Origin of the sequence: Methylovulum psychrotolerans, from assembly GCF_002209385.1 — a bacterium.
Classification (GTDB): domain Bacteria; phylum Pseudomonadota; class Gammaproteobacteria; order Methylococcales; family Methylomonadaceae; genus Methylovulum; species Methylovulum psychrotolerans.
Map to the genome: position 1 here is coordinate 748,030 of NZ_CP022129.1, position 115,109 is coordinate 863,138.

Genomic DNA, 115,109 nt, shown 5'->3' on the forward strand with positions numbered 1-115,109 from the left:
TTAAAATTAGGGACGATGGTTGCGGCATTGTTAAAGACGATTTGCCGCTGGCTTTGTCTCGTCATGCCACCAGCAAAATTGCCTCTTTACAGGATTTGGAGCAGGTCGCCAGCATGGGTTTTCGCGGTGAGGCTTTGCCCAGTATCAGCTCGGTGTCGAGGTTGACGCTAATTTCCCGCACGGCGGCCAGCGATTGCGCTTGGCGGGTCGCTGCCGACGGTTCCGAACAGGATTTTGCCCCGCAACCCGACCCGCACCCACCGGGAACAACGATTGAAGTAAGGGATTTGTTTTATAATACCCCCGCTCGGCGCAAGTTTTTAAAGACGGAAAAAACCGAATTTAACCATATCGAAACTTTACTGCAACGCATGGCCTTAAGCCGTTTTGATATTGGCCTGACCTTGGTGCATAACCAAAAGGAAATCTTTAAATTAAAGCCCGCACTTAGCGAAGCCCAGCAAATCCAGCGCGTCGCCAGCTTGTGCGGCCAAGCCTTTGTCGATAACACCGTCAGCATTGATTTTGCCGCAGCCGGTTTGCAATTGACCGGCTGGGTCGGCTTGCCGACGTTTTCGCGTAGCCAGCAGGACATGCAGTTTTTTTATGTCAACTGCCGGCTGATTAAGGATAAGCTGGTCGCCCATGCGGTCAAGCAAGCTTATCAGGATGTCCTGTTTCATGGCCGCCATCCGGTATTTGTGTTATACCTGACCTTAGATCCGACCTTAGTTGATGTCAATGCCCATCCCGCCAAATTGGAAGTCCGGTTTAGGGAAGGGCGGTTGGTGCATGATTTTTTGTTCAGCGCCTTACACCGTAGCTTGGCGGATTTACGTCCCGGCCATCCCGATTTGACTATCCATACGTTACCTGAGGTGTCACATCCGCCTTTACCGCCGACAGTGGCGGCGACAGGGGGCGGTACGGCGGCGGTTTACCAACCGTCGCTTGCCAGACAAAGCCAATTGCCTTTGCAGGTTGAAGAGCAGCTTCGGCATTACGCGCAATTGGCCGCCGAACCTTTGCCGATAGCCGCACCAGCGGCGGCGGGCGATGTACCGCCGTTAGGCTATGCCATTGCCCATTTACATAATATTTTTATCCTCTCGGAGACGCGCACGGGCATTATTTTGGTGGATGCCCATGCCGCCCATGAGCGGGTCACTTATGAACGCCTGAAACAGCAATATCAGCAAGGTACAGTCGCCAGCCAGCCCTTGCTGTTGCCGATAAAACTCAGCACCAGCCTTGCCGAAGCCGACTTGGCCGAACAGGCCCAAGCCATTTTTTTGGCCTTGGGGTTTGACATTAACCGTTTTGGCCCCGAAACCATAGTGCTACGCGCCGTGCCGGCTTTGTTACGCCATACCGATGTCGAAACCTTGTTCCGCGATGTGTTGGCGGATTTGTCCGAGCATGGCATGAGCCAACGGGTGCAAGAGCATATCCAAGAACTGTTGGCGACAATGGCTTGCCACGGAGCCATCCGCGCCCAACGCCGCCTGACGGTTGAGGAGATGAACGGCTTGCTGCGCGATATGGAAAAAACCGAACGGAGCGGGCAATGCAACCATGGCCGCCCTACTTGGATTGCCCTCTCAACGGGCGAATTGGATAAATTCTTTTTGCGCGGACAATAAGGCCTTGTGCCGTTTGCCGCCCCCTTGCCTGAACCCGTATTTATGGATTTAACCCTTCCCCCCGCCATTTTTCTCATGGGGCCGACCGCTTCCGGCAAAACGGCTTTAGCGGTGCAATTGGCACAGCAGCTTAATGGCGAAATCATCAGTGTCGATTCGGCTTTGGTGTTTCGCGGCATGGACATCGGCACGGCCAAACCGACCGCGCAGGAGCGCGGCGGCATTCCCCATCATCTGATCGATATCCTTGACCCTTCTGAGGCCTATTCCACCGGACAATTCCGCAGCCAAGCCTTGGCTTTGATGGCGGACTTGACCGCACGCGGCAAATTGCCGATTTTGGTGGGCGGCACCATGCTGTATTTTAATGCCTTGAGCAGTGGCTTGGCCGTGCTGCCAACGGCCAACCCGGAGCTGAGGCGGCGTTTAGACCAAGAGTTGGCCACTTTAGGTAAAGAGGCCTTGCATCAGCGCTTGGCGGCGATAGACCCTAAAGCCGCCGCCAGAATCCATCCTAACGACCCGCAACGGGTGCAACGGGCCTTGGAAGTCTATGAATTAAGCGGCCAACCCTTGTCGGACTTTTTTGCCGATACCGGCCCCGCGATCCCTTACCGTATCCTTAAGCTGGTGGTCGCCCCGTCTGATAGGGCTATCCTGCACGGCATTATTGCCGAACGCTTCCATCAGATGCTGGCGCAAGGTTTGGTCGAGGAGGTCAGGGCGCTGTACCAGCGCGGCGATTTAAACGCCGCTTTGCCCGCACTGAGGGCGGTGGGTTATCGGCAAGTATGGGCCTATCTGCATGGCGATACGGATTGGCAGACTATGATCGAGCAGGCCATCGCCGCCACCCGCCAACTGGCCAAGCGGCAATTCACTTGGCTGCGTAAAGAAACCGAAGCCGAGCAGTTGGTGACGGGCGACAGCGCGTTAGTCAGCCAAGCCCTTGCCTGCATTGGCCGCCATCTGCTGGTTTAACGCCGATAAGCCGACCATAAGACGGATGCATCGGCAAAAATTGCGTATTCTTCGTGTCCTGCGCGGTAAATAGCTTTAAAATAAGGCAAGTTACCGCAAGGTGTCGGCTATCTTGGCATTCTTAATGGGCCACTGACTAAAGCCCCGCCCGATTTACTTAAAATAATCCGAGAGATGTTATGAAATTTACCCCCTGTGCTGACCTCTGCACAAAAGACGGCACACATTGCCAAGGTTGCGGACGTTCGCACCAAGAAATCGCCGACACCAAAAAATTAATCGCGTCGATAGTCGAGTTTATCAAAGTCCAAGGCTATGACAACAGCGATGAGTTTATTAATATGGTCAGCAAAAAAGTGCGTAAGAAATTAGTAAAAACGTCCTAAGGCTCAAGGCCGCTAACCGTAAACTCGCGCTTGTGCCTTACGGCTTATGAAATATAATGGTCAGCTTTTAGCTGAACTGGAGTTTGCTTTGAAACCGATAAAAGTAGGTGTGTTGGGATTGGGTACTGTCGGTGGCGGTACGGTCAATATCTTAAAGCGCAACGCGGCAGAAATTGCCCGCCGCGCCGGACGGGAAATTATCATTACCCGCGCCTCGGCAAGAGATTTACAAAAACCGCGTATCTGCGACACGCAAGATATACAATTGACCACCGACCCCTTAGACATCATCAACGACCCTGATATCGACATTATTGTGGAAACCATCGGTGGGGCAGGGACGGTTAAAGATATGATTCTGACCGCCATTGCCAACGGCAAACATATTGTCACCGCCAATAAATCGCTGATTGCCACCCACGGTAACGAGATATTCGCCAAAGCCAGTGAGCAAGGCGTAATCGTCGCTTTTGAAGCGGCGGTGGCGGGCGGCATACCCATTATTAAGGCGATCCGTGAAGGCTTAAGCGGCAACCAAATCCAATGGGTGGCCGGTATTATCAATGGTACGGGCAACTTTATCCTGACCGAAATGCGTGATAAAGGCCGCGATTTTGCCGATGTGTTGGCCGAAGCCCAAGCGCTAGGTTATGCCGAGGCCGACCCTACTTTTGATGTCGAAGGTATTGATGCCGGGCATAAACTGACTATATTGGCATCGATTGCTTTTGGCATCCCTTTGCAGTTTGAGAAGGTTTATACCGAAGGCATTACCGAAATTGCCCGGATTGACGTTGAATATGCCGAGCAATTGGGCTACCGTATCAAGCATTTGGGGATTGCCCGCAAAACTGCCGAGGGCATTGAATTGCGGGTGCATCCGACCTTGATTCCTGAGCGGCGGCTGATCGCCAATGTCAACGGCGTGATGAATGCGGTGTTGGTCAAAGGCGACGCTGTCGGCGCGACCTTATATTACGGTGCGGGTGCAGGGGCTGAGCCGACTGGCTCGTCCGTGGTCGCCGATGTTATTGATGTGGTACGCGCCTTGACTTCCGACCCGGAAAACCGGGTGCCGCATTTGGCGTTCCGTGCCGATGCCTTGGCGGATATTCCGGTCCTTTCGGCGGAACGCATTAAAACGTCGTATTATTTGCGCCTGAACGCCGAAGATAAGCCAGGGGTATTGGCGGACGTCACAAAAATTCTCGCCGACCATGACATCAGTATAGAAGCCATTATCCAAAAAGAGCCGCCTAAAGAGAGCACAGCCTTGCCGATTATCATGTTGACGCAAATCACCTTGGAACAAGAAATGAACGCCGCTATCCGGGCGATTGAAGCCTTGCCCACGGTCAGCGGCAAAGTCAACCGTATCCGCATGGAAACGCTGGGCTAGTCTTATTGGTTAGCTCTGCTCTATACAATAAAGCTTACCTAATAAGCATTAATAAACCTAATTATCACTATTCAAATCCATAGGAACTCTCATGTCCCGTTACACCGGTTTAATTGAACGCTACCGTGACCGCCTGCCCGTCAGTGCCGACACCCGCCTGATTAGCCTTGGCGAAGGCAACACACCGCTGATCCAATTGCAAAATATCCCCCGCCTGATCGGCAAAGAGGTCGATATTTACGTCAAATTTGAAGGCCTGAACCCCACCGGTTCGTTTAAAGACCGTGGGATGACCATGGCCGTGACCAAAGCCGTGGAAGCGGGTAGCCAAGCCATTATTTGCGCCTCGACCGGCAATACCTCAGCTTCGGCGGCGGCTTATGCGGTGCGGGCGGGCATTAAGGCCTTCGTACTGATCCCCGAAGGTAAAATCGCCTTGGGCAAGCTGGCACAAACCTTGATGTATGATGCCAAAATCATCCAAATTAACGGTAACTTTGATAAAGGCATGGCTTTAGTTAAGGAAGTCGCCGAATTGGCACCCGTGACTATTGTCAACTCCATCAATCCGTTCCGTATCGAAGGCCAAAAAACCGCTGCCTTTGAAATTGTTGATGAGCTGGGTTTTGCGCCCGATTATCACTGCTTACCTGTCGGTAATGCGGGTAATATCACTGCGTACTGGAAAGGTTATACCGAATATGCCCGTTATTCGGCCAGCCATGCGGCGGTGACCCGTAATTTGCCGATTATGTGCGGTTATCAGGCGGCGGGGGCGGCCCCGTTTGTGGCGGGCCATCCGATAGAAAACCCTGAAACCTTAGCGACGGCAATCCGTATCGGTAATCCGCAATCGTGGGATTTGGCTTGGAACGTCCAGAAAGAGTCCGGCGGTTGGTTTGATAAGTTTAGCGACGAGCAGATTTTGGCGGCACAAAAAATGTTGTCGCAATTTGAAGGGGTATTTTGTGAACCCGCTTCCGCAACATCGTTGGCGGGGGCGCTGCATGACATCAGTATCGGCAAAATTCCCGAAGGCAGCCGGATTGTCTGCACCTTGACGGGCAACGGCATTAAAGACCCGGAAATTGCCATGCAGCAATGTGCCGACGCTAAACCCGTTACCATTGACGCGAGCTTGGATGCGGTAAAACGGGCTATTTTAGATAGCCTGTAAACCCTTTGCCGCCCTTTTTAAAGGGCGGCTCAGTCGGGGCGGGTGGCCTTAAGCGGGCAGGGCGGCTTGCTTATGGGCCGCCGTTGGCAGGTTGGGGGCAAGCGTATGGTTAAAACGGGCAATCGCATTGAGGATAGGGCTGGCCGCGCCGTTAATATCCCTCATGCCGTTGCTGTAAATGTGCGAATAGTAAGCGACTTTACGGATGCTGAGCGTACCTTGCAGGCAATTGATATGAAGCGGCCCTTTGCCCGTGTTGTTCTGGGCAAAAGTCAGGATGATTTCACAGGTATCGGCGGTAACGGTTTGCTGTTCGGTGCATACGCCGTTGCTGATGCTCAGCACTGTTTCGCCGGGTAGCGGCAAACATTCAATATAAACAAACGGCATGGGGGGTAAGTTAGCTTGTTTCAGCTCGCTGCCCGCTGTCAACAGGACAGTGTCGCCTTCCATAATCAGCTGAGTGCCTTCCCAGCCGGCCAGGCCCAATTCAAAAGCCCCGTTAAAAATTTTGTCGTCACGCCAATCACGGTAGCCCCAGACACCATAGCCGATCAGATTTTTTTTGAACAGGGGAACCAGTTGTTCTAAAAGCCGGGGGACATGCTCGTCCGCCAGACGGGCAAAATCAGGGTGCTTGGGATTATTGATCTTAAAGTTGAACTGGTCTAAAAAAACCGGTTTTTTGTGGATATTAAAAGGTCGGAAGCCATTTAAGACCCGCTGCATGTGTTTGGCGGCCTCGTCGGCGCTGAGGGGCTTAGCGCCACTTACCCCTATTTTAGGATGATAATAGATGACATCACAACTGCTGCCGGTTTTATAGGAGCCGTATTCTACGGAGTCTTGCCAGCCATCCCCGTAAAATACATCAGGATCGATACGGTGTTCATACCAAATGTCATGGACTAACGCATTTTTACTGGCGAGTATCCACGGCTCTATGTATTCGCGGTCAAAAAATAGGGCGAATTCGGCAAATAATTTTTCCCTGGAGGTGGGGGCGGGCAAGGTATCATAAGAGTCGGCAGTGACATCGTAAAGTGCCTGTAGCTGCTTAAAAGCAAAACGTTTTTTGATATAGGCGGTCAGCCCGATGTCTTGGGCGTATTTGATGCGGGCTTCTGGACGCAGGTTTTCAGGGTGGCGCAACACCGGCCAATAAGCATCTTCCCAGCTAAGGAAAAAATTGCAGTCTTGGGCATCCTCACCGACCACGCTTTCCACTTTAGCGAGATAATCCTGCCAAGCCAATTGCAGCTGCGGATCGGTCAATAGCCGTTGGTAGCGGCGGTAGGTTGTCATATCGGCCGGGGCATTTTCCCACAAATAACCTAGCCTTAGCATAATGCGCAAACCGACGGCACGCGCTTGGGCGAGCAAGTAAGATAACCTGCCTAAAATGGTTTGGTCATATTCAATCGGCTGAGTGTGCGGCTGTAGGTGCGCCCACGGAACAATGAGGATAATGGCGTTAAAGCCGTCAGCACGGATTTGTTTAAAATCGTCAGGCACCCGCCCACATTCGAACGTATTCCAAAAGTTACCCATAGAACAGCGTCCGAAATAATGGGTGGCAGTGATAAAATGAGGTTTTTTGGGTGACAATGGCGTATTCCTATTGGATTTGACAGTAAGGATAATGTTGAGATTTTGCAAAAAAACGCAACGGTCAAACGGGTCGCTTATAAAGCCCGCCTTAGACAATTGTTGTTAGGCTGCTGCGGGCTCTCTGTACGCCAAACAACATCTCGGTCAATAAGGCGAATAAGGATAGCCGAAGGTTTCAAAATCGACCCGGTATTTTGTGATAATTTTGTCGATCACTGCCTGATTTTTAATGTCAGTCAGTGCTGAAGGCTGACTGCTGTTGAGTTTTGGTAAAGTGCTTGGGCGTTTACTTTCCGGTATGCCAATAGAATGAAGGATGGTGGCAAAATCTTCGTTAATACGTTCGACTTGACCGACAAAATCGACCAGTAGGCTATTGGTGTTAATGTTTGCGCGTAGCCAATAAATTTGTGGGCGGAACAATTCGTCAGGGCCATTGGTTTCTTGCCAAATATCCGATAACACATAATCATCGAAGCTATTAAAACCTCTGATTTTTCTGGATATTTCACTGTTTGGTGCATCCCATTTGCGCAAAAAATGGTAGGTTGATAGACAGCGGGAAAAAGGATTGCGGACAAAAGAAAAGCTGAATGTTTGTGCCCAAGCCACAGTACCTAACACATTGCGTATTTCTTTGGCGGTGGAATGTTTGGCCAAGCCGAAACGTTTTCTGTAGGGGCTTTGTATCTGTTCGCCAAAAGCCGTGCCGCCAATTTCCAAATCGCAGTAATGGGTATATTTTTCCAGTGCGGAGGTTAGGGAGGTTCCGGCAGTTTTTGGGATATGGACAAAGATAAATTTATGGGAATGGTTAATGATAGCCATAGTTGCCTGATTATATAAGATGTCTGAAAGTAAAAATCTGCTTATTTAGCCCTAATAGTGCGTAGCACTTCCCTGTATAAAGCAAAAGGTGCCGTCTCGCAAATTTGTTGCACGCCTTCGACCGACAATTCCCGTTTACGGCGTTTTATTTCCAATTGCAGGTTTTGTGCCAGCAATGTCTGGTGGGCTAAATGGGCGGCTTGGGTGGGTTCTAGGCCAAGAAATTGGTACAATGGCTCTATAGAGCTGTTGGCTGCGAAAAACTCTTCGTAAATGACCGGAAACACACGGTCATCATGGTGATATTTTTTCAGCATGAGTAAGGAGTTTCTCCACTCCTTAATGGCCGCCTGAGTTTTGCGGGTTTCAGGCCAAGATTTGTCTTGGATGCTGTTGGCCCGACTTTCGAAAGAGGTGGCGACATCAATGATATTCCGCAGCATAAAAATGACTTTCGCTGTCGGGATATTTGCGAATAGCGTATCTAAAAAATTAAATAATTTGGGGATTTTATCACCGACATACTCGGCATGGGCTAACAATGCCCCAACTTTTTCATAATAAGGGTCAAATTCGCATAAATTAGGGTAGAACGTGTCGCCGGCCCGAAGCTCAAGAAAGCGCTCTGGGGTAAACAGGTCAGTGGTCAGCGCATGATGGGAGCTATGCTTGGAATATCTTTCCAAGCCAATGACCAAACGCTCGTCCGCTGTCACTAAACGCCACATGGCCGTTGTTCCGGAACGGGCTGTGCCACAAATGAATAAATAGTTCATAATCAAAATTTTCCTGTCTTAAAAAACGGTTTTCTCAGTGGATTATTGTAAAAAGCGAGGGCATGGGAAATGGGGTGGCAGTAAAAGTAAGCATGGGGGATGATGAACCGACACGCTGCAAATGGCTTAAACAGTCAGTTGCTAGTTTATTGGTGGCAAAGGGCTACAATGATAATAAGAAATAGTGACTATTTCATTACGGGTGATGTTTTATAGAAAATATTGCCAGACAACGACACGGTTATTCATAAAAATATGCACAAACTCGAATTTAAATTAAAACACGGCAATCCTTATCCGCCAGGTTGCACTGTCACTGAGGGCGGGGTTAATTTTTCCATTTTCAGCCGTCATGCCACAGCGGTAGAGTTATTGCTGTTTACCGCTTCAGACAGTACCGAGCCTTCCCATATCATTACGCTGAGCAAAGAGAAAAACCGCACTTTTTTTTCTTGGCATGTTTTTGTTAAAGATTTGCCGGTCGGTACTTGGTACTGCTGGCGGCTGGATGGCCCTTACGATCCCGTCCATTCCGGCTTGCGCTTTGATAAAGACAAGCATTTGCTTGACCCTTGGGCGCGGGCAGTCAGCCATAAACGTTGGCAGCGTGCCATCGCCTGTAGGCCAGGCGATAATAGCCAAACCGCCATGCGGGGAGCTGTGGTAGACCTACGTTATGACTGGGAAGGCGATACGCCGCTACGCATCAGCAGTGAAAAAGCCATTGTTTATGAGCTGCATGTGGGTGGGTATACCCGCGACACCACAGCCAAAGTCAAACATCCCGGCACGTTTGCGGGTTTGATTGAAAAAATCCCCTATTTGCAAGCATTGGGTATCAGCCATGTCGAGCTGTTGCCGGTGATGGCCTTTGATGAGCAAGACGTGCCGCAGCATACTGCCGAATTGGGGTTGAAAAATTATTGGGGTTACAGTACGCACAGCTTTTTTAGCCCGCATCCGGGCTTTTGCGTCACACCGGAGCAAGGCACCCATATCCAAGAATTCCGCGACTTGGTTAAGGCCTTACATAAGGCGGGCATGGGTGTCATCCTTGACGTGGTGTTCAACCATACCTCCGAAGCGGGTACGCGCGGGCCGATGATTAATTTCAAGGGCATTTCAGGGGATATTTTCTATCATCTCGACCCTTTTGATAAGAGTATTTTCCATGATTATACGGGTTGCGGCAATACCGTCAACGCCAACCATCCTTTAGTATCGCGTTTTATCATCAGTTGTCTGGAATATTGGGTGCGGGAAATGCATGTTGACGGTTTCCGCTTTGACCTTGCCAGTGCTTTGGCGCGGGGTGAGGGCGGTGAAGTCCTGCATAACCCGCCTGTGCTCTGGGGGATAGAGCTGTCCGAACAATTGGCAAGAACTAAATTGATTGCCGAAGCTTGGGATGCCGCCGGATTATATCAGGTCGGCAGTTTTCCCGGCTATCGCTGGGGGGAATGGAATGGGCGTTACCGTGACAGTGTGCGCCGCTTTCTGCGCGGCGATAAAGGGATTGTCAATGAAGTGGCGACCCGTCTGTGCGGCAGTAGCGACCTCTATGAGCCGCATGGCCGTATGCCGATCAGCAGCATTAACTTTATCACTTGCCATGATGGCTTTACCTTATATGATCTGTTCAGTTACAACCAAAAACATAACGAAGCGAACGGCGAGAACAATCAGGACGGCTGCAATAATAGCCTGAGCTACAATTGTGGTGTCGAAGGCGACACGGATAATCCGGCGATTATGGCATTACGGCGGCAACAGGCCAAAAATGCGTTGGCGATCTTATTGCTGAGCCAAGGTGTGCCGATGTTATTGGCCGGAGATGAATTTCTCAACACCCAGAACGGCAATAATAACGGCTACTGCCAAGATAATGGCTTGTCTTGGTTAAACTGGGATTTGGCCAAAAAAAATGCCGATATTGTGCGCTTTGTCCAACAGATGATCGCTTTGCGCAAGCGTCATCCCAGCATTATGCGCCGCCATTTTTTGACCGGCAAGCCCAGCGGCGAACGCTTGTTGCCGGATATTATCTGGCATTGGCAAAATGGCGATGATGTGCCGTGTTGGGATGACCCACACGCGCAGCTATTGCGTTATACGCTCATAGGGCGTGAAATCCATGAGGCTCATGAAGCGGATTTGCATATTGTCATGAATATGGCGGACACCGCCGTCACCATTAATTTACCCGTTTTTGAAGGCAGGATCTGGTATTTGGCGGTCAATACCTCGCTGGCATCGCCGGGCGATATTGTCCTGCCTAACAAACAGAAACGCGCCGGTAAATCCGGCTACCAAGTGGCGGGACGCAGTGTGGTGGTATTTGAAGGCCGTTAAGGTTTAAGCTGCTCGCGGCGCAATAACTCGGCCTTGCGGGCAACACCCCAACGGTAGCCGGAGTTGTTGCCGTTTTTATGGATGATGCGGTGGCAGGGTATGGCGACCGCCAATTTATTGGCGGCGCAAGCCCCCGCTACCGCCCGCACGGCTTTAGGGGCGCCGATAGCTTCGGCCAGTTGGGAATAGCTCAGCGTTGTGCCGGGCGCAATGGCGCGTAAGGCTTGCCAAACCTGTTGCTGAAACGCCGTGCCCTGAATGTCTAAAGGTAAGCTACACGGCAACTGGGGGGCTTCGATAAGTGCCAGCACTTGCGCTGCCCTCTCTATTGAATGATGGTTAGGAATGAGTAAAGCCTTGGGGAACAGGTTTTGCAGATAGGCGCTTAAGGCCTGTTCGTCATCATCCAAGGCAATGGCGCATATCCCATTAGCCGTTTCGGCTACTAAAACATAGCCTAAAGAACAAGGGCTAATAACAAAGCGGATGCTGTTTTTCATAAGCGTTATCAGCCAGGGATATGCGAGAGCATCTTTTTAAATGCCAAGGCCGCTTCGTGGAAGGCTTCCGAGCGGGTCGGGTGGGCATGTATAGTCCGCGCCAAATCCTCGCTGCTGGCCGAAAACTCCATGGCCAGCACCGCTTCGGCAATGAGCTCTGAGGCTTTCGGGCCAATGATGTGAACCCCTAATAAAGCATCGCTTTCGGCATGGGCGATGATTTTCACCAGCCCCTCGGTACGGCCTGACGCTTGGGCGCGGGAGGTGGCGCTAAAAGGGAAAATGCCGATTTTAATCGGTTCCCCTAAAGCGCGTAACACTTGTTCGGTCTGTCCTACCCAGGCAATTTCAGGATCGGTATAAATGACGCTGGGCAAGGTGTCGTAATGGATGGCAGTGTGTTTGCCGGCGATTTGTTCGGCGACAAACACACCTTCTTCTATACCTTTATGCGCCAGCATCGGCCCTAACACGGTTAAGTCGCCAATCGCAAAAACCCCAGGCAAATTGGTGCGGCAATTTTCATCGACATGCACATAGCCATTTTCATCCAGTAACAGACTGGCTTCGGGGGCGGCTAGGTTTTCGGTGTTCGGTTTGCGGCCAGACGCGACAATCAGCCTGTCCACTTTGAGGCTGTGGTTGCCTTCTTGATCCTGATACTCGACTTGGACTTTTTTGCCGACTTTTTTCGCCGCCGTCACCCGTGCCCCTAAACGCAAATCCAAACCTTGCTGTGTGTAAATGCGGTAGGCTTCGCGGGAAATCTGTTGGTCGGGTAAGGATAAGAAACTTTCTTGGGCTTCCAATAAGACCGTATGGGCCCCTAAACGGCCCCATATCGCCGCCAGTTCCAAACCTATCACACCTGCGCCGATGATCGCCAATTTTTTCGGCAAAGTGGTCATATTTAAGGCCGCAAAAGAGTCGATAATAAATTCATTATCGACTTTGGCATAAGGTAAGGGGATAGGCGATGAGCCGGTCGCCAAAATAATATGCTTACCTTCCAGGCGGTAAGGCTCGGAGCCGTCTATCGGTGTGAGATGCAGTTGCCTAGGCTTGATTAATTTGGCGGTGGCATGGAAGCTGTCAATTTTATGCAGCTTAAACAAGTCGGTGATTTTATGGCCCAGCGCATCAATAATGCTGTCTTTGCGTTGGATCATGGCGGCAATATCAAGGCTGATATTATCGGCATGGATTCCGTGTTTTTTTAGGTCATGGTTGAGCGCATGGTAGAGCCGCGCCGACTCCAGTAAGGTGATCGACGCGACGCAGCCGGAGTTCAGATGGGCGCCGCCCAAAATACGCTGCCCCTGTTTATTACGCCAATTATCAACACAAGCAGTCCGCAAACCGAGTTGGGCGCAACGGATGGCACTGGAGTAGCCCGCAGGGCCAGCACCGACGACGATGACATCATAAATAGGGGGTATGGTTGACATAGGCTTAAATGTTTAGGAGTAGGTGGGCAGGAGCTTCCAAGCATTCTTTAATCGTGACTAAAAACTGTACCGCTTCGCGGCCATCTACCAAGCGATGGTCGTAAGACAAAGCTAAATACATAATTGGCCTGATAACGATTTGGCCGTTTTCAACCACCGCACGCTCTTTAATGGCGTGCATACCTAAAATCGCGCATTGCGGCGGATTGAGGATAGGCGTGGAGAGCATGGAACCAAATACGCCGCCATTGGTGATGGTGAACGTGCCGCCTTTCAGGTCGTCATAGGTTAAGGTGCCGGCACGGGCTTTTTCGCCGTAATCGACGATACATTTTTCAATGCCGGCAAAATCCAGTTGGTCGGCATCATGCAGCACAGGCACAATCAGGCCGCGCGGGGTGCTGACGGCAATGCCTAAGTCATAGTAGCCGTGGTATATGATGTCGTTACCGTCGATGGAGGCATTAATGGCCGGAAATTTTTTCAACGCTTCAATAGAGGCTTTGACGAAAAAGGACATAAAGCCCAATTTGACTTTATGTTTATCTTCGAAACGGCCTTTATATTGGTTACGCAAATCAATGACGTTTTGCATATTGACTTCATTGAAGGTAGTCAACATGGCGGCGTTTTGTTGCGCTTGCAATAACCTTTCGGCGACTTTCGCGCGTAACCGGGTCATAGCGACGCGCTGCTCAGGCCGCAGATTAGACGGCGGTGGTGTCGTTACGGTGGCGGCGACAGGCGGCGCACTGACCGGTGCGGCAGGTGCAGGCGCAATGCTGGGTGCAACTGGGGCGGGTGGTGGGGTGGCCGCCGCTGGCGTTTGTTTTTGCAAATGTTCCAAAACATCGGTTTTGGTCAAGCGGCCGCTTTTTCCTGTGCCGGTGATTTGTGCAGGGTCTAAGGTGTTTTCGCTAATCAGACGGCGTACCGAAGGGCTTAACGGAATCGCTCCGGCTTTGGCTTCGTCGGTTTGCGCAGAGGCGGGGGCGGTATCGGCAGGGGCAACTGCGCCGATGCTAATCCGCGCCAGCAATTCGCCGCTGGTTACAATAGCTCCGTCATGTTGCAAGATTTCGCTGAGGATGCCGGCTTCGGGGGCGGTGACCTCCAAGGTGATTTTGTCCGTTTCCAGATCAACCAGATTGTCATTTTTATTGACGGCATCGCCAGCTTTTTTATGCCACGAGATTAAAGTGGCATCGGCTACGGATTCGGGTAAATTGGGGACTAGGACTTCAATGCTCATGTTATTTTCCTGAAGAAGCGCCATAAAGTGCTGACTGCACAACGGCTTTTTGTTGTTCGATATGTACATGAAAGCTACCGACAGCAGGCGATGCGGAAGGTTCGCGGCCAGCGTAGGTGACTTTAATAGAGGCGGGTAGGTTGTCGATAAAATGGTGGCTGGAATTATACCAAGCCCCTTGGTTTTTCGGCTCTTCCTGGCACCAGACCAGTTCTTTTAAGTGCGGGTATTTAGCAATTTCCGCTTTAAACAACGTTAATGGGAACGGATACAACTGCTCAATCCTGGCAATGGCGACATGCTTGAGGTCGGCTTCGCGCCGGGCTTCCAATAAGTCGTAATACACTTTGCCGCCGCACAACACCAAGCGGGTGACTTTTTTCGGGGCGAGCGCGTCCTGTTCGCCAATAATGGCTTGGAATTCGCCGGAAGTCAGATCCTCCAGGGTCGATATTGCCAATTTATGGCGCAACAAGCTTTTAGGGCTCATGACGATCAGCGGCTTCCGGTAAGGCCGCAATACTTGCCGCCGTAACAGATGGAAGATTTGTGCGGGTGTGGTCGGAGTGCAAACCTGCATATTATGTTCGGCACACAACTGCAAATAGCGCTCCAGACGTGCCGAGGAATGTTCCGGGCCTTGGCCTTCAAAACCATGCGGCAGCAACATCACCAAGCCACACAGCCGCCCCCATTTGGTTTCGCCGGAACTGATGAACTGGTCGATCAGCACTTGGGCACCATTGGCGAAGTCGCCAAATTGCGCTTCCCAAATCACCAATGTGTTCGGTGTGGTGGTGCTATAGCCGTATTCAAAACCCAAGACCCCCGCTTCCGATAACAGCGAGTCAAAGATTTGTGCGCGGCCTTGGGCTTCATCCAAATGTTTTAGGGGTGTGTGGGTTTTATTATTGATTTGGTTATGCAGTACGGCATGGCGATGGACAAACGTACCACGCCCGACATCTTGTCCGGTCAGGCGGATATTGTGCTTTTCCATTAACAGCGTCGCATAGGCCAGATTTTCGGCAAACCCCCAATCCAAAGGCATAGCCCCCGCCGCCATTTTACGGCGGTTTTCCATAACCTTGGCGACCCTCGGATGCAATTCAAAACCGGCGGGCAGGCGTTGCATCCGGTCGTTACAAAAGCGCAGGCGATCTAAGGATATGGCAGTTTGGCAAGGAATGTCCCATTGCTTGTTGATAAACTGGTTCCATTGTGTCGAATACGAATAACTGCGGCTGTCCAAAACCGGACGCGACACGATTTTCCCCGCTTCCAGCAAGTTTTGATAGGCTTGCGCCATGTCTTTAACACGGTCGGGCGTGACAATGCCTTCGGCAATAAGCCGCTCGGCATACAGCTTACGGGTAGTCTTGTGCTTACGGATTTTTTTGTACATCAACGGTTGGGTTGCCGCCGGTTCGTCGGCTTCGTTATGGCCCAAACGGCGGTAACAAATCAGATCAATCACCACATCCTTATTAAAGGTCATGCGGAAATCCACCGCCAACTGGGTCACAAACAGCACCGCTTCGGGGTCGTCGCCATTAACATGAAACACCGGAGCTTGGATCATCCGCGCAACATCGGTACAGTAGGGCGTAGAACGGGCATCCAAAGGGTTGCTGGTGGTAAAGCCAATTTGGTTGTTGATGACGATATGGATAGTGCCGCCCGTCGAAAAGGCGCGGGTTTGCGACATATTGAGCGTTTCCATGACAATACCTTGACCGGCAAACGCCGCGTCGCCATGTATCAGCACCGGAATCACCGTACTCTGTCCCTCTTTACCCGCACGGTCTTGGCGGGCTTTTACCGAGCCTTCCACCACCGGATTGATAATTTCCAGGTGTGAAGGGTTAAATGCCAAAGCCAAATGCACCGGCCCGCCCGGGGTTTCAATGTTCGACGAAAAGCCCATGTGGTATTTGACATCCCCTGAGCGCATCCCTGGCACTAGGGTGAAATGTCCGGCAAATTCTTCAAACAGGCTGGCCGGGCTTTTGCCCAAAATATTCACCAAGACGTTCAGACGCCCACGGTGGGCCATGCCGATAACGATTTCTTTCACGCCTTTTTCGCCGGAACGTTGGATGAGTTCATCCAGTACCGGAATCAAGGATTCGCCGCCTTCTAATGAAAAGCGTTTTTGGCCGACAAATTTGTTTTGTAAATGGCTTTCGATACCTTCCGCTGCTGTCAATAATTTCAGTATCCAGCATTTCTTGTCCTGATCCAGCGTGCCGTAAGATTTGGCGCTTTCCAGGCGGTTAATGAACCAGCGGCGGATATTGGTATCGTCTATGTGCATGTACTCGGAGCCGATACTGCCACAATAAATGCTGCGCAGGTGTGCCAAAATATCGCGTAAAGGCAGTTTATTGATCCCGTACAAAGCCCCCGTATCGAATAAGGTGTCCATATCCGGTTCCGACAGGCCGTAATAGGACGGCTCCATATCCAAAGGCGGCGGAGCCGTTTTGCCTAAAGGGTTATTGCTGGCAATCTGATGGCCACGGACACGGTAATGGTTAATCAGCCGTGCCACCGCCGATTGTTTTTTGACGCTTTCTTCGGTAAAGCCTTGGATTTGCGCCAAACGGTTTGGTGATTTGATCGCCAGCTTGGCAAAACGCTCGACAATCGGGCTATGGGCGGTCTCAAAATCGGTATTAGGGTGTAGGGTCTTAAAATGTTGTTGCCAGCTAGGGTCAATAGATTCTGGGTTTTCCAGAAAACGTTCGTACAAATCCTCAATAAAGGTGGCATTGCTGCCATACAAGGAAGATGAATCTTGAAAAAGTTTAAGTAATGTACTCATTAGGGGGAATCCGGTGTATTCAGGACGGGGTTTGCGCGATAGAAAGGCGTAATCAAAGCAGTGGACACTGGCGTTGTTAAAAATATCCGTTATTTTAACAGGAAAGGCGAATATGCCGAATTTATTAGCAGGTACTGACTGAAGATAATCGGCCACCAGATGATAATAGCGGCCTGATTTTTGAAAATAACGGTGACAATAGGTGCTAGAGTCCTATTTGCTTGGCTTTTATCGCGTCAAGGCAAATATTGCAGGACGGGCTACCGTCCCGCAACTGGGTTTTTATGTCTAGCTTTGGCGTTAAGGGACAGTTCTAGGAGAGGAAGTTGGGTGCTGTAACGATAATCTGTAATTTTGAGCAATGCTTGAAATGCTTTCATTAACTTAATGGCAGTGAGGCAGCAAACGCCAGTGAGAGGCTGCACAGACTGCGCTTGGATACGGGCTGCTATCTGCGCCAGGCCTTCAAGCCATTCTTGATGGGCTTTAAGCATTGGATTGGGCTTGATCGCAGCGAGGGTCTGCGCGGGGTTGCCAATTGGGGTTTCTTGAGCCAGTATGCGTACCCGCCCGCCCGGCAGATTTTCAAACAGCCAAGCATGATGGACATCCAGACAGTTTGCCGCCGTACCGTCGTCTACCCAACCGTGCCAAGCGACCCGCGCCGCTTCGTCGTTAACGGGTGGTTGGTATTCGGTAACGTACGCCTCTACCGAAAAGTTAAAGGTGGTAAACGGAAATGGGCGCTCAGGTGTAGCTGTGGCTCTGAGCTGTTATGGAAATATACTTCAAACGGCCAAGTTTTCGGTTTTTTTGGTAGGGTACGCTGTGCGTACCTTTAAAAAATCCTCATAAAAATCAGTGCAAAAGGTACGCACAGCGTACCCTACGGTGAATTGTAAAAGCCGAAAACTTGGCCGTTCACAGTATAAATGTCGGACACGTTGCTGTACGACGTGTCGTTAAATGCCGCCTACACCGCAACGGCGCTCAAGTCGCTGACGATGAGTTCATTAGAGACGTAGTTGTCAGTCATGCCGGGCAGGTAGGCCTCAGGCCAGATGATGTCGTCCATAATTTTGTTTGCACAACGCGCCGCGCTATCGTTCAGTACAGAATCTGATTGCCTCAATCCGATAAAACGCATAAGTATCCATAACGCCATTAACCGTTTTGGCGGTTTCGTGGGAAAATTCTGCGCCAATTTTTTCCATGGCTTTTCGTGAACGGATGTTGTTGACACCAACGTGAAACCACACAGTGTTTGCCCAACGGAAGGCATGTTCCAGCATAAGCCGTTTCAATTCCCGATTGGTCTGCCCACCCCAATGGCTTCTGGCCAGGAAGGTGAATCCGATCGCCACTTCCTGACGCTCAGCATCCCATTCATAAAACCGGGATGAGCCAATGATGTCTCCTGATAGCTTGTCAAGCACCACCAAAGCCCCTGGGGAAGCGATGGCACCGGCAAAAAAACCGCTCCCAAACACCTCCCGTTGATAACGCAGGGGTTGCGGGTGCTGTTCCCAAATGAGCGGGTCAGCCGCTACTGCGTATAACTGCCCGAAATCCTCAGGATACAGCGGCCTGAGCACAATGGAGCCGCCTACAATGGAAGGCTTGAAATCAAAATTACTTGGTTTTTTCATTGTCTTGCTTTTGCAAAAAACGCTTGTTGTTAAGGTGCCATCAGACCCGCATACTGATGGCGATACGGTTCAGGGCATTCATATTGGCAATGGCGATAGTCAGGTCGGAAATTTGCGCATCCGTAAAAAACGCTTTTAACTGGGCAAACGCCGCATCACTGCCGCCGTCTACCGTGATGGCGGTCAACGATTCGGCCCAGGCGAGGGCGGCGCGTTCCGGTTCGGAATAACAGGCACTCACTTTCCAACCCGCGAGCATGTCAATACGGGCATTCGTTTCGCCAGCTTCGCGCAAGGCTTTGGCGTGCAGGTTGAGGCAATACCCGCACCCGTTTATTTGGGATACCCGCAGGTAAACCAATTCCAGCAAGGCTTTTTCCAGCCCCGATTTTTCAACCGCGTTTAGGCATTCGCGTAACGCCGTTATCGCGGGTAATGATAGGTCGAAGTATTTAAGGCGGATGTTTTTCATCAGTTGAACCCGTTAATTTTGGTAGTTGTAATTTTCTAACGCCTACAATGGATGCTGTGCGTCGGCAGGGCAGGTACGCCCAAAGGGCATAAATACCCAAGGGCATAAAGACAGGACGACCCTAAGACAAAACCGAATTTGTTTTTTAAACCGCAGAATATGGCTGGGTAACCGCAGATATTAAGAACACAGCCCGCGCTACTGGTGTTGGGGCAGAAGGCATAGCTATGGTGGGATATGACCTAATTGCCGTATCAGAAAGAGAAAAACACATATAAATAACCGACACTAACGCCGATGCCGATAGCCGCCATTTTTATTTTGTTCAGCAAGCTGAGGCTTTGCCAGTACAAGCTAAAGCGGTTTTTTTGCCCTAAATAATAAGCCACCAGTTTATTGTAAAGCCATCGCAACCAACGGGGGATTAATAAGGCCAAGCGATACAGCGCGAAACAGACAACTGCCATGATGATATAGAAAACAATAATCTGGGTATCGTGCAACTCGGTTTCAAACAGCAGCTCGATAACGGTATCCAGGCTAATTTCTACCCATTCAAAGACAATATGACCCAGTTCGACGATTAATTCTAATACGACATGGCCTGCTTCGGTGACTAATTCGAATACTAAATGCGGCAACAAAAAAATAATAAGAATGCCGATCGTAGCCAGTCCCCTGAAAATTTTTCGATAATCCAGCGAGTTCATTGTTTGTCCGATAGTAAAAAGGGCATTCATTTTATGTCAGGCTATGAGTATAAAGGATATGCCCTAGCCTGTACATGTTACGGTCTTGGGTTTATTTTACCCAATCGCGGGCATTTCTGAACAAGCGCATCCACGCGCCGTATTCTTGCCAGCCGTCAGGATACCAAGAGTTTTGCAAGGTTCTAAAGCAGCGCTCAGGATGCGGCATCATAATGGTAAAACGCCCGTCGGTGGTGGTCAACCCGGTAATGCCTAAGGGTGAGCCGTTGGGGTTGGCAGGGAAGGCGGTGGTTTTAGTGCCGTAATTGTCGACATAGCATAAGGCGACCGTTTGTGCGTCCAAGGCGGCTTGCGGGCCGTCGGCAAACACGGCGCGGCCTTCGCCATGGGCGACGACGACAGGCATCCGGGAACCGGCCATATCGGCAAACAACACCGAAGGCGAGGCCTGCACTTCCACCATCGCCACCCGTGCCTCAAATTGCTCGGAGTTATTGCGGACAAAGCGCGGCCATAGCTCGGTACCAGGAATAATGGTTTTTAAGCCGGAGAGCATTTGGCAACCATTGCACACCCCTAAGCCGAAGGTATCAGGACGGTTAAAGAACGCGCTAAACTCCTCACGCGCGCGGGCGTTGAATAAGATGGATTTTGCCCAGCCGCCACCAGCGCCCAGCACGTCGCCGTAAGAAAAGCCGCCGCACGCGGCAAGGCCGATAAAGTCGCTTAAGCTGACGCGGCCATGGATAATGTCGCTGATATGCACGTCAATGCTGGTAAAACCTGCCCGGTCAAAAGCCGCCGCCATTTCTACATGGCCGTTGACACCTTGCTCGCGCAGGATGGCAATTTTTGGCTTGCTTAAGGCCAGATACGGGGCGCTGATGTCGGTGTTGACGGCAAAACTTAACGCGGCCTGTAAGCCGGGGTCGTTATCATCGGCAATGCGCTCAAATTGCGCTAAAGCGCAGTCGGGGTTATCGCGCAAGGCCTGCATCCGGTAGCTGACTTGCGACCATTGGCTTTGCAGTTCGGCACGGCTGGCACTGTATAGCAATTCGCCAGCTTTATAGATGCTCAGGCTTTGGCCGCTGACGGTTTGCCCGATGGTATGGAGGCAATCGGCCAAACCGGCATCGGTCAGGATTTTTAGCACTTGGGCGCAATTTTCCTTGCGCACTTGCAATACCGCGCCTAGCTCTTCGTTAAACAAAGCGGCGAGCAGGTCATTGCCCAAACTGTTCATATTTAGCGCCACGCCTTGCCGCCCCGCAAACAGCATTTCTGCGACCGTAGCCAGTAAGCCGCCGTCGGAGCGGTCATGGTAAGCCAACAGCAAGCCATTATGGTTGAGGTTTTGGATGGCTTCAAAGAAGCCTTTTAACAGTGCTGTTTGGTCGACATCGGGACAATCGTTGCCTAATTGCGCGTAAACTTGCGCCAATACCGAGCCGCCCAGACGGTTTCTGCCCGCGCCTAAATCCACCAGCAGCAAGACGCTATCGGCAATCGGGCGCAGTTGTGGGGTCAGTGTTTTGCTGATGTCCAAAACGGGCGCGAAGGCGGTGATAATTAAGGACAAGGGGGCAGTCATGGTTTTCCCCCCCGCCGCATCCTGCCAGACGGTTTTCATGGACAAAGAGTCTTTGCCGACCGGAATGGCAATACCTAAAGCAGGGCACAGTTCCATGCCCACGGCTTGCACGGTGTCGAACAGGGCGGCATCTTCGCCAGGGAAGCCTGCCGCCGCCATCCAGTTAGCCGACAATTTAATGCTTTTTAAGGAGTCGACCCGTGCCGCCGCCAAGTTGGTGATGGCTTCGCCGATAGCCATGCGTCCAGATGCGGGGGCGTTAATGATTGCTAGCGGCGTACGTTCGCCCATTGCCATTGCTTCGCCCGTCAGGGCATAAAAGCCGGACGCGGTGACGGCGACATCGGCGACAGGCACTTGCCAAGGCCCGACCATTTGGTCACGCGCCACCAACCCTGTCACCGAGCGGTCGCCGATGTGGATCAAAAAGCTTTTGTCGGCCACCGCCGGAAACGCCAAAACCCGTTGCACCGCTTCTGCCAGCACAATGCCGCTGGTATCGAGTGCGGGTAAGTTGGCAGTGCGGTGTTCGGCGTGGCGGTGCATTTTCGGCGGCTTGCCGAATAACACCGACATGGGGATGTCCACAGGCTTAGTGCCCAGCAACTGGTCATTCAGGGTCAGATGCTCAGTTTCGGTAGCTTCGCCGATGACCGCAAACAAGCAATGCTCACGCTCACAAAATGCCGTGAATAAGTCCAACGCGTCCGGTTTGATGGCGACCACATAGCGTTCCTGGGCTTCGTTGCACCAGATTTGCATGGGCGACATGCCTAAATCGGCATTATGGACGTTGCGCAGTTCAAAGCGTCCGCCCCGGTTACAATCATGGATGATTTCCGGCACGGCATTGGACAAGCCGCCCGCGCCAATATCATGGATGGAGATAATAGGGGTCGCCTCGCCGAGGGCATTGCAATGGTTGATGACTTCTTGGCAACGGCGTTCCATCTCAGGGTTTTCGCGTTGCACGGAAGCAAAATCCAAGGCTTCGGAACTGCTGCCGGAGGCTTGTGATGAAGCCGCGCCGCCGCCTAAGCCAATCAACATGGCGGGGCCTCCGAGGATAATAATTAACGATCCGGCAGGGATAGGCTGTTTTTCGATCAGCATCGGGCGGATATTGCCCATGCCGCCCGCAATCATAATCGGTTTGTGGTAGCCCCTAAATGCGTTGCCGCTATCGGCAACGGGCTGCTCAAAGCTACGGAAATACCCGGCAATATTAGGCCGTCCGAATTCGTTATTAAAGGCCGCACCGCCCAAAGGGCCTTCCAACATAATGTCCAAGGCGGAGGCGATACGCTCCGGTTTGCCATTGTCATGTTCCCAAGGTTGCAAAAAGCCGGGGATTTTTAAATGCGATACGGAAAAACCTGTCAGCCCGGCTTTGGTTGCTGAACCACGTCCGGTCGCGCCCTCATCACGGATTTCGCCGCCTGATCCGGTCGCCGCACCGGGGAACGGGGAAATGGCGGTGGGGTGGTTGTGGGTTTCCACCTTCATCAACAGGTGCGCGTCTTCTTCGGTGTAGCTGTATTCGCCCGTGTGCGGGTTACGGATAAAGACCCGTGCCTTAGAGCCGGTCACAACGGCGGCATTGTCGCTGTAGGCCGATAAAATATTCTCAGGATGCTGTTCGGCGGTATTGCGGATCATGCTGAATAAAGACCGCGCCTGCCCGACCCCGTCAATCGTCCAATCGGCATTAAAAATTTTATGGCGGCAATGTTCGGAGTTGGCTTGGGCAAACATCATCAGCTCGACATCGGTAGGATTTCTGCCCAGCTCTTGGAAGCTGGTGGCCAAATAGCCGATTTCGTCGGCGGATAAAGCCAAACCTAAGTCCGTATTCGCCTTGTCTAGGGCATCTCGGCCTTGTTCCAGCAGGTTGACGGTTTGCAAGGGCAGGGGTTGGTGCTGTTGGAACAGCCCGGTATCCGTGTCGGCCAACACCACACTTTGGGTCATACGGTCATGAAGCAGGGCGGCGACACTAGGCGGCACCGCGACCGGGCAGGAAAGGGTGTATTCAATGCCCCGTTCGATACGGCGGATAGAGGCTAGCCCGCAGCGCTGGGCGATTTCGGTGGCTTTGCTCGACCAAGGCGATTGGGTGCCTGAACGTGGGATAACTAAGAGCCGTTCGCCTTCCGCATCAGCATTCGCCCAATCCGGCCCATAAGCCAGTAAGCTTGCCAGAATGTCTTGGTCAGATGTGGCCAAATCGCCATCGTTATCGACAAAATGGATAAAACGGGCGTTTACGTCGGTAATGGCAGGCTCTAAAGCTTGCAGCTTTGATAATAGTTGCTTAATACGAAAGCTTGAAAGGGCGGTGGTTCCAGGGATTTTTAACATGGGGCAAGATACTGGGTAAAATAGAGAGGGTAGGGGTGGCCTCACTGCGATTAAGTTAAGGGTTTATTCTTTATATTTCAATAACGTAGAAATTATGATCGTAGTAAGTTAATCCGTTCGTGGTGAGCTTGTCGAATCATGGACGGATTAACCGCCCACCCTTCGACGACCAACGGAAGTCCCTGTGGGACAAGTTCCCCCACAAGGGGGGTCTGGGGACAGGCGAACGGCTAATCCTACTTGGCTTTATACGACCATATAACATTCTGATTAATAATACTTAATCCTTAACTTAATGGCAGTGAGGGGTGGCCTGCGTCCAACAGGCCACTAAGCCGGAACAGGCCTGTTCCGGCCAGGTTTTTCGGGGCAATTTGTCCGGCAGGGCGTTATAGCCCGTCTGCCACGTTGCCAATTATTTATTAAAACCTGATTGGATAGTGTCTTGTAAGAGTTTAAGCAATTTTAACGCACTGGCATCGGCGGTGGGCTTTTGGTCTTTATCCAAAATAACCGCATCAGTTTGTCCGTTATGGTCGTTCAGCTTGACGATAAACTCTTGCTCGTTACCGTTCAGGCCATGAAAGATAAAAAAGGCTTCTTGCCAAAATGAGCGGTCTTCCAAGGCTTTTTCATCAGGGTCGTAATGCAGGGTAAATTGCTTTTCGGCTTTATTGCGGTTGGTCACTTCAACCGATTTACGGCTTAACGCCTTATCTACTGCCCGCCAAGCATTTTCAAAGGGCGCCGACAAGCGTAAGGTGTCGATACCGTCTGCTGTTTTCAGTAACGTGACCGGAATCTGTTCGTGCTGGCTAGATTTATTGTCTGTGCTGGTGCTGACCGTAATAGGCTCTTCTGAAGCGGCTGGCAGTGGCTCAAGAGCATTAGGGGCAGGGGCGACAAGTTCCGGCGCTGCGTTAGCGGAGTTACTGCCGGGGGTGACGGCATTGGCACTGGTTTCGGCCGTGCCGGGAGTCATCGGCACGGCTGGTGCAGGGCGTTTTAGGCCATCGTTTTTTGCCAAGTCGGCAGGCAATACTAAAGGCGGAATTTCCACCGTGTACTGGTAGTCTTTCTCTTTATCGGGAAACAGGCTTTTGATATAGCCGCATCCGGTCAAACCGGTTAAGGCCAAAGCACTGAGCAGCGGCAACACAAGGGTTAATTTCATAATCAAATGACTTCGGCAAGGTGCATGGCGGCACGGACGGCATCAAAACAATCTTCCGTCAACCACGTTAAGGGCAGGCGGATGCCTTTGCCAATCAAGCCCATTTCGGCAACCGCCCATTTTACAGGGATGGGGTTTGATTGGATGAAGAGCTGCTTATGTAAGGCGGCGAGTTTGCTGTCTAATGCCAAGGCGGCATCTTTATTCCCCGCGAGGGCGGCCATCAGCATATCATGAACGAGTTTCGGGGCGACGTTACCCGTGACCGTAATGGAACCGTTACCGCCTAATAGGCAAAATTCGCGGCTGCTGGCATCATCGCCCGTATAGATGGCAAAGTCTGGGCCGGTCAAGTCACGGATTTGCTGAATGCGACTTAGGTCTCCGGTCGCTTCTTTCACGCCGACAATGTTGTTTAGTTGGGCGATCCGCCCCACCGTTTCCGGCAGCATGTCGCAACCGGTACGGCCAGGCACATTGTATAAGATTTGCGGAATATCCACCGCATCGTTAATGGCCTTGTGATGTAAGTATAAACCGGCTTGGGTAGGCTTATTATAGTAGGGCGTAACGATCAGACAGGCATCTGCCCCCGCTTCTTTGGCGCGGCGGGTCAGGTTAATGGCTTCGCTGGTGGCATTTGCCCCTGTACCTGCAATGACCGGGATTTTACCGTCCGCATACTCAACCACGGCTTTGATGACAGCGCAATGTTCGTGTTCGTCCAGCGTTGCCGATTCGCCTGTGGTGCCGACGGCGACCAGTGCGTCAGTGCCTTGCGCAATATGAAAATGCACTAATGCTTGGAGTTTCTGAAAATCCACAGCCCCACTGTCGTCCATGGGGGTGACTAATGCTACGATACTACCTTGAATCATGAAATCTCTCGAACAGATATGGATACAGTTATAAATCTGTCCATTATAACAAGCAAACCCTTAAAACTCAGCTTGATAGATAAGGTTACTAGGGCGAGTGCCTATAAATAAAACAAATAATCAATAATTTACAGAATATAAGCGCTGCAATTGTCCGGTAAAGGGCTTTAGCCTTTGCCGATGACTGGGTAGTGTCTGCCAATAGGGCCTTTGCTTTCAATCGCCCAACCATTGTTGGCGATAATCTTGATAAGTATAATGTTTTAGTGCTTGGCACTCCCCGTTGGCATGGTGCATGTAGACGCTTGGCAAATTATAGCCATTAAAGCGGTTGGCTTTGACTAAGCTATAGGCTCCTGCATTGTTAAAGATGATTTTATCGCCCAATTGCAAGGGTTTGCCGAACCGATACTCGCCAAACAAATCTCCGGCCAAACAGGTCGAACCCGCTATGATTGCCGAATGTTCGCCATGCTGATCCGTGCCGCTAATTTCCGGCTGCCTTTGATATTCAAACACTTCAGGATGGTGATTGACGGAGGTGTCAAGGATGGCGATGGTCTTGCCGTCGCTGCTAAACAAGTCGATCACCGTGGCGACCAGTTGCACGGCATCTTCCAAAACCGATTTGCCCGGTTCAATATACACCGTTAACCCATAAGTGTCTTGCAGGGCTTGGACTTGCGTGACAAAGGCCGTCTGGTCGCGGATTTGGCAATACATATAACCGCCACCGAGGTTCAACCAATGCAATTTACGCAAATTACCCGGCCAATGCTGCGTCAGCTTGGCGACCGTTTTCAGCAGCGGCGTGTAATCTGTGCCAGAAAAATTGGTATGGATATGCAAGCCTTCAATAGCCTCCAACGCTGGGCTTTGCGATAACGATTCCAAGTCAACACCCAATTTTGAATGGGGTCGGCAAGGATTGTAACGCGCATCCTCGACAAACGGCAGTTTTGGGTTAATGCGCAAGCCTACCGAGGTGCGCTCTTGCATCAGCGGGGCAAACCGTTGTTGTTGCGATAGCGAATTCAAACTGACATGGCTGCATAGCCCGGCCAATTCAAGCGCTTCATCAGGGCGGATGCCGGGCGTGGTCAAATGCAGGCTGCCCGTACCCGCCAAGACTTCAGCCGCCAATTTGGCCTCAAATAAGGAACTGACCGAAAATCCGTCAATATAGGGTTTTGCCAACGCCAAAATCGGCACAAATGGCAGGGATTTGATAGAATATAGCGCTTTACAGCCACTTTGCTGGCGCAAGGTGTCCAGAGCTTTTAAGTTAGCCAGAAGCCGCCCTTCATCCACTACTAAAGCGGGGGTTGCAAGGTCGGCATAAATGCGGGCGGAAATTTCCATCGCCTGAATGATCCTATAAAAAAGTGGGGACTGAAAAGCTATTTTAACGGATATTCGCCTTAATAGGATATTGCCCTGCCCAAACGTATTCGCGGTGTTATTTCTGGTGCTTGATGGCTTAAATCATGACAGAATATGCGCCATTTACCCGTCCCCTCCACTTGAGAAGTTATGAAAATTGCTATTTTATCGCGTAACCCTAAACTGTATTCAACGTCCCGGCTCGTTGCGGCTGCGGAAGCACGCGGACATCAAGTCAGGGTTTTGGATGTTTTACGCTGCTATATGAACATCACTTCGCATAATCCGTCCATCCACTACCGTGGTGAAGATTTGACCGACTTTGATGCGGTCATACCGCGTATTGGCGCGTCTGTGACCTTTTACGGTACGGCGGTGTTAAGGCAATTTGAAATGATGAATGTTTTGCCGCTGAACGAATCGGTCGCCATTTCCCGGTCGCGCGACAAATTACGTTCCACCCAATTGCTGGCAAGAAAAGGCATAGGCCTGCCCGTAACCGGCTTTGCCAATAACCCTGACGACATCACCGATTTGATTGACCAAGTAGGCGGTACGCCGCTGGTCATTAAGCTATTGGAAGGCACCCAAGGCATTGGTGTGGTGCTGGCGGAAACCCATAATGCCGCCGAAAGCGTTATCCAAGCGTTTATGGGCTTGAAAGCCAATATTATGGTGCAGGAATTTATTAAGGAAGCGGGCGGCAGTGACCTGCGCTGTTTTGTGGTCGGCGATAAGGTCGTTGCCGCGATGAAGCGCCAAGGCGCGGACGGTGAATTCCGTTCTAACTTGCACCGGGGTGGTTCGGCCGTCTTAGTGCGCCTGACTCCTGAAGAGCGTTCGACGGCCATCCGCGCCGCCAAAATCATGGGGCTTAACGTGTGCGGCGTGGATATGCTGCGCTCTAACCACGGCCCGGTGATTATGGAGGTCAATTCCTCGCCTGGGCTGAAAGGTATTGAAGCCGCCAGCGGCAAAGACATTGCCGACTTGATTATCCAGTTTATGGAAAAACGCTTTGAATCGCTGGAAACCTCCAAAGACAAATCCATCCAAGCCCGGACACGCACACGCGGCAAGGGCTAGATAGCATCCGTTGAAGTCGGCGGCTATTTTTAGGCATTTCTTTAAAGTTTAAAGAGCAAAGGTGTTTGACTTTATGAAACGTTAACCTATTATTGTTGTGTTGGCCGATAATGCCCGCAATCAAGGATAGGAGACAATAATAATATGAACATCATTGATTTAAGAACCAGCCTTAGAGAATCTTCTAATACCCGGTGTGGGGGCGACCGCCGCCAAAATCCGCATCCGTTCGGTTCGCCCGAATGGCTGGAGTATATCCGCACCCAAGGTCTGGAGCAGCCGATTCACGACCGCCGCAAAATGCTCAGGCGTGCCAATGACCGCCGCAGTCAGGTGGACGGAGAACAGAAAGAACAGGCTTATAAACGGATTTTACTGACAACTGCCGAGAAGAAATTATTGGCGGATATGTACTTGGCGGATATCGACAGCACCGAGTCGTAGAGAAGGCCGGGCAATAACCCGCGCATAGGTGATGGGTTAACGTCCATCGCCTATGGTTGCTTTAACCAAGTGATTCTGTACGCCAATATGTTGCCGGGTAGCCATATCGCTGTGCCATGCAAGATAATGAGGGTCTGCCCGACAATAGGCCTGTCTTGGCTAAAATGCCTGCGGCTATTTTTTTACAAAATAGTAAAGCTCGCCGAATTTGCCTTTCAGCGTCATGGTATCCGCTGTGCGCTCCACTAAGGTAAAGGTATCAAATCCTGAGCGGCCTACAAACGGCACTTTTAATTTGCCGTTGTCGATTTCATAATTCAGCGGTGTTTGGTCATAATGTCCGCCTTCGCGGGCAATATTTTTGATAGTGACTTTTCCGCCCTGAAATACCCACGAATCTTCCCGTGATACCGTTTCTTTCGCGGTGAGGGAGTTTTTCGTATATTGCAGTTTCCACGTTCCGTGCATATCATCTTTCGATTCTAAGGCAATGTCCGCAAACGCAATGCTTGCCCATACACTTAAAACCCCTATCGCCGCCGTCAAAGCTATTTTTTTCATAACCGTTTTCCTTTTTAAAATTAATTGATTACGCGAAAGGATTCTACGCGCACTAGGGGCATAACCCTATTTTTAATTGGCGTTGCCGAGAAAATAAATTGGCGTAACCTCAGGGGCTGATAGGCAGTATGGAATAAACGGTTCAGTAAGGCTAACCAGCATCTTGTATAAATATATTTTTTCATGTTGTTTCAATTGGTTGAAAAAAAATGATTTCTTAAGCTGTCGGGCTTACCGTACGGCCAGCAAAGCCGCCTTCAGCTAATGTCAGAAGACTTGTGGAATGGTGCGCGGCGGAGCCGGACTTGCCGCTTGCCTACAGCCATCCAGCATTAAAGACCGGGGGTGAAAGAAACAGTTGCGAAAATAGTGGCGGCCATTGCCACCCATGTAATTAGTTAGAGCCGAGCAGATCTACGCCTAGCGCTAAGCGGTAAAGGTGCGACAACGTTTCTACGGCTGTTTCGTTTTTCTCTGTATCTTTCTTGTTCTCTTTTTGTTCTCTTTTTTCTTGCTTTTGCCGTTGTCTCTGGTAAGCTAACCCCGTATTCAACACGTTAAGGAAGGACGCATGATGGAGATTTTAACTAGGCGGCAGCGGGAGATTTTTAACTTCTTACGCGCCAATCAAGCGCGTTTTCCTTATCCCCCCAGTCTGGACGAGCTTTGTGAAGCGTTAGACATGGCTTCGCGCGGGTCTTTGCATAAGCATATTTCGGCGCTGGTTAATGCGGGGCTGGTCGAGCCGTTTAACGGCAATAAGCAGACAGGGGTGCGCCTGACGGCCCAAGCGCGGGTAGAGGCTAGGGAAGGGCAGGGGTTGCCTTTTGTCGGGGCTATCGCTGCCGGTAAACCGATTGAGGCGTTGGAGACGGTCGGCTATATGGTGGTGCCTGAGGCCTTAAAAACCAATAAGCCGTGTTATGTGTTGCAAGTTAAAGGCGAGTCGATGGTTGAGGCGGGGATTTTTGATGGCGATTGGGTGGTGATTGAGCAACGCGCTTATGCCCAGAACGGCGAGATTGTCGTCGCCCTAATTGATAACGCCGAAGCCACGTTGAAATACATTCAGCAATCCGCCGGACAAGTGTTGTTGCTGCCCGCCAATGCGGCCATGAGCGCGTTGGCTTACCGCCCTGAACAGGTGCAAATCCAAGGTGTGTTGGTCGGGCAAATGCGCAGTTACCGATCCCATGCCAACCCAGTCATTTAATGTGAGGAGCAAGGCCATGCCAAGAAAAATCCACATGCACGATCAGGTGTACAATAAAATCGACGGCATTATGAACCACTATAAAAAACGCCCGATGCAGGGGTTTATGCGCCGCTTGATTAAGTTAATCCGGCGGCCATTAATGGCCGCCTGATCTGGAGCCGGACGCTTAGCTTTATGATGACTATCGCTAAAGGCTCAGACGCTTTACAATATCCCTATTTGCATGAGTTTTTAGGACAGGATATGGCAGTCAATAAAACATCCGCCAATAGCGACAAACAAACCCAGTTAGTGATGGCCGCCCGCCGTGAACAGGAATTGCGCGAGCAATCGTATCGCGGGCAGGCTTTAAAGATGTATCCGTGGGTGTGCGGGCGTTGTGCGCGTGAGTTTACCCACAAAAACCTTGCGGAGCTGACCGTGCATCACCGCAACCATAACCATGACGATAATCCGGCGGATGGCAGCAATTGGGAATTGTTATGCCTGTATTGCCATGATAATGAGCATTCGCGTTATGAGGAGACCCGCTTCTCCGGTATCCAGACCCGCAAAGCCAGTGCGCCTGTGGCCACCCATAATCCGTTTGCGGATTTGAAGAGCTTGTTGGGCAGTAAGAAATAAGGCTTTGTTTATCTACGCCTAACCGTTGTAAGCATAGATAACTTTTCGGGCATCGGGAATGACAATGATGATGCCAATGCGCCCATAGGCAAAATAGCTTTTTGGTTTGGCAATTGCCTTATTAAGCTCGCTCTCAATCAGCGGGTCTATGGGAATGCCAAAGCCATATACGTTTAGGTAGTTGGCAATTTTGGGGCTAGCTGCCGCTGTTATGGCTTCGCGTTTTTGCTTATTGTCTAGCCACTGGGGATCTGACAGAATTGGGGTTTCTTGCCATTTTCCGTAATGCCAATAAAAGCCGGATGCTGATCCTTTGGGCGATAATTTTTCCAGATAAGCAAGACCGCCTTGCAGTATAGCTTGTGCGGCAATATCGGGTAATTTATAGGCGATAAAGCCCGTTTCATTGCCGCCAGGCCCCCATCCCCAAGATTCTTCGTTGGCGTAAAGGATATCGTCAATGGGTAGGTCTTTGGGGAGGTGCTTTAGCCTATGCTGTGTTATAAAGTGTTGGTAATAGATGCCGCATCCGGCAATTAATAGGGTGCAGAGGATGAGCGCGGCTTTTGGAAACCGGAACGCCCAGCGGACAGCAATAATCAGCAAATACCCTGCAAGGGCAAGAATAAGTAATGCCGCTAGAATGAAAAGCGCCTGAATCATGATTTTCCTCTTCGCGTGGCGTTATTAGGCCTATTTTATCCCCTCCCTAAGCTATCAATCCCCTTATTTGCCAAAGCATCCGCGCGTTCGTTGCCGGGGTCGCCGGAATGGCCTTTGACCCATTGCCATTCGATGGTGTGCAGGTTACTGGCGGCATCAAGCCTGCGCCAGAGGTCGTCGTTTTTCACGGGCTGTTTGGCGGCGGTGCGCCAATTGCGTTTTTTCCAATCGGGCAACCATTCGGTAATGCCTTTCAGTACATAGCTGGAATCGCTGTGCAATTTGACTTTGCAGGGTTTTTTCAGCGCTTCTAAGGCTTGTATCGCCGCCATCAGTTCCATGCGGTTGTTGGTGGTGGTGGCTTCGCCGCCAAACAGTTCTTTGCTGTAGCTTTTATAGGTCAGCATCGCACCCCAGCCGCCAGGGCCCGGGTTGCCGCGGCAAGCGCCGTCGGTATAGATAATTACGCAGTCAGTCATGGTTAATTTGGGGGGCAGAGGTAGAAGCTAAAGAGGTGGTCATTAAACGGGGTTGGTCGGTTTGCGTCACTGGGGATAAGGGGATCAGGTTGTAGCGGCGCTTAATGGCCTTAATGGCGTAGGCGGTTGCGGTAAACGAGCCGGCCGTGCGCACCGCTTTGCCGTGTTTGGTCTTGATTTCATCCAGATAAAAGCTTGACGAGACGGTAACTTCAAAATTGAGCAGTTTTAGCCAGTCCATCATTCGGGCATGGCTGATAAAGTGCCCGCGCCAAGAATCGGTCAGTTTGAGTTCCCATAAAAACTGGTACCGAATCCAGATGCTCCAAGGGTTAAAGTTCATCATCAGGATGACCCCTTCAGGCTTTAAGACCCGCTCTATTTCGCGCATGGTTTGGAAGCGCGACGTGTCAAATTCTAACAGATGTGGAACAATGACCATATCGACGCTGGCACATTTTAACGGCAAACGGAAGGCTTTGGCTTGAATTTTTCTGGCCAGCGGTGAGCCTAGATTTTTTGCGTCAAGAATGGTATAGAATTTGTATAAAGTACAGTCAATAAAGTCATTTTCCCAGCCCAATCCACCAATCTGCAAAACGGTTTGCTGGCAACTTACCGTAATGGCGCGTTGCAGATACTCGGTTTCGAGTTCTTTTAGCAATTTGCCCCTAGGCGTTTGGTACCAAGAAAATAAGAAGTTACGTTTCATTGCGGTGCTTACAGGTTGTGAGCCTGCCCCAATTTAAGGCAAGGCGGGTGGTTGCCGCTGTGGCATGGACACTGTTTATTTACGCCAAGCTTGCCGCTTAATGCGGAAAGAAAACGGCTGGCGGCGGGCAATTAATCGCAGGCGGGTCAGGCATTAGGCGTGGATTAACTTTTTCTTTCAGATAATGTAATATTCCTTTGAATAATTTCAAGAAAAACACGCTATACTATAACCCTTATATTATATAACTACACTCTTAGGCTATAAGACGATGCATGTTAATTTTAAGAGGCCAGTTAATTTCCTATTGATTTTGTTGTCTTTTTTGGCAGCAGGCTGTACGGAAAACGCCACCGACCAGATCAGTGCCACCGACCAAGTGTCCGGCAACACCGATCCTAATGCGCCAGAGAATGTCTCTGGACAGGCCGGTTCTCGCCTTAAATTCAACAAACACAAGCCCCAAAGCGAAACCGCCCAATACGATAGCGTATGGGACCGTTTATTAGCGCTCTATTCCCTGCCGGAAATGGATAATGAGCGTATCGACCGTGCGGTTGATTGGTACTTGCAACATCCGGCTTCCCTCGCAATTATCCAGCAACGCGCAGAGCCTTACCTGCACCATATTTTGGACGAGGTGGAAGCTAAGCACATTCCTGGTGAATTGGCCTTATTGCCCGTGGTGGAAAGCGCGTTCGTGGTGAACGCCTATTCTACCGCCGATGCCTCAGGGCTTTGGCAATTCATCCCTTCTACAGGTCAAGAATACGGTTTGGAGCAAAATGATTGGTACGATGGCCGCCGCGATGTTTATGCCTCCACTAAAGCCGCGACCACTTATCTGAAAGAGTTAAGCGAGTTGTTCGACGGCGATTGGCTGTTGGCTTTGGCTTCGTATAATTGCGGCAAAAACCGCGTCCGCAAGTCGATAGATAAAAATGAAGGCCGCAGTCTGCCGACGGATTACTGGTCTTTAAGCCTGCCCCAAGAAACCCAAGATTATGTGCCGCGCTTATTGGCGATCGCCAAAATATTCGCTAATGCCGAGCGATACAATCTGCATTTGCATCATATCCCTAATAAGCCGTATTTTGAAGCGGTCGATATTAAAGCGCCGTTGGATTTGCGCAAAGCCGCACAATTGGCCAATACCCCTTTTGACCAATTCTTAAAGCTTAATCCGGGCTTTAACCGATCGTGTACCGCCCCGCAAGGTCCGCACCGCCTGTTAGTGCCGGTGGCGCAAGCGCAAAACTTTAAAAGAAACCTCGCCCAATTGCCGTTTAACGAACGCGTCGATTACAGCCAATTTTATGAAGAGGCTGCACCAGCCCCGGCTCCGGCCAGAATCCGCTCTGAAGAACGGCTTGCCGCCGCCCCTATCATGAAAAGAAGCGAGCCGAAAGAAGAGCGTCATGAAGAGATTCAGACCAGCACTATTTCAGGGCGTTATACCGTCAAGCCGGGCGAAACCTTATCGGCGATTGCCGAGCGTAGCCATACCAGCATAGCGGCGTTACGCCAAGCCAACCATTTGCCCGACGGTAATGTGCGTTGGGGTATGCGCTTGCAGATTCCGTCCGCCAGCGACGACCTTAACGACGCGCGGGCTGAGCGCCAGCCGATAGCGGTAAAAGCGGCAAAAATCCAGACTGGCGGCAGCGGCCAGATGTATGCGGTGAAAAAAGGCGATACCTTTTGGAACATCTCGCAACGCTTTGCGGTAGATCCTAAAGATTTGGCCGAGTGGAATAAAATAACCCTAAAAACCGCCCTATTGCCGGGCCGTAAACTGGTGATTAAAGGGGGCACCGCCAACCAGCAGGTCGCCTCAGCCGCACCGATACGCTTGGTGCATTATAAAGTCGGCAATGGCGATACCCTGACGCAAATCGCCAAACGCTTTAACATCTCCGTAAGCGAATTGCGCAAAACTAACGCCGACGCATTAAGCAGAGGCCTGCGTCCTGGGCAGCAATTAAAAGTGATTGTTGACGGGCAGCCCTCTACTTAAAACGTTCTGACACCGACACCGATAAAAAGGGCGGCTTGACCGCCCTTTTTTGTGCCTGTCAATAGCCCTTATAGCGGGTCAACACATCACTGGCAGTCAAGGCTTTATTCCATATCCTTACTTCGTCAATGCTGCCGATAAACTGGTATGGGCATCCATTTGCCCCGTTGTCAAAACTGCCGATATAGATATCTTTTTGGCTGAAACTGCCGTAGCCGATGGCTGATTTTGTTGGTGTTCCGGTACCGACTTGTACGCCGTCTACATATAACCTGACGGCGTTCAGGTCATAAGTGCCGACCAAATGATGCCATTTGCCATCCATTAAGCTATAGCCCGGATCGGGCGATTCGGTATAAGACGAGCCGTCACTGTTGGCGACATAAAAATAAGGCACGCCATTGCTGTGCGTCGCATTTTCGTGCAGATATAAGCCGTATGCGGCATAACTACAGGCATGGTTGCTTTTGGCAAGCACATACAGCGGTACGGTTGCGTCAGTCGTCCCTGCTTTTATCCACGCTTCCACAGAGATTTTTTGCGGCTCTAAAATAGCCGCATGAGGTATTTTTACATACTGTCCACCCGTGAAATTTAACGCCGCATCGTCAAAACGGCGGCTAATCCAGAGTGGGTCGGCGACATCTGCCGCCGTGCTGCCGCCCAGTTGCCCATGTTTGCCGTAAACCGATGAATCAAGGATTTTTTGGCCTGCACCCTCGTCGATATGCCAGTTGGCGACCATGTTATTCAATGGGGCGGCTTGGGCGTTATAAGTGCCGATGGCGGCAACGAGGGATAATAGGCATTTTGTCGTGGTTTTCATGGCTTTCCAGTCCTTTTTTATGATGATAATCGCTGTGTCGGAGGTAATGTAGCAAAGAATCTCGGCTAAGGCAGGTAAATATTTACCTTAAACGTAGGGCATTTGTCTGTTTGCGGCAGACTTACATGCCCTTGCCCCCTACATGTTGTAAAATGACCGCTGTTTTGTTAAGAAAAAGAGGTTATTGTGGCGTGGTTATTAGTGTTTTTGGCGGGTGTGATAGAGATTGTTTTTGCGGTCAGCCTTAAGTATAACGAAGGCTTCACCCAGCTTTGGCCAAGCTTGCTGACTGCCGCTTCTGGTGCGCTGAGCTTTTATCTGCTGACGTTGGCGATTAAAACCTTACCTATCGGTACGGCTTATGCCGTGTGGACGGGCATCGGTGCAGTCGGCATAGCCATTCTGGGGATTGTCCTTTTTAAAGAATCGGCGGACTGGCCGCGTTTGCTCTCGCTGTTACTGGTGATTATCGGCATTATTGGCTTAAAAATAACGGATACGGTGTAATGTTACAGCTCATTTTTCAAACGCCGCCGGATGCGGCGGTACTGGCGCGGATCGGCGCAGGGGATGATGTGGTTTTTTTGGATGGCGCGGTGCTGGGATTGTTAAAAAATAGCCGTTGGGTGCAGGAGATAAGCCGCTTAACAGGGGCCTGCCAGGTGTTTGCCTTAGCGGATGATTTACAGATACGCGGCCTTGCCCAAGCTGACTTGGTCGCAGGGTTGGCTTTGGTCGATTATGCCGGGCTGGTGGCGTTGACCATTAAAAATACAGTGACACAATCATGGTCTTAATGGTTGAAGGTATCGCCTTACCGACTACCGAGCAAGGTTTTTTGGTGAATGCGGCGGATTGGAACCCTACGGTCGCCGAGGCATTAGCCGCTGCTAACCAGATTCAGTTGACGGAGGCGCATTGGGAGCTGATTGAATTTATGCGGGGGTATTATCGGCAGTATAAGCATCTGCCCAATGCACGGGTATTCGCCAAAGCCATAGCGAAGACGCTAGGGGAAGAGAAGGGCAATAGCCGTTATTTGCAGCGCTTATTCCCCGATGGGCCGTTGAAGTATACTTGCAAGCTGGCGGGGTTGCCCAAGCCGCCAACTTGTTTGTGAGGGGTAGATAATGGCATTTGGGTTTTTAAGCTGCTGTAAATGCTGGCCGACGGTTAACAGTGACGGATGCGCCAGCCATTAATAATTGCCGGACAGAAAGGCATCTGCATCGGGCACGGCCATCTGCTTAGACGCATACTGGATGCCTTGGTCGCCATCATAGGGGCTACGGTGCTGGTTGTCGCCCGACCATAAGTAAGCAGGTATCGACAAAGGGAATGCCTTACAGCGCTGTCCGCCCAGATAATGGGCGCAAAAACGGCAATTGTCTTGGTATCTATGGATCATAAGTCAGCCTCGTGTAATTTTTGGTACAGCGTGACTATTTCAGCATAAAAATGCTTGCCTACAAACGTTTCTGAAACAAATCCAGTCGGGTGCTAAGATTGATTTTCTAAGCCGCCTGTGCGGCGGTTAACTTTATTATTGGCGAAAGGCTTGATGCCAAAAATTTCTAAGCCGCCTGTGCGGCGGTTAACGTATGGCAAACCAAAATCAACAATGCCCCGCATTTTCTAAGCCGCCTGTGCGGCGGTTAACTTTTTCGTGGGCCGCAGGTTTTGGCTTCAGTTTTTCTAAGCCGCCTGTGCGGCGGTTAACGGATGTTGTTATTTTTGAATTGTCTGAGGTTATTTCTAAGCCGCCTGTGCGGCGGTTAACGATGCCATTGGCTTGGCCGGACAGTACAAATGTTTCTAAGCCGCCTGTGCGGCGGTTAACTTTCATCGACCACGCGGCAAAGTCTTGGCGGTTTTCTAAGCCGCCTGTGCGGCGGTTAACGAGTGGGCGGATCAGTGGAGCCAAGAAGTTGATTTCTAAGCCGCCTGTGCGGCGGTTAACTGGAGTTAGATGCTTCAGAGGCTAGAGTATATAGGCTTTACGAGGATTTTGGCAAGAAAAACCAATGTTTTTTGATGCTACTATAAGTTATTGATTATTATTAAGTAAATTTGGGCTTTAAATTTATTCCTAAATTTTGGGGGTGCAGGCTTAGGGGGTAAAAATAGGGGCTGGTCTGTTATGGTTATGGGTAAGCTACAGGGGGTAAGCGGAATGTTAATGCGTTGGCTTTAGGTTATCGTCCAAAGGCTAAAGACCTTTGCGCTCCGTTTGATGCCGCTCATATTGATCGCGAGGGGAGCTTTTCTGTACCGGAAACGCGGTAAGGTGATGGGCGTTATTGCCCATCTTTAAACCGATGGATCAAGCGGCGTTCTTTTTTATTGGGCTTGTGGTCTATGCCGTTGATGGCTAAAAATTCCCGTTGTTCGCGCTGTTGGATGATTTGCAGTTGGCGTTGGGCGTGGCTTTCCGGGGATTCTTCGTAGAGCAGCGCCGCGTCTTTGGCGGCGCGGCGTTGGCCGCTGAGGGCGGTGACGGTGATCTCCCAGCGGTAGCGGTCTTTGCTGATGCTCAGTTGTGCACCGACTTTAATGTCTTTACCTGGCTTAGCGCGTTGTTTGTTGACGTGGACTTTGCCGCCGTTGATGGCTTCGGCGGCATCGGCACGGGTCTTAAAAAAACGCGCCGCCCACAGCCATTTATCTAGGCGGAGGGACTCCAGTTCAGGCGACACTGGCTTTTCTTAGGCCTTTGGGCAGGGAGAAGACGACTTTTTCTTCAATGCCTTGGATTTCAATAGTCGATTGGCCGCCCCATTGTTTCAGTTGGTTAATCACTTCTTGTACTAAGACTTCGGGGGCGGAGGCGCCGGCGGTTACGCCGACGACATCAATGTTGGTAAACCACTCTTGCTGCATGTCCTTGGCGGTATCGATCAGGTAGGCGGGTTTGCCGAGCTGTTCGGCGATTTCGCGCAGGCGGTTGGAGTTGGAACTGTTCGGCGAGCCGACCACTAAGATGGTGCCGGCGGTTTTTGCCAGCTCATACACCGCGTCTTGACGGTTTTGGGTGGCGTAGCAAATATCGTCTTTTTTCTGGTCTTGGATGGAGCTAAACCGGGCGCGGAGGGCATCGACCATGATTTGGGTATCGGTCATGGACAGGGTGGTCTGGGTGACGTAGGCCAGGTTGTCGGGGTTGTTGACGTGCAGTTTGGCGACGTCTTCGGGGGTTTCGACCAGATAAATGCCGCCGTTTTCGGTGCATTTTTCGTATTGGCCCATGGTGCCTTCCACTTCGGGGTGGCCGGCGTGGCCGATCAGGATCACTTCGCGGTCGGATTTGGCGTGTTTGGCGACTTGCAGATGCACTTTGGTGACCAGGGGGCAGGTGGCATCAAAAATGGTCAGGTTACGCTCTTTGGCTTCTTGCTGTACTTGTTTGGAAACGCCGTGGGCACTGAAGATAAGGTAAGAGCCGACGGGTACGTCGGTCAGATCTTCGATAAAAATCGCGCCTTTTTCTTTCAGGCCGTCAACGACGGTACGGTTATGCACGACTTCATGACGGACATAGATGGGGGCGCCGAACGCTTCTATGGCTTGGTCGACGATTTCGATGGCGCGGTCTACACCGGCACAGAATCCACGGGGGTTTGCGAGTACGATTTGCATAATCTTGACTTCTTTAGTGGGTTGAATGGGAATATTTTAACTCAATAGGGGAGGCGATACTATTGGCGATGTGCGCAAAAGTGAATTGCGGCGGCGGGTAAGTTTTTTACCCGCTGTGCGGTTAGTTAAGTAATTGCCAAACGGGTTGGATTTGCGGCGGCAGGGCCATAAGGCGACCGAGTTCCACCCATTGGTCGGGCCCGTGAAAGTCGGAACCCATCGAGCCGCTCAGGCCAAAGTTTTTGGCGTATTGGCAGACCCGGCTGATTTCGTCGGGGTTGGTGCGTCCGGTAACGACCTCTATGCCTTGTCCGCCCGCGTCTTTAAACGCGGTCAGTAAGAGGCGCATTTGGTTGGCGCTGAGTTTGTAACGCAGGGGGTGCGCCAGCACCGCCACGCCGCCGGATTGAGTAATCCAGCCGACCGCTTCCACCAATTCTGCCCACGCGGTCGAGACGTAGGCGGGTTTGCCTTTGGCCAGATAGCGGTCAAAGGCTTCCTGTTGGCTGTTAACATGGTGTCCGGCGACCAGAAAGTCGGCAAAATGGCTACGCGTGATCATACCGTCACCCGCTGCCGCCATGACTGCGGCTAAGGCGCCGGGGATGCGTTTTTTTTCCAGTTTGTCGGCAATCCGTTCCGCCCTGTCCATGCGGGTGTTTTGTAACCGTTGCGTGGCATCGGCTAGGGGCGGGTAGGCAGAGTTAATGCCTAGGCCGACAATATGGAAGCATTGGTGCCGCCATTGTGCGGACAGCTCTATGCCGGGGATCAGGGTTATGCCGGCGGTGGCGGCGCAACGTTCCGCCTCGGCCAGTCCGGCAGTGGTGTCGTGGTCGGTCAGAGCCAGATCGGTTACGCCACGTTCGTAGGCACGCTGCACCACGGCGGTGGGCGACAAAGCCCCGTCTGAGGCGGTGGAATGGCAGTGCAGGTCGTAAATTTGCGGTTTGCTTGGGTCAGGTTCGGGCATGGTTATTGGTACTCGCCGTATAGCTTGGCATAAAGGCCATTTTGTTGGATTAAGGTTTCGTGCCGCCCTTGCTCGCAAATGCTGCCTTGCTCGAACACATAAACGTGGTCGGCTTGTTTGACGGCACTGAGCCGATGGGCGATGATGAGCGTGGTGCGGCCTGTTAAAAATGTCGCCAGAGCCTGGTGCAGATTATGCTCCGTTTCGCTGTCCAAGGCCGAGGTCGCTTCATCAAGGATGACGACTTTGGGGTCGGCGACCACCATGCGGGCAATGGCCATGCGCTGGCGCTGGCCACCGGACAGGCGCATACCGTGGCGGCCAACGACGGTATCCAAACCTTTGTCCAAGTCTTTTATCACTTCGCCCAATTGGGCTATTTCTAAGGCGTGCCATAGCACGTCATCAGGAGCCGGTTTACCGAGGGTCAGGTTGGCGCGGATGGTGTCGTTAAATAATACAGGATGTTGCAAAACGGTGACGACATTTTCTCTGACGATATCCAAACCGATCTGTTCAATGGGTATATCATTAAAATAAATGCGCTGCGGGGCGCAGGGATACAGGCCAATCAGGATTTGGATCAGGGTCGATTTGCCGCCGCCGCTGGCTCCGACTAAGGCGACTTTTTCGCCCGCTTTGATGTGCAGGTTTATGCCGTTGAGGATACTGTCTTCGCCGTAGCTGAAATGCAGGTTATCGACGCGCACCGCGACGGTTTTTTGGCCTTGGAAAGGGTTATGCAGATGCGGGTATTGCGGCTCTTGTTGCAGGGCATTCAGGCGATTGATGCGGAGCAGGGCGGCTTTGGCGGCAAAGTAGCCGTATTGGATGTTTAAAACTTCTTGTACCGGCGCCATCATGAACCATAAATAGCCGAACACCGCGAGCATTTGTCCCATGGTCAAGTCGGAATAGAACACCATGAGCATGGCACCGGCGCGGAATACATCGAAGCCGAACAAAAATATCAGAAAACTGAGGCGGTTGGCGGCATCGCTTTTCCACGCGTAAGCGATGGCGTTGTCTTTGACTGAACGGGCGGCGGTAATCAGTTCTTGGCAATAGTATTGTTCGCGGTTGCTGGCGCGGATCTGGTGGATGGCCTCCAAGGTTTCTGTCAGGGCTTGTTGGAAAATTTCGTATGCAGAGTTTTCTTTAGCTTTTAGGTGTTTGACGTTTGCCCCGACTACGCGGGTGAAATAAATCACCACCGGGTTCAGCAATAAGATAAACAAGCCCAGTTGCCAGTGCATCCAGAGCAAAATCACCGCTGTGCCGATGATGGTCAGTACCGCAATCAACAGTTTGCTGATGGTGTTGCCGATAAAATTATCCAGCGTGTCCAAGTCGGTGACCAGATGCGTGACTACCGTACCTGTGCCTAGGCTTTCATATTCCGCCATTGAAATCGTCCGCAAGCGGTCAAGCAAGCCTTTGCGCAGCCGGAACACGATGTCTTTCGATACCATCGAAAATTGCCGCAACTGGATGATGTTGAACAGGATGGAGAATAAGCGTAGCAGAACGCTGATAAACAGCACCACGCCGATATACAAAATCGGTTGCCGCCATTCCGGCAGGGCGACCAAGTCAATGGTGGCCATGACAATGCCCGGTTTATGCAGCAAGACTTCATCGACCAGCAAGGGCATCAGCAACGGTACGGGAACGCTGGCGACGGTGGCTAAGACCGCGATCAGGTGCGAGTAAACCAGGGCTTTTTTATGCTCAAGGGCGATTTGTTTAATGGGCTTCCAAAGGTCAACGGGCTTGTCCGGTTTAGTTTGCACAGGGTGAGGAGGGCGATGAAAAAACGGTTATTGTAGCATCTTGTCGGCAAAAGGCTGGACAGTCAATTACAGAATGCTATCTGTGGAGGCAGACGCGTCATGTTTTGTGCTTATTGCCAAAATGGGGGGAACTCAACTCCCTGTACGCACTCCTATCCAAAAGGCAAGCGTTTGGTTCACCAATAAGCACATGCACATTGGGCAGACAACTTTTACAATAAGCCATTTTATAATTTTTATATTTCAACTATTATTGTATAATTGAAATATGGATAAACAACTTGCCACCACACTTTTTGAATCACTAGCATCCGGCATTCGGCTGGATATTTTTCGGCTGCTGGTAAAACAGGCGCCCACCGGGCTGGTGGCGGGTGAAATTGCCACGTTATTGGCGTTACCGCCCACGAATCTGTCCTTTCATCTCAAGGCGATGACGTATGCCGGTTTACTTAACGTCACCCAAGAGGGACGCTACCAACGTTATCGGGCGAACCTTGCCGTTATGCAGGCATTGATCGGCTATTTGACTGCCGAGTGTTGTGCGGGTAGCCCGGAACACTGTTTTGATGCCGATAAGGCATCCCCTTGCTGTGATAGCGATTAATTTTTTATTTTTCATTAATACATCTTATTGATTATGAATGTTTTATTTTTATGTACTGGCAATTCTTGCCGTTCTCTGATGGGTGAAGCCATTTTCAATCATCTTGCCCCGGAAGGGTGGCGGGCCATCAGTGCGGGCAGCAAGCCGTTGGGTCGGTTAAACAGCGGCGCGGTGGCTTTGCTTGAGCAGGAAGGCATTTCTACCGAGGGCTATTACAGCAAATCTTGGAATGAACTGCCGTTGACACCGGATATTGTGCTGAGCGTGTGCGGCAATGCGGCTAACGAAACCTGTCCGGTGTATTTGGGCGGCGCTTTACGCAGTCATTGGGGGGTTGAAGACCCCGCCCATGCCGAAGGTACTGAAGAGGAAATCAAAGCGGCGTTTATGACGGCTTACCGTATTTTGCGGCATCGCATTGAACAATTTCTGGCTTTACCGCTGGATGAATTAAAGGACGACCGCGAACGCTTAAAAGCGGAACTGGATCGTCTTGGCAATCTGTTACCCTAACGTTTAAGGAATTTAATCATGGCAAGCATTCAAATTTTTGACCCCGCCTTGTGTTGCAGTACGGGTGTGTGCGGTGTGGAAGTCGATCAACAGTTAGTAGATTTTTCTGCCGATGTGGATTGGGCAAAGCAAAATGGCGCAAACCTTGAGCGCTTCAACCTGGCTCAGCAACCGATGGCTTTTGCTGACAATGCTGTCGTAAAGGCCTTTCTGGAGCGTTCCGGCGCTGATGCATTGCCGTTGATTTTGGTGGATGGCGAAGTGGCCTTAGCGGGCCGCTATCCTAATCGCGCCGAATTGGCGCGTTGGGTGGCCATTACTGAAGCAACCGAAAAACCGGTATCCGCTTGTTGTAGTGGCAGTAGCTGTTGCTGAGCCGACACTTTATTACACCCGCAAGGTTCTGCCTATGTTTGGGTAGGGCAAGCATCTGCTAGAGGTTTCTCATGTCCGCATTAAGGTTTCTTGACCAAGCGCCGCGTTTTTTGTTTTTTACCGGCAAGGGCGGTGTGGGTAAAACCTCGGTGGCGTGTGCCACGGCCATACAATTAGCCGATGCCGGGCGACAGGTTTTGCTGGTCAGCACTGACCCTGCATCCAATGTCGGCCAAGTCTTCGGCATCACTATCGGTAATCAGATTACCGCCATCCCTGCCGTGCCCCGCTTGGCGGCATTAGAAATTGATCCGCAAGCCGCTGCCCAAGCTTACCGTGACCGTATTGTCGGGCCAGTGCGCGGCCTATTGCCGGAAGCGGTGGTTAAAGGCATTGAGGAACAACTGTCGGGTGCTTGCACGACTGAAATTGCCGCCTTTGACGAGTTCACGGCCTTGTTGACTGATCCGGCTTTAACCAGCAGTTACAATCACATTGTGTTCGATACGGCGCCGACCGGACACACCATCCGCTTGTTGCAATTGCCGGGTGCTTGGACTGGCTTTCTTGAAGAAGGTAAGGGCGACGCTTCTTGTCTTGGCCCTTTGGCGGGCTTGGAAAAGCAACGCGACCAGTATAAGGCGGCGGTTGCCTGTCTTGCTGATGCGGCCCGCACCCGGCTGATTTTAGTGGCCCGCGCCCAGCACTCGGCCTTGCGCGAGGTGGCGCGTACGCATGAAGAATTGGCGGCGATTGGCTTTCAGAACCAATATCTGCTGATTAACGCGCTCTTGCCTGCCAGCGCAATCGGCAATGATTCCTTGGCGTTGGCTATCCATACGCGTGAGCAGGCGGCGCTACAGGGCATCCCGGAGGTGTTGCGGGCTTTGCCGCGTGACGAGGTATTGCTTAAACCCTTCAATTTGGTGGGACTGGAGGCTTTGCGGCAGCTGTTAGTTGACGCGCCTGCGTCAGTGCCGATGGCGGTTGCGCCAGTTATGGCGTTTACGCAGCCTAGCCTTTCTGATCTGGTTGCTGAAATCGCCTTGGGCGGTCACGGCCTTATCATGTTGATGGGCAAAGGCGGGGTAGGTAAGACGACAATAGCGGCGGCAGTGGCAGTTAATTTGGCGCAACGCGGCTTGCCTGTGCATCTGACCACCTCTGACCCTGCTGCGCATTTGGGTGAAACGCTGGATGGGGCGTTAGCCCATCTGACCGTCAGCCGTATCGACCCTCACGCCGAAACGGAACGTTATCGCCAACAGATTTTGGCGACCAAAGGCGCTAAGCTGGATGCGCAAGGCCGCGCTATGCTGGAAGAGGATTTGCGTTCGCCTTGTACCGAAGAAATCGCCGTGTTTCAGGCGTTTTCGCGGATTATCCGCGCGGCAGGTAAGCAGTTTGTCGTGATGGATACCGCCCCAACTGGGCATACTTTGTTGCTGCTTGACGCAACAGGCGCTTATCATCGGGAAGTCGCCCGGCAGATGGACGGCAGTGTGCCGTTTTCAACGCCGATGATGCAACTACAAGACCCTCAGCAAACCAAGGTGCTGATCGTCACATTGGCCGAAACGACCCCTGTGCTGGAAGCGGCTAATCTGCAAAACGACTTGCGCCGTGCCGGTATTGAGCCTTGGGCGTGGGTGATCAATAACAGTATCGCTGCCACGACCGTGGCATCGCCGTTATTGCGTCAACGTGCTATGAATGAAGTGCGCGAAATCGACGCGGTTGCGCATCAACATGCCCATCGCTATGCCGTGGTACCGTTATTATCTGAAGAGCCTGTGGGAGTTGATCGGCTGTTGGCGTTGGCGGGTAGGCATTAAGGAACGTGCATAAAATTAAGTGGGCGCTCCATTGCGCCTCAGTGTGTTAAACCCCGCCGCTCAGTTCCTGAGCGAAGCCGAAAGCCCTCTTCACAGGGGCGTGAGCTTATGCCTTTCCTGTCGTACAGGCGAAAATTCACTGTGAAGCGTTGGCAGGCCATTAGGTATCAAGCTTTGGGGCTTTTTTGCGCGGCACGATAAAATCGTCGAATACCGTCTTTTTTTCCACAGCCAGCAAATGGTATTTGTCGGTCAGGTAGTCTTTTAGCCAAGTCTCCACATCGCCTTGGTTCCTTGGGTTTTCATCCAGTTTCAGCAGGCGCTGTCTTAGCAAGTGTTGCGGCATCAGCAGCAGTTCAATATCACACATCGCCACATATTTGTCCGGGTTGATGTTGTTACCATTAATGATCTTTTCTAGCTGATGTCTTTTTAAGCCGAGGGTGTGGTTAATTTCCGCGCGGATTTCCAGCATGGCGGGCAATAAATCGCTGCCCGTGTAAGTATCGTCAAACAGGCAACTGAACCGGTTGAGCAGATAGTTAATGGCGAAACGGTAAATATCAGATTCCCTGACAAACAGGCGTGCGGCGATCGCCTGCACGGCGGCCCTATCACTATCGACCAGGCGTAGCGAAATGATTTGTTTTAATTCGTTCAAAAGGCAACTCCCTGGGAGCTGTGGGTGATCAGGGGGATGAGGGTGGTTCATCAATTGCGCATAAGATAAAAGATTAATGTTACAGAAATACTACGAAAGCCAAGATAAGCCACAAACGTCATACAAACGTCATACGTTACATGGAATTTTCATGAAGCTGTAACCATCTTCACGCAGTAAGTATGAAAAAATACCACAAGTTGAGGTAAGGCCATCAGCATTGACCAATCTAGCGGATATGAATAATGGCCAAGCTGGCGGTGTGTCATTGCTTAAACATGGAAGGCTAGTTTGCCGTTTATTAAGGGTTTGATGAATAGCCCTTAGCAGAAGGAATTGAGCCTGATGTGTTGAAGATGCCCACTGTACCCATAGACTGTAAGTGCGGTTTTTTTATATTTATAAATAACGAGGATAACATGAAAAAAATCTTATTAGGAGCGGCAATCTCTGCGGCTTTGTTTGGCGGCGCTGCCCAAGCGGCCATTACCTTCAATGCCAACAACTTGCCTGATGCGGCAACTTTGGCTGATACCACTACCGTTTATCTGTCAGGTTCTTCTGCTCAATCAGATTTGATTGAAAGAGGCTTGACTGTCGGCACTAACGAGGGCGTTTGTAGAGCGGGTACTGTCCATAAATTCCAAGAGTCAACTGGCAACCAATTGGCTTATATCTGCGAATTGAACACTGCCGCTAACGGCAGCTTGACACCTGACACCAGCATCCCTGCTTCTATCACTACGTCAAACCTGTTGGTTTACAAACGTAACGCGGGCGGTTCAGGCAAAGGCGTTGTGCCAATCGTCGCACCTGCACAAATTGAATTCTTGAATCTGACGACTAACCCAAGCGTTTGTACTTCTGCATCTTCTTCTGTATTCGCCAGCGTCAAAACTTGCGCATACAATGTCAGCACTAACGCTGAATTCCACGTCCCTACTTTCGGTATCTCTGACGTTAACCCACAAATTTTCACCGTTGTCAGTGAAAATGCACCTGTAGGTACGCTTCCAGCTACGCCGCCAAACCCAACACCAACCACTTACCAAATCGTCCCAGGCCCTGCGGTGACTTTCGGTGTTGTTGCTACGACTAAACTGCGTAATGCCTTACAAGAAGCCCAATTCCCTGCAAGCAGCGTTTGTAACCCAACTAACGCCGGTTATACCGATTTGTCAGGCACTCAAGTTGATACTGCCGATTCAGAAGCCTGTATGCCTAACCTGAATAAAGGCACTATCTCTGCTTTGTTTGCCGCCTACCCAACACCAGTCGCGCCATTAGCCGCCAACATCAGCGCCCCTGCTTTAGGTGCCGGCAAAATCAACCAATGGACCCAGTTTAAAGTCGGCGCTTCTGATTTGTACACCCAAGTCAGTGCTGCCAACAAACCAGGTTCAGCTAAAGTCCATATCTGTAGCCGTACTGTCGGTTCAGGCACCAAAGCCCAATTCGGCGTCAAATTCTTAGACAACGTCTGTGGCACCAACGGCAGCAAAGTTGTCCAACATGCTGACCATTCTGCCATTGGCGAATCTGGCCAAACAGGCTATAAAGCCGGCCCTATCGCCAACGTAGAAAAACTGTTGCGTCCTATGGTTCATGCCATGGCCAGCGGCGGCGATTTGGCTGAATGTTTGAATGAATTGGATGCAGGCTCAGCCAACACGGCGGGTAACTTTGCCCCAGGCACAGCTTATGGTGCCGCTGGCGCGACCGCAGTACGTTGGGCAGTTGGTTTCCAATCATTGGACAAAAACGCCAACTTGGCTAACGCTTACCGTTTCGTGAAAATCGACGGTGTAGCGCCGACTTTGGCTAACGTCGCTAACGGCTCATACCCTGATTGGGTTGAAGGTACTTTCCAATACAACACGACTGTATTGACTGATGCCGCGCTGAAAGCAATGGTTTTGGAATTGGTTAGTTCATTCACTACCCCTTCTGTAATCAGCTATGTCAACACCAACACAGGCACTCATACTTTCGGTGCTTCCGGCATTATGGCAATTCCTAACAGCACGCATCCTGCTGCTGCAACCGGCAAAGTTAACTTGGCAGCCCCTGTTAACCCATTAAGCCATGCCATTTTCCCAGGCACCAGCGGCAGTGCCACTAACGATTGCCGTACGCCAATCATCTACTCTAACAACCCTGCAAACAACACCCAGGGCTTGCAAATTGTTCAATAATTGTTAATGCGCAAGGCATTAATGGCTTGAACAGCGGCATCTTGCCGTAAAAACAAAGCCAACCGTTTTCGGACGGTTGGCTTTTTTGCATTTTTGGGGGACTGTATTTTCTTGGTTGCTTAAAAATAATCTTCCTAACCGCGCTTACCCCTTTGCCCAAGAAAGTCATTTTAGATGCTCACTAAGGCCATAGAGGCGGCGCGTTGTCATTAAAAATTAATATAAACATCCTAGAATAGGCGCAAAAACTTGTCGCTATCTATTTAAGCCTTTCTCTAGTGAATAAACTATTGATTATCATAACCGACATTAGCCTGTCGCAAACTAGATCCATTCAGACCAAATAAATACACATGCCTTTATATGATCTTAAGCGGGGGCTGCTGGTTAACTCAGTGGCGTTCAGCATTTTTTTTGGGGGTTGTTTGTCTGTTGCAACGGTAACCGTAAGCGCCGAAGAACAAACAAAAGAACAGGAAAACCGTTTCGATTTATTCGAACTGCGCGTGAAAGGCAATACCTTGCTGGAACGCACCCAACTTGAACGCACGGTATATCCTTTCTTAGGCCCGCAAAAAACCATAGCAACGGTCGAAAAAGCCCGGGAAGCGTTAGAAAAAATTTATCACGACCAAGGCTATCAGACGGTGGGCGTGGATATTCCTGAGCAGGATGTCCAAAATGGCGTGGTGTATCTGCAAGTGGTCGAAGGTAAGGTGTCGCGTCTGCGGGTGAAAGATTCGCGCTATTTCTCTTTAGGCAGCATTAAAGCGGCGGTGCCGGAGCTGGCCGAAGGCCATATACCGAACATGCCTAAAATGCAGGAGCAGCTTGCCGCTTTGGATAAGCTGAGCAATGACCGGAAAATCACGCCTATTTTGCGTCCGGGCGATACGCCGGGAACTTTGGATGTGGATTTAAAGGTGAAGGACGATTTGCCTTTGCATGGCAGTGTCGCGCTGAATGGCCGTAATACCTCATCAACCAGCCTATTGCGCTTGGTCTCTACCGTGCATTACGACAATTTATGGCAGAAATATCATAGCGCGTCATTGACCTATCAGGTGTCGCCGGAAGAAAGCGATGAAGTGGATGTGGTGGTCGGGACGTATTCGTTACCATTGTTTGATAATGCCGCTAAATTGGCGTTGTACGGGGTCAGTTCGTCATCTAATGCACAGATAGCCAGCGGCGGGGCTTTGGCGGTGATCGGTAACGGGCAGATTTTTGGGGCGCGGTTAATCAAGCCCTTGCCGACCATAAAAAACTATTCCCAATCCATGCTCGTCGGAGTCGATTATAAAAGCTTTAAGGAAGACCTTCAGTTAATCGGTGCCGATACCATCAGAACCCCCATCAGTTATTTACCGTTCACCTTACAATATAACGGCTCCGTAAAAAATGAAAAATCCTTGGTGTCCTTTAACTTAGGGGCTAACTTTTCGGTGCGGGGCTTGGGCAACAGCCAGGCGGAATTTGAAAACAAGCGCTTATATGCCCAAGCCAATTATCTGGATTTGATCGGAGGCTTAAGCTTTACCCAGCAATTGCCGTTAGGGATGGAATTTTTTAGCCGCCTCTCCGGGCAGCTTGCCGATTCGCCGTTGATCAGTAACGAACAGTTCTCTATGGGCGGTATGCAGTCGATACGCGGTTATTATGAGACCCAAGCCTTAATGGACAGTGGGATTGTCGGCTCAATGGAATGGCGGTCGCCACGCTTGGTTTCGGCTAAATTGGATTACATCAACAAATTACAAGCTTTGGTGTTTCTGGATGGGGGTAAGGGCTGGTCGCAACGGGTACTGGCGGGCAATGCTTCGACCAATGAATTGGCCAGTACCGGGATCGGTACGCGCATCCAAATGTTCAAGCATTTTATCGGTGTCCTCGACATAGGTTTCCCTTTAATAGACCTTAAGCCGGTCTATATGGGTGACCCTAAAGTACATTTTAATATCGCAACAGAATTTTAAAAGTTGGCTATGTTTGGCGTTAGATTTATTCCGTCAGGCTCTTAGGCAACTTACAGCCTATCGATAACGGTAGGCCTACTATTATGGCAAGCAGGCGTTAACCATGGCTAAAAAACTCAAAGTGGCTCCAGAAAACTCAATACCTTCCTTTAAATTAAGGCCGTTGCCTGCCTGTATCCGCATGGCGGTGGCGAGCGGGATGTTGATGGGGGCGGTAACGCCTGCCCAGGCGGAGTTGCCGATACCTGCCGAAGTTTTGAATTCAATGGGAGCTTCAAGCCTTCATTATAATGACAACGGCAACACGATGGTGATTGACCAGTCATCGCAAAACGCCATCTATAACTGGAAAGAGTATAACGTCGGCGAGCATAATAAGGTCGAATACGACCAACCTAACAGCAGTTCGGTCGCCCTGAACCGGATTTTCCAAGGCACTCCCAGCCAAATCCTTGGTGAGATAAGCTCTAACGGCCAAGTGTATCTGTATAACCAAAACGGTTTCGTGTTTGGTAAAGATTCGGTCGTTAACGTCAATACACTGGTTGCGTCGTCACTGGCAATCTCGGATGAGGTGTTGACGGCGGGGTTAACCAAGCAAAATACCAGCAGCTTAGACAAGCCTGCCTTAGGCGGTTCAGACACGCTGGCCGGTTCGGCGATTGTTGTTGAGAAAGGCGCGAAGATCACCGCTACAGGCGATACCAATAATGATGGCTTAGTGGTTATGGCGGCCCCTACCGTCACTAATAAGGGTTCCATCGCCACCAATGAATTCGGCCAAGTGATTATGGTGGCCAGCCAGGATAGGGTGTATTTACAGCCTTCGCAAAGTAGCCAGTTTAAAGGCCTGTTAGTTGAAGTCCAAACGGGCGGTAAGGTGTCAAATGTTGGCGATATCGTAGCCCACCAAGGCAACATCACCTTAGAGGGCTTTGCGGTCAATCAGGGCGGTACGCTGACGGCCACCACATCGGTGAACGTCAATGGCTCTATCCGCTTGTTGGCGCAAGAAAATGCCGCGATAGGTTCGACTAAGATTTACGCCACTTCAACGACCCGTGCAGCAGATAATGGCGACGGTTTGGGTACGCAGTCTTCGGTTACGTTTGATTCGGGTAGTGTCACGCAAATTGTTGCCGATACCGCATCGACGGATACGGCGATTGACGGTAAGGTTCAGGCGCAATCCTATATGGAAGTGGTGGGCAATCAGATCCACATGAAGGCCAATTCGGAGATTGTCGCGCCTTATGCGCAAATCAATATGCTGGCCACCAATAATGTGGCGAATGATGTTGACAGCACTAAGGCGGATTTTACTATTGTCCACAATGTCGCCCCTACGGATAATCCGAATAAGTCCCGTATTTTGGTGGACACCAATGCCACCATTGATGTATCGGGTATCCAGCATGTGCAAGTAGCGATGGAGCGGAATGTCGGGCAGGTATCGGTACAGACCTTCGATTTGCGTGATTCACCTTTTCAAAAAGGCGGGGTGTTGCAAGGTCAGACGGTTTTGGTGGATGTCCGTGATAAGACCCCGATTGTTGATACCAGCGGCGCCGTCAACGGTATTGGGCGGACAGTCCAAGAGCGTATGACCCAGGGCGGTACGGTGAATTTAACCTCTAATGGCGATGTGGTCTTAAATACCGGGTCGGTGGTCAATATTGCCGGGGGCTCGGTCGATTATCAGAGCGGTTACATCAATACGACTAAATTAGTCACCGATTATGGTGCGATTGTTGATATTAGCAATGCCGACCCTAACCAACATTATATATCGATTTTTGGCGTGGTCACCGAAGCCCATAGCAAATGGGGTGTGACCACTAACTGGACGAATTCGCCGATATTTGGCCAAGGTCAGTACGAAGCAGGCTATACCGAAGGTAAATCGGCAGGGTCGTTGAATATTGAAACGCCGCTCTTGTCTTGGAATGCCGATTTGGTGGCCGGTTCTACAGCAGGCCGTTATCAGCGGGATTTGACCGACACGCCGTTTGGTGGCGCATTTATCATTAATACCGATGATACCGCAGCAGGGCGGGTTTCTGCCCAAGACGTGGTCTTTCAAAAAGACGCGTCCAGCGCGGCTTTAAGTATGGCGGATGCGTTCCCTACCGATGCTGACGGCAAGGCAACCGCACTGACCTTGTCGGACGCTTTATTGAACGCTTCCGGTGTAGAAAAAGTGTTGGTAAAAACGTCGGGCAATATAAAAATTGCCGCTAATGCTGAGATTGGCAGGCAAGGGGCGGACATTTCTTTAAAAGGCGGCAGTATTGATGTCTATGGCAGCATCCATGCCGCAGGCGGTAGTATTGTCATGGCCACCGATGCGGTGAATAACACATCGGGTAAGACAGCTGAGCTGACTGTGGCTGGTTCGGCGAAATTGAATGTGTCGGGGTTATGGATTGATGATTACCGCACTTGGTTTGATAATTCTTCGGCATTGTCAGATGGGCCGTTCCAGCCGCTTTACATTGATGCGGGCAAGGTGAGCTTAACGGCCAGCGGCGGCGATTTGACGGTGGCGGCAGGTTCGGAGATCAGGGCTGACGGTGGGGCGTTGTTGTCGGTAGACAACGTGGTGACCGGCGGTAAGGGCGGGGCAATTAGCCTTGCGGCGTTGCCGGACATTAACGGCAAGGCTTCCGCCGTGCATCTGTACGGCCACTTATCGGCTTGGGGTTTGGAAGAAGGCGGTAGCTTGAACTTAAGCTCCGGCAAAATTGTTATCGGTACGGTCGATACCAATGATATAAACAATGGGGGTAATGCCCCGCTCATCTTAACAACAGACTATGTTAATGGCTTGTTGCAACATTCCGGCTTTAGTGACCTTACGTTAACCAGCAATAGCGACAGTTTGACGCTGAGCGGCGGCAGTTCATTAAAATTTCAGGGTGCAGATTATGCCCAAGTCCTTTTGGTGGCGAAAAACCGGGTGGTCAATGATCTGACCTTCCATCCGGCGAGCAGGGATTTTATCACCGCGCTGACGCATTTGGAAACGCTGCCGGAGCAGCTACGCAATCCGGTTAATTTGAGCCTAAAAGCATTGTCGGGTATTGCTATTGAAAAAGGTAGCGAAATCATTGGCGATACGGGGGCCGCGATCAGTTTGGCCACCACCACTAAGGGCATTTATGTGGACGGCACGATTGCCGCCCCGGCGGGTTCTATCAATTTGACCTTGGCGGCCGATACGCAGTTGACCGTCTATGATGCCAGCCAAGCCATTTGGTTGGGTAGCGAGGCGCAGTTGTTGGCAAAAGGCGCCACTAGGCTGAATCCTGTGAATGGTTTGAATGTCCATTCAGGTGAGGTGTTGGATGGCGGAACAGTCACGCTGACGGCCAATGAAGGCTATGTCATCCAAGAAAAAGGCGCTTTGATTGATGTGTCCGGCACTCAGGCGGTATTGGATGTGCCGAAAATTGATCAGGTGACATCGGCGACAATTTATGAGCCGACCACTATCGCTTCCAATGCCGGGGCGATTAAGATTTCTGCTGGTGAAGGCATTGATTTGGAAGGGGTTATCCAAGGGAATGCGGGGTCTTCCAGCACTAAAGCCGGACGCTTAGATGTGACCATAGACTCTTCTTTGCGGTCAATTGACACGTCCGGTTCCGGGGTGTCGCTGGTATTCCCCCAAAACGAGAAAATTATCCAGATCACCCAACATACCGGATCGGTACTGGGTGATTTGAAATATGGCGACAAGCTGGACAGTTATGACCCTAACAGCCCCGCTTTAGATAAAAGCAGCTTGAACGGTAAGGCGCGGATCAGTAGCGATTTGATTGAAAATGGCGGCTTTTCTGATGTGCGCCTCAAAAGCAATGCCTCAGTAGTCGTGGATGGGGCGGCGGCGATCCGCAGCGATATCCGTTTTGTCGGCGCGGTGAACCTGACGGCTAAAGACCGTCTGGAATTGACTAGCCAAAAAGTAAGTTGGGAAGCGGCATACACGACCCAAGGCATTAGCGAAGGCTCGGAAGGCAATGCCGTCAATTTGAACAGCGCGTATTTTAAGGCGGGCTGGGATACTTGGCTATCCAAACCTGATACCAGCGCATTGACGGTAGGGGACGGGAAATTATCCGTCCATTCGCAGTGGACGGATCTGGTAGGTTATCTGAGCATGGACGGCTTGGCGCAAGTGAACCTGAACAGCCGGCACGAGTTGCGGACGACGGGTAATTTTGATTCAGACCCTGCTAGCGCGACCAAATACGAATATATCGGCTTTCTACGGACGGCCGCAAATTTAAATTTGACCGCCAGCCAAATTTATCCGAGCACCTTAACCAAGTATACCTTTTCGGTAGACTCTACCCTTAATCCTGAGGGTGCCATCAGAATTTCAGGGAATGCCTATAAGGATGCCACACCGTTATCTGCGAACGGCGAATTAAGTTTTGAAGCTGCTAATATCCATCAGAACGGTATCTTAAGGGCGCCGTTTGGCAGCATCAACTTAACCGCCGGCACCACATTGGGTTTAGGGCCTAAGAGTATCACATCCGTATCGGCGGACGGCAAAACCATTCCGTTTGGCAATACCTTGGGTGGCCTATACTGGACATATATACTGAACAATAACCAGAACGTCGTGTATGACGATGCTTCGCAAGGTTATTTGTCTATCCAAAGCAAAAAAATCAATTTAAGTTCGCCTGATGTGGCTCTTGCCAAAGGCAGTACCGTTGATATTGCGGGCGGCGGTGATTTGTACGCTTATGAATTTATCAAAGGCGCGGGCGGCAGCGCCGATTATCTGTTGCCGGGCAGTGATGCTTATCAGGGTGGCTTTGCGATTGTGCCTTCCCAAGGAAAAGCCTCTTTAAGTCCCGTTGACCCACACGAACAAACCTTACTGGGAGTTTTGAGCGAACAGGAGCAAGAACGCTATACGGCGGGTAGCCAAATTTATTTAAGCGGGGCCGAAGGGTTGCCGGCAGGTACTTATACCATTATGCCTGCCCATTATGCCTTATTGCCGGGGGCTTATTTAGTCACGCCGCAAGCTAATAGCCAAGATTTGTCGGTGTCGACCCATAATACTGCCGGGCAAGAGATTATCGCAGGTTATTACACCAATAGCGTTACCGGTACCCACGATTCGCGCACCAGCGGATTTTTGATCGAATCAGGCGCTGATGTCCGCAAGCATTCGCAATATACCGAATCCTCCGCCAATAGCTTCTTTACGGCGTTAGCCGCGACCAATGGCACCAGCGTGCCGTTAATCCCTAAAGATAGCGGCCAAGTCGCCATTGATGTGGCTAACCAGTTGTTGATCGAAGGTTCGATTAATTCGGCGGCGGCAAGCGACAAAAATGGCGTAGGGCGTGGGGGTAAACTGGATATTACCAGTGCCAATGGTATTACGGTGGTTGCCGATTCTGGCAGTTCGGCATCGGGGGTACGGATTAAAGCCAGTGATTTGAATAACCTCAATCTTGACAGCTTGTTATTGGGCGGAATCCGTAGCAGGGATAATGCGACTGGCGAAACCGATTTGCTGGTGACAACACGCAAGGTCGATATTGCCGGCGGTGTGGATCTGACGGTTAAAGATTTGGTGTTGGCGGCTACCGATAAGGTGGTGGTCGAAAGCGGTGCGGTTTTAAAGGCTGGGCAAGCCGTGAATACCGGCGATACAGTTTATAAGGTAACTGGCTTATCTCAAGCTCCTGACCCTAAGCATCCTGGTCAGACGGTTGATGTTGCGGGATACGGGGCGTTGTTGCGCGTATCCAGCGACAAACAAGTCAGTCTGAGTGCAGATTCGGTGTTAAATACCAGCAGCACGGCCTCAGGTGATTTGGTCATTAAAAGCGGCGCGACCATTACCGGCATAACGGATGGCAATTCGACTTCTTTGGCCTCGGTGTTGTTGGACTCCAGTAAAGCCACCCATTTGTCTTCTGCAGCCAATATTTTGATGCACGGCGGTTCATTAAGCTTGAATGCCAATACCATTAATATCGGTGAGGTCGGTAAGGGGGCGGTCGCCAACGCCTTGAGCCTGAATAATTTGCAGTTGACTAATTTGGTCGTCGATGAATTGTTGCTCAATAGCCGCCACACCATCAATTTTTATGGTGATGTCGGCCAAACCGACAGTACCGGGCAATTGCTGAAAAATGCTGACGGTTCTTTAGTGGCATTAAAATTTGGTGCGTTAACCGTTAATGCGGCCGGTTTGGCTGGCTTTGGCGGTAAGGATAATACCGTTAAATTGCAAGCGGATACCCTAGCCGTCGGTAATTCTACCGGGGCTAAATCCAGCCTCGGTGCGGGTAGCGGTAAGCTGGAGCTGTTAACAGATGACTACACGCAAGCGGCGGGTGCGTTTGCTATGCGGGGCTTTAACAGCGTTACCATCACGCCGTTAAACGGCACTAAGAACGCCAGTCAATTCCATATTGACGGTACTGGCAGCCTGACAGTGGCGGGTGATTTGCATGTCACCAGCGATTATCTGACGGCAACAGGCGGGGCGGATTTGACCATTAATGCCCTAGGCCATGCGGTCAGTTTTGCTAATGCCGGACAAACCGACACATCTATGGCGAGTGGTTTTGGCGCTACGCTGAACATAGCCGCCAATAGCGTGGACTTTAACACAAATGCCTTATTGTATTCAGGTAAGCTGGCCTTACAGGCGAAAACGGGCGATGTGACGATTGGTGAGCAAGCCGATATTCATTTGGAAGGCAAGGCGGTGCAGTTTGCCGATGTCATTAAGTATACGCCGGGCGGTATCTTTAGTGCGGTAGCGGGTACGGGTAAGATTACCTTAAGTGCCGGGTCTAACGTCAATATGGATACGGGCGGCGGCGGGGCGGCAGGCGGCCAGCTGATTCTGAAAGCCCCTACGCAAACCATCGATTTGCTAGGCACGCTCAGCGCCAATTCGGGCAGTACCATTATCGAACTGGCGAAGTTTGATGCGGCGGCGAATTTTGACCAATGGACGGCTAAATTAAACGATATCGGCATTTCGGGGTCGGTGTATTTCCGTAGCACTGAAGACGCGCTTGTCCAGCAGGCGGGTAATACCCTGACTGCCGCTTCCGTCACCTTGGTGTCCGACCAAAAGGGCATTGATTTGGCGGGTACGGTTAATACCGCCAACGCCAATGGCGGCGGAGCCATTGCCTTGTATGCGGGCGATAAGGTCACTTTGGAAAGCACGGCTGTCCTGAACACTAAAGGTGCGACAGGCGGTGATGTGTTGCTGTCTTCGGTGGACTCGGATAAAGATGGTGTCAGCGGCATCAGCATCAAATCAGGTGCGGCCATTGATGTCAGCGGCAGTACGGCGGCACAAGGTGGCGATGTCACTTTACGCGCCTTACGCGACACAGGCAGCATCATCAAGATTGATCCGGTCGCCGCCAATACCGTTCAGGGGGCTAAGCATTTTTATGCCGAGGGTGTCCAACAGTATACTAATGCCGATATAGCCAACGGGGTGATTGACAGCACGGTGATAGCGGCCATTCAGGCAGACACTTCCGCCTATATGAGCGCCACGAATATGGCGCAAGTCGCTAATCTCATTCATGGCGCGACCTTACGGCCAGGTGTGGAAATTGATTATGACGGCGCTTTGACGGTACAAGATACTTGGGATTTTGCCACTTGGCGGTACGGCAATGATGTCGCGGGCAATTTGGTGATTAACGCTTCGGGTAAGCTGACCGTTGCCAACTCAATTACTGACGGGTATGTGCAGCAATTCAGTAATGTTTTATTCGATTCTTTTGACGTTTTACAGGCGGGTAACTCTTGGTCTTATCAATTGGCAGCAGGTGCGGATCTGGGCAGTGCGGATAATTTCGCGACCATTAATAACGCTGCACACAGCTTGGATATAGCGGGCCATAAAGATCATCCCGTGACGATACGCACAGGGGTCGGTGACATTAAGTTGGCGGCAGGCGGCGATATTATTTTTGAGAACAAATATGGCAATTCCACCGTCTATACAGGGGGTACGCTTTCCGATACCAACCCTTATGGTTCTTTAGATAATGGTTCGCCAGACGCTAGCCTTTTGAGTAACCCAGCTTACGCTAATTTGGCGGCGGCGGACTACGGGGTCAATGGCGGCGATATTGTGATGGCGACAGAGAATAATATCGTTAATCAGCTAGACCTCTCCAAGCCTAACAATCAGCAGTTCCTTACTAATTGGTTGGTGAGGGTGGGCGATTGGGGCAGTGTTGCCTCCACTAAAATTGCGACCGCTTGGGGCGTTAATGTCAATAATTTCCACCAAAATGTCGGCTCGTTTGGTGGCGGTAACGTGACGATCAACGCGGGTAAAAACATTAGCGACTTATCGGTTATGATGCCTTCTACGGGTAAGCAGGTCGGGAAAATAACGGGGTTTGCCGATGATGGTGTCACCCCGGTTTTTGCCAATAATGCGGTCGAGATAGGGGGCGGTGGCCAAATGGCCATCCATGCGGGCGGTAATGTTGCCGGCGGTGCTTATCTGCTCGGCAAAGGTATCGGCAGCATTTCTGCCGACGGTGAAATTACTGGCGGCAAACAGTTTGTTAATGGCCCGCAGTTGGTGATGGGTGACAGCACTTTGGCTTTAGAGGCCAAACGGGGCATTAGCGTCACTGCCGTATCGGATCAAATGAGCATTTCCCCCGATACACAGTTTTATACTTATACCGATACCAGCAGTTTGACTGCCAACGCCTTATCGGGCGATGTGTATTTGGGCGCGGATACCTCCATCATAGCAAATTATCTTAATTTGACGACGGTTGTACAAAATACCAGTGCCGTTTATCCGGTCAACTTGGCGAGCACGGCCTTTGGCGGCAGCATTAAGCTGGATACCGTCAAATTATTCCCTGCCAGCAGTTCTACGGTCAGTTTATTGGCGCAACAGAACATCATGTCGAATAAATCTAAACTGACGGACGGCCTTGTTATGTTGGACATTGATAAGTCCAAGCTGCCTAGCGCCTTATTGCCGTTTCTTTTAGCGGATGACTTTAGCGGGCTATTTACCGTCCCTGCGGTACCGGGTTCAACAACTGTCCCTAGCAGTACCGGTTTGTTGCATAAAAATGACCTGCAACCGGCAAGGCTGGTGACTCAGGAAGGGGATATTAAAGATATTCAAGTGGTGCTGTCGAAACAAAGTATTATCCAAGCCGGACGTGATTTAACCAACGTAAAACTGGATATTCAAAATATCAACAGCACCGATTCGACCGTTTTGGCGGCGGGGCGCGATATTGTCCAACCAACGCTGTTAAGTTCGATTGGGGCGCTTAATTTGAGCAATGCGGCAACGACATTTATACGCGTAACAGGGCCTGGTGATGTCTTGGTGAAAACCGGACGCAATTTAGATTTGGGTATCTCCAAAGGTATCATCACTTCGGGTAACGAGCTAAACACGAACCTGTCCGGCACCGGCGCAGATATTACCGTTTTGGCCGGATTAAATGGTCATGACCTGAATTATACGGGCTTTATCAGCAGCTATTTGTCGGCGTATCCTAGTGACAATAATTATGCGTCGGTCAGTACGCTGATCACCAATTATATGCGTCAGCATTTAAACGACAGCACCTTGTCTACAGCGGACGCGCTTAAGCTGTTTAAAAACTTGGACGTGGCCGATTACGCCGCCATCCAAACACAATTGACGGCGTTGATTTTGCCGGTGTACCAAAACCATTCTAATTTGTCTTATCAAGGGGTCAGCAATGCCGATGTGATTGCGGCGCTGAGCGATAGCGCGTCCAGTAAGTACAATGCGATGGTCGATAAATATTTGCAACATTTTGCCGTCGCCGAACAATTTAACTCGGCGACTGCGACCATTACTGCGTTCATGCAGGAGCGCACGGGCAACACCGAACTGACCGCCGCGCAAGCGTTGACCTTGTTTAAGGATTTGGGCAGTAATGATTATGTGACGATCCAGCAAAAGCTCAATAACGCCTTGTTGCCGGTTTACTATAATGAGATCAATGAGGCAGGTTCGGCTTCGGCGGTGGATAAGACTTTGGGTAACGACCGGGCTTATACGGCGATTAACACCTTATTCCCTGGCAGCGAACTAAAAACTGCCGATGCCGCCTATCCTTGGAAAGGCGATGTCAATATGGCGTTCAGTACCATCCAGACGGATGAGGGCGGTGATGTTAACCTGCTAGTACCTGGCGGCAAGACCACGGTCGGTCTGTCGTTTGCGTTCCCTGGCTTAGAAGGCAAGGCCTCCAGCGATTTGGGTATCATTGCCCAACAGGCCGGGGACATTAACGTCTTTACCCGTGGCGATTTTGCGGTCAATTTATCGCGGGTATTTGCGCAATCGGGCGGCAATGTCGGTATCTGGTCTACGGAAGGCAATATTGATGCCGGACGGGGTGCCAAAACCGCGCTGACCATACCTGAAACCAATGTCAGCTACTCGTCCAGCGGTAAGCTGACCGTCGTTAAGCCAGCCGTTTCGGGTAGCGGTATCCGCGCCGCCGCCTCTTTAAAGAGTAAGTCCGGCCAAGGTAACGTCGCCTTATTCGCCCCAGGTGGGGTGGTTAATGCGGGCGAGGCGGGTATCGGCGGTAAAAACGTGACGATTTCGGCGACAGCGGTCTTGGGGGCGAATAATATCCAAGTCGGGCCCGGCGGTACGGGTACGGGTGTGCCGTCGGCTTCGGTGGGCAGTTTGGCGGCCGGTTTGACAGGTGTCAGCAACTCTACCGCCAATGTCAGCCAAATGGCGCAGGCGACGGCTGAGTCTAACGAAAATGATAACGACAAAAAGCGTAAAAACAAGAAGCTGGGTGTGCTGAGCGTTGATTTCATCGGCCACGGCGACGAGTCCAAAAACAAAATCCGTCCGGCTTCATAGGCTATTGTTAGTTGGGTAGCAGGCAAAAGCCGCAAGTGCTTCGGCATATTGCGGCTTTTTGTTGTAGGGTTAAGGGCGTGTTAAAGTGCGCCTATACCAGACGATGAAAACGGCGGCTTTATGTACTTTTCCATTATCATCCCCACTCTTAATGAAGCAGCGGGCATCAGCGCTTGCTTGGCGGCGTTACAGCCGCTGCGGTCTGTGTGCGAGCTGATTGTTGTGGATGGCGGCAGTACCGATGCGACCGCCGCCTTGGCTACCCCGTGGGTAGACCAATGCCTGTGCAGTCCGCCAGGCCGTGCTAAGCAGATGAATTATGGGGCAGCACACGCGGCGGGCGAGGTGTTGGTGTTTCTCCACGCCGACACATTTTTGCCGGATCAGGCCTTGGCAATGATTGCCGAAAGCTTGGGGCAGGGGCGGTGCTGGGGGCGTTTTGACGTGCGTTTAAGCGGCGGGCATTTCCTGCTGAAAATCATCGCCCTTATGATGAATGCCCGGTCGTGCCTGACCGGTATTGCGACGGGCGACCAAGTGATTTTTGTCACCCGCAAGGCCTTTATGGCGGTAGAATGCTACCCTGACATAGCATTAATGGAAGATATTGCCCTGAGTACGGCATTGGGTAAATTAGGCAGGCCTGTGTGCCTGAGGGCTAAAGTGACCAGTTCGGGGCGGCGGTGGTTAGGTTTTGGGGTGCTGCACACCATAGTCTTGATGTGGTGGCTGCGGTGGCGGTTTGCCTGCGGCGACGCGCCTGAGCGTTTGGCTGCTATTTACGCGCGGGGGCGGTTATGGATGCGTTAATGCGTTTGGCGATTGCGGCGGGTATTTTTGGCTTGATGGTGGGCTTGGAAGCTTTGCTGCCGAAACGTCCTGTGCCTGACCGTCTGCGCCGTTGGCCCATCAATTTAGGCTTGGCGGCGCTGAATATGGCGGTGTTGCGGGTGTCGGTAGGTGGTTTGGCATACAGCGCGGCGCTGTATGCGCAAGCGGCGGGGCTGGGGCTGTTGCAGGTTGTGCCGTTGGGGCAGGGCTGGGCAGTGGCTGCTAGCGTATTGTTATTGGATTGCGCCATTTATTGGCAACATGTCGCCAGCCACCGTTACCCGCTGCTGTGGCGTTTGCATCAGGTGCACCATAGCGATTTGCTGGTGGATGCGACGACGGCGGTGCGTTTCCATCCGCTGGAAATTCTGTTGTCAATGTTGTATAAAAGCCTGTGCATTATTCTGATCGGTGCCGAGCCACTGGCGGTGGTGGCGTTTGAAGTGCTGTTAAATGGTGCGGCGACGTTTAACCATAGCAATATCCAGTTACCTGACGGGTTGGAACGGCGTTTGCGTTGGTGGCTGATAACCCCGGATTTGCACCGCATCCACCATTCTGTCCTTATCGCAGAAACCAACAGCAATTATGGCTTTGCTATCCCCTTATGGGATAAGCTGTTTAAGACATATAAAAGCCACTCCCAACAGCCGCAAGCGACAATGCCTATCGGTCTGGCGGCTCACCGCAATCCTCAGGCTTTGGGTTTTCTGCGTTTGTTACAATGGCCGGTCAGGCCGTTACCCGACTAAATGGCGGTACGCTGGGAAACCAAAGCACCGTCGCCGCTGTCTGTTTGTGGCACAAGTACGGCAAACCGTACCGCGCTTGTGGTAAACTTCTGTTATTTTACGCGCCAAATCCATCTGAAAAATTAACTAATGGCTTACGAATCACTGCTGCATACGCTACAAACGAAAGGTAAACTATCGGCATCCGAATTGAAAAAGGTTGAACGGGTCAAGAAAGGTTCAATAGCGGAAAGTTTGCCACAATTATTGGTCAAATTAGGCTTATGTTCCGAGCTGGATGTGGCGGATGCGTTTGTCGAAGCCGGGCATTTTGAAAAAGTCCAACCCGATAACTACCCGTTAGAGCCGCAATTGCCTGCGAGTGTATCGTTACGCTTTCTTAAGCAATACCATATCATTGGCCTGCATCAGGATGACAGTGCGGTGACGGTGGCGATGATGGACCCGGAAGACCCTTTTGTTGTGGGTTCCCTCGGTTTGGCGACGGGTAAGCCGATAATCGCCAAAGTAGGCTTGCTGTCGGAAATTGACACCGCTTTGGAAGTCCAGTATGGCGAAGGCCGTTCGCAAATGGATAAGATTGTCGATGGCCTGACCATGGATGATATTGGCGAAGAAGATTTGGAACATCTGAAGGATTTGGCCAGCGAAGCGCCGGTCATTAAGATGGTCAACCTGATTATGCAGCGGGCGATTGAGACTAAAGCCTCGGATATTCATATTGAGCCGTTTGAGCAAAGCCTGAAAGTCCGGTTACGCGTGGACGGGGTGTTGCAGGAAATTGACGCGCCGCCTGTCAAATCGACGGCGGCGGTGATCTCGCGGATTAAAATTATGGCGAAGCTGAACATCGCCGAACGCCGCCTGCCGCAGGATGGGCGTATTAAGGTGCAAATGCTCGGTAAAGAGTTGGATTTGCGGGTGTCGAGCATTCCGACCATGTACGGCGAAAGTGTGGTGATCCGCTTATTGGATAAGGAAAACACCGTGCTGGATTTTCGTGCCTTGGGCTTTGCCGGGATTCATCTGGAACGCTTTCTCGACGTGTTGGCCTTGCCGCATGGCATTATCCTGATTACCGGCCCTACGGGTAGCGGTAAATCGACCACGATGTATGCCGCCTTAAAGCAACTCAATACCTCAGCGCGGAAAATCATCACCGTCGAAGACCCGGTGGAATATCAGATGGAAGGCATTAACCAAATTCAGGCTAAGCCGCAAATCGGCTTGACCTTCGCGGTGGCCTTGCGTTCGATTGTCCGGCAAGACCCGGACGTGATTATGATCGGGGAAATGCGCGACTTGGAAACCGCGCGTATCGCGGTGCAGTCGGCCTTGACCGGACATTTGGTATTGTCCACCTTGCATACTAATGATGCCGCTGGCGGGGTGACGCGGCTGTTGGATATGGGTTTGGAAGAGTATTTGCTCACCTCTACGGTCAACGGCATTTTGGCGCAACGTCTAGTCAGAAAATTGTGCGGGGCCTGTAAAGTGCCTTATGTTGCCGATACCCAACTCGTCGAAGATTTACGCTTGCGCCGTTTTGCGGCGGAAGGCGAGATTGTCCTGTATAAGCCTGTCGGTTGTCCGGCCTGCAATAATATGGGCTATCGCGGCCGGATGGCGATTATTGAATTTTTACCGATGACCGACCCAGTGCGCAAATTGATTATGGCGCATGAAGAGGCGGGGGCGATCCAAAAACTGGCGGTGGCGGAAGGGATGCAGACCTTGTATGAAAATGGTTTGGATAAAGTGGTGCAGGGTGTGACGACCTTGGAAGAAGTCATGCGCGTGACTTCGGAAGCGTAAAATGCCATTATTCACTTATAAAGCCATTAATGCCTTGGGCGAAACCGAAGAAGGCTTGCGTGACGCGCCAGATGAGGGCAAGTTAATCGCGGCTTTGCAGGCGGAAAACTATATCCCTATTAAAGTGGCGCTGGCCAATTCGGGGTCATTCTTAGGCTTATGGGGCGCTAAGCCCAACAAATTGACGCAAAAGGATATTTTGCTGTTTACGGGCGAATTGGCGACCTTGTTGGAGTCCGGTTTGCCCATAGACAAGTCACTGATTGTGTTGATGGATTTGACCGAAGATAACGAACGCCTAACCAAGCTGATTGCGAAAGTGTTGGAGAAAGTCAAAGGCGGCACGTCTTTGGCGGATGCTTTGGAAATGCAGGCGGGTATTTTTACCAAGTTTTATTTAAACATGATCCGCGCGGGCGAAGCGGGCGGCGGTTTGGGCGAAGTGCTTAACCGCTTGGGGGAGTATCTGGAAAGCTCGCAAGAATTAAAGGACACGGTCAGTACCGCTTTGATTTACCCGACCATTCTGTTGGTGATGTCGTTGGCTTCGGTGTTCATTATGCTGACCTTTGTCGTGCCGCAATTCACCGAAATGTTCGAAAGCGCGGGCAAGGATTTGCCCATTTCGACGCAAATTGTTGTGGGGATGGCGGAATGGCTAAAAAGTTATTGGTGGGCGTTGTTTGGGGCGTTTTTTGGCGTGTCCAGTTATATGAAATTCCAACTGGCCGACCCTGTCCGTAAAAAAGTCTGGGACGGGCGGTTTTTAAGGTTGCCGCTGTTCGGCTCGGTGCTGATGAACAAAGAAACCGCCAATATCACCCGCACCTTGGGAACTTTACTGGGTAACGGGGTTTCCATCATTGCGGCAATGGTGATTGTTAGGGAAACCGTCGATAATCTGGTGATTGCCGAAGCCATCGGTGACACCGAAGAGCAACTCAAACAAGGCCGGCATTTATCGGAGGCCTTGCAGGAAAAAGCTTTGTTTCCGAAAATGGCGATGCAGATGATTAAAATGGGCGAAGAAACGGGGCGTTTGGAAGAGATGCTGTTACGCGTGGCAACCATTTACGACAAACAGCTTCGGGTCGCCATCCAACGGATGCTGGCTTTTTTGGAGCCGGCCCTGATTATCACCTTAGGCCTGATGATAGCAGGCATTATCGTCTCTATCCTGCTGGCGATCCTGAGCGTCAATGATTTGGCGTTTTGACCTAGACTTATGCCGACCGCACTTACTTTTTCGCTATTTTACTGGAAAACATCATGAAAAAAACCCACATCCCAGGCCAGTCAGGCTTTACCTTATTGGAGTTATTGGTTGTTTTAGGCATTATCGCCATGCTGGCGGGTATTGTCGGCCCCCAAGTGATGAGGCACATGGGCGAAGCCAAAACCAAGGCGGCGAAAGTCCAGGTTGAAGATTTGTCGGCCACCTTGGATATGTATAAGCTGGACATAGGCCGTTACCCCACCTCAGAAGAAGGCTTAAAAGCCTTAATCGAATCGCCCGATACTGCCAAGCGCTGGAACGGGCCGTATTTGCAAAAAGCCCAAATCCCTTTAGACCCTTGGCAAAACGAATACCACTATGTCGCCCCTGGCGAACACGGTAAGTTTGACCTGTATTCTTATGGCGCTGACGGTAAGGAAGGCGGCGAAGGCGAAGACCAGGATCTGGTCAGTTGGCAATAATTGCCCACCCTGCATCCGGGCCTGCACCTAGGCTTGGCTTTGCCCGGTCACAAGGCTTTACCCTTATTGAGCTGATTGTCGTTTTGGTGATTGTGGTTTTGGGGTTTGCCGCGATAGGTATCAGCATGTCTTCAGGCCATGACACCGCCGAAATTAAGACGGCGGCCCATGATATTGTCTCGGCCTTACGCTTTGCCAGAGGCGAAGCGTTAATGAACCACGAAGCGACCACCGTCGATTTTGATCTGGACAACAACAGCTACACGGTCAGCCACAGGGAGCGGGTTTATGAAATCCCTAAAGCGGTGAGCCTGACGGTCGTTACCGCGCAGAGCGAGTTGACCGGACAAGGGCAGGGCAGTATCCGTTTTTTCCCTGACGGTTCGTCCACGGGCGGGCGGGTGACGCTGGAGCGCGAAACGGCAAAATGGCAGATTGATATTAACTGGCTGACCGGGGCGGCGGAACTCAATGATACCTTTGATGACGGGCATAAGTAAGCAGCGCGGTTTTTCCTTGCTGGAAATTTTGATTGCCTTTTCGATACTGGCATTGTCGATAGGCATTTTGCTGAAAATATTTGCCGGGGGTGTCCAAACCGCCGCCGTGGCCGAAGATTATACGGTGGCGGTGCAATTGGCCGAATCGCTGATGGTCAGGGCGGGGGTGGAGACACCGTTACAGCCCGGACAGGTGCTGGGGCGTGACAATGACAAGTATAACTGGCAAGTGCTGGTCAGCCCGTACCGTTTTACACCCCCTGAGGTTGACCCTACCACCCTAAAAACCGAGTTTTTTGTGGTCGATGTGACGGTGTCCTGGGATGATGGAGGCGGTAAGGGCAGGGCTTTGGAGTTGTCTAAGTTAAAACTGCGCCTGAAAGAAACAAGCACGGAGCCTGCCCAATGAAACGCTTAAAAACTGCGCTAGGCTTTACCTTAATAGAAGTGCTGATCGCCATGACGCTGCTGAGCATTATGGTGGTGCTGTTGTTTGCCAGTTTAAAAATCTGTGCGCAAAGCTGGGAAAAAGGCGAAAGCAAAATGGCCGACGTTAATGAAGTGGCGGTGGTTTATCACTTTTTCCAGCAACATTTGGCGGTCGCCAAACCGCTATGGGATGATTTTTCTATCAAAGACCAGCGGCAATTGGCCTTTCAGGGTGACGAATTGTCTTTGCAGTTTGTCGGTGAGTTTCCGGCCAGCGCCGCGAAAGTGGGCGACCAGTTATATCGGTTGCAATTAAAGGAAGTTGAGGACAGCAAGCTGATTAACGTGTCTGTGACCCCGTTTTTGCCGACTGCCGACAGCGGTGAGTTGCCCAAAGAAGAAATACCGTTAATCAAGCATGTGCGTAATGTCTCTTTTGCCTACTTCGGCCCCGATGAAATGGGTGGCGAAGGCAGTTGGCAAAGCCAATGGCTGCAACGCGATAGCCAGCCGCAATTGGTTAAAATCAGTATTGAATTGGATAACGCCATGTATTGGCCAGATATGATTGTCGAATTGAAAGTGGCGGGTTCGCAGATTGGTGCCGATGGCGCGGTAGAAACCGCGCCGGAAGAGTCGGCGGAAGGGGCTGCCCAATAATGGCGGGGCAATTATCCGGCAAGGGCCGTACCCAGCACGGCTTTGCTCTGATTTTAGTCTTGTGGGTATTGAGCCTGCTGACCATTATGGCGGGTAGCTTTGCACTGAGTATGCGGCGCGAGGCGACGCTAGTGGCGGGCATTAAAAACACCGCCAAAGCCGCCGCCTTGGCCGAGTCGGGATTGGCCATCGCCGAGGCGATGCTGATGCTGCCCGACCCTAAACAGCGCTGGTTGGCGGACGGCAGCATTTATCAGATTGACACCCCAGGGGCATTTACAGCCGCAGGCGACATAGGCGGACATATCCGTATCCAATTATTTGCCGAAACCGGTAAGATCGACATGAATAAAGCGGAACAGAAGCTTTTGGAAAGCCTGTTCCAGCAGTCGCCTCTGGCCGACGATGAAAAGGCTCAAGCCAGGCTAGTCGCCGCCATTCTTGACTGGCGGGATGCCGATGATGTGGTGCATCTTGAGGGGGCGGAAAAACAAGAATATAAGGATGCTGGCCTACGTTACCAGCCCGCTAACAAACCGTTCCAAACCTTAGATGAATTGCGCTTGGTGCTGGGTATGGAGGAGGCGACGTTTAAATGGTTACAGCCTCTGGTCACTGTTTATTCAGGCCAACCCCAAGTTAACGCCCAACAGGCGACACCGGAAGTTTTGGCGGTGTTGCCTGATGCGGATATCGCTTTGTTGCAAGATTACCTGAAAAACCGCCGGGACAGCATTGTTAATGATCTGCCGATCCCTGCCGCACCGGTCGCCAATGCCAAAAATGCCCCCTTGGGCGATAATGAGGTGCTGACCATTGTCTGTGAGGCGCGGATGGATGACGATGCCAGTGCGGTTATCAGTGCTATCGTTAAAAAAGGCGATGGGCAAGGCAGCAAACCGTTTCAAGTGTTAAAGTGGCAAATCCCCGTTACCCATAATGAATCTTTATTTGCCGAGGCAAAAAACGAGTTGCTCATAAAAGACTATGCCGAATCTGAATTCAACCATTGATATGGATTTTAAACGCTTCCTGCGCTGGTGGCGGCGGGAACTGATGTTTTTGGTGCCTGAAAAACTCAGGCATCTGGTCACCGACCAGCATGGCCTGTTAGTTTTCAGCCCTGAGCAATCGTATTTTAATGTGAGCTATACTTTTGCGGGGGAGAGCATATTTTTAGCGACCCTGGAGCGTAACGAAACGGGGATTGCCCAATTTAAGGCCTTACAAAGCAGTGACGAAAAATACGCCAAAGCGGGTGCGGTGTTACGTTTAGGCGAACACGACGCGCTGCACCGCGAACTGCTGTTGCCCGCCGCCGCTAAAGATAATCTGCAACAAGTCGTCGCTTACGAATTGGACAAGTACACGCCGTTTAAAGCCGAGCAAGTCTATTTTGCGGTGAAGGCATTGGAGCCGCAAACGGAGCCGGGACATATTAAAGTCGTACTGGTGTTGACGACGCGGGAATTGCTCGATGGCTTTTATGAGGATATGAAGGCGTTCGGCCTGTCGCCGCTCTTTGCCGATTATCAGGGCTTTGCCAATGACTTGGAAGATGACTATCGCGCCTATAACCTGTTGCCGGAGCAGTTCCGGCATAAAATCGCCAATACCTCGCGACTGATCCATTCGGGTCTGCTGGTAACTGCCGGGCTGTTGCTGCTGACCGCACTGACTTTGCCCTTGGCGTTGCAATACCAAACCGTAGACGCGTTGGCGGAAAAGGTTAAAGTCATTGAAAAGGATGCAAAAAAAATCAAAGCCCTGCAACAGGAAGTCGATTCGGTCATTAACGAAACCCAAAAGCTCTTGGATGAAAAACGTGGCCGCCCGAATATGGTGACCATGCTTAATGAATTGAGCCACCTCATCAAGGATGACACTTGGCTGGCGTATTTGCAGTATTCGGACGGGCATTTGCAAATCCAAGGCGAATCGCCCGCCGCATCGGCGCTGATCGGGGTTTTGGAAAGCTCGGATTTATTCAATAACGCCCGCTTTGCCTCACCCGTGACCCAAAACACCGTCAGCAAGCTGGAGCGTTTCCAGATTACCGTCGATGTGACCGGCAGCATTCCCCCTGGAGGCAATACCGATGAAAATCCTTAAGCAGCCTATCATCAATAACATTAATAAAGACCGTTGGCTGGCCGTCGGCCTGTTAGCAGGCGTGGTGCTGGTGGTTGGCTCGCTGGTGCTGATACCGCTGGTCGGCCAAAGTTTAGATCTGCACGATAAGAAAGAAGGGCTGTTGTTTAAGCTGGAACAATACCAACGCATTTTGGCGAAAAAAGACGCGGTGATTGCCAGCATGGAGAGCCTTAAGGTACAACATGACGAGCAAGGCTATTTTAATAGCCAACAAACCGATGCCTTGGCTTCGGCGGAAATGCAGGATTTTATCAAAAAAAGCATTGTTGATGCGGGCGGGCAATTAAGCAGTACCCAAGCCATTCCGGTCAGTCTTAAAGGCGGTTTTAGCCGCATTACCGTTAGGGTCAGGATGACCGGCAATAGCGAAGTGCTACGCGCGGTGCTTTATAAAATTGAAACCTCCACGCCGCTGATAGTGGTCGACCAAATTGACATTCGGCCTATGCGCGGGCGCAGAAGCATGACTTCGCATAAAATCGAGCCCAGCAACGACCTTAATGTCAATTTTCAAGCAGTCAGCTTTATGAGAAAAAAGCCCGAATGAACAGCAAACTTGTAAAAGTGTTGGGGGCCATCTGCGGCGGCTTGTTGTTGGTGATTGGCGGCGAATGGTTTTATGCCAGCGTTAGCCAACAGGAATTGTTAAACACACAAATCCCCAAAGACAACAAGCCCTTAGCAGATGCAATGCCCACCATCAACCTGACCGAACACGACGAAGAAAGCTATGGTGATTTAGTCAACCGACCTTTATTTATTGAAGGCAGAAAACCTGTTAATGAGCCGCCGCCGGAGACCGTTAAAGGCCCGGCAGTGACGGTTAATTTTGATTGGGTGTTAAAAGGTATTGTTTATAGCAGGAAAAGTGGTTTGTTGGCGTTATTGACCCGCCCTGCCACCGTCAAATCGCCCAAAGCTAGCAATAACCGCACTCAGATCCGCTTAGGGGCCATATTGGATGGTTGGCGGCTGGCGGAAGTCACTGCCGATTATGTGGTGTTCACGTTGGATACTGATCAGAAACAATTATTCTTGCACAAAGCTAAGCCTAAAACGCCTACCCGATCCGGTAACGCCACACCACCGCCAGGTGTGCAGCCCGAAGGGACACCGCCAGAAGGTACCCCGCCTGAGGGTGTGCCGCCGCCTGCTCCCGAACAGCAGCCGGAAGATTTGATGCCCGAACCCGAATCACCAGAAGACCTCATTGAGAATAGTGAAAATGAATAATGCCCCAAAAATCACTAACGTATCCTGTCTGCTTGCGTTAGGTTTATCGTTGTCCAGTTGTGAGCATCTAGGCTCTAAACATAACCAATTGCTACCTTTGGAACCGATCAAAGCGCAGAATGCCAAAGATGCCGAAGTTTTTAAGGATTTACAAAATAAACCCACTAACAGTACAGTACGTCCCCCTGCCGAAATTTATAAGGGTACTGACCGCTATATTGCCCCTTCAGGTGGGTCAGGCAAAGTGACACCAAAAACCGGTTCTTACACTATGGATTTTGATGACACAGATTTGGCGGATGTTGCTTATGTGGTATTCCATGATGTGTTAAAACAAAGCTATGTTATTAACCCTAAAGTAGTCGGTAAGGTGACAGTCCACACCAAAGAACAGCTGACAGACGATGAAATGCTGTCAACCTTTGAAACCTTGTTGCGTATGAACGGAGCCGCATTAGTTAAGCAAGGTACGGTTTATCATATCGAGCCTGCCGCTGATACTTTATATAATTCCGATATTACAAGCGGCGGTTCCAATGCTGGCCAAGTGGGTTATCAGACCCGTATTATCCCGGTCAGAAATGTCTCCGTCACGGAAATTGCCGAGGTGATTAAGCCCTTAGTGCAGGAAAAAACAATCCTACATGTCGATAGCACACGCAATATTTTGGTGGCTTCGGGTACGGCGGATGAAATGTCGCGGGTGATGGATTTGGTCAGTACCTTTGACATTGATGTCTTAAAAGGCCGTTCTTTCGGCTTATTTCCGTTGGTGCATAGCGACCCGGAAGACGTGGCGAAAGAGCTGGAAGAGATTTTTGTCGGCAAGAAGGGTAAAGAAGAGTCCGAGTTTTTCCATTTTATGCCGCTTGAGCGTTTGAATGCCGTGCTAGCGGTTACCCACCAAGGCCGCTACTTGCAGGATATTGAAAGTTGGGTATTACGCTTGGACAAGCCTAATACCGCCAGCGGCGGCGGGGTCAATGTCTATAAAGTACAACATGCCGATGCCGAAGAGCTGGCGGATACCTTAAATGAAATTTTTACCGGCGCACAACACCAAGACCGTTCGGCAAAAGTCTCACCTGGGCAAAAATCCACTGAGCTAAGCAATAAAAATAGCGGCTCTAACAACAGTTCTAACCCTAACAGCAGCACAAATTCCGCCACCGGTTCCGGTTCCAGCTCTAGTGCCAGCAGTAAGCGCTCCAAAAAAAGTACGGGCCGCAGCACCGGTTCGGCCAGTACGGGTACGGCGACGGTCGCTAATGTTGACGATGTGCGCATTATTTCCGATAAGACTAACAACGCCTTGATTATTGTCGCTACCCCACGCGAATATGAAGTGATTTTGCCTGTTATCAAGCAATTGGACATTTTGCCGCTGCAAGTGCTGATTGATGCGACGATTGTATCAGTGACTTTGCAAGATGATTTGAAGTATGGGATACAGTGGTTTTTGGACCATCAAGGCAGCAGCATCAGCAGTGGTGTGACCAAGGCCTCGCAGCTAGGTAGTGTCGGTACTGCCGCGACGGATGCGTTTGCCACGGGCGGTTTGAGCGCGGTTTACAATTCGGGGGTGATCAGTGCCTTATTAAGTTCGGTGGCGGCAAAAAATAATCTGAATGTCATTTCATCACCGTCATTAATGGTGCTGAATAATCAGGAAGCCACTATCGAAGTGGGTGACCAAATCCCCATTTTAAGCAGCAGTTTGTCAGGGGTCAGCTCGGCCAGCACCAGCGGCCTAGTCACCAGCAACTCGATACAATATAAGGATACCGGGGTGACGCTTAATGTTACGCCACGCGTTAATGCCAATGGTATGGTGATTATGGACATTAAGCAGACGGTCAGCGACCCTAAAACGACGACGGTCAGCGGTATTGATTCGGCGACCATTTCGCAAAAGAAAATCGAAAGTTCGGTAGCGGTGGTGGATGGAGAAACGATTGTTTTAGGGGGCTTAATTAAAGAGGAAAATACCTTTAATAAATCGGGTATCCCTTTTCTGAATCAACTGCCTTGGGTAGGGCCGTTATTTGGCACAACGACTAATAATAAGGATAAAACGGAATTGGTTGTGCTGATTACGCCGCGTGTGGTGAAAAGTAAACATGATTCCAGATTAATTTCGACCGAGTTCAGACGTAAGCTGACGGGCATTTACCGCCAATAATTTTCCTGACCTAGGGAAGGAAAAGCCAGCCACGATGAACGGGCTGGCTTGGCTCTTATAATGGGCATAAAGCACCCATGCCTTAGCTTAGGAATGCGCATGAATAAAATCTGTTGGACACGCGAAAGTACGGCAACCCCCTCCCAGCCTCCCCCTTGGCAGGGGGAGGGGCGTTTTCCTCTTGATTTTCGCCTGTATGAGGTGGAAGTCATTTGCTCCCTCCCCTGCCACAAGGGGAGGGCTGGGGTGGGGTTCAACACGCTGAGCTGCAATGGAACGCCTACTTAATTTTATACACGTTCCTTAAGGTGCGCAGCAATTAAAACGTAATAATTTGCTCGCCATCGCTCACTAAGACAATATCCGCAGGGCGGGCGGCAAACAGGCCGACGCAGACTACGCCGGTGATGTTGTTAATTGTCCGCTCTAAAGCAATCGGCTCGGCGATGCTAAAGCCATGCACATCCAAAATGTGGTTGTGGTTATCGGTCACGCAGCCTTCGCGCCAGACCGGTTGGCCGCCCAATTTCACCAATTCTCTGGCGACATAGCTTCTGGCCATCGGGATAACTTCGACAGGCAACGGAAACGCGCCCAGCACATCAACCCGTTTGCTGCCGTCAGCGATACAGATAAATTTTTCGCTGGCGGCAGCGATGATTTTTTCGCGTGTTAAGGCCGCACCGCCGCCTTTAATCAGCTGTTTTAACGGATTGATTTCATCCGCACCGTCTACATATACTTGCAATGGGCCGACGGCGTTCAAATCCAATACGGGGATGCCGACTTTTTTCAGATGTTCGGTTGTGCCTTCCGAACTGGACACCGCACCTTCAATTTCGCCTTTAATATCCGCCAGATAGTTGATGAAGTGCTTGATGGTCGAGCCTGTGCCGACACCGATAATGCCGACATCTTTTACATAAGGTAACGCGGCATGGGCGACTTTTTGTTTTAATTCATCTTGTGTCATAGTAGGGGTTGTTCCTATAAAGTGAATGGGGTGTGCGATAATACCCCAGAAACTAGGATTATTCAGCCCATTTTTTAAACCATGCCCGAAAAATATATAGAAAAAATACTCCGCGCCAGAGTTTACGATGTCGCCATAGAAACCCCTTTAGACTTTGCCCCGTCCTTATCGGAACGTTTAGGTAACGCGGTCTTTTTAAAGCGCGAGGACTTACAGTCGGTGTTCTCGTTTAAATTGCGCGGTGCGTACAACAAAATGTCTTTGTTGCCTGACAGCGCCAAGCAGCAGGGCGTAATCGCCGCCTCGGCGGGTAACCACGCCCAAGGCGTGGCGTTGTCGGCCAAACGCCTGGGCATTGACGCGTTAATCGTCATGCCCACGACCACGCCTGAAATTAAGATTAAATCCGTCCGTGCGATGGGAGCCAGCATTGAGTTGTTTGGCGACTCCTACAGCGAAGCCTACACCTATGCCCAGCAGTTGGCGGCAACGTCGGCCCGGGTGTTTATCCACCCTTATGATGACCCGGACGTGATCGCCGGGCAAGGCACGGTGGCGATGGAAATCTTGCGCCAACAAACCGCCGCCTTAGATGCTATTTTTGTGCCGGTGGGCGGCGGTGGCCTGTTGGCGGGTATCGCGGTCTATGTCAAATTTGTCCGCCCTGACATTAAAATTATTGGGGTCGAGCCGGATGATGCCGATTGCCTGAATCGCGCCTTGCAGGCAGGCAGTCGGGTGGTGTTGGATCAAGTCGGTTTGTTTGCCGATGGGGTCGCCGTCAAACAAGTCGGTGCCGAGCCGTTCCGTTTGGCGCAAAAGTATGTTGATGAAGTCATCACCGTCAGCACCGACGAGATTTGCGCGGCCATTAAGGATATTTTTGACGATACCCGCTCTATTGCCGAACCCGCCGGGGCGTTGGCGATTGCGGGCCTAAAAAAATATGTCGAACGCGACCAAGTGTCCGGTCAAACCTTGGTCGCCATCGACAGTGGTGCGAACATCAATTTTGACCGTTTGCGCTATGTTGCCGAACGGGCGCAAGTCGGCGAACACCGGGAAATATTGCTGGCGGTGAGCATTCCCGAAACGCCTGGCAGCTTTTTGGCGTTTTGCCGTTTGCTGGGCGGGCGGAGCATCACCGAATTTAACTACCGCTATTTTGACGCGGCACTGGCGCAAGTGTTTGTCGGCCTGTCCAGCAGCGGCTTAGAGTCCGACCGCGCCACCGTGATCGACCATCTCCAGGCGCATGATTTTCCGGTCACGGATATGACCACCAATGAGCTGGCAAAAGAGCATATCCGCTATATGGTCGGCGGCCACGCGCCTTGCGAGTTGCACGAAATTATCTACAGCGTCGAATTTCCTGAACGGCCAGGGGCGTTGTTAAAGTTTTTACTGGAATTGGGCGGGCGCTGGAACATTAGCCTGTTTCATTACCGCAATCATGGCGCGGCTTTTGGTAAAGTGCTGATGGGGTTGCAAATGCCGCCAGAGCAGCAAGCTGCTTTTGAGCAATGCTTGGAGGCGTTGGGTTTTTACTATCAGGAGGCGACGGCCAATCCGGCTTACCGTTTGTTTTCTGGGGGGATGCGTTAAGAAGGCCACGAAAGACGGCAACGCTGTCTTTCGTGGCAGATCATCGGCACAGGCTATAGGGTGGTCAATACGCCTGCCCGATAATCGCGGAAAGCTTGCTCAATTTCCGCCATCGTGTTCATGACAAACGGCCCGGATTGTACGACAGGTTCACCTAAGGGTTGGGCGGCGAGTAGTAACAGCTTGGCGGGGCTAGCGCCCGTGCTTAGGATGATGCCGTCGCCGTCGGTCAATTGTCCCAGTTGCCCCGCTGTTAACACCCCGCCATCGGTATCGACGTTAAGCATACCCTGATACACATACAGCACGGCGGTATGGGTCAAGGCCACGGGGACGGTCAGTTGCTGGCCGGGGCTAAGGCTAATGTCAAAATACAGCGGTTGGGTGGCGGCTCCGCTGACGGCACCTGTCACTGTAGTTTGCCCATCGGCATAGTCGCCCGCGATCACTTTAATAGAGCCGCCCTCCGCCAAGCTGAGGCAGGGGATGTCGGCGGCGGCAATGTCCTGATAATGCGGCGGCTTCATCTTATCTTTGGCGGGCAGGTTCAGCCACAGTTGGAAACCTTGCATCAAGCCGTCTGTTTGCTCCGGCATTTCCGAATGGATAATGCCGTGCGCCGCCGTCATCCATTGCACATCACCCGCGCGTAAATGGCCTTGGTTGCCTAAATGGTCGCGGTGCAGCATCGCCCCCGCCAGCATATAGGTTACGGTCTCAAAGCCCCGGTGCGGATGTTCAGGAAAGCCGCCGATATAATCTGTCGCCTCGTCGGAGGCAAATTCATCCAATAATATAAACGGATCGAAGGCGTTGCTGGGGGTAGGACTGATGATGCGCTTTAATTTAACCCCTGCGCCGTCGGAAGTGCGTTGCCCGTTGATCACTTGGGCTAAATGGCGCGGTTGGCTGAGGGTGGGGTTGGTTGTCATAGCAGTCTCCTATAATAAATGTCATGTCAGGATTTAAGTTGCGTAATCGCATTATAGTCGGACTGAGTAGAATAAAAAGCGGTATATTTTGGTTTTTTTAATCAAGAAATTAGATGGATTAAAGGGATGGGGGAGGGCTGATAAAAGCATTTGCCATTGCCTTAACGACAATAGGGTGTCGATTTTCTTTACAGTGTAGGATGTATGTGGTTATTTATTATTTTGATAATAAAGGACTTTTGTATAAAGGTGTTATTATTGCTTATATTTAAGGTCTGATAATCCTTAATCCCTACAGAGAGTATAATTATGAAGAAAACAGCATTTGCTATAGGTCTTATGTTAGCTTTGGCTGTACCCCAAGTTAACGCCAGTATCTTTGATTTTTCCTATTCGTTTACGGATGCGGGTAGTGCCAGCCATACCATAAGCGGTGAAATGGTGGGGACGCTACAGGGCGACAACAATACGGTCGATGTCAGTGCCATCCAAAACCTGATTTTTGATAGCTTGGCGCAACCGTCAATGTCTTTTACTAGCAGTGCCGATGTTTTTTTCGGGGATGGCTCCCTCATTCCGGCAGTGACGTTGGATGGTAGTTTCATGGATTTCTATGCTTGCCATACCCTAGGCGGTTCTAGCGGCTGTGACCTCTATGTGGTCATCAATAATGGCAATGGCATTGCCACCACGCAAGGCTTTTCGGATTTTACCTACCAATCCGGCGCTGATTTTAGTAACAACACCTTTTATGGCAGTCCTTTCGTATCCGCTAATTGGACTATGAGCGAAACCAGCCCGGTTCCCGTACCGGCCACTTTGCCGCTGTTGGCTATCAGCGCTGGCGCGTTTGTTTGGCAACGCCGCCGCCAAAGCCGTTAAGCCATACGGTTAACAGCTATCTGCCAAGCCCGTACCCGCCAATCATGTGTCGGTATGGGCTTCCCATTCTTAAAAAACGCCCGTTTTTAACGGCAATAGGGCATGACAATCTTGCTTAATTTTGCCATTCTATGCCAATATGGCCTATGGCTGGCGGCTTGCCATTCTTAAAGCCTTCGCTTTTCCCTTCCCTATAATAGACAGTTAAGCGCTTAGGCCTTAACCCTGACCTATACGAGCACATCCCCATGAAGAACCTACAACAAACGCTTATCTGGCTGACCATCGCCATCATTGGCGCGGCGGCGGTCGGCGGCATTGCCCTACAGCGCGGCGAGAGCATCAATGCCCTCTGGTTTGTCACCGCCGCCTTGTGTGTCTACGCCATTGCCTTCCGTTTTTATGCGGCCTGGATTGCCGCCACCGTATTAGAGGTTGACCCTAGCCGCGCCACCCCCGCCGAACGCTTGGATAACGGCCATGATTTTACCCCTACCCATAAATGGATAGTTTTCGGCCATCATTTTGCCGCGATAGCAGGCCCTGGACCCTTAGTGGGGCCGACCTTGGCGGCACAGTTTGGCTATCTGCCGGGCACCTTATGGATATTATTTGGCTCGGTGCTGGGCGGTTGTGTGCAGGATATGGTGACGTTGTTCATGTCCACCCGCCGCGATGCCAAGAGCTTGGGGCAAATGGCCCGCGATGAACTGGGGGCGTTGGGCGGCACGGCGGCGTTAATCGCCACTTTCACCATTATGATCATCCTGATTTCCGTTTTAGGCCTGATTGTCGTCAATGCGATGAAACATAGCCCGTGGGCGACCTTTACCGTGTCCGCAACCATCCCGATTGCCATTATCGTCGGCTTTTATATGCGCTATTTCCGCCCTGGGCAAGTGCTGGAAGCCTCGGCCATCGGTGTGGCTTTGCTGTTATTGTCTGTGGTGGGCGGCAGTTGGATTGACCAGCATCCGGTTTTGCATGGCTGGTTCGACCACGAAGGCCTGACTTTGGCATGGTGGATTATGGCCTATGGTTTTGCGGCGGCTATTTTGCCGGTCTGGATGTTGCTCGCCCCGCGTGATTACCTGTCCACTTACATGAAGCTAGGCACGATTACCTTGTTGGCGGTGGCGATTATCGTCTTACAGCCTAGCGTCAAAATGCCCGCCATTACCCAATTCATTGACGGCACCGGGCCAATATTTGGCGGCAAACTGTTCCCGTTCGTCTTTATCACTATTGCTTGCGGTGCCATCTCCGGCTTCCATTCGCTGGTCGCCTCCGGCACTACGCCCAAGCTGTTATCGAATGAGCGCGACATCCGCACCATCGGCTATGGCGGCATGTTATTGGAGTCTTTTGTCGCCATTATGGCAATGATTGCCGCCACAGTGCTTGACCCCGGCGTATTCTTCGCCATCAACAGCTCGGCGGGTGTCGTCGGTAAAGAAGCGGCGGATGCCGTGGCGAAAATTTCTTCCTGGGGCTTTCCGGTCAGCGTCGGACAAATGCAGGACTTAGCCACAGCGATGGGCGAAACCACCCTGTTTGCCAGAACTGGCGGCGCACCCTCTTTAGCGGTCGGTATGGCGAGCATTTTCGGCAGTGCCTTCGGGCAAGGCATGTTAGCGGTGTGGTATCACTTCGCCATCATGTTCGAGGCCATCTTCATCCTGACGACCTTAGATGCTGGTACCCGTGTCGGGCGGTTTATGCTGCAAGACATGCTCGGCAATATCTGGCCGAAAATGGGCGAAACCTCATGGACACCCTCCGCCGTCATCACCAGTGCCATTGTCGTAGCGGGTTGGGGCTATTTTCTTTATATCGGCGTGATCGACCCGAATGGCGGGGTTAACATCCTCTGGCCTTTATTCGGCATCGCCAACCAAATGCTTGCCGCAATTGCTTTGTGCGTATCGACCACAATTCTGGTCAAGTCCGATAAACTGCGCTATGCGTGGGTGACGGGCTTACCGCTGACATGGTTGGTTATCATCACCAGCACGGCGGCTTGGCAAAAACTGACCAGCGCCGATGTCCGTATCGGTTTTTTTGCGGGGGCCAATGACCTGAGCGCAAAATTGGCAAGCAACAGTCTGCCGCCGGAAAAAGCTCAACACGCCCCGCAACTGATCTTTAACCTGCATTTAGACGCTTATATAACGTTGGCGTTTGTCAGCCTGCTCTGGCTGATTGTGTTTGATATGCTGCGCGTATGCAGCCGCTATGTCAGCGGCAAATCTGTGCCGCCGCTGAGCGAATCCCCACACATCCCTAGCCGTTTAGTCGAAGACTGGGTGCGTGACTGATGCTGCTGAGTAAACTGAAAATTTTCTGGCGCGGTGTCCGCCAATTGTCGGGCGATGACGCTTACGAACGCTATTTGCGGCATTACGCCCAACACCATGCCGACACCGACACCCCGCTGCTAAGCAAAGCCGAGTTCTTTAAACAATGGCAAGATGGCTTGTGGCAGGGGGTCAGGCGCTGTTGTTGAGATAAAACCATTATTTAACCTTGTGCGTAAGGGGGTTGTGCTTTATAATTGTATCCCTTACGCATTTGGGGTGTTAGCTCAGTTGGTAGAGCAGTGGACTCTTAATCCATAGGTCCAGGGTTCGAGTCCCTGACACCCCACCATATTATCAATAACTTACCGTTATGGATGAAATTACGGTTTACCATACATGGTAAATTTCATCCGTTGACTACCCTCAGCATCGTGGTTTTCTCCGCTTCCGGTAACTTTTCTACCGCTTCTATCAGTTCTTTTATCTCCGCTGGCGAGTAGTGCGTCGTGATGTCGCCGTCGATGTGGTGCATAAGGGCTTTTCTGGTTTCCAATGTAACCCCTACTGACCTCAACCGCCTGGCGAAAGTATTGTAAATTTGGCCGATATTTGGCGTGTTTTTAGTGAGATATTTGGCGTGTTTTTTAACTGTTAACCGGATAAAAAACACGCCAAATATCGGCCAAATTTACTACACATTTGCCTGTTATTTGGAAAGCGTTTAGTGAGTTATTGGAGGTTAATTTAACGCTAAAAATTCTTAATCAACAACTCTTCTAGCTTCCCATTTACGCTATACATAAATTGATTCAGAGGTTTGAATAACTGCGACTATTTGAATATTTGTAGATGCAGCACCAGTAAAAGTAAGCTTGCATCCTCCATTTGAAGTATCAACCGCAGCTACTAAAGTCCATGTACTAGAATTAAAAAGATTAGTGACCAAAGAATATCTTAAAACTGTAGAAGCAGCATTAGCTCCCCTTACCACACAACCTTCTATTTTCCATGAGGCGCAGTTAGTAGAGTTTTTTTGCTTTGCAGTTACCGTACCAGTAAATGTTATCGCTTGCTGATTTTGACAAATTATCTGATTATTTGTACTAGCTGCCGCAGAGTTTGTAGTAAGAACCTGAGCTGTACCGTTAGTTGTCCTATTTTTAAAGATTAAAATGCTTGTCTGACTATCTCCAGTTGATAAAAAAGGAAGATAACCTGAGTAGGAAAACTGCCCAACTATTGGTGTATTAGCTCCTATTCCACCCGGAATAGTTCCGTAATCAGCATTAATTTGATTACCAGCCGCTCCGTAGCCACTAACAGTAGTTCCTCCACCTGCGATAGTTCCAAAGGAGGCGTTAATGGTGTTACCTGTACCACCTCCAATACGAGAGGCAGTTCCTCCAGAATTTATAGAATTAGCGTTACCGCCGCCAATACTCGCCCAAGTAGCTCCTGATGCTATGTAGTTACTGAATCCTCCTGGTATTACACTGTAACTCGCATTAGCTTCATTAGACCTACCACCGCCAATAAAACTATAATCTCCAGCCGCCACATTGGTTTCTGTATCCCTAAATAGTTGTAAGTCTACAGCATACTGCCCACGTTTATTTCCTCCTGCTATTGCATTGTCAGCTACCGCCAAAGAAAAACTTCCGGTTCCTTTTGGAACTATACTAGCATCAACATTAGTTGCCGCGTTAGTAGTTAATAAATAGGCTACAGGTATAGTGGCGTTAGGTGCAGAGGAGTTGATTCCATCAGTCCAGTTGGTTAGTCCACCACCACCAGCTGTTACCCATTGCGCATTATAATTTGTGCTATCAATCTTAGACAAAACTTGATTTGCCGTACCACCGACCGGCACTCCTACCCCCGTTGCCCCTGTGGTGCCGGTCGCCCCCTGCGGCCCCGTTGCCCCCTGCGGCCCCGTCGCACCATCTGCAACTCCAAGAATTTCCTTAGCCTGTTCACCAGTCAAAACCTCAGGCTTTCCAGTCCCAGATGAAATACGTCCGATTATTGACGCGGTGGCAATATCTTCCAAGCTAGACAGCGGCACCGGTGCTGCATCAGTAACTTCAACAAATCGCATCAATTTACGGTCATACTCAAAGCTCATAACGCAACCTCTTCAATCCCAAAGCCGCCCGAATACTCGCTAAAATTGGGATACGTCAACGCCGTCAAATCAGTAGGATTACCCAAAAATGCCTTGGCAAACCAGTTGCTATCCGGCACAGCTACCCCGCTGATAATATGATAATCGGGCAAGCCATCCGCAAAAACCAGTTCTCCAGTCAACCCGATAGTCCGCTGCATAGCATAAACCCCGCCTAGTACCTCGGCTTCCTTCAAATGCTTCCAAACAACTGTAGCCGTGCGTATCACCGGATATTTATAGAAATACTTAGCCCGTTGCTTAGTCGTCTGAATCTCAGAAAAATCCACCACGCCCATAGAAACGTCGCCATACTCAACATTTTGCAGCGGCGCAAACGCATCCCCAACAAACACCCGCCCTAACTCCACATAACCCGCCGAGTTGCTATGGTCATCAACCGTATGCTCATCAACCCACGCATTTAAAGCCGCGGCATCGCTCATATCTGCAACACCAAACCTCTGGCTTAATTTTGCCATAGCTACGCTAAAATTAGCGGGCGGCGTATATCTGCTGTAGAAATGCCCCCATGCCTCCATAGCGTTAATGCAAAGCAGGAAATCACCAACCGGATCAACCCCCGGTTTTGCATCTCAGATCAAAACGGGGCATCGCCGACTGCCGCCTAAACATTACAAACGGGTATCCGAAAAATTTGGCATACCCATAGAGGACTTGTGTCCTAAAGAATCCGAACCCCTCGAAAGTTAAGACGTTAGCACTCTAGGCTATCTTGGGGTGGTAAGGTTTTTTCGGTTTACCTTTAATAAACCGTTTGCTCACTGGATGTTTGCCGCACATGAACCAGCTTAAACCATCATGTAATAGTCCAATTGTTGTATGACTAAAGAGGGACTGTACCCTCATACGGCTTAAGTTGTACGCGCTTTGCGCAGGCTGTTAAAAACTCTACAAAGAATTTAGTGCCGCTAGCTCAATGGTGAGAGCGGTCCGCTCATAACGGATCGGTTCACGGTTCGAGTCCGTGGCGGCGCACCAAATTTTGCGGGTGAGGCCCATCGGTTGGGCATTGGGCTTCCATCCCACATAGGCGGGTTCGATTCCCGCCACCCGCTCCAAATGCTGGTTTCCTTGTATATCTGGCGAATAACAAAAAACAAGGTGGATTTACAGCGGGGTGGAGCAGTTGGCAGCTCGTCAGGTTCATGCCCTGAAGGCCGCAGGTTCAAGTCCTGCCCCCGCTACCAAACAATAGCACGCCGCTGTTGGTTGCCTAGCCAAGGCCCCGTCCAGTTGGTAGCTGGACGGTTTTTTAACGGTTTTTAACGTTTTTATCAATTTCCGGGATTCGTGATTATTTTCTATTACTTTTACAGTTAACGGTATCGGCAAAAATACTGATATTTAGGGAATTTTTATGGAAATTGATGATGCGGTAAGAATTACCGAAAAGCCCAGCAAGTTTACCGCCCGCGAGCTGGAGATTATCCGAATGTTGGTGAGCGGTTTTAGCGATGACGGCATGTCCAGGCTTTTAAACCGTTCGACACGCACGATTGCGACGCATGTGCGGAACGTTTACGAAAAGTTGGATATACCTGATTCGAAAGATGTTAACCCCCGGTCGTTAGCCATCCTGAGGTTGTTGGCTTCCGGCATTATTTCAATAGAGGGGCGGAATGCAAAGCAGTAAGCAAGCACTATTCCTGATATTGGGAATAATCGTTCTGTGTGTGTTTTATGCGTCGGTTGTTACGCTAATTTTTTTAAAAATAGCGGGCGATTTTCTGAAAATAGCCATCACGCTTTTCGAGCTGATAACAACCTTTTTTAAAGAGCTGGCCATTTATATTGAAGGATTGGCGAAATTATGAAATTGAAATCCATCTTGATTGTTTTGTTGGCGGGCCCGTTTGTTACGTTGGCTGTGGTTTGGTTAAGCATGAATTTTTTGACGTGGTTCGGTGGGCTTGACGGTTTGCTGGCCAAGGGCTTTGTGGTTTTGCTGGGCATTATCGTGGTCGCTTCGGTGTTGCTGTTTTATTGCGCACCGTGGGCTGTGAACAGAAAGGCTACAGTTTTCTATAAGCCTAAATTTTAAGCATTGGGGGGACTTATGAGCGCATTGCAGGAACGGGTTCATCAACTGGAAGTCGAGCAGGCCGTTTTAGCCAATATTATCACTTGGCTGTTACGCGGCAAGGTCGGCGCGTCCAGTAAGACTATGTTGGCGTGGTATCTCGATAGAGGCAGCGAAGACGCTTACTATCCGCTGGACGGCTCAGACTTTGGCCGATGCCTTGGCTTTTTGGCCGCTGTTCCTGCCGCTGCGGAGGATATGTCCATCTATGCCGGGATTTCTCCGGTTTGGGCGCGGTTGGTGGGGCGTTGGGAGGAAATCAAGCGGCTGTATGTTGAAGAGGCCGCTATCGAAAATTATGCCATGCCGAAAACCAGCAACCTTATCCGCATGATTGTTAATGGTGGGTAATATGGATGACTTGTTTTTAGCGGTGGCCGATACGGGCAATAATTTGGGTTATGGGGCGATGGCCGTCATAGCAGCGTTGGCGTTGGTGACGGGTTTGGCGTTGTATTCGCGATTTTTGGTTAAGCGGTGATCGGCCATGCCGGGCATGACGGATACAGGACGACCAAGCCTGGAAACTATAGCCCAAAAGGCGCAAACACTCATGCGCTTTTTTTATGCGTGCGGAAAGCTGTTATGGTGATCCATGCGGGAATCCCTTTGGGGATTGCCGGTTCCTATAGTCCGGTTCTTGGTCGACCTGCACGGGTCGCCACCCACTTCATGACCAAGAAGGTGGGTAGCGATTGTAAATACAATCACTATAGGAATACCTCATGAACACTCAAGCCACGCCCAAATTCTGCCCACATATCGCTGTCATTGACGGGCAACTAAAAACCACCTCCCTAAAAATTGCCGAGCATTTCAACAAACGTCATGATGACGTTCTTAAAAAAATTCAAAACATGAATTGTTCGCCTGAGTTTAACGCCCGCAATTTTGCGGCGGTTGAATACGAAGACGCAAAAGGCGAAAAACGCCCGGTCTACGAAATAACCCGCGACGGCTTCACTTTCTTGGCGATGGGTTTCACCGGAGCCAAAGCGGCGCAGTGGAAAGAGGCTTACATCACCGCTTTTAACCGGATGGAAGCCGAGCTGCAAGGCACACCGTCCCAAGAGCTGCCTAAACCTGGAAAGTCCAAAATCACCCGCACCCTGACGACCTTCCAGAACGGTGAGGTCATTTGTACGGAAAAGATGGGCGATAATATGCGTATGGTGTCCGTTACCAATGTCGAGGCGTTTTGTGATTTTATCTTGGATATTATGCCGCTGGAGTTTGCGCCGGACGTGTTGAAGGCGTTGGCCAGGAAGGTGATTGGGACTAGGGTTGTGGGTGGGGTTTAGTTAAGCAGGAAAGTTTGGGACGCGCCGCTTGGCGCGTCCTTTGATTGACTTGTTAGGCGCTATTTATCATAACCAAACATAAAATAATTATCACTAACGAAGGATTCTAACAATTTCTGATAATACAACATCTAAAGATTGTCGAAAATCAACTTGAACTGAATTTGGTAGTGATTCCGATTGCCGTATTTGTGTATGTAAAAAAGAGTCACCAATCTTTCGTGACGATTCTTCTAAATGCTTCACGCTCTCACGAAATGATTTTGTTCCTGAAGGGTAATTATTTGCTACTTCTTTGAAGCTCTTACACTCAAATATTGGTGGTATGTGGTCAAGAATACAACGAACCAAAAGAGGTAGCGCATAGACTTGGCCTGTTTGATAGCCTAAATTTAGCTCTTTACAAATATAAACTAGCCTAGTTAGATCAAACTTACTGGATAGTGAAGAAAGCTCATCAATCCTTTCTTTACTTACATATAAATCGCCTTTTCTATTTGATAGATTCTCTGAAACAAAGTTTAGAGCTTTATTATCGGCTTCAATGAAATCATTAGATATTAGGTCTTCAAAATCGTGAGATTCTGCAAAACGCAAATGCCTATTAATATCAGCCCTTTTTGGGAAACTTTCATTAGCTAGTGCTTGTTGCCAATGGCTCTCTAAACTATCGCATTTAGCAGAAATATTTTTACATAAAATTTTTATTGCATCAGAATTGGGATTTTTTCGACTCAGCATAAGGCATTCCCAAAACAAACCCCTTAATTCTTGTGTTTTCTTTAGGTATTCTAAGTACCAGTTGATTGAATCCATTGAAGTAATATTAGAAAAGATTGTTTGCCTGACGCAGCACTAACTGGGCGCTGTCAAGAAAGTTGAAAAACAAAACTGCATTATAGCCGCGCTCCTACTTTAATGATGCGGCGGCGTGATATGTTGCTTTCCAAAAGATAAAGGAGCGCAAGGTTTTTAAAATATACCCCAAAACTCTTGTGTTAACAATTGCTATTTATACAAAGCGATCTGTTACTCCCTCTCCCAAAAAATCAGGAAACCCCGCCAATCTCGCCGTTGGCAAAAGCTATATTGCACCGACGTTAATTTTATTGGGTTGGTGTGTTATGGCAGTTAGTAATGGGGTGTATTTAAAGCAAAATTGGTCGAGCATTAGAGCGCATGGCGATAAGGTCATTAACAGCGACGGTACGCTGGAGATTATCGGCATGGGTCATGAGGTTCTTTGGAACCTGACTAAGCAGTTCCCGTGGCCGATGGCGACGGTGGCTGGTGAGATTGAAATCCCTGGGCCTTTAGGGATGACGATGTTTCAACCTCAGCAAACTAAAATTAACCACCAAGGGCAGGTGGCGTTCCAAGAAGTTAGGGCAGGGGAAATTGATAACTTACTTATTGACCTTATTTATGGCGGCGGTAAGTTTGACGCGCGGGTTTATGAGGGTACGCCCACGGCTTATTTGCGGAAAAAAGACATTTACGAATGCTTTATTGTCGTGGATAACCCTGACCGCGATTTTGAAAACCGCAGCCAGCCCTTGCTCATTTCCGGCAATATGTTTTTTCATTATTTTGGCGAAATCGAGCAGGGCAATTCGACGGATTACCGGCCCGCTTAATTATGTTGTTGGGCGAGTGGGTTAACACGTTTTACACGGTTGAGCGGCCTGATGTGCAGATGTTGGAGCTGCCGACGGTGTTGGCGCAGGCGGTGCGGGCGGTGGGGTTTTATGCGGGGTATGCCGCCATCGCCAGTGCGCCGGATAATAACCAAGCTATCGATGCGGACACTGATGTGTCATTGTCGGTATGGGCGGTGATCCGGCCTTTGTTTTTGCTGTATGTGGAGCGGGAAACGGCTTTGCAGCTGGAAGCTTCGCGGATGCAGGGGATTGATGTGTTTGGCCGTAGCGTTTCGGAAATCACGGCTGAGATTGCCTCTATTGAAGACGGGTTGCCGTATAAGGCCTTTTCTAGGCCCATTATCAATTTGTAAGCCACGATGATTATTTTTACCGAAAAGGGTGACCAGATCGCGGCGACCTTATCAGTAAGGCGGTGGTGCGTTCTAGCCTTGTGCCGGTGCCGATGACGTTGGAGCTGGAGGTGCGGGCGGATGACGATTTGGCGCGGTTGTTGGCGGAGGGTAAGGTGTTGGAGGTGGGGGGGAACCGCTTTTACATCATTAAGACGACGCGGGTGGAGAACCGGGTAGCGCAAGGCGGGCGGGATTTTGGCGGGGTTAAGCTGATTGGGGTGTTGGATAATTGTCATACCGTGGCGTTTATCCGTGAGACCGCTTTGGTGCGCTCTAATACTCGGTTATCGGCGATTTATAAAGCCGCTGGGGCGAGTTTTAAGGTTTTTGATGGGGATATTCCGGTTGAGCGGTTTGCCTGTCTTAAGGGCCAGGCCCCTACGTTCCAGATTGCGCTGGTTATGCTGGAAGAGGGCGGGGTGATGCGCTGGCGAAATGGTCGGCTGGGTTTTGTGCGTCTGGCGGATTTGTTTAACCAGACCACCAGCATTTCGTTGCCGGACAATGCGTCTGATAATGTGGCCAGTGGGTTTTTGGAGCGGCATAATGCGCCGCGTTTTTATTCGGTGGGCAGTGACGGTAAGACGGTGGACGGCAATACGCAAAAGGCCCGGACGGCGGTTTATGCGCCCAATAAGTCGCCACGGCAGTTGCAGAATATGACGCGCTATCTTGTCCACCGCAAGCGGGTTAAGCGGTCGTTGGAAGAGCGGTTGATGGCGGGGGATTTGGTGGACATTTCGGGGGCTAAGCCGATGGTGATCATTACGGCGGCGCATGTTTTTGAGGGCGGGATGGATGGGGCGGGCAACCAGTATTCTAAGTTGTGGCTGGGGGCGATGAATTCATGAACGGCAAGGTTTATGCGGGTTTGTATCCGGGGGTGATAGGCTCTTATGATGCGGCGGCGCGGCTGGTGCGGGTGAGCATTGAAGGGGTTACGGACGGCGGCGACGAGTTGCCTATCGCGGAGATTAATTACCCTATCGGCGATAAGGCGAAAAACACGGAAATAGAGATACTGGCCGGAGATTTGGTGTGGGTGGCGTTTATGGGCGGTGATGCGCGTTACCCGATTATTGACGGCTACCGTAATCCGGGGTCGGACAATAGTGTCGGGGTGCGGCGGTTCCATCATGCCAATATTGCTTTGTTTGCCGACCAGGCGTTGACGTTGCAAGGCGGTTCGGTGGCGGTGACGGGGCCTACATCAATAGATGGCAATGCTGAAATCGATGGTGATGTGGCTATTTCGGGCAATCTTACTGTCAGCGGTACGATTAGCGGGCAGGGGTGGGTGATTGACTGATGGCTGATTTTGATACGGCCCTAAGCGATGCCGAGGGTTATTTGGGGGCAGTTGACCCGACCATACCCAATCCTAGTGCGATGCGGTTGAGCCAGTTTAGGGCTAATTTTTTGGCTATTAAGAATACGCTGACTAAATTGCGTGACATTGCCGCCATCCTACAGTCGGCAATCCTTTTGAAGGCGGACAGTTCGGCTATTCCTACCAATACCGACCAACTTTCTGATGCTGGCCGCACTAACCAGTTTTTTACGGCGGCTAGGGTTTATGGCGCGGGGATCAGTGCGTTTACGGCGGCGGCCGGCACGATTCTTATCGGCGATACTTTGCAAACGATTTTGCAAAAGTTGCAGGGCAATATTAATGCGAAGCAAGCCGAGCTGGGCTTTACGCCTGAGGATGCGGCCTACCGCAATTCGCCGGACGGGTATGCGGGCTTAGATTCATCCGGGCATGTTTATATATCGCAATTGCCTGATTCGATATTGCATACCCTTAAGTTTAAGGGCGTGTTTAATGGTTCTTCGATTACCTCAGGAGATACGGCCTTAAACGGTCTTTCTGCCATACCCGCCGCTTCCAGTGCCAATGATGGCAATTTTATTATTGCCACTGGCAGTTTTACTGCTTATGGGATTGACTATATCACTGGTGATTGGCTAATCAGCATCGGTACGTCTTGGCAAAAAATCGACAATACGGACTCACTATCGTCTTGGAATGGTCGGCTTGGTGCGGTGTTTTTGTTGGCAACTGACATTAGCGATGTTTTTGTCGCGTTGGCGGCTAAAACGGCATTGGTGGATGGGGATTCGCTGGCGGTTTTGGATTCGGGCGCGGGTAATGTGCTGAAAAAAGCCACGCTGGCTAATTTGTATGCGTATTTGAAAGCTAAATTTGATGCGGTTTATCAGCCGCTTTTAGTCAGCGGTTCGAATTTGAGAACCGTCAATGGTGAATCATTGTTAGGTTCAAGTAATTTGGTTGTGTCCGGCGGTGGCGGGTATCAATCTGCTGTGTTGAGTTTTAGATATAATTATTCATCTACAACTACATTATCTCCAGCAAATATACAGCAAATATTTTCGGACATATCAGGACTTAGTTTTACAAATACCACAGCCCCTTTTAAGATTACATTACCGGCTGGAACTTATAGAATCGCATTAAATGCGGTTTTACATACAGCTGGAAGGTTAATTACTGCCATTAGTTTATGTAATCCTACCGCGCCCCCTTATAATAGCTATGGCACAGGGGGTTATGGTACAGTATTTCAAAATATTAATAATTTTATTTTTAATAGTGCGGCGACGACATCATCTGATAGTTTAGTAATTATTGAATATTTTTTAACATTAAATACAAGTCTTACTTTTATGTTGGGTAACGCATCATCGGCAGATAGTACCCTTACAGGCACAGGATTTAATATATCTACATCACTTACAGGGACTCTCGCAATAACTAAATTAGCATAAGTCTTTTTACGGAAACCCCCGCATTTATGGGCAAATGCTGGCTTATAGTGGCGTTTTTGAAAAAATGCCGCCGCCATGCCAACGCCTTCTTCTAATCAATTCCTGTTTAGCTTTGACGACTTGTCCAACAAAAAGGATGGGGTTGCCAAAGAGCTGAAACAAGCCTTCGAGAAACACCACGTTACCGTTGCCCAAGTGGATATAGCCACGCAGGTGCGCCGGACTTCCAATGTCAGCTATCGGGAAATAAGCATAACCTTTGCCGATTCGCAGGTGGTGGTGTTACGGGTTAACCAGACCGGGGATATTTTTCAGGTCTTGGTCAACAGAAAGCTGTTCCCCATTAAGTCTCATGACAACCATGCCAAGGCGGTTATTGAGATCGTCAATGCCCTTGATGCGGGGCGTTCTGCCTTTCAGAAAAAGCTGGCGGCTACCGCCATTAAAGTGCCGAAGGGCATTGTCACGCCTGCGCCGAAGATGGTGCAGGTACTCACCGCCAAGCGGGATGCGCTAAAAGAGGCCATCGCCGCCGTCAATGAAGAAATTTCCGCTATTTTAGGGGGCGATAATGCCAACGCTTAATGAAAGTTACCTGATTTTTTTGCAATTGGTAGCCGTCGGGCTGTTGGGGGGCTTGGTCAATTACACGGTGCAGGTGGTTAAAGGACATATCACTTGCCATTTTGGCGATTATTTGTGCGGGGCGGTATCGGCTACGATGCTCAGTACGGGAGCTATTGTCAGCGCAGCCTTGGGGGCGATTAAGTTGGGGACTGATTTGGGCGACCCGGCCACGTTTGTGACGATGTTTATGGCCGGGTATGTATGCGACAACGTGGCGAATAAACAGGAGAAAAAAGATGCCTAATGCCGTTTATTGGAATAACCAAACCCACTTGCCGTTATACGGGATAACCCTTGACCGTTTGTTGTACCGGATTAAGCAGGATGATACCGGGCTGATGCTGGACGCTTGCAGTTTTGAGGATATTTACGAAGATTCTGACGGTGTTTTGGCGTTAGATGCGATGGTCACGCCGTACGCTTATCTGGAGCGGAAAATGGCGGCTATGCAGCGCGTTTTAAATGCCCAGGGCGGAGCTTTGAAGGTTGAGAGTTCGGCTATCAGTGAGCCGTTTTCTGCCAACGGTACGGTGAATGTGGTTGTCCGGTTTGTGTTGTCGGACGGACAGACCATTTCGGTGTATTTCCATAACCCCGATACTACGCCTAAAAAGGTGTTGCCCACCGATGAGATGATCAGTTGGCGATGGCTGATTAATAAGCGCGATGTGACGGTGGTGGTTGCGCCGGAAAGGGGGCGGGATTTAAACGTCAATCAGGTGGCCGCACGGCTGATGAAGTTGGCGGCAAAAAACAGCGCGGCGTTTGCGCGAGCCAACGCTAAGATTGCCGATAACGCCGCCCAGAAAACCGCCTTGCAGGCCGAGATTACCCAGCTTGAAGGGGAGTTGGAAACGGCCAAAACTAGGCTTGAGGGGGTAAGGGCGGCGCAGGTTGCGGAAGCCGAACGCTTGCCGGAGCCGCCGCCTGATGTTGTGCCAAGTCCGGCGGTTGATCTGTTGCCGGAGAACGCGGTGACTCTCCCGTTAACGGATCAGGAACCTGCCGCCGCGCAAGTAGAGCCGACTGCCGGACAGCAACCGGAGCCAGAGCCAGAGCCAGAGCCGGAATATGCCCTAGAAGAAAGGTTGCGGCTACAAGAAGAGCATGGGCAATTGGTCGGGACCACATTGCCTGATGCCGTTAAGGCTAATCCTAACGCGAGTACGGTGATTGCCGATGCGGTTGCCGCCGCGCTAAACAATACCCAAGGGCAGGTGACTACCGGGGATGGGTTGGTTTGGGAGGTTAACCGTACATCGTTAAACAAAATGGTTTCGGCAACCAATCAAGACGGGCTTAAGGCTTACCAACGCGAACGTATCATCGCTATCCAGCACTTGGCGGAGCTTGCCAAGGCGGCGGTTAATCCGGTGGTTAGGGGTGATGACGGGAGGGATGAGCAAGTGGAGGCTATTTTGGAATATAACGTGCCATTTGTTATTGAGGAAAAAAGCTTTAACGTAAGGTTGCTGTGTAAAAAATGGAAAAAGCCTTTTAAAAATCAAAAAGACAAAATGCACAGCATCGCAATGGATGATAGTGGGGACCCCGCCTCCCAAGCTGACAGTGATGTCATCGCAGACGGGCTGTTAATCAGCCTAGAATTGGTGTTGCTTGATGTGGTAGAAGGTGCGGACAATACCCTGGGACTCCCTGATCTGCCACCCTCAGCCGATAACGGTTTAAGCATATCTTAACAGCCAGAAAAGTCAAATTCCGATTCCCGCCGATAGTGGGCCGGTATTGCGGCTTTGCATTTAAGCCCCGTTAAGGGGCTTTTTTGTGTCCGGCGGTTTGCGCCGGACGGGTGGGGGTTGTTTGTTTTGATGGGTTTTAGGCGTTTGCCACTTCTTCCCGCAAGAAGTTTTCTAAGCGCTCGGTGGCGCAGTGGATTAGTTGGGTGAGGCGTTTGGGGGAGACGTAGTGCATGACGATTTGGCCGGGCAGGTCTTGGCCTTTTTCGATCACCAGATGGCCTTCTTGTTTGAGGGCCAGGATCATTCTGGCAGGGCTTAGGTTTTGGGCGGCTTGCAGTTGCGCCTCCAGGGCGGTTATTTGGCGGGTCAGGATGCCGATCAGGTCGTCTTTGGTGGGGTTGGGCAGGAGTTCGCCTTCTTTGGCTGGGGAGGGCAGGGCGTTGATCCGTTCCTGCAATAATGCTTCAAGCTCGGCTTGCGACAATGTTAACAAGGGGTCGTTATCGCCTTCCAGCCTGAGCAGGTAGTCGTGGGCTGCATCAAACTTATCGGCGGGGGTGTCGCCATATTTGGCGATTTTAAAATGGTTTTGGTAACGGCTCCAATAGTAGGCTTTAGGCTTGCCGCTTGACCGGGATTTGTTGGCTACGATGGCGGACAGTTCGCCGGCTTGCTTTTTGGTGATGGTGGGCGGTTCGGGGAGTAGGGTTTGCTGGGTGGGCGCGGAACGGGGAAATAGCTTATCGTACATCTGATTGAAGGCGTTGATGTACCACTCTTTGATTGCGGCGGCATCTTTGCCAGTGAAGCCCATGACCAAAAACATGAAACCGTCTTTAGTCAGGTTAAAGGAACGATGCTTAGCCATCAGATTGAGATTGTTTGGCTTTTCGTATTCGGTCTCCTCAAAATTGAGTTTTCCGAAAGATTCAGACACTTGCGTTAAAACCTTATCAATATCGCGAATTACGTTATCGTGGCGTTTGCCGAATCGCTCGGCTACTTTAAGGGATGTGGTTACAAGCTCTTGACCATGAGCGAAGACAAATTGCTCTGGCAGATATAGGGATTTTGACATTTTTGTACCTCTGTTGTGTATTTCTTACGATACACTCCCGAAGGAGCTGTTAGGAGGGTAAGAACAGCCAACAAAGAAGCTGCGCCAATCCTTACGGGTATGGCACTCCCAACAGCAAGCGCAATTATGCCATGAATAGCACAATTGCAGAAACTGGTAGGCAAAAAAATACCGCATGGTCTATCGGGTGCGGGTTCCGCTTTGTTGACTGTGTGAGCTTCTTACGACTCGGTGCAAAGCATACGCCTAAGTAACAGAAAATGTCAAAAAATTATTTTTCAACTATTTTATGAAAATGGTAATAGTTCATAGCGTGGCGGGTTCCGAGTTGTTACACTGATATTTTATTAGGTTAAGGTTTTGAATATTTGAAACAGGCTGGAAGTGGCTTGTCGCGAAAATTTGCAATCGTAAGAGCCTGTCAAGTATTAAAAAATCCTTGGTTGTGCAATGTATGGCAAAGTATTTATTAAGAAATATAGATTTATATTAATCGAGACGAATTAAGAATGAGTAATTACCCTAAAGGTTCAGAATGGCGGCTGTGGGATCTTCACATCCATACACCAGCTTCCTACAACTTCAAGAGAGGCGGATTTGCGGGAATGAATTCCACTGATCGGTCTGCTGCAATCAAGCAGGTTATCAAAAATATCAATGAAAGTGATGTCTCAGTTTATGCGATCAATGATTACTGGACGTTTGACGGTTATCTGGCTCTTCGCGCTGCTCATGATGATGGATAAATTATTCAAAAAACTCTATTCCCTGGTATCGAGTTGAGGATCGAATCAGCGACGAGGCACAGAATAAACATTCATGTCATCCTATCCGACAAGCTCCCTATTCAAAAGTTAAAAGATTTCAAAGCAACATTGAACGTTCGCATTATCAATAGTTGTCTTTCAGACGACGCACTGCGAGAATTTGCACTTGAACTCGATCCTGCCAAGGCGAATAAGCATGGGGCAGGCGAGGGTGATGACTATAAAAATGATCCAGAAAAGCTATTTCAGATTGGTGCTCAAACAGCAGAGATAACAAAAGAATCATTTGTTAAAGCATTGGAAATGATTCCGGCTGACAAGCGGCTGGTGATGATTCCTTATGACTGCTATGGTGGTGTGGAAAGTATCGACTGGAAAACTCAGATGGCAGAGGATTTGTATTTCCTGCGATTGGGAGACCTTTTCGAAGAGCGGCTGCAAGATAACATTGATCTATTTACTGGACGAAAAACCCCCGCAAATGAAGGATTCATTAAAAACTTTCAAATTTCTATTGGGGGGCGACCAAAGCCATGCGTTTCTGGAAGTGACGGTCATTCCATCGAAGGATTCAAGACTTGGCAGAAGAAAACCAATACAAAAAAAACGTGGATCAAAGCAGACCCTACTTTTGAGGGACTCCGGCAAATTGTGTAATGGTCAACAAAAACCGGACACTTTCTTAGGCAACCTTGCTGTAAAATTCCCGCTCAAATTCCAAAGGGGTTTTATAGCCCAATGTCGAATGCGAACGTCTGCCGTTATAAAAAGCGAAATAATCAATAATGCTTAGTTTTGCGGCTTCTTTTGTCTTGAACCTTTCGTAGTTCAATTGCTCGTGCTTTAGGCTACGGAAGACCGTAAGCGCGTGTCCCTACCACGTTGCCTTTTCAGGTAAATTTTGTTTAATCGCCGTTATTTGTTCGGATGTCAAAGGCAACAATTCATCAATGCGGCTATTCGGCCACATGGGCAGTTTTTCTAATGTTTCCTTCAGCCATGCCGCCGGGTTTAGGCCATTAAGCTTGGCCGTGCCCAGTAAGGTTTGGATTGCGGCGGCACGTTGCCCGGCACGTTCGGAACCGGCAAACAGCCAATTTTTCTTGCCCAGCGCAATGGGTCGGATGCAATTTTCCACGGGGTTGTTGTCAATCGGCAGATGTCCGGTTTCCGCATAACTTCAAGCTCGAATGCCTGAAGATAAAACATAAAACCAATCATTTCGCTATGCGGGCCAAGCTGTTCGTCAAGGCCAACCAAATGGCTTATGAAGAGTTGCAAAAACTAAGGGCTGCGTAACATCAGTTAATGATTCAGACCAACTTGTGCAATTTGCCGACAAGTGGAAGAACGTTGCCGCAGATAAAGCCCAAGGGCACATGTTTGAACAGCTTGAAGTGCTCAAATTCAATTTTGATGCCTTAAAGAAAGACAGTGATTTATTTGCCAGAACCACCGCCAGTATGGGATTCCCAACAGATCCTGTTGATATAGTGATTAAAAGTGGTCAGAAAACATTAAGGGAAGTCCAAGCTAAGTCATGTAACAATTCGGCAAGCAGTGCTTTTGCACTCTCCCAAGACAAATACAAGGAAATGGCGCGGCTTGCGCCCAGTGACCAAGTTGAAAAAATAGACGAGCTGTTAAAAAAACGTATTGAGACAGGTACGCTTAAAGCCGAGGATTATGAGCAAACCCGCCGAAACTTACAAAAGTCTTTGCAACACGATGATGTTTCATCTTCAGGAACTACATATTCAGAAGCTTTAGAATCCACTAAGATTGAAGTCGCCAAAGATATTGCCAAAGACTTTAAGTTAAAGTCCGCATTAACAGATATGCACGAATCCGGCAAACGGGCTGGTAATGTTGGCGCAGCCATAACGGGTGGCTTTAGCGCGGTCACTGGGCTTTATTCGATGAGTAAAGGCGATATTGAAATAGGAGAATTCACTTCCCGTGTTGCCGTTGATGCGGCCAAAGGTTATGCGACTGGTTATGTCGTCACGGCAATGAGCAAAGGGATTACTCACACAACAACATACTTTCTCGGCGAGTCAGTTGCGCGTTCGTTTTCACGGTCTAACGCACCAGCAGCAATTGCCGCTGGTGTTGTCAATATTAGCAAGTCCTTTATTTCTTATATCAATGGCGATATTGACAATGAACAGCTATTGGCTGAGATCAGTCATAACGCCATAACAAGCACCTCGTCTTTTTATTGTGGTGCGCTTGGGCAAGCCGCAATACCTATCCCCGTTATTGGGGCTTTGATAGGTGCTGGAGTGGGTTATTTTTTTGGCAATATGTTGCATCAATCTGGATTAATCGCGCTCGGTGATAGCCAGATTGTTAAGGAAGCCAAAGAAAGGCGTTATGTCGTTCAGGCAATGTGTATCGCCGCCATAGCAGAATCAAAAAAAAATCGGGCTGAACTTGAAAATTATTTGGACATATACTTTTCGCAAAGAAAAAATGAATTTTCAGAGTCTTTTGATGTGCTAGACGGTTCATTATGTGATTGGAATCCTGATAGTTTTATCTTGGGACTCGAACGCATAAACAATCAATTTGGCACAAGCCTACAATTTAAGTCTTTTATAGAGTTTAATGATTTTATGAATTCGGATGAGGCTTTTGAATTTTGATGGAAACTTTCCCATGCTCAAAATGTGGTAAATGTTGTATAAACCTACATTTGGCAAAAGAACTGTCCTACTTAAATCGCGGTGATGGCATTTGTGTCAATTTTGATATTGAAGCCAATTTATGCCGTATTTACGACAATCGGCCAGAAATATGCAGAATCGGCTTACAATACGAAAAAAACTATAGTGACCAATTTACATGGGATGAGTTTGTTCAACTAAATCTCTCAGTATGTAATGAATTGAACCAGTAAAGCTTAAGGCTCTATAAATGAAAACATATTGCACATTATGCAGTATTTTATAACCACCGGACACATACGGCTAATTAACCATTTTTATTTAGCTGGAGTTTAGCTTTCTCCAGTTAATACCGAGCTTAAATAAGCCAATCAAAGGGACTTTTCCCTTACCCTAACGTTGGGCGTTTCAATTAATAAATTTGGATAAACTTTATGAAAAAACTTTTGTCGAACGGTTTAGGTATGATCGCATTAGCCAGTATGGCTGTTAGCACTGGTGTGGCAGCATCTCGACCATGCGATGACAATCAAGTCTATTTGGCTGTCATGGAAAGTGCCAGACATGACCTGCCCGCGCCTTATTCTGACATGGAAGTCAAAGGCTCTACTGGCGTTACCTCATTAAAAAATGGGCAATGTAAAATGACCCTATTTTTAACAGGTGGAAGCAATGGACAGCAAGACCTTGACGTACTGTACAAAACAACCGTGCCGCTTTCCCAAATCCATGTAAAACTGGCATCATCTACAGAGAACACACAAAAAGCGTCAAACAAATGTACACCAATAAAGTTTCAACGTGGGCATATCTCTGGGACGGTTAATGGCTCTGTCAATCCAGAAGACACCCAATGCTACACTGTGGCAACAGGGGCAAATCAAACGATGGATGTTACGGTGGTTTCGCGTTACAAAAATACGGTTGCAACCATTTTGGACGTTGGTGATGCCCGCGACCACTTCGAATTTTTAACGAAAAAAAAGACTTATCAAATTGACGTATTCCAGCTTATGCGTTCAGCCGACAATGATGAGTATTCGCTGACTGTTACAATTCGTTGATTTTTAGTAGGTAATCAGTTGATGGCTGGATTTTAGTGATTGCCCAGCGCAACAAGCCAGTCAAAGAGATGCGCCGCTCATTGGCAGTTTTGGAGTTTTGTTATTTATCAAGGTTCAACGGCTTCGCTTAACGGTGAAGACAAAAAAAACGCCTCCCTGCGTTTTTTCCGTATTGGCCTAGCGTATCGACAGCCGTGTGCCGTTGGTGATCCGTGCGCCCGGTATGGCCTTGCCTTTGGCTAAGGCGGCCTTGATGGCTACCTTGTCGATATGCTCGACGGTCACTGTCTCAATGCTTTTGTATTCGGCGGGAATGGCGGCCTCGTCGAACACGTCCAAGGCGGCGGGGTTCTTGGCAACCGACAGTTTGAAGTACGGGCATTCGATGACGCTGATGCCCGTGGCTTCCATGTTGGCCTTAATATAGCCCTTGAGCCAGTTGACCCGCGCCTCGAAGGCTTTCCGGCGTTTGGCCATCGATTCTTCTGCGGCCTTAATGGCTATGGCGGTGGCCTCCATATTTCTCAGGAATTTGGCGACATTGACCGCTTTGTCCTCCAGTTCGCCGCCCAAGCCTTCCAGGGTGTCGTTGATTGCTTGCATCGGCACGTCCGTTTCGGGGTCGGTCAGAAAGTCCAACGCCTCTATGTAGTGGCCGCTCAGTTGGTATAAAGATACGCCCATTATGATTCTCCTGTTGTTTCGGTTAGGTGTTGCTGACGTTTTGTTTGTGTTTTGTTTGCGTCAAAAGTCGGCCACGTCGCGGCACAACGCGCTGGCGGCTTGGGCTTTGGCGTATTCTTTGTTCGCCCATTTCTCCAGTTGCACCAGCAGCTTTTCAAACTGCGGCAGCGACAATTCGGACAACAGGGCGATTTTCCAGGCGGCTTTCACCGACGCTTCGACGCGGCCACGGTCGAGGCCGTAATCGCGGATTTGCGCCTCCAGCAATTTGAGCTGGCTGGGGCTGATCCGTAACGGCGGCGGCGGTTCCTGCATTTGCCCGGACTCGACCAGCGGGGTCATTTCTTCGGCGGGGGTGACTTCGTAACCCGCCAAGCTCATGATCCAGCTGAACGCTAAGCGGCAGGCTTTGCCCGTCGCGCGGGTCTGCGCCATCGACCGCCGGGCATAGCGCGGGCGTGTTGACCAGACGGGTTTGCCGTATTTGTCCAGTTCGTCGGGTGAGCCGCATTCGGCACTGGCGCGGCTGACACACGCACCGTCCGACATCCGCACCAGTTCCACAATCGCGGTGTAGATGCCCTCGGACTCGACGGTGGCCACTTCACGCGCGGTCACGCCCAGCATGGTCGCCAGTGTCGTCCAGCCTTCGACGTTAACGAAGCGTTTGCCTTTGATGGTGGTGGCCAAGTGCTGTTTGTCGATGACGCAGGCCAACTGTCCGGCCAGTTCCGCCGCCCCGGCGACCAAGGCGGCGGCGTTGGCGGCGTGTAGCGTCCCTAATGACACGGCGGAGGTGCTGGCTGGGATGACCGTGAGGGCTTGGATGTCTTGCCCGTCCTGTAATGTTTGCTTGATGGCTTGTTGTGTTGCAGACATGTTGTTGGCTCCTAAAAAAGTTGCCCCGCCACCGATACGGGCGGCGGGGGTTGGGAATGTCAAACACCGATAAGGCTTGGGTACGGCCTGCTCAGGCGGCCAGTTTTGCCATCTCTTCGGCCAGCGTCCACAGGGCGCGGTTCAGCCGGACGGTCTCGCCCAGCCCGGTGACTTTGCGGGTGGTGACTTTGCCGCCGTTGCGGTTGAGGCCTTGCAAGCCGCCTTGGATGACGTTTTCTTGGATGCGGTTGAAGGTGCGCCACAGGTCACTGCCCCGGTCGTCGATACGGCGTGGCTGGTTGAGCTGGTGCGGCAAGATGGGGACATTCTCTTCGGGGTCGTAACGCAGTTGCAGGGCGGCATTGGCGAAGGCGTTCTGTTGCCCTTGGCTCAGCGCAATGCCCCGCATCAGTTCCTTGGCCGAATCGACCTGTTCAAACTCGCCGACGATCCGGTAAGCCCCTTCGATGACGTTGGTGAGGACATCGCCAGAATGCCTGATTCGCAGATCCTCGACGGTCTCGCCGCAGATCAGCCCGTTATGGCAGACGAAGCGGAAACAGCCCGCCAGCATCTGGTAGCTCGATGTGCCGTCATGGGAGTTGACCAAAATTATTTCGTTGACGTTGTCAACGCTGATGCTGTTCTCATAACGGAAGCGCAGCATGTGCTTGGTGAACTCGGTCTTGCCCTCAATACGCGAGCGGGCTTGGCAGGCCATAAACGGCATAAAACCCTCGCTCCGCAAGCCGTCCACCACCTCGCGGGTGGGGATGTAGGCATAACGTGCCGAACGCGAACCGTGCGGCGCGTCGGCGAACACCGACGGCGCGGCTTGGAAGATTTGCTCATTGCTCAAAGGACGGTCGGAACGTACCAGACCGGAAATGTTTTTGAAAGAAGCGGCTAAAGTTGCCATGATAAAGACTCCGTTGTAGCCCCGTGCCGATAAGCACAGGGGGATTAAAAGAAAATAAGTAAGCCGGAAGATGCCGTAAGCGCGGGGCGTTAATGCCCAGGTCGGCGCAGACGGGTCGTGGCCGGATAAGTAGTTGGGGTGGCTTAAAGGTGGCGACCCTTTAAGCCGATAAGACACTTGCCCGTTGCCGGGGATCAGAAAACGGCACGCAGGGATTGATTACGCCGGAACCGCAGGCAACCTGACCGTATGAAAAGCAAACGCGCAAGCTTTGCGGTTTTTTCATGTTTAGAGCCACCAAACAGACCGCCTAAAGTGGCTTCCCCTTGCCCCAAACAAAAAAACCGCACCGCCCCCAATAACGGGGACGGTACGGTCAGTGTCTAACGGCAAAAAGGAGGTGAAGGTGTTGTATCGTGTTGGGGTTAATTAAGCCCGTATTGTGTTGCGTGGTGTGGGATACGCCTTATTCGTCTGCGCTGAACGAGTAGCCGCAAGCCAGGCATTGGCAGTTATCCAAACCCTTATTATCGACCACCTCGCCCAGTTTTGACCCTGCCACGCACCCGGCCGACCCGCCCACCAGTGCCCCAAAAAAAGCCCCGGCCAGCCCGCCGATAACGGCTCCGGCAGGGCCTACAATCATACCTATCGTCGCCCCCAGCTCCGCCCCGCCTAATGAACTTGCCGAACCGGCGGCAGCACCGCCGACCATGCCCAGCACCCCGCCCGTCTTTTTGGCGACATCTTTGGTAACGACCCGTTCTGAGGCGCAATTTGGACAATTTGTTGCCATGTTTATAATCTCCCGTTTGGAATTGAAACCTGTCTTTGGCGTGTTCGGATGAACTACGCCTGTCAATGATATAGGGATAAAAAAAGCTTGAATCTTGGTTTTTGCATATTAACACCCACGCCTAAAAGCCTCGGCGGATAGCGGTCGCGTGATTTTTGCTGATTGACTGGTAAGGATGCTGAAGCAGTCTTTCGCAAAAATAGTGACTCTCGTTTTTTAAGTAATCCTTATTATCAACTCCCCGATTTATGATGGCGGTGCTATCGAACTTAAATGTCAAGGTTTGGCATGACGTGGGCTGACTTACGTTTATAAAGGTTTATGGTGTGGGATTGCTTAGGGTTCGATTTTTGCCAGTTTGATCGGAAGCCGCATAGCTCGCCTCATTATGGCGTGGCCTGCCTCGCTTTTTAACGGCGTGGCTAGGGAAGTTGCCTCTGCGAAAAAGCCTCACCTTGGTGCCAAATTTGGGCTTAATATACTGATCTGTTTTGCACAAGTATTGGATGACTAAGCCTTTCAAATTTGCCCTCAACTCAATGTCTTGCCAATTGATGACCCCGATGCCCTGCCGCCTTAATTTGGCGTATTGGCGTAAGTTTTTATTGACGTTCCAATAATCCCCGTAGCCTTTTGTGATGGTGTTTTTCCAGTATTCGCCAATTTCTTCCGCCAGATGGATATGGCTGGAATTGTTTCTCTTCGAACCGTCAAAGAAAAACAGGACATGCCAGTGCATTCCTTTGTCTACCCCATATTCCAGCTTTGCGATGTACCCCTTCATGAAATCAAAGATTGAATTGCAACGTTTATTTTCAAACAAATGGTTCAAATCCTCCGTAATATCAAATGCACTAAAATTCTGGGAATGCTCTTTTTTATAGAACAGGTCTATGCGTAACACCAACAGTCTGGCGCAGTTACCGAACAGGGCATCGACATAACGGCAATAGTCAATATACCGCCTGTTTGCCTCAATTTTCCTGGAATTAACCTTGGTTTGGATATTGTTTAGTTTCCATTCTCTGCGTATATTATTGACTAACGCGTTGAATATTTCGGCGGCAGAAATACCGCCCATGTGAGGATAAGTTTTTGTGCTGTCAAAATTGATGTTTCCCCAGCCAAGCTCTATACCATGCAAACCCATAGCTTGGTAACAGGCAATAAAAATAGTAATGCGTTCGCTGTAATCATAGTCTGGCGATAACATATTGACTATTTTGATAAAACTTGGTACGCCGACAAAATATCGCTGTGCCAGACTAGAAGGTGCATACGCAATTTTACCGTTATTGCCAAGATAGGTCGTGAAGGGGGTTCCAACATTTTCTAGTGATTCGCCAACAAAGTCCTCCAAAATTGATAATTGAGACGCATAAAATTTAGGGATTAAATATGGATACTGGTTCTTTGCTGGATCAAAGAGCGAATCGCAAAGGTTTTCATAGGTTACTCGACGTAAATGGTTATCAAAACGTTCTGATTTCATTGCCTATCCTCGTTGCGAATTTTGCTAATTGGTTACGGTACAACTGTTTGGATTTAGGCCATCATAGATTTAAGCCCTCGGTTCGCTCATTTTTAAAAAATCTATTTTATTTCAATGTGTTACATTTGCAAAAATGGCTGTTTTTGCTAAAAAGCAACAAATTATCATTTAATAATCAATGAGTTGAAGAAATGAGCGAACCGATGGTTAAGTGAAGCCAACACAAAGAAACCCCCATTAGCCAATATAAGTAGTGTCTGACCGAAAATTCATATTTTTATTTAAAATCATGTGCTTAACATACTTTTTCGGTAACGAGTTTTTTCTCGACCCAAAATAGCACTATTAATTTATGCTTATTTTTCATGCTATTATAAGTCTTACTGTAGCATCTATATGTTGCCGCAGGGCGTAATCATGCATTTTTTAAAAAACTCGCGTTCAAAAAATCGCTGTATGCCTTATACCGTAAGGCTTGTAGCCTTTTTCGGTCAGGCACTAAGTAAGCCCGCTAGTATTTACCGCAGCAACGTTTATACCCGCGCCCGATTCAATTTGCAGTGGAGGATAATGGTACAGGGGCGGTTGTACCCCAAAATTATGGGGTACAACATCAACCGATTTAGGGAATTTCCCCATGCCAAAATTATCAAATATCGGGCTGCTTTCAAGTCTCAGAATCGTGTCACGCATCAACATGCGTTGTGTGCTTGACAAAAATGATTCAAAATTATCATACCCATATAGAGTTCCGCAACGCTGAAAATCCCTGGGTGGGATTGGGGGAATAAAGCATAGGCCACGGTTTCGGGTAACAGAATTCCAGTGTTGGCTATAGGTGTCATACATTGGCGGAACAGCCCGATTAAAAAAAACGATCAGGTCATATCGAAAACTCACCTCCGTCATGTATTCGCGTTTCCACCACCAGCCACTTGGGGAGCCGAGCATTGAATCCGTTTCGAGTGCCGCCAGAAATTGCATGAGATGGCCGTTTGATTCACTGGGCGTTATTGAATTTGCGAATTCATTTCTATAACAAATGGCCATACGTTCCCCATGAAGGGAAGGGTTATTGGCGTATAGGCGGCTAATGTAGCGTTTTGTTTTGGTGAAACTTTGGCTTGACTCTTTTTTTCGCTCAGCAATTTTTGATTTGAAATTTTTTCGTTTTGTTGTTTCCCGTAGGCGGGTGACAAAGCTATTGATTAGCTCGCCTTCAAGCAATCCTTCACCCATTTTTGACAGCGGGTCATAACAGAATGTGGCGATGTGTAAATTCAGTTCCCCTGCAACGGCGTATAGGATGTTCAGATTTTCGCTAACTTCATATTTATGCTGAACAAAGTTGCGAGTTTTAAACGTAATTAGATGCTTATTGCTCCATCCTTGATTTGCCTCGGTGGCGTTCTGAAGCCTTAACATCTCGTAAAATAGTTTGCCAAGCCGATTTTCTTTTTTTAAGTCCGTCCCTTGAAGCGTTTTTTCAAAGGTGAATGGTAAGTCCGTGGATTTTGCAACGTTTTCCACAAATTGCTCCTCTAGTTCCATGCACACTAGAACCTGTACATTTTGAATATCTTGGCTGATTACTAAGGAATAATTGCGGTCATGTGTATTTACTGGAAATTGGTAGTTGTGCCAGATGGATTCAAACAGATCACGCGTGGTAAGTTTTTTTACTAATTGATTCATATTTGCCTTAATGCCTAATCGTTTTGGTTATGGGTAAATAAATTTGCTATGAAGTAACTCTGTGGTTCTAAAAAAATCCGGTGCTTGATTTCATCCAATGCTTTGAATGCGTAATCGCTTTGGTTACCCTCTAGGTAGTTTGCCGTTAAAAAGTTGTCGGGTTATAGGTTTTTGGCTTTGGCTGTCGGTTTTTTAATATAAATATTGGGTGGTTTAAATGTGCGTTCACAATCGAGTTGCCCGTCGAATTGAAGACTTTTTATGTAAAAGTTGGGTGATGCTTGTATTTGATTTTTGTGGTTTTAAGGTCTTTTCTCCCTCCCACTGTTTTTCGTTGAATGATTAATTTTCAAGCTGGCTGTCCATACATTTGGCCAGTACCGCAGTGTTCACAAATAATTTTTTGCCGACTTTGCGGAAAGCTTTGGCAAGCCCGTTGTGCTGACGCTGTTTGACAGCCCATGCCCAGCTTTTTTTGCTGTACAGGTGCGGGAATTTTTCAGGGATGGATTGGTAGGGTATTAAGTCGGCTAACGTTGTTAATGGTTGGGTCATGGCTTTAGCCTCCTTGGGTTAGTTTATGAATGCCGTCGAGTAAAAGCGGCTTTATCTTTAAACTTAATTTATACGGAAGTGCCGACCATAACCAGCAGATAATGGGGTAAAATTGGTGCAAACCAATCTTCACTGGAAAAAATATGGCAAGAACAACACCCGAACATGAGAGGCTTGTTGATGATTTTGATGCAATCATTACCTTTTCGTATGCTTACGAATGGCAACAGTTACAGAATAATAAAATTGATGAGCTCATGGATTTAGGGGATAAAGTTCGTGAGCTCGTTTTCACAGAAGCCAGACTTTTATTTATAGGGATTGAAGACAAAATAATTGCAATCGCTAGTATCCTAAATAAGCTTCAAGAAGCTGTTGCACTAGGCAGTTGTCCTGAGGCAATCAAATGGGGAGATTTTTGGCTTAATATGCCAAAATCTATGAGTGCTCAATCCCTTGAAGATAAGTATGACGATGAGTTTCGTGATATGGTTATTATGGTGATGGGTGGACTTAGCTATTTAGGTAAGTTACCCAATGAGATACAGCCTTTTGTGACTATCAAACAAGTTGAGGAAACGCTCGTCAAAGTGGTTGATGAAATGAAGGGAGATAAAGCGGGCAAATTTAGAATGCCTCTTCATAAAGAATTAATGGCATCACTAATACACCAGCACTTTTTAAAGACGCTTTCAATCGAGCAAAATACATTCGAACAAGTCGATGCTTATGAAAAATTGACCAAAAGTTATTGTAAGAAAGCAATAAATAAATTTATTGTAATGGCGAGGATGAAATATATTGATGATGCCGTAGTCAATTTACTTCCAGTTGCAAAAAATATACATGTAGAGATTGATCGGTATTATGGCTGGTCTCAAATATGTCATAATGGGATTAAGTATGAGGAGTTGCTTGTCTGGTCAGGTGTGAAAGGATTGCCGTTAAAGGGGCATCTCCAAGATAAAGAAAATAAGGCACAGAATAATGGTGGGCTTAATGCTTTTGAATCAAATATTAAGTATGTTGCAAACCTTTATGGGCATCCTACTGTATCGAAAGGTAAATTTAAGCGATACCTGTATGATTCGAGTGTAGATTCTATACTTATCGACGGAAATTCAATCCAAAACCATCTGGTGATGATATTTCCGTATGATAAGCCTTTTCCTGATCTGCAAGATAAACTAAATAGTTACGCCAGTTATATTAGTAATAGGGTCGAAACGTATGGTAAAAATTATGGTCACTCATCGGAATATGAAGATGAAGTAAAGGGTGTAACAGCATTTATAAACTTGAAAGTCCCTTATAAAAGGCTTTCTTTGTCTGATTCTAGCAGTATTTTGCCGCATATTTGCGCGTTATTATGCCTTAGGTACGAGCGTTTAATCGAAAACTCAGGTAGATCAAAAAAGCGGCAATCGCTAGATGTATATGAGATAATAAAAAGTTTAGGTATTAGATATAGTATAGAATCTGTTGAAAAGGTGCGTAAATATAAAGAAAAAAATATGATTAATATTTTAAAAAAACTTCATAACCTATAGAGTATATTCCAGTTAGGGAAGGCTTTAGCCAATCAAGAAGTCGTTGGGCTTTCCTTTGGGAGCCGCCTTAAATTGGCTAGAGCTAAAAGACATTAAAGGCCAAAGGCCTGTGCCAATTCGTTTACAATCTGGCGTTTTTGGTCGTGGCCTTGGTGGATGTAGCGTAAGGTGGTTTGGATGCTCTTATGCCCCGCCAGTTTGGCGATTTGGTTAATTTCTTTGCCTGAGTCGGACAGTGCCGAACAGAAGCCATGCCGTAGGCAATGGAAGGTGAACTTTTCGACCCTGACGCTGCCATCGGCGTTAAAGGTGTCTTTTTCTGAAATGCCCGCCGCCTTTAACGCTTTGCTCCAAGCTTTGCGAAAATCCATCGGCTGGCTGGGTTTTTCATCGGATGGGAATATCAAGCCAGTGCCGATTTCCTGAAAGCGTTTTAGCTCGGCCATCACCACGGGGGCAAAATGCAGTTCGCGGCTTGTGCCGTTTTTGCTGTCGCCCAAATATCCCATATTGTCCTTAAAGGTCACGTCGCACCAACGCAGTTTCAGCAATTCGCCTTTACGCGCCCCGGTGGTCATTGCCATCAGCACCAGCAGGTAAAGCTTGTTCCAGTGCGATTCTTTGCAGGCCTTAAGCAAGCGTTGCCGTTCGTCATCACCCAACACGCGGTCACGGCGTTTGGTGTCGTCATCGACAACGACACTACGGACGATATTGCTGTCAACATAGCCACGGCTTAGGGCGAATTTGAAAACGCTCGATAACACGGCTTTTTTGCGGTTAATGGTGCTGGCGCGTTGGCCGTCGTCAATCATATTGTCGATATGCTCACGCAAGTCAAAAATATCAATGTCGGTCATGATACGGTCGCCGAATGTCTTGCACCAATAATCAACCCGTTGCATCTGGCCTTGATAGTCCTTTTTGTTCCAGCGGGATAGGTATTCGTCGCACACTTCGCGGAAGGTTTTGTAACGGATGCGCTTGCCAGCCTGTAGAAACAATTCAGCCCCGCCCATGCGCTCAATATCTTGCGGGGATAGTTGCAGCAACTCTTTTTTGTTTAGGGCGTTAATCGCTTTTAAACGGGCTTCGTTACGGATCGCGAACAGGTCAACCCCCAATTGCTTGAACAGCTCTTCGCCGCCCATGCTGTCGATGTCGGTATCTGACAGTGCCAGCAATTGGCAGGGGGTTAGGTTAGGAACGGTTTTGATGTTGTGTTCTAGGTTGTCTGCCCAAGCTTGGGCAAGCGGAAGGGTAGGGAAGGTCTTGTTTTTGACAATACCTTTCATGCGGACATCGGCACGGAAGTTGCCGTTTGATAGGGGGCGGATATAAGCCATTAGGCAACCCTCCCAAATACGGTGGACGGGTTACAAATTCTTAAGACGGCAGATACCGGACGGGCATCAAGCGGAAATATTTTTTGTGGGATATGGTTGTCGATAATTCGGCAATGGTTGCCGGAAAAGACTAAGCAAAGGTCAGCCAGAAATTGGCTATTTTTGAAGGGTTCTTGCGGATTCATTACGCCACCTCGTTGAGCAAACAATGCAGTGTGCGCCTAAATTTGCGCCTTGCTGCGGTTATGTTGCTTCAACTCGACGGGCAATCTTGTTGAAATCCTTTTTACATCAAAAGGATAAGATGGTGGGTCGCATGCGATTCGAACGCATGACCATCGCATTAAAAGTGCGGTGCTCTACCGGCTGAGCTAGCGACCCAACAAAGAAAGACTATTATAGTGAATTCTGCGCGTTTGGCAAGCTTTTTTTCACTTTTTTTATTGGTAACGGGTGGGGTCGTTAAGTCCGGCTTCTTGGAAGCCGGTTTTTCTTAGGCGGCAGGCGTCGCAGATGCCGCAGGCGTGGCCTTGGGGGGCGGCACTGTAGCAGGAGACGGTGCGGCTGTAGTCTACGCCTAGGCGGGTGCCTTGGCGGATAATTTCGCCTTTGCTTAGGGAAATTAGGGGCGTGTGGATGGTGAAACGTTCGCCTTCTACGCCAGCTTTGGTCGCCAGATTAGCGAGGTTTTGGAAGGCGTGGATGAATTCGGGGCGGCAGTCGGGGTAGCCGGAGTAATCGACGGCGTTGACACCGATGAAGATGTCTTGCAGTTTTAAAACTTCCGCCCAGCCTAGCGCGAACGAGAGGAAGATGGTGTTGCGGGCGGGGACGTAGGTGACGGGGATGCCGGGTTGGAGGCTGTCGGGTACGGCGATGTGGTCGTCGGTGAGCGCGGAGCCGCCGATGGCACCGAGGCCTAGGCTGATGATTTTGTGGTCGAGGACTTGGTAGTCTTTGGCGATTTGGCTGGCGGCGAGCAGTTCAGCGTTGTGGCGTTGCCCGTAGTCGAAGCTGAGGGCGTAGCAGGCAAAGCCTTGTTGTTGGGCGAGGGCGAGGGTGGTGATGGAGTCTAGTCCACCTGAGAGCAGGACGATGGCGTGTTTTTGCATGGGTGTTTTGGGTGTTGGGCTGTGGCTGTTGGGTGATAATCGGGGGGTTGGGGGCAGAACGGTAGTTGGTGCGGTTTTAGGCCTATCGTGCAAAGGCTGAAGACTCTTGTGTGCCGTTCTCTGTCGCTTAAGGAACGTGCATGAAATATAGTCGGCGTTCCATTACGTCTCTGCGTGTTAAACCCCACCCCAGCTCTCTCGGCAACCGCTCCTGCGTTGCTCTACCTCCTGCATCCATGCAGTCGCCCTTCGCAGGGGAGGGAGTTTATGGCTTCCCCGTTATACAGGCGAAAATTAAAGGAAAAACGCCCAAGGGGTTGTTGTGCTTTCGAGTTTATTTCATGCACGTTCCTAAGTGGCGGTATCGCTATCCATAAAACGCCCACCAATTATACGCTTTTATTTGCCTTGGGCATCGTTCCACAGCAATTTATGGAGTTGGATTTGGAAACGCACGGGCAAACGGTCGCGGAGGATTTTTTCGGCCAGTTCGGTGGGGTTTTGTTGTCCGGCGATGGGTGAGAACAGCAGTTGGCAGCGATCGGCCAGGGCGTGTTCGGCCATGATGGCTTTTGACCATTGGTAATCCCCGTCGTCGCCGATGACAAATTTCACTTGGTCTTGGGGCGTGAGGTGGGCGATGTTGCTGTAGAGGTTTTTGTCCAGTTCGCCGGAGCTGGGGGTTTTTAAGTCCATGACTTTGACGATGCGCGGGTCTACGCCGGACACGTCAAGGGCACCGCTGGTCTCTAGGGAGACGTGGTAGCCTTGGTCGGCGAGGTGGCGGAGCAAGTCTAGGCACGCGGGTTGCGCGAGGGGTTCGCCGCCAGTGACGGTGACGTGGCGGCATTGGTAGGCGGCGACTTGCTCAAGGATGGTGCTGAGGGTGGTTTTTTGCCCGCCCGTAAAGGCGTAGGCGGTGTCGCAGTAAACACAGCGTAAGGGGCAACCCGTCAGGCGGACGAACACGGTCGGCAGGCCGACGGTGTTGGCCTCGCCTTGCAGCGAGTGGAAAATTTCGGTGATGCGTAGGGTGGTGTCCACAATTATTGGCTGATGTTGAGGGTGAGCAGTTTTTTGGTGGCCGCCCGTGCGGCGGTGGTGTTGGGGTATTGGCTGGTGACTTGGGTCAGGTAGTCGCGGGCCTTGTCGGGGTGGTTCTGGTCGAGTTCGATTTTGCCGAGCATGTACAGGGCATCGGCTTGTTTGGCGCTGTTCGGGTAGTTTTTGCCGACGTTGCTAAAGGCCTGTTTGGCGGTTTCGGGGTCTTTTTTGACCAAGTAGGCTTCGCCTAGCCAGTATTGGGCGTTACCCGCTAAGCCGCTGTTGGGATAGGTGGTCAGGTAGTTGTTAAAGCCGCTGATGGCGTCGTCGGTATGGCCGCTTCTGAGGGCAAGGTAGGCGCTTTTGTAGGCGGCGTTTTCGGCATCGGAAACGACGGGGGCGGGCGTTTTGGCAACAGGTGCGGCGGGCACGGGTGCGGCGGCGGGCGGGGTCGCGTCGATGGGGGGGCGCGGGGTATCTGCGGCACGCGGCGGCGCCGGTTCGGCGGCGGGCGCGGGGGCACTGGCATCGCTGGCGGGGGCTTCGGGTACGGGCGCGGGCGTGTCGGCACTAGCGCCGCTTGTGCCTTTACCTTCTAGGCTTTGCAGGCGGTCTTCTACGTCGCCGAGCCGGGCTTTTTGCTGTTTTTTCAGTTCGGCGATGGTGTTGGCTTGTTCTTCTACTTTTCCGGTGAGCTGTTGGACTTCGGTTTGTAGTTGTTCCAAGCGCCCCGTCATTTCCATTAGGGAGCTGGTGGAAGGCGAGGGGGCGATGTTATTAGCCGCTGCCGCCGCTGAGGGCGGGTAGGCGGAGTTGTCGATCACTTCCGGCAATGCCTGTACGGGGCTGTTTAGGCCGCAGTACGCTGCTAAGAGAATAACGAGGCGTTTGTTCATTTATTTACCTTGATAGTTGATTTCGACGCGGCGGTTGAGTTCCCACGCGGCTTCGTCGCTGCCCATGGCGGCGGGTTTTTCTTCGCCGTAGCTGACGACACCGATTTGGCTTTCGGATACGCCTTGGATTTTTAGGATGCTGGCGACGGATTTGGCGCGTTGCTCACCTAAGGCGACGTTGTATTCACGCGAGCCGCGCTCGTCGCCATGGCCTTCCAGGGTGATGTGCTGGGAAGGGTTGGCCAATAGGTATTGGGCATGGGCGGCGATGACGGGGACAAAGTCTTGTTGGATTTGGAAACTGTCGAGCATGAAGTAGATGGTGCGTTTGGACAGTGGGTTGCTGGGGTCGCTGAATTCGGGGCCTAAGCTGGCTGCGCCGTCACCATAGCCGCCGTTCGCGCCATAGCCGGAACCGGAGCCGCCCATTTCGCTGCCGTTGAGGCTGCTGTCGCCATTGAGGCCGCTGGTGGAGGCGTCGCCGATGCCGCTGGTTTGGTCGCCTTTTAGCAGGTCGGTGTTTTTATCGTCAGTGTCCGCGCAAGCCGTCAAGAGCAGGGTGCTGATGGCTAATACTAAAACGGTGTGGGTTAGTTTCATGGTAGTGTTTTCCAGGTTTAGAGGTTTTGGGAATTTATGGGGGCTTTACCTATTGCCCGCCCGGCTTAGAAGCCGTAAGTGTCGGCTTGGGGTTTAAGGAACGTGCATAAAATTAAGTGGGCGTGCATATATCTTTTAACATTTGCGAATTAAACCCCATCCCAGCCCTGTCGGCAACCGCTCCTTGCGTTGCTCTACCTTCTTTACACCCCAGAGGGTGTGCATCCATGCAGTCGCCCTTCGCAGGGGAGGGAGCATCTTCCCCGTCGAACAAGCGAAAATGGGGGAAAAAGCCCCTCCCCCTGGCAAGGGGGAGGCTGGGAGGGGGTTACGGAGATACCAATGTTAAATGTTAAAAGATATATGCACAGCCACTTAAGTGGGTATTCCATTGCAGCACAGCGCGTTAAACCCCACCCCAGCCCTCCCCTTGGCAGGGGAGGGAGCTTATGGCTTCCCCTTGTACAAGCGAAAATTAGGGGGAGGTTGGGAGGGGGTTGCTGTACTTTCGCCTGTATAACAGGTTTTATTTCATACCCGTTCCTAATTGAATGGCCTACAGGGTATAGGTAAAAACGTTAAGCTTGCCTGCCATTAACGCTGGCATGTCGGGTAGAACCGCTTGCCCGACCTACGTTGTTAGGTTGTTTTCTTTACTGCGGCGACCAAGCGGGTTCGCGGACTTCGCCGTTGGTAAATTGCAGCTTTTGTTGCATTTTACCATCGACTGACACTGCCGATAAGAAGCCGGCGCCGCCTTTTTTCGAGGCATATAAAATCATCGTGCCGTTGGGGGCGAAGCTGGGCGATTCGTCGGAAGGCCCGGCGGTCAGCACGTTGATGCTGCGGCTGGCCATGTCCATGACGGCGATGCGGTAGCCGCCCTTGCCGCCGTGTACCATTGCCAAGCTTCTGCCGTCAGGGGAGAAGCTGGCGCGGGCATTGTAGTCGCCGGAAAAGGTGATGCGTTTTTCGTCGCCGCCCCGGCTGGAGACCATGTACAACTGGGGTTTGCCGCCCCGGTCGGAGGTGAACACCACGGCGCTGCCGTCGGGCGACCAAGTCGGTTCGGTGTCGATGGCGGTGCTTTTGGACAGTCTGGTCAAGGAGCGGGAGCCTAAGTCGAGGACGAAGATGTCGGGGCTGCCGTCTTTAGATAAGGTCAGCGCTAAGCGGGTGCCGTCGGGCGACCAGGACGGTGCGCCGTTAATGCCGGGGAATTCGGCGACGCGTTCGCGTTGGCCGCTGGCTAAGGTTTGGATATAAATTGCCGCCGAGTGCCGCTCAAATGAGACGTAGGCCAAGCGTTTGCCGTCGGGCGACCAAGCGGGCGACATTAACGGTTCGCGCGATGAGGCGACGGTCTGCGGGTTAAAGCCGTCGGCATCGGCGACTTGCAACTGGTGGTTTTGTTTGCCGCCGCTGGTGATGTAGGCGATGCGGCCACTGAACACGCTTTTTTTGCCGGTGAGCTTTTCAAAAATCAAGTCGCTGATGTGGTGGGCGGTGCGGCGCAGGTCGTTGGCGGAAGAGCTCATTTTGTAGCCGAGCATTTGCCCGCCTTTGTTGACATCCAGCAATTGGAACTGCACGTCGTATTGGCCGCCGTTGTTGTTGACTTTGCCGACCACGAGGTAGTCTTGCATCAGCGATTGCCATTCTTTGTAGTTCACTTGCGCGGCGCTGTTGGGCAGGCTTTGCATGTTTTGTTGCGCCATCATTTTAAAGTAGCCGCTACGTTCGAGGTCGGCGTTGACGATGCTGCTGATGTCGACGGGGGCGGCGGTGGCGGCAAACGGCACGACGGCGACGGGCAGGGCGCTTTCGGTGCCGCCAGTGACTTCGATGGTCAGGGCGGCGTAGCTAGTGCTGATGCTTAAGCTGCACAGCGCGAGCAAGGCGAGATTTTTTAAAAAAGTCATGCGTTGGCCTCTGTTTTTAAGATCGTGGTTCGTCATGGGTAACGGGGTATCAGGGGTTAAATTTAAAGGTCAGTGGTCTAAAATGTTTGGCAAATACTTCCGGGTCTTTTGATACGGGCAACGGCGAGGCACGGTTAACGGCGTTAATCGCCGAGTTGTCGAACATTTCGTCACCACTGCTGGAAATGACTTCGGCATCGAGGACTTCCCCACTAGGGGTCAGCCGTACTTGTATTGTGCAATGCAAGCCTGCCGCCGCGTCGGGCGGACGTATCCAACTCCTTTCCACTTTTTGTTGCAATTGTTTGATTATACCTGCTAATTCGGCTTCTGCCTTAGCTTTGGCAGCGGCTTTAGCGGCAGCTTCCGCTTTGGCCTTAGCTTCGGCTTCTGCCTTGGCTTTAGCTGCCGCTTCGGCCTTGGCTTTTTCGGCGGCTTCGGCTTTCGCTTTGGCCTCGGCTTCTGCCTTGGTTTTAGCGGCAGCTTCGGCCTTAGCTTTTTCAGCGGCTTCGGCTTTGGCTTTTTCAGCGGCTTCCGCCTTGGCTTTGGCGGCAGCCTCGGCTTTGGCCTTAGCGGCGGCCTCGGCCTTTTCGGCCTTGGCGGCTTCGGCAGCTTCCGCCTTAGCTTTGGCGGCAGCCTCGGCTTTGGCCTTAGCGGCGGCTTCGGCTTTTTCGGCCTTGGCCGCTTCGGCGGCTTCCGCCTTGGCTTTGGCGGCAGCCTCGGCTTTGGCCTTAGCGGCGGCTTCGGCTTTTTCGGCCTTGGCGGCTTCGGCAGCTTCCGCCTTGGCTTTGGCGGCAGCCTCGGCTTTGGCCTTAGCGGCGGCTTCGGCTTTTTCG

Annotated in this window: 106 protein-coding genes, 5 tRNA genes, 3 pseudogenes and 1 CRISPR repeat array (2 of these 115 only partly in view); of the genes and pseudogenes, 63 read left to right on the forward strand and 51 right to left on the reverse strand. The window is 50.5% G+C overall.

Annotation, left to right across the window (positions count from 1 at the left end; genetic code table 11):
• The 5 genes from mutL to thrC all read left to right on the forward strand — a co-directional run.
• Positions 1 to 1,643 carry the 3' portion of a DNA mismatch repair endonuclease MutL gene (gene mutL, locus CEK71_RS03160; protein ID WP_088618026.1) on the forward strand. The gene continues 160 nt to the left of window position 1, outside the view, so only the last 1,643 of its 1,803 coding nucleotides appear in the window; its start codon lies off the left edge, out of view; its stop codon occupies positions 1,641 to 1,643.
• A 42-nt stretch (positions 1,644 to 1,685) separates the two neighbouring features.
• Positions 1,686 to 2,624 carry a tRNA (adenosine(37)-N6)-dimethylallyltransferase MiaA gene (gene miaA / locus CEK71_RS03165; protein ID WP_088621487.1) on the forward strand — a complete coding sequence of 313 codons (939 nt, stop codon included), beginning with the start codon at positions 1,686 to 1,688 and terminating at the stop codon, positions 2,622 to 2,624.
• A gap of 179 nt (positions 2,625 to 2,803) precedes the next feature.
• The gene (locus tag CEK71_RS03170) at positions 2,804 to 3,010 is read left to right on the forward strand and encodes a DUF1289 domain-containing protein (protein WP_088618027.1); all 207 of its coding nucleotides are present in this window, start codon (positions 2,804 to 2,806) and stop codon (positions 3,008 to 3,010) included.
• 88 nt (positions 3,011 to 3,098) lie between these two features.
• Entirely contained in the window at positions 3,099 to 4,409 is a 1,311-nt protein-coding gene (locus CEK71_RS03175; RefSeq protein ID WP_088621488.1) for a homoserine dehydrogenase, read from the forward strand.
• Between the two features lie 91 nt (positions 4,410 to 4,500).
• Positions 4,501 to 5,586, forward strand: coding sequence for a threonine synthase (gene thrC / locus CEK71_RS03180; RefSeq protein WP_088618028.1), 1,086 nt, complete (start codon positions 4,501 to 4,503; stop codon positions 5,584 to 5,586).
• Between the two features lie 48 nt (positions 5,587 to 5,634).
• Here thrC and CEK71_RS03185 read toward each other — a convergent pair whose 3' ends face one another.
• The 3 genes from CEK71_RS03185 to CEK71_RS03195 form a co-directional block, all read right to left on the reverse strand.
• Positions 5,635 to 7,194 (reverse strand): hypothetical protein, encoded by a 1,560-nt coding sequence (locus CEK71_RS03185; RefSeq protein WP_157678957.1) that lies wholly within the window; start codon positions 7,192 to 7,194, stop codon positions 5,635 to 5,637.
• Between the two features lie 147 nt (positions 7,195 to 7,341).
• Complete coding sequence (locus tag CEK71_RS03190; RefSeq protein ID WP_088618030.1) at positions 7,342 to 8,025, reverse strand: sulfotransferase family 2 domain-containing protein; 684 nt, start codon at positions 8,023 to 8,025, stop codon at positions 7,342 to 7,344.
• A gap of 41 nt (positions 8,026 to 8,066) precedes the next feature.
• Entirely contained in the window at positions 8,067 to 8,801 is a 735-nt protein-coding gene (locus CEK71_RS03195; protein ID WP_088618031.1) for a sulfotransferase family protein, read from the reverse strand.
• Between the two features lie 255 nt (positions 8,802 to 9,056).
• On the opposite strand from CEK71_RS03195, the gene glgX reads away from it, so the two are divergent.
• A complete protein-coding gene (gene glgX, locus CEK71_RS03200; RefSeq protein WP_088618032.1) occupies positions 9,057 to 11,153 on the forward strand; it encodes a glycogen debranching protein GlgX in 2,097 nt (698 codons plus the stop codon).
• Here the strand turns inward: glgX and CEK71_RS03205 are convergent.
• From CEK71_RS03205 to CEK71_RS03265, 12 genes are all read right to left on the reverse strand, one after another.
• Positions 11,150 to 11,653, reverse strand: coding sequence for a methylated-DNA--[protein]-cysteine S-methyltransferase (locus CEK71_RS03205; protein WP_088618033.1), 504 nt, complete (start codon positions 11,651 to 11,653; stop codon positions 11,150 to 11,152). The two genes, glgX and CEK71_RS03205, sit on opposite strands and share 4 nt — an antisense overlap.
• 8 nt (positions 11,654 to 11,661) lie before the next feature.
• The gene (gene lpdA, locus CEK71_RS03210) at positions 11,662 to 13,101 is read right to left on the reverse strand and encodes a dihydrolipoyl dehydrogenase (RefSeq protein WP_088618034.1); all 1,440 of its coding nucleotides are present in this window, start codon (positions 13,099 to 13,101) and stop codon (positions 11,662 to 11,664) included.
• A 4-nt stretch (positions 13,102 to 13,105) separates the two neighbouring features.
• Complete coding sequence (gene odhB, locus CEK71_RS03215; protein ID WP_088618035.1) at positions 13,106 to 14,353, reverse strand: 2-oxoglutarate dehydrogenase complex dihydrolipoyllysine-residue succinyltransferase; 1,248 nt, start codon at positions 14,351 to 14,353, stop codon at positions 13,106 to 13,108.
• Position 14,354: 1 nt separating this feature from the next.
• Entirely contained in the window at positions 14,355 to 17,180 is a 2,826-nt protein-coding gene (locus CEK71_RS03220; protein ID WP_088618036.1) for a 2-oxoglutarate dehydrogenase E1 component, read from the reverse strand.
• Positions 17,181 to 18,153: 973 nt separating this feature from the next.
• Positions 18,154 to 18,312, reverse strand: coding sequence for a hypothetical protein (locus tag CEK71_RS23080; RefSeq protein WP_198328444.1), 159 nt, complete (start codon positions 18,310 to 18,312; stop codon positions 18,154 to 18,156).
• Positions 18,281 to 18,829, reverse strand: coding sequence for a GNAT family N-acetyltransferase (locus CEK71_RS03235; protein WP_088618037.1), 549 nt, complete (start codon positions 18,827 to 18,829; stop codon positions 18,281 to 18,283). The genes CEK71_RS23080 and CEK71_RS03235 overlap by 32 nt, the downstream gene beginning before the upstream one ends.
• Before the next feature lie 40 nt (positions 18,830 to 18,869).
• On the reverse strand, positions 18,870 to 19,301 hold the full coding sequence (locus CEK71_RS03240) for a carboxymuconolactone decarboxylase family protein (protein WP_088618038.1): 432 nt from the start codon (positions 19,299 to 19,301) through the stop codon (positions 18,870 to 18,872).
• Positions 19,302 to 19,555: 254 nt separating this feature from the next.
• Positions 19,556 to 20,011: a hypothetical protein gene (locus tag CEK71_RS03245; RefSeq protein ID WP_103975318.1), complete on the reverse strand. Its 456-nt coding sequence runs from the start codon at positions 20,009 to 20,011 to the stop codon at positions 19,556 to 19,558.
• 91 nt (positions 20,012 to 20,102) lie between these two features.
• Entirely contained in the window at positions 20,103 to 23,966 is a 3,864-nt protein-coding gene (gene purL, locus CEK71_RS03250; RefSeq protein WP_088618040.1) for a phosphoribosylformylglycinamidine synthase, read from the reverse strand.
• A 415-nt stretch (positions 23,967 to 24,381) separates the two neighbouring features.
• Positions 24,382 to 25,140, reverse strand: a complete 759-nt coding sequence (bamC, locus tag CEK71_RS03255; protein WP_088618041.1) for an outer membrane protein assembly factor BamC — start codon at positions 25,138 to 25,140, stop codon at positions 24,382 to 24,384.
• A 2-nt stretch (positions 25,141 to 25,142) separates the two neighbouring features.
• The gene (dapA, locus tag CEK71_RS03260) at positions 25,143 to 26,018 is read right to left on the reverse strand and encodes a 4-hydroxy-tetrahydrodipicolinate synthase (protein WP_088618042.1); all 876 of its coding nucleotides are present in this window, start codon (positions 26,016 to 26,018) and stop codon (positions 25,143 to 25,145) included.
• A gap of 216 nt (positions 26,019 to 26,234) precedes the next feature.
• Entirely contained in the window at positions 26,235 to 27,380 is a 1,146-nt protein-coding gene (locus tag CEK71_RS03265; RefSeq protein ID WP_088618043.1) for a type III PLP-dependent enzyme domain-containing protein, read from the reverse strand.
• 171 nt (positions 27,381 to 27,551) lie between these two features.
• Between CEK71_RS03265 and rimK the strand changes: the two genes are divergently transcribed.
• Together rimK and CEK71_RS03275 are read left to right on the forward strand one after the other, a co-directional pair.
• A complete protein-coding gene (rimK, locus tag CEK71_RS03270; protein ID WP_088618044.1) occupies positions 27,552 to 28,487 on the forward strand; it encodes a 30S ribosomal protein S6--L-glutamate ligase in 936 nt (311 codons plus the stop codon).
• A gap of 144 nt (positions 28,488 to 28,631) precedes the next feature.
• Complete coding sequence (locus CEK71_RS03275; RefSeq protein WP_088618045.1) at positions 28,632 to 28,931, forward strand: hypothetical protein; 300 nt, start codon at positions 28,632 to 28,634, stop codon at positions 28,929 to 28,931.
• A 174-nt stretch (positions 28,932 to 29,105) separates the two neighbouring features.
• Here the strand turns inward: CEK71_RS03275 and CEK71_RS03280 are convergent, their stop codons facing one another.
• On the reverse strand, positions 29,106 to 29,492 hold the full coding sequence (locus CEK71_RS03280; RefSeq protein WP_088618046.1) for a lipocalin family protein: 387 nt from the start codon (positions 29,490 to 29,492) through the stop codon (positions 29,106 to 29,108).
• A gap of 574 nt (positions 29,493 to 30,066) precedes the next feature.
• Here CEK71_RS03280 and lexA point away from each other — a divergent pair.
• The 3 genes from lexA (at position 30,067) to CEK71_RS03290 (ending at position 31,332) form a co-directional block, all read left to right on the forward strand.
• Entirely contained in the window at positions 30,067 to 30,705 is a 639-nt protein-coding gene (gene lexA / locus CEK71_RS03285; protein ID WP_088621489.1) for a transcriptional repressor LexA, read from the forward strand.
• A 16-nt stretch (positions 30,706 to 30,721) separates the two neighbouring features.
• Entirely contained in the window at positions 30,722 to 30,859 is a 138-nt protein-coding gene (locus CEK71_RS23085) for a hypothetical protein (protein WP_198328445.1), read from the forward strand.
• Positions 30,860 to 30,951: 92 nt separating this feature from the next.
• The gene (locus CEK71_RS03290) at positions 30,952 to 31,332 is read left to right on the forward strand and encodes a YajD family HNH nuclease (RefSeq protein WP_088621490.1); all 381 of its coding nucleotides are present in this window, start codon (positions 30,952 to 30,954) and stop codon (positions 31,330 to 31,332) included.
• An 18-nt stretch (positions 31,333 to 31,350) separates the two neighbouring features.
• Here CEK71_RS03290 and CEK71_RS03295 read toward each other — a convergent pair whose 3' ends face one another.
• Genes CEK71_RS03295 through CEK71_RS03305 form a run of 3 tightly spaced genes read right to left on the reverse strand, consistent with a single transcriptional unit; the run spans position 31,351 to position 33,186 of the window.
• A complete protein-coding gene (locus tag CEK71_RS03295; protein ID WP_088618047.1) occupies positions 31,351 to 31,995 on the reverse strand; it encodes a hypothetical protein in 645 nt (214 codons plus the stop codon).
• A gap of 35 nt (positions 31,996 to 32,030) precedes the next feature.
• Complete coding sequence (gene rnhA, locus CEK71_RS03300; RefSeq protein ID WP_088618048.1) at positions 32,031 to 32,474, reverse strand: ribonuclease HI; 444 nt, start codon at positions 32,472 to 32,474, stop codon at positions 32,031 to 32,033.
• Positions 32,467 to 33,186, reverse strand: coding sequence for a class I SAM-dependent methyltransferase (locus CEK71_RS03305; protein WP_088618049.1), 720 nt, complete (start codon positions 33,184 to 33,186; stop codon positions 32,467 to 32,469). The genes rnhA and CEK71_RS03305 overlap by 8 nt, the downstream gene beginning before the upstream one ends.
• A gap of 271 nt (positions 33,187 to 33,457) precedes the next feature.
• On the opposite strand from CEK71_RS03305, the gene CEK71_RS03310 reads away from it, so the two are divergent.
• The gene (locus CEK71_RS03310; RefSeq protein WP_088618050.1) at positions 33,458 to 35,203 is read left to right on the forward strand and encodes a lytic transglycosylase; all 1,746 of its coding nucleotides are present in this window, start codon (positions 33,458 to 33,460) and stop codon (positions 35,201 to 35,203) included.
• Between the two features lie 58 nt (positions 35,204 to 35,261).
• Here CEK71_RS03310 and CEK71_RS03315 read toward each other — a convergent pair whose 3' ends face one another.
• On the reverse strand, positions 35,262 to 36,029 hold the full coding sequence (locus CEK71_RS03315; protein ID WP_088618051.1) for a LamG domain-containing protein: 768 nt from the start codon (positions 36,027 to 36,029) through the stop codon (positions 35,262 to 35,264).
• A 186-nt stretch (positions 36,030 to 36,215) separates the two neighbouring features.
• Between CEK71_RS03315 and sugE the strand changes: the two genes are divergently transcribed.
• The 3 genes from sugE to CEK71_RS03330 are packed head-to-tail and all read left to right on the forward strand — an operon-like array spanning position 36,216 to position 37,149.
• A complete protein-coding gene (sugE, locus tag CEK71_RS03320) occupies positions 36,216 to 36,536 on the forward strand; it encodes a quaternary ammonium compound efflux SMR transporter SugE (RefSeq protein ID WP_088618052.1) in 321 nt (106 codons plus the stop codon).
• The gene (gene tusB / locus CEK71_RS03325; RefSeq protein ID WP_088618053.1) at positions 36,536 to 36,826 is read left to right on the forward strand and encodes a sulfurtransferase complex subunit TusB; all 291 of its coding nucleotides are present in this window, start codon (positions 36,536 to 36,538) and stop codon (positions 36,824 to 36,826) included. The genes sugE and tusB overlap by 1 nt, the downstream gene beginning before the upstream one ends.
• Positions 36,817 to 37,149, forward strand: a complete 333-nt coding sequence (locus CEK71_RS03330) for a TusE/DsrC/DsvC family sulfur relay protein (RefSeq protein ID WP_088618054.1) — start codon at positions 36,817 to 36,819, stop codon at positions 37,147 to 37,149. Before tusB ends, CEK71_RS03330 begins: the two co-directional genes overlap by 10 nt.
• 78 nt (positions 37,150 to 37,227) lie before the next feature.
• On the opposite strand, the gene CEK71_RS03335 is transcribed toward CEK71_RS03330, so the two are convergent.
• The 5 genes from CEK71_RS03335 to CEK71_RS03355 form a co-directional block, all read right to left on the reverse strand.
• Positions 37,228 to 37,437 carry a hypothetical protein gene (locus tag CEK71_RS03335; protein ID WP_088618055.1) on the reverse strand — a complete coding sequence of 70 codons (210 nt, stop codon included), beginning with the start codon at positions 37,435 to 37,437 and terminating at the stop codon, positions 37,228 to 37,230.
• Positions 37,438 to 37,540: 103 nt separating this feature from the next.
• Positions 37,541 to 37,989: a CRISPR direct-repeat array (repeat unit 28 nt; unit sequence TTTCTAAGCCGCCTGTGCGGCGGTTAAC).
• A gap of 337 nt (positions 37,990 to 38,326) precedes the next feature.
• Positions 38,327 to 38,725, reverse strand: coding sequence for an RNA-binding S4 domain-containing protein (locus tag CEK71_RS03340; protein ID WP_088618056.1), 399 nt, complete (start codon positions 38,723 to 38,725; stop codon positions 38,327 to 38,329).
• The gene (ispH, locus tag CEK71_RS03345) at positions 38,715 to 39,665 is read right to left on the reverse strand and encodes a 4-hydroxy-3-methylbut-2-enyl diphosphate reductase (RefSeq protein ID WP_088618057.1); all 951 of its coding nucleotides are present in this window, start codon (positions 39,663 to 39,665) and stop codon (positions 38,715 to 38,717) included. The genes CEK71_RS03340 and ispH overlap by 11 nt, the downstream gene beginning before the upstream one ends.
• A 121-nt stretch (positions 39,666 to 39,786) precedes the next feature.
• Complete coding sequence (locus CEK71_RS03350) at positions 39,787 to 40,638, reverse strand: PHP domain-containing protein (protein ID WP_088618058.1); 852 nt, start codon at positions 40,636 to 40,638, stop codon at positions 39,787 to 39,789.
• Between the two features lie 2 nt (positions 40,639 to 40,640).
• A complete protein-coding gene (locus CEK71_RS03355; protein WP_088618059.1) occupies positions 40,641 to 42,431 on the reverse strand; it encodes an ABC transporter ATP-binding protein in 1,791 nt (596 codons plus the stop codon).
• Between the two features lie 268 nt (positions 42,432 to 42,699).
• Here CEK71_RS03355 and CEK71_RS03360 point away from each other — a divergent pair, with 268 nt between their 5' ends.
• The 4 genes from CEK71_RS03360 to arsA all read left to right on the forward strand — a co-directional run bounded on the left by CEK71_RS03360 (position 42,700) and on the right by arsA (position 45,761).
• On the forward strand, positions 42,700 to 43,038 hold the full coding sequence (locus tag CEK71_RS03360) for an ArsR/SmtB family transcription factor (protein ID WP_088618060.1): 339 nt from the start codon (positions 42,700 to 42,702) through the stop codon (positions 43,036 to 43,038).
• Positions 43,039 to 43,071: 33 nt separating this feature from the next.
• Entirely contained in the window at positions 43,072 to 43,551 is a 480-nt protein-coding gene (locus CEK71_RS03365; protein WP_088618061.1) for an arsenate reductase/protein-tyrosine-phosphatase family protein, read from the forward strand.
• 18 nt (positions 43,552 to 43,569) lie between these two features.
• Positions 43,570 to 43,926 (forward strand): arsenite efflux transporter metallochaperone ArsD, encoded by a 357-nt coding sequence (arsD, locus tag CEK71_RS03370; RefSeq protein ID WP_088618062.1) that lies wholly within the window; start codon positions 43,570 to 43,572, stop codon positions 43,924 to 43,926.
• A gap of 71 nt (positions 43,927 to 43,997) precedes the next feature.
• Positions 43,998 to 45,761 carry an arsenical pump-driving ATPase gene (gene arsA / locus CEK71_RS03375; RefSeq protein WP_088618063.1) on the forward strand — a complete coding sequence of 588 codons (1,764 nt, stop codon included), beginning with the start codon at positions 43,998 to 44,000 and terminating at the stop codon, positions 45,759 to 45,761.
• Positions 45,762 to 45,921: 160 nt separating this feature from the next.
• Here arsA and CEK71_RS03380 read toward each other — a convergent pair whose 3' ends face one another.
• Complete coding sequence (locus tag CEK71_RS03380; protein ID WP_232463754.1) at positions 45,922 to 46,422, reverse strand: hypothetical protein; 501 nt, start codon at positions 46,420 to 46,422, stop codon at positions 45,922 to 45,924.
• Between the two features lie 419 nt (positions 46,423 to 46,841).
• Here CEK71_RS03380 and CEK71_RS03385 point away from each other — a divergent pair, with 419 nt between their 5' ends.
• The 16 genes from CEK71_RS03385 (at position 46,842) to gspD (ending at position 73,771) form a co-directional block, all read left to right on the forward strand.
• Positions 46,842 to 48,617 (forward strand): hypothetical protein, encoded by a 1,776-nt coding sequence (locus CEK71_RS03385; RefSeq protein ID WP_088618065.1) that lies wholly within the window; start codon positions 46,842 to 46,844, stop codon positions 48,615 to 48,617.
• Between the two features lie 425 nt (positions 48,618 to 49,042).
• Positions 49,043 to 50,593 carry a ShlB/FhaC/HecB family hemolysin secretion/activation protein gene (locus CEK71_RS03390; protein WP_232463755.1) on the forward strand — a complete coding sequence of 517 codons (1,551 nt, stop codon included), beginning with the start codon at positions 49,043 to 49,045 and terminating at the stop codon, positions 50,591 to 50,593.
• Positions 50,594 to 50,696: 103 nt separating this feature from the next.
• The gene (locus tag CEK71_RS03395; RefSeq protein WP_088618067.1) at positions 50,697 to 61,517 is read left to right on the forward strand and encodes a filamentous haemagglutinin family protein; all 10,821 of its coding nucleotides are present in this window, start codon (positions 50,697 to 50,699) and stop codon (positions 61,515 to 61,517) included.
• A 120-nt stretch (positions 61,518 to 61,637) separates the two neighbouring features.
• Positions 61,638 to 62,327 carry a TIGR04283 family arsenosugar biosynthesis glycosyltransferase gene (locus CEK71_RS03400; RefSeq protein ID WP_088618068.1) on the forward strand — a complete coding sequence of 230 codons (690 nt, stop codon included), beginning with the start codon at positions 61,638 to 61,640 and terminating at the stop codon, positions 62,325 to 62,327.
• Positions 62,315 to 63,100: a sterol desaturase family protein gene (locus tag CEK71_RS03405; RefSeq protein ID WP_088618069.1), complete on the forward strand. Its 786-nt coding sequence runs from the start codon at positions 62,315 to 62,317 to the stop codon at positions 63,098 to 63,100. Before CEK71_RS03400 ends, CEK71_RS03405 begins: the two co-directional genes overlap by 13 nt.
• A gap of 129 nt (positions 63,101 to 63,229) precedes the next feature.
• Entirely contained in the window at positions 63,230 to 64,915 is a 1,686-nt protein-coding gene (gene gspE, locus CEK71_RS03410; protein ID WP_088618070.1) for a type II secretion system ATPase GspE, read from the forward strand.
• Position 64,916: 1 nt separating this feature from the next.
• Entirely contained in the window at positions 64,917 to 66,131 is a 1,215-nt protein-coding gene (locus CEK71_RS03415) for a type II secretion system F family protein (RefSeq protein WP_088618071.1), read from the forward strand.
• 53 nt (positions 66,132 to 66,184) lie between these two features.
• Entirely contained in the window at positions 66,185 to 66,613 is a 429-nt protein-coding gene (gene gspG, locus CEK71_RS03420) for a type II secretion system major pseudopilin GspG (protein WP_088618072.1), read from the forward strand.
• Positions 66,604 to 67,113, forward strand: coding sequence for a GspH/FimT family protein (locus CEK71_RS03425; protein WP_088618073.1), 510 nt, complete (start codon positions 66,604 to 66,606; stop codon positions 67,111 to 67,113). Before gspG ends, CEK71_RS03425 begins: the two co-directional genes overlap by 10 nt.
• Positions 67,097 to 67,522 (forward strand): type IV pilus modification PilV family protein, encoded by a 426-nt coding sequence (locus CEK71_RS03430; protein WP_251827528.1) that lies wholly within the window; start codon positions 67,097 to 67,099, stop codon positions 67,520 to 67,522. Before CEK71_RS03425 ends, CEK71_RS03430 begins: the two co-directional genes overlap by 17 nt.
• Positions 67,519 to 68,202 (forward strand): prepilin-type N-terminal cleavage/methylation domain-containing protein, encoded by a 684-nt coding sequence (locus CEK71_RS03435; protein WP_088618074.1) that lies wholly within the window; start codon positions 67,519 to 67,521, stop codon positions 68,200 to 68,202. The genes CEK71_RS03430 and CEK71_RS03435 overlap by 4 nt, the downstream gene beginning before the upstream one ends.
• A complete protein-coding gene (locus tag CEK71_RS03440; protein WP_232463756.1) occupies positions 68,202 to 69,215 on the forward strand; it encodes a type II secretion system minor pseudopilin in 1,014 nt (337 codons plus the stop codon). The genes CEK71_RS03435 and CEK71_RS03440 overlap by 1 nt, the downstream gene beginning before the upstream one ends.
• Positions 69,190 to 70,314: a PilN domain-containing protein gene (locus tag CEK71_RS03445; RefSeq protein ID WP_088618075.1), complete on the forward strand. Its 1,125-nt coding sequence runs from the start codon at positions 69,190 to 69,192 to the stop codon at positions 70,312 to 70,314. Before CEK71_RS03440 ends, CEK71_RS03445 begins: the two co-directional genes overlap by 26 nt.
• Complete coding sequence (gene gspM, locus CEK71_RS03450; protein ID WP_088618076.1) at positions 70,301 to 70,903, forward strand: type II secretion system protein GspM; 603 nt, start codon at positions 70,301 to 70,303, stop codon at positions 70,901 to 70,903. Before CEK71_RS03445 ends, gspM begins: the two co-directional genes overlap by 14 nt.
• Complete coding sequence (locus CEK71_RS03455; protein ID WP_088618077.1) at positions 70,900 to 71,589, forward strand: hypothetical protein; 690 nt, start codon at positions 70,900 to 70,902, stop codon at positions 71,587 to 71,589. The genes gspM and CEK71_RS03455 overlap by 4 nt, the downstream gene beginning before the upstream one ends.
• The gene (gspD, locus tag CEK71_RS03460; protein WP_088618078.1) at positions 71,582 to 73,771 is read left to right on the forward strand and encodes a type II secretion system secretin GspD; all 2,190 of its coding nucleotides are present in this window, start codon (positions 71,582 to 71,584) and stop codon (positions 73,769 to 73,771) included. Before CEK71_RS03455 ends, gspD begins: the two co-directional genes overlap by 8 nt.
• A 319-nt stretch (positions 73,772 to 74,090) precedes the next feature.
• Here gspD and rpiA read toward each other — a convergent pair whose 3' ends face one another.
• Complete coding sequence (gene rpiA / locus CEK71_RS03465; protein ID WP_088618079.1) at positions 74,091 to 74,744, reverse strand: ribose-5-phosphate isomerase RpiA; 654 nt, start codon at positions 74,742 to 74,744, stop codon at positions 74,091 to 74,093.
• An 81-nt stretch (positions 74,745 to 74,825) separates the two neighbouring features.
• On the opposite strand from rpiA, the gene ilvA reads away from it, so the two are divergent.
• Complete coding sequence (ilvA, locus tag CEK71_RS03470) at positions 74,826 to 76,349, forward strand: threonine ammonia-lyase, biosynthetic (protein ID WP_088618080.1); 1,524 nt, start codon at positions 74,826 to 74,828, stop codon at positions 76,347 to 76,349.
• A 53-nt stretch (positions 76,350 to 76,402) separates the two neighbouring features.
• Here ilvA and CEK71_RS03475 read toward each other — a convergent pair whose 3' ends face one another.
• Complete coding sequence (locus CEK71_RS03475) at positions 76,403 to 77,281, reverse strand: pirin family protein (RefSeq protein ID WP_088618081.1); 879 nt, start codon at positions 77,279 to 77,281, stop codon at positions 76,403 to 76,405.
• Positions 77,282 to 77,590: 309 nt separating this feature from the next.
• Between CEK71_RS03475 and CEK71_RS03480 the strand changes: the two genes are divergently transcribed.
• The 4 genes from CEK71_RS03480 to CEK71_RS03495 all read left to right on the forward strand — a co-directional run bounded on the left by CEK71_RS03480 (position 77,591) and on the right by CEK71_RS03495 (position 80,812).
• The gene (locus CEK71_RS03480) at positions 77,591 to 78,163 is read left to right on the forward strand and encodes a PEP-CTERM sorting domain-containing protein (protein WP_146054494.1); all 573 of its coding nucleotides are present in this window, start codon (positions 77,591 to 77,593) and stop codon (positions 78,161 to 78,163) included.
• Positions 78,164 to 78,411: 248 nt separating this feature from the next.
• Positions 78,412 to 80,481, forward strand: a complete 2,070-nt coding sequence (locus CEK71_RS03485; protein WP_088618083.1) for a carbon starvation CstA family protein — start codon at positions 78,412 to 78,414, stop codon at positions 80,479 to 80,481.
• On the forward strand, positions 80,481 to 80,669 hold the full coding sequence (locus CEK71_RS03490; RefSeq protein WP_088618084.1) for a YbdD/YjiX family protein: 189 nt from the start codon (positions 80,481 to 80,483) through the stop codon (positions 80,667 to 80,669). Before CEK71_RS03485 ends, CEK71_RS03490 begins: the two co-directional genes overlap by 1 nt.
• 67 nt (positions 80,670 to 80,736) lie before the next feature.
• A tRNA-Lys gene (locus CEK71_RS03495) sits at positions 80,737 to 80,812 on the forward strand.
• Between the two features lie 57 nt (positions 80,813 to 80,869).
• Here the strand turns inward: CEK71_RS03495 and CEK71_RS23855 are convergent.
• The 3 genes from CEK71_RS23855 to CEK71_RS03510 all read right to left on the reverse strand — a co-directional run bounded on the left by CEK71_RS23855 (position 80,870) and on the right by CEK71_RS03510 (position 83,073).
• Positions 80,870 to 80,995 (reverse strand): hypothetical protein, encoded by a 126-nt coding sequence (locus tag CEK71_RS23855; protein ID WP_269766603.1) that lies wholly within the window; start codon positions 80,993 to 80,995, stop codon positions 80,870 to 80,872.
• 261 nt (positions 80,996 to 81,256) lie between these two features.
• The gene (locus tag CEK71_RS03505) at positions 81,257 to 82,588 is read right to left on the reverse strand and encodes a hypothetical protein (RefSeq protein ID WP_088618085.1); all 1,332 of its coding nucleotides are present in this window, start codon (positions 82,586 to 82,588) and stop codon (positions 81,257 to 81,259) included.
• Positions 82,585 to 83,073, reverse strand: a complete 489-nt coding sequence (locus CEK71_RS03510; protein ID WP_088618086.1) for a hypothetical protein — start codon at positions 83,071 to 83,073, stop codon at positions 82,585 to 82,587. The genes CEK71_RS03505 and CEK71_RS03510 overlap by 4 nt, the downstream gene beginning before the upstream one ends.
• A 480-nt stretch (positions 83,074 to 83,553) precedes the next feature.
• Between CEK71_RS03510 and CEK71_RS03515 the strand changes: the two genes are divergently transcribed.
• From CEK71_RS03515 to CEK71_RS03550, 8 genes are all read left to right on the forward strand, one after another.
• Positions 83,554 to 83,629, forward strand: a tRNA-Ile gene (locus tag CEK71_RS03515).
• A 6-nt stretch (positions 83,630 to 83,635) separates the two neighbouring features.
• Positions 83,636 to 83,709 (forward strand) — tRNA-Gly (locus CEK71_RS03520).
• 53 nt (positions 83,710 to 83,762) lie between these two features.
• Positions 83,763 to 83,838, forward strand: a tRNA-Met gene (locus CEK71_RS03525).
• Between the two features lie 170 nt (positions 83,839 to 84,008).
• Positions 84,009 to 84,284, forward strand: coding sequence for a response regulator transcription factor (locus CEK71_RS03530; RefSeq protein WP_088618087.1), 276 nt, complete (start codon positions 84,009 to 84,011; stop codon positions 84,282 to 84,284).
• A gap of 177 nt (positions 84,285 to 84,461) precedes the next feature.
• Complete coding sequence (locus CEK71_RS03540) at positions 84,462 to 84,692, forward strand: hypothetical protein (RefSeq protein WP_088618089.1); 231 nt, start codon at positions 84,462 to 84,464, stop codon at positions 84,690 to 84,692.
• A gap of 15 nt (positions 84,693 to 84,707) precedes the next feature.
• Positions 84,708 to 85,082, forward strand: coding sequence for a hypothetical protein (locus tag CEK71_RS03545; RefSeq protein WP_088618090.1), 375 nt, complete (start codon positions 84,708 to 84,710; stop codon positions 85,080 to 85,082).
• A gap of 1 nt (position 85,083) precedes the next feature.
• A complete protein-coding gene (locus CEK71_RS23860) occupies positions 85,084 to 85,212 on the forward strand; it encodes a hypothetical protein (RefSeq protein ID WP_269766604.1) in 129 nt (42 codons plus the stop codon).
• 244 nt (positions 85,213 to 85,456) lie between these two features.
• Positions 85,457 to 86,032: a Rha family transcriptional regulator gene (locus CEK71_RS03550; protein WP_088618091.1), complete on the forward strand. Its 576-nt coding sequence runs from the start codon at positions 85,457 to 85,459 to the stop codon at positions 86,030 to 86,032.
• A gap of 93 nt (positions 86,033 to 86,125) precedes the next feature.
• Here CEK71_RS03550 and CEK71_RS03555 read toward each other — a convergent pair whose 3' ends face one another.
• Entirely contained in the window at positions 86,126 to 86,773 is a 648-nt protein-coding gene (locus tag CEK71_RS03555) for a hypothetical protein (RefSeq protein ID WP_198328448.1), read from the reverse strand.
• 383 nt (positions 86,774 to 87,156) lie between these two features.
• Between CEK71_RS03555 and CEK71_RS03560 the strand changes: the two genes are divergently transcribed.
• The 8 genes from CEK71_RS03560 to CEK71_RS03595 all read left to right on the forward strand — a co-directional run bounded on the left by CEK71_RS03560 (position 87,157) and on the right by CEK71_RS03595 (position 93,205).
• On the forward strand, positions 87,157 to 87,669 hold the full coding sequence (locus CEK71_RS03560) for a hypothetical protein (RefSeq protein ID WP_088618093.1): 513 nt from the start codon (positions 87,157 to 87,159) through the stop codon (positions 87,667 to 87,669).
• A 2-nt stretch (positions 87,670 to 87,671) separates the two neighbouring features.
• Positions 87,672 to 88,046 carry a hypothetical protein gene (locus CEK71_RS03565; protein WP_088618094.1) on the forward strand — a complete coding sequence of 125 codons (375 nt, stop codon included), beginning with the start codon at positions 87,672 to 87,674 and terminating at the stop codon, positions 88,044 to 88,046.
• A gap of 65 nt (positions 88,047 to 88,111) precedes the next feature.
• Positions 88,112 to 88,939, forward strand: a complete 828-nt coding sequence (locus CEK71_RS03570) for a hypothetical protein (protein WP_157678959.1) — start codon at positions 88,112 to 88,114, stop codon at positions 88,937 to 88,939.
• On the forward strand, positions 88,936 to 89,397 hold the full coding sequence (locus tag CEK71_RS03575) for a hypothetical protein (protein ID WP_088618096.1): 462 nt from the start codon (positions 88,936 to 88,938) through the stop codon (positions 89,395 to 89,397). The genes CEK71_RS03570 and CEK71_RS03575 overlap by 4 nt, the downstream gene beginning before the upstream one ends.
• Positions 89,397 to 90,878, forward strand: a complete 1,482-nt coding sequence (locus CEK71_RS03580; RefSeq protein ID WP_088618097.1) for a hypothetical protein — start codon at positions 89,397 to 89,399, stop codon at positions 90,876 to 90,878. Before CEK71_RS03575 ends, CEK71_RS03580 begins: the two co-directional genes overlap by 1 nt.
• A gap of 75 nt (positions 90,879 to 90,953) precedes the next feature.
• Positions 90,954 to 91,463 (forward strand): defense against restriction DarA-related protein, encoded by a 510-nt coding sequence (locus CEK71_RS03585; RefSeq protein ID WP_088618098.1) that lies wholly within the window; start codon positions 90,954 to 90,956, stop codon positions 91,461 to 91,463.
• On the forward strand, positions 91,450 to 91,749 hold the full coding sequence (locus CEK71_RS03590) for a hypothetical protein (protein ID WP_088618099.1): 300 nt from the start codon (positions 91,450 to 91,452) through the stop codon (positions 91,747 to 91,749). Before CEK71_RS03585 ends, CEK71_RS03590 begins: the two co-directional genes overlap by 14 nt.
• The gene (locus tag CEK71_RS03595) at positions 91,742 to 93,205 is read left to right on the forward strand and encodes a defense against restriction DarA-related protein (RefSeq protein ID WP_088618100.1); all 1,464 of its coding nucleotides are present in this window, start codon (positions 91,742 to 91,744) and stop codon (positions 93,203 to 93,205) included. Before CEK71_RS03590 ends, CEK71_RS03595 begins: the two co-directional genes overlap by 8 nt.
• 136 nt (positions 93,206 to 93,341) lie before the next feature.
• Here CEK71_RS03595 and CEK71_RS03600 read toward each other — a convergent pair whose 3' ends face one another.
• Positions 93,342 to 94,283 (reverse strand): Rha family transcriptional regulator, encoded by a 942-nt coding sequence (locus CEK71_RS03600; RefSeq protein ID WP_088618101.1) that lies wholly within the window; start codon positions 94,281 to 94,283, stop codon positions 93,342 to 93,344.
• Between the two features lie 509 nt (positions 94,284 to 94,792).
• Between CEK71_RS03600 and CEK71_RS03605 the strand changes: the two genes are divergently transcribed.
• Positions 94,793 to 95,029, forward strand: coding sequence for a hypothetical protein (locus CEK71_RS03605; RefSeq protein WP_088618102.1), 237 nt, complete (start codon positions 94,793 to 94,795; stop codon positions 95,027 to 95,029).
• Between the two features lie 33 nt (positions 95,030 to 95,062).
• The gene (locus tag CEK71_RS03610; protein WP_088618103.1) at positions 95,063 to 95,707 is read left to right on the forward strand and encodes a hypothetical protein; all 645 of its coding nucleotides are present in this window, start codon (positions 95,063 to 95,065) and stop codon (positions 95,705 to 95,707) included.
• Between the two features lie 25 nt (positions 95,708 to 95,732).
• Here the strand turns inward: CEK71_RS03610 and CEK71_RS24090 are convergent.
• Both CEK71_RS24090 and CEK71_RS03620 read right to left on the reverse strand, forming a co-directional pair.
• Positions 95,733 to 95,897: pseudogene (locus tag CEK71_RS24090) on the reverse strand (IS3 family transposase); the annotation flags it as partial.
• Between the two features lie 27 nt (positions 95,898 to 95,924).
• Positions 95,925 to 96,227, reverse strand: a pseudogene (locus CEK71_RS03620) (transposase domain-containing protein); the annotation flags it as partial.
• Positions 96,228 to 96,229: 2 nt separating this feature from the next.
• Between CEK71_RS03620 and CEK71_RS24270 the strand changes: the two are divergent.
• From CEK71_RS24270 to CEK71_RS03635, 4 genes and pseudogenes are all read left to right on the forward strand, one after another.
• A pseudogene (locus tag CEK71_RS24270) lies at positions 96,230 to 96,349 on the forward strand (IS701 family transposase); the annotation flags it as partial.
• A 26-nt stretch (positions 96,350 to 96,375) separates the two neighbouring features.
• Positions 96,376 to 97,698, forward strand: a complete 1,323-nt coding sequence (locus tag CEK71_RS03625; protein WP_088618106.1) for a hypothetical protein — start codon at positions 96,376 to 96,378, stop codon at positions 97,696 to 97,698.
• The gene (locus CEK71_RS24095) at positions 97,698 to 97,952 is read left to right on the forward strand and encodes a YkgJ family cysteine cluster protein (RefSeq protein WP_408630485.1); all 255 of its coding nucleotides are present in this window, start codon (positions 97,698 to 97,700) and stop codon (positions 97,950 to 97,952) included. Before CEK71_RS03625 ends, CEK71_RS24095 begins: the two co-directional genes overlap by 1 nt.
• A gap of 201 nt (positions 97,953 to 98,153) precedes the next feature.
• Positions 98,154 to 98,783, forward strand: a complete 630-nt coding sequence (locus tag CEK71_RS03635) for a hypothetical protein (RefSeq protein ID WP_088618108.1) — start codon at positions 98,154 to 98,156, stop codon at positions 98,781 to 98,783.
• A gap of 177 nt (positions 98,784 to 98,960) precedes the next feature.
• Here the strand turns inward: CEK71_RS03635 and CEK71_RS03640 are convergent, their stop codons facing one another.
• From CEK71_RS03640 to CEK71_RS03670, 7 genes are all read right to left on the reverse strand, one after another.
• Positions 98,961 to 99,467 (reverse strand): siphovirus Gp157 family protein, encoded by a 507-nt coding sequence (locus tag CEK71_RS03640; protein ID WP_232463757.1) that lies wholly within the window; start codon positions 99,465 to 99,467, stop codon positions 98,961 to 98,963.
• A gap of 60 nt (positions 99,468 to 99,527) precedes the next feature.
• Complete coding sequence (locus tag CEK71_RS03645; RefSeq protein WP_088618110.1) at positions 99,528 to 100,346, reverse strand: hypothetical protein; 819 nt, start codon at positions 100,344 to 100,346, stop codon at positions 99,528 to 99,530.
• 91 nt (positions 100,347 to 100,437) lie between these two features.
• Positions 100,438 to 101,442 carry a DUF932 domain-containing protein gene (locus CEK71_RS03650; RefSeq protein ID WP_456299079.1) on the reverse strand — a complete coding sequence of 335 codons (1,005 nt, stop codon included), beginning with the start codon at positions 101,440 to 101,442 and terminating at the stop codon, positions 100,438 to 100,440.
• A gap of 289 nt (positions 101,443 to 101,731) precedes the next feature.
• Complete coding sequence (locus CEK71_RS03655; protein WP_088618112.1) at positions 101,732 to 102,061, reverse strand: hypothetical protein; 330 nt, start codon at positions 102,059 to 102,061, stop codon at positions 101,732 to 101,734.
• A 319-nt stretch (positions 102,062 to 102,380) separates the two neighbouring features.
• The gene (locus tag CEK71_RS03660) at positions 102,381 to 103,553 is read right to left on the reverse strand and encodes a YagK/YfjJ domain-containing protein (protein ID WP_088618113.1); all 1,173 of its coding nucleotides are present in this window, start codon (positions 103,551 to 103,553) and stop codon (positions 102,381 to 102,383) included.
• Between the two features lie 498 nt (positions 103,554 to 104,051).
• Entirely contained in the window at positions 104,052 to 105,248 is a 1,197-nt protein-coding gene (locus tag CEK71_RS03665) for a hypothetical protein (protein WP_088618114.1), read from the reverse strand.
• 342 nt (positions 105,249 to 105,590) lie between these two features.
• Positions 105,591 to 105,803, reverse strand: a complete 213-nt coding sequence (locus tag CEK71_RS03670; RefSeq protein WP_088618115.1) for a hypothetical protein — start codon at positions 105,801 to 105,803, stop codon at positions 105,591 to 105,593.
• Between the two features lie 143 nt (positions 105,804 to 105,946).
• On the opposite strand from CEK71_RS03670, the gene CEK71_RS03675 reads away from it, so the two are divergent.
• Complete coding sequence (locus tag CEK71_RS03675) at positions 105,947 to 107,353, forward strand: hypothetical protein (protein ID WP_088618116.1); 1,407 nt, start codon at positions 105,947 to 105,949, stop codon at positions 107,351 to 107,353.
• 92 nt (positions 107,354 to 107,445) lie between these two features.
• Here CEK71_RS03675 and CEK71_RS03680 read toward each other — a convergent pair whose 3' ends face one another.
• From CEK71_RS03680 to CEK71_RS03715, 9 genes are all read right to left on the reverse strand, one after another.
• Positions 107,446 to 108,699: a tyrosine-type recombinase/integrase gene (locus CEK71_RS03680; protein WP_088618117.1), complete on the reverse strand. Its 1,254-nt coding sequence runs from the start codon at positions 108,697 to 108,699 to the stop codon at positions 107,446 to 107,448.
• A complete protein-coding gene (locus tag CEK71_RS22400; RefSeq protein WP_157678963.1) occupies positions 108,699 to 108,884 on the reverse strand; it encodes a hypothetical protein in 186 nt (61 codons plus the stop codon). The genes CEK71_RS03680 and CEK71_RS22400 overlap by 1 nt, the downstream gene beginning before the upstream one ends.
• A gap of 120 nt (positions 108,885 to 109,004) precedes the next feature.
• Positions 109,005 to 109,080: transfer RNA gene (locus tag CEK71_RS03685), tRNA-Lys, on the reverse strand.
• Positions 109,081 to 109,139: 59 nt separating this feature from the next.
• A complete protein-coding gene (queC, locus tag CEK71_RS03690; RefSeq protein WP_088618118.1) occupies positions 109,140 to 109,811 on the reverse strand; it encodes a 7-cyano-7-deazaguanine synthase QueC in 672 nt (223 codons plus the stop codon).
• 399 nt (positions 109,812 to 110,210) lie between these two features.
• Positions 110,211 to 110,858, reverse strand: coding sequence for a 7-carboxy-7-deazaguanine synthase QueE (gene queE, locus CEK71_RS03695; RefSeq protein WP_088618119.1), 648 nt, complete (start codon positions 110,856 to 110,858; stop codon positions 110,211 to 110,213).
• Entirely contained in the window at positions 110,858 to 111,751 is an 894-nt protein-coding gene (gene ybgF, locus CEK71_RS23865) for a tol-pal system protein YbgF (RefSeq protein WP_088618120.1), read from the reverse strand. Before ybgF ends, queE begins: the two co-directional genes overlap by 1 nt.
• Complete coding sequence (gene pal, locus CEK71_RS03705; protein ID WP_088618121.1) at positions 111,752 to 112,351, reverse strand: peptidoglycan-associated lipoprotein Pal; 600 nt, start codon at positions 112,349 to 112,351, stop codon at positions 111,752 to 111,754.
• A gap of 653 nt (positions 112,352 to 113,004) precedes the next feature.
• On the reverse strand, positions 113,005 to 114,273 hold the full coding sequence (gene tolB, locus CEK71_RS03710; RefSeq protein ID WP_088618122.1) for a Tol-Pal system beta propeller repeat protein TolB: 1,269 nt from the start codon (positions 114,271 to 114,273) through the stop codon (positions 113,005 to 113,007).
• Between the two features lie 49 nt (positions 114,274 to 114,322).
• A protein-coding gene (locus tag CEK71_RS03715; protein WP_088618123.1) for an energy transducer TonB crosses the window boundary here: on the reverse strand, positions 114,323 to 115,109 show its final stretch. The gene runs 1,013 nt beyond the window's last position; only the last 787 of its 1,800 coding nucleotides appear in the window; its start codon lies beyond the right edge, outside the window; its stop codon occupies positions 114,323 to 114,325.

Excerpts from the sequence above, each read along its gene's own strand:
- CEK71_RS03245 (WP_103975318.1), bottom strand. The coding sequence starts at position 20,011 with ATGAACTCGCTGGATTATCGAAAAATTTTCAGGGGACTGGCTACGATC.
- ybgF (WP_088618120.1), bottom strand. The coding sequence starts at position 111,751 with ATGAACAAACGCCTCGTTATTCTCTTAGCAGCGTACTGCGGCCTAAAC.
- CEK71_RS03635 (WP_088618108.1), top strand. The coding sequence starts at position 98,154 with ATGAAAAAACTTTTGTCGAACGGTTTAGGTATGATCGCATTAGCCAGT.
- CEK71_RS03595 (WP_088618100.1), top strand. The coding sequence starts at position 91,742 with ATGCCTAATGCCGTTTATTGGAATAACCAAACCCACTTGCCGTTATAC.
- arsA (WP_088618063.1), top strand. The coding sequence starts at position 43,998 with ATGTCCGCATTAAGGTTTCTTGACCAAGCGCCGCGTTTTTTGTTTTTT.
- CEK71_RS23855 (WP_269766603.1), bottom strand. The coding sequence starts at position 80,995 with ATGCACCACATCGACGGCGACATCACGACGCACTACTCGCCAGCGGAG.
- CEK71_RS24095 (WP_408630485.1), top strand. The coding sequence starts at position 97,698 with ATGGAAACTTTCCCATGCTCAAAATGTGGTAAATGTTGTATAAACCTA.
- CEK71_RS03205 (WP_088618033.1), bottom strand. The coding sequence starts at position 11,653 with ATGAAAAACAGCATCCGCTTTGTTATTAGCCCTTGTTCTTTAGGCTAT.
- CEK71_RS03575 (WP_088618096.1), top strand. The coding sequence starts at position 88,936 with ATGAACGGCAAGGTTTATGCGGGTTTGTATCCGGGGGTGATAGGCTCT.
- CEK71_RS03645 (WP_088618110.1), bottom strand. The coding sequence starts at position 100,346 with ATGTCTGCAACACAACAAGCCATCAAGCAAACATTACAGGACGGGCAA.
- CEK71_RS03665 (WP_088618114.1), bottom strand. The coding sequence starts at position 105,248 with ATGAATCAATTAGTAAAAAAACTTACCACGCGTGATCTGTTTGAATCC.
- CEK71_RS03335 (WP_088618055.1), bottom strand. The coding sequence starts at position 37,437 with ATGATCCATAGATACCAAGACAATTGCCGTTTTTGCGCCCATTATCTG.
- CEK71_RS23860 (WP_269766604.1), top strand. The coding sequence starts at position 85,084 with ATGGATGACTTGTTTTTAGCGGTGGCCGATACGGGCAATAATTTGGGT.
- queC (WP_088618118.1), bottom strand. The coding sequence starts at position 109,811 with ATGCAAAAACACGCCATCGTCCTGCTCTCAGGTGGACTAGACTCCATC.
- CEK71_RS03480 (WP_146054494.1), top strand. The coding sequence starts at position 77,591 with ATGAAGAAAACAGCATTTGCTATAGGTCTTATGTTAGCTTTGGCTGTA.
- CEK71_RS03315 (WP_088618051.1), bottom strand. The coding sequence starts at position 36,029 with ATGAAAACCACGACAAAATGCCTATTATCCCTCGTTGCCGCCATCGGC.
- thrC (WP_088618028.1), top strand. The coding sequence starts at position 4,501 with ATGTCCCGTTACACCGGTTTAATTGAACGCTACCGTGACCGCCTGCCC.
- CEK71_RS03555 (WP_198328448.1), bottom strand. The coding sequence starts at position 86,773 with ATGCTGAGTCGAAAAAATCCCAATTCTGATGCAATAAAAATTTTATGT.
- CEK71_RS03395 (WP_088618067.1), top strand. The coding sequence starts at position 50,697 with ATGGCTAAAAAACTCAAAGTGGCTCCAGAAAACTCAATACCTTCCTTT.
- ispH (WP_088618057.1), bottom strand. The coding sequence starts at position 39,665 with ATGCAAATCGTACTCGCAAACCCCCGTGGATTCTGTGCCGGTGTAGAC.
- CEK71_RS03485 (WP_088618083.1), top strand. The coding sequence starts at position 78,412 with ATGAAGAACCTACAACAAACGCTTATCTGGCTGACCATCGCCATCATT.
- CEK71_RS03510 (WP_088618086.1), bottom strand. The coding sequence starts at position 83,073 with ATGAGCGATGCCGCGGCTTTAAATGCGTGGGTTGATGAGCATACGGTT.
- rnhA (WP_088618048.1), bottom strand. The coding sequence starts at position 32,474 with ATGACTGACTGCGTAATTATCTATACCGACGGCGCTTGCCGCGGCAAC.
- CEK71_RS03550 (WP_088618091.1), top strand. The coding sequence starts at position 85,457 with ATGAACACTCAAGCCACGCCCAAATTCTGCCCACATATCGCTGTCATT.
- CEK71_RS03405 (WP_088618069.1), top strand. The coding sequence starts at position 62,315 with ATGGATGCGTTAATGCGTTTGGCGATTGCGGCGGGTATTTTTGGCTTG.
- miaA (WP_088621487.1), top strand. The coding sequence starts at position 1,686 with ATGGATTTAACCCTTCCCCCCGCCATTTTTCTCATGGGGCCGACCGCT.
- gspD (WP_088618078.1), top strand. The coding sequence starts at position 71,582 with ATGAATAATGCCCCAAAAATCACTAACGTATCCTGTCTGCTTGCGTTA.
- dapA (WP_088618042.1), bottom strand. The coding sequence starts at position 26,018 with ATGATTCAAGGTAGTATCGTAGCATTAGTCACCCCCATGGACGACAGT.
- CEK71_RS03655 (WP_088618112.1), bottom strand. The coding sequence starts at position 102,061 with ATGGCAACAAATTGTCCAAATTGCGCCTCAGAACGGGTCGTTACCAAA.
- CEK71_RS03330 (WP_088618054.1), top strand. The coding sequence starts at position 36,817 with ATGGTCTTAATGGTTGAAGGTATCGCCTTACCGACTACCGAGCAAGGT.
- CEK71_RS03235 (WP_088618037.1), bottom strand. The coding sequence starts at position 18,829 with ATGAAAAAACCAAGTAATTTTGATTTCAAGCCTTCCATTGTAGGCGGC.
- CEK71_RS03280 (WP_088618046.1), bottom strand. The coding sequence starts at position 29,492 with ATGAAAAAAATAGCTTTGACGGCGGCGATAGGGGTTTTAAGTGTATGG.
- lpdA (WP_088618034.1), bottom strand. The coding sequence starts at position 13,101 with ATGTCAACCATACCCCCTATTTATGATGTCATCGTCGTCGGTGCTGGC.
- CEK71_RS03640 (WP_232463757.1), bottom strand. The coding sequence starts at position 99,467 with ATGGGCGTATCTTTATACCAACTGAGCGGCCACTACATAGAGGCGTTG.
- CEK71_RS03275 (WP_088618045.1), top strand. The coding sequence starts at position 28,632 with ATGAACATCATTGATTTAAGAACCAGCCTTAGAGAATCTTCTAATACC.
- CEK71_RS03675 (WP_088618116.1), top strand. The coding sequence starts at position 105,947 with ATGGCAAGAACAACACCCGAACATGAGAGGCTTGTTGATGATTTTGAT.
- CEK71_RS03195 (WP_088618031.1), bottom strand. The coding sequence starts at position 8,801 with ATGAACTATTTATTCATTTGTGGCACAGCCCGTTCCGGAACAACGGCC.
- CEK71_RS03560 (WP_088618093.1), top strand. The coding sequence starts at position 87,157 with ATGGCAGTTAGTAATGGGGTGTATTTAAAGCAAAATTGGTCGAGCATT.
- lexA (WP_088621489.1), top strand. The coding sequence starts at position 30,067 with ATGGAGATTTTAACTAGGCGGCAGCGGGAGATTTTTAACTTCTTACGC.
- CEK71_RS22400 (WP_157678963.1), bottom strand. The coding sequence starts at position 108,884 with ATGAATCCGCAAGAACCCTTCAAAAATAGCCAATTTCTGGCTGACCTT.
- CEK71_RS03220 (WP_088618036.1), bottom strand. The coding sequence starts at position 17,180 with ATGAGTACATTACTTAAACTTTTTCAAGATTCATCTTCCTTGTATGGC.
- CEK71_RS03680 (WP_088618117.1), bottom strand. The coding sequence starts at position 108,699 with ATGGCTTATATCCGCCCCCTATCAAACGGCAACTTCCGTGCCGATGTC.
- tolB (WP_088618122.1), bottom strand. The coding sequence starts at position 114,273 with ATGACTTTTTTAAAAAATCTCGCCTTGCTCGCGCTGTGCAGCTTAAGC.
- gspG (WP_088618072.1), top strand. The coding sequence starts at position 66,185 with ATGAAAAAAACCCACATCCCAGGCCAGTCAGGCTTTACCTTATTGGAG.
- CEK71_RS03350 (WP_088618058.1), bottom strand. The coding sequence starts at position 40,638 with ATGCCCGAACCTGACCCAAGCAAACCGCAAATTTACGACCTGCACTGC.
- CEK71_RS03440 (WP_232463756.1), top strand. The coding sequence starts at position 68,202 with ATGGCGGGGCAATTATCCGGCAAGGGCCGTACCCAGCACGGCTTTGCT.
- CEK71_RS03605 (WP_088618102.1), top strand. The coding sequence starts at position 94,793 with ATGAGTAATTACCCTAAAGGTTCAGAATGGCGGCTGTGGGATCTTCAC.
- CEK71_RS03305 (WP_088618049.1), bottom strand. The coding sequence starts at position 33,186 with ATGAAACGTAACTTCTTATTTTCTTGGTACCAAACGCCTAGGGGCAAA.
- CEK71_RS03265 (WP_088618043.1), bottom strand. The coding sequence starts at position 27,380 with ATGGAAATTTCCGCCCGCATTTATGCCGACCTTGCAACCCCCGCTTTA.
- CEK71_RS03415 (WP_088618071.1), top strand. The coding sequence starts at position 64,917 with ATGCCATTATTCACTTATAAAGCCATTAATGCCTTGGGCGAAACCGAA.
- CEK71_RS03600 (WP_088618101.1), bottom strand. The coding sequence starts at position 94,283 with ATGTCAAAATCCCTATATCTGCCAGAGCAATTTGTCTTCGCTCATGGT.
- rpiA (WP_088618079.1), bottom strand. The coding sequence starts at position 74,744 with ATGACACAAGATGAATTAAAACAAAAAGTCGCCCATGCCGCGTTACCT.
- CEK71_RS03290 (WP_088621490.1), top strand. The coding sequence starts at position 30,952 with ATGGCAGTCAATAAAACATCCGCCAATAGCGACAAACAAACCCAGTTA.
- gspE (WP_088618070.1), top strand. The coding sequence starts at position 63,230 with ATGGCTTACGAATCACTGCTGCATACGCTACAAACGAAAGGTAAACTA.
- CEK71_RS03540 (WP_088618089.1), top strand. The coding sequence starts at position 84,462 with ATGAAATTGAAATCCATCTTGATTGTTTTGTTGGCGGGCCCGTTTGTT.
- CEK71_RS03190 (WP_088618030.1), bottom strand. The coding sequence starts at position 8,025 with ATGGCTATCATTAACCATTCCCATAAATTTATCTTTGTCCATATCCCA.
- CEK71_RS03170 (WP_088618027.1), top strand. The coding sequence starts at position 2,804 with ATGAAATTTACCCCCTGTGCTGACCTCTGCACAAAAGACGGCACACAT.
- CEK71_RS03295 (WP_088618047.1), bottom strand. The coding sequence starts at position 31,995 with ATGATTCAGGCGCTTTTCATTCTAGCGGCATTACTTATTCTTGCCCTT.
- CEK71_RS03545 (WP_088618090.1), top strand. The coding sequence starts at position 84,708 with ATGAGCGCATTGCAGGAACGGGTTCATCAACTGGAAGTCGAGCAGGCC.
- tusB (WP_088618053.1), top strand. The coding sequence starts at position 36,536 with ATGTTACAGCTCATTTTTCAAACGCCGCCGGATGCGGCGGTACTGGCG.
- CEK71_RS03400 (WP_088618068.1), top strand. The coding sequence starts at position 61,638 with ATGTACTTTTCCATTATCATCCCCACTCTTAATGAAGCAGCGGGCATC.
- CEK71_RS03490 (WP_088618084.1), top strand. The coding sequence starts at position 80,481 with ATGCTGCTGAGTAAACTGAAAATTTTCTGGCGCGGTGTCCGCCAATTG.
- CEK71_RS03585 (WP_088618098.1), top strand. The coding sequence starts at position 90,954 with ATGCCAACGCCTTCTTCTAATCAATTCCTGTTTAGCTTTGACGACTTG.
- CEK71_RS03435 (WP_088618074.1), top strand. The coding sequence starts at position 67,519 with ATGAAACGCTTAAAAACTGCGCTAGGCTTTACCTTAATAGAAGTGCTG.
- CEK71_RS03580 (WP_088618097.1), top strand. The coding sequence starts at position 89,397 with ATGGCTGATTTTGATACGGCCCTAAGCGATGCCGAGGGTTATTTGGGG.
- CEK71_RS03240 (WP_088618038.1), bottom strand. The coding sequence starts at position 19,301 with ATGAAAAACATCCGCCTTAAATACTTCGACCTATCATTACCCGCGATA.
- CEK71_RS03670 (WP_088618115.1), bottom strand. The coding sequence starts at position 105,803 with ATGACCCAACCATTAACAACGTTAGCCGACTTAATACCCTACCAATCC.
- odhB (WP_088618035.1), bottom strand. The coding sequence starts at position 14,353 with ATGAGCATTGAAGTCCTAGTCCCCAATTTACCCGAATCCGTAGCCGAT.
- CEK71_RS03360 (WP_088618060.1), top strand. The coding sequence starts at position 42,700 with ATGGATAAACAACTTGCCACCACACTTTTTGAATCACTAGCATCCGGC.
- rimK (WP_088618044.1), top strand. The coding sequence starts at position 27,552 with ATGAAAATTGCTATTTTATCGCGTAACCCTAAACTGTATTCAACGTCC.
- CEK71_RS03660 (WP_088618113.1), bottom strand. The coding sequence starts at position 103,553 with ATGAAATCAGAACGTTTTGATAACCATTTACGTCGAGTAACCTATGAA.
- CEK71_RS03505 (WP_088618085.1), bottom strand. The coding sequence starts at position 82,588 with ATGAGCTTTGAGTATGACCGTAAATTGATGCGATTTGTTGAAGTTACT.
- CEK71_RS03430 (WP_251827528.1), top strand. The coding sequence starts at position 67,097 with ATGACGGGCATAAGTAAGCAGCGCGGTTTTTCCTTGCTGGAAATTTTG.
- CEK71_RS03365 (WP_088618061.1), top strand. The coding sequence starts at position 43,072 with ATGAATGTTTTATTTTTATGTACTGGCAATTCTTGCCGTTCTCTGATG.
- CEK71_RS03565 (WP_088618094.1), top strand. The coding sequence starts at position 87,672 with ATGTTGTTGGGCGAGTGGGTTAACACGTTTTACACGGTTGAGCGGCCT.
- pal (WP_088618121.1), bottom strand. The coding sequence starts at position 112,351 with ATGAAACTAACCCACACCGTTTTAGTATTAGCCATCAGCACCCTGCTC.
- gspM (WP_088618076.1), top strand. The coding sequence starts at position 70,301 with ATGAAAATCCTTAAGCAGCCTATCATCAATAACATTAATAAAGACCGT.
- CEK71_RS03590 (WP_088618099.1), top strand. The coding sequence starts at position 91,450 with ATGCCAACGCTTAATGAAAGTTACCTGATTTTTTTGCAATTGGTAGCC.
- ilvA (WP_088618080.1), top strand. The coding sequence starts at position 74,826 with ATGCCCGAAAAATATATAGAAAAAATACTCCGCGCCAGAGTTTACGAT.
- bamC (WP_088618041.1), bottom strand. The coding sequence starts at position 25,140 with ATGAAATTAACCCTTGTGTTGCCGCTGCTCAGTGCTTTGGCCTTAACC.
- CEK71_RS03385 (WP_088618065.1), top strand. The coding sequence starts at position 46,842 with ATGAAAAAAATCTTATTAGGAGCGGCAATCTCTGCGGCTTTGTTTGGC.
- CEK71_RS03455 (WP_088618077.1), top strand. The coding sequence starts at position 70,900 with ATGAACAGCAAACTTGTAAAAGTGTTGGGGGCCATCTGCGGCGGCTTG.
- glgX (WP_088618032.1), top strand. The coding sequence starts at position 9,057 with ATGCACAAACTCGAATTTAAATTAAAACACGGCAATCCTTATCCGCCA.
- arsD (WP_088618062.1), top strand. The coding sequence starts at position 43,570 with ATGGCAAGCATTCAAATTTTTGACCCCGCCTTGTGTTGCAGTACGGGT.
- CEK71_RS23085 (WP_198328445.1), top strand. The coding sequence starts at position 30,722 with ATGCCAAGAAAAATCCACATGCACGATCAGGTGTACAATAAAATCGAC.
- CEK71_RS03445 (WP_088618075.1), top strand. The coding sequence starts at position 69,190 with ATGCCGAATCTGAATTCAACCATTGATATGGATTTTAAACGCTTCCTG.
- purL (WP_088618040.1), bottom strand. The coding sequence starts at position 23,966 with ATGTTAAAAATCCCTGGAACCACCGCCCTTTCAAGCTTTCGTATTAAG.
- CEK71_RS03530 (WP_088618087.1), top strand. The coding sequence starts at position 84,009 with ATGGAAATTGATGATGCGGTAAGAATTACCGAAAAGCCCAGCAAGTTT.
- CEK71_RS03310 (WP_088618050.1), top strand. The coding sequence starts at position 33,458 with ATGCATGTTAATTTTAAGAGGCCAGTTAATTTCCTATTGATTTTGTTG.
- CEK71_RS03475 (WP_088618081.1), bottom strand. The coding sequence starts at position 77,281 with ATGACAACCAACCCCACCCTCAGCCAACCGCGCCATTTAGCCCAAGTG.